Origin of the sequence: Dactylosporangium aurantiacum (assembly GCF_000716715.1) — a bacterium.
In the GTDB taxonomy this organism is placed as follows: domain Bacteria; phylum Actinomycetota; class Actinomycetes; order Mycobacteriales; family Micromonosporaceae; genus Dactylosporangium; species Dactylosporangium aurantiacum.
Map to the genome: position 1 here is coordinate 1 of NZ_JNYJ01000007.1, position 115,343 is coordinate 115,343.

The 115,343-nt window shown below is 73.2% G+C and carries 106 protein-coding genes and 1 tRNA gene (1 of these 107 running past the window's edge); 71 read left to right on the forward strand and 36 right to left on the reverse strand.

What is annotated here, in order from left to right; all coding sequences use genetic code 11:
• The 3 genes from OP18_RS08810 to OP18_RS08820 form a co-directional block, all read left to right on the forward strand.
• Positions 1–1,120 (forward strand): dolichyl-phosphate-mannose--protein mannosyltransferase (locus OP18_RS08810; protein WP_033358305.1); only part of this gene is annotated, 1,120 nt, incomplete at its 5' end.
• A gap of 158 nt (positions 1,121–1,278) precedes the next feature.
• Entirely contained in the window at positions 1,279–2,406 is a 1,128-nt protein-coding gene (locus tag OP18_RS08815; RefSeq protein WP_245635307.1) for a PP2C family protein-serine/threonine phosphatase, read from the forward strand.
• Between the two features lie 24 nt (positions 2,407–2,430).
• Positions 2,431–2,922 carry a MarR family transcriptional regulator gene (locus tag OP18_RS08820; RefSeq protein WP_033358307.1) on the forward strand — a complete coding sequence of 164 codons (492 nt, stop codon included), beginning with the start codon at positions 2,431–2,433 and terminating at the stop codon, positions 2,920–2,922.
• 69 nt (positions 2,923–2,991) lie between these two features.
• Here OP18_RS08820 and OP18_RS08825 read toward each other — a convergent pair whose 3' ends face one another.
• Positions 2,992–4,188, reverse strand: a complete 1,197-nt coding sequence (locus tag OP18_RS08825; RefSeq protein WP_052386422.1) for a hypothetical protein — start codon at positions 4,186–4,188, stop codon at positions 2,992–2,994.
• 159 nt (positions 4,189–4,347) lie between these two features.
• Between OP18_RS08825 and OP18_RS08830 the strand changes: the two genes are divergently transcribed.
• The 5 genes from OP18_RS08830 to OP18_RS08850 are packed head-to-tail and all read left to right on the forward strand — an operon-like array spanning position 4,348 to position 9,321.
• Positions 4,348–5,205, forward strand: a complete 858-nt coding sequence (locus OP18_RS08830) for a TatD family hydrolase (protein ID WP_033358308.1) — start codon at positions 4,348–4,350, stop codon at positions 5,203–5,205.
• A complete protein-coding gene (rsmA, locus tag OP18_RS08835; RefSeq protein WP_033358309.1) occupies positions 5,202–6,080 on the forward strand; it encodes a 16S rRNA (adenine(1518)-N(6)/adenine(1519)-N(6))-dimethyltransferase RsmA in 879 nt (292 codons plus the stop codon). Before OP18_RS08830 ends, rsmA begins: the two co-directional genes overlap by 4 nt.
• Positions 6,077–7,027 carry a 4-(cytidine 5'-diphospho)-2-C-methyl-D-erythritol kinase gene (locus OP18_RS08840; RefSeq protein ID WP_033358589.1) on the forward strand — a complete coding sequence of 317 codons (951 nt, stop codon included), beginning with the start codon at positions 6,077–6,079 and terminating at the stop codon, positions 7,025–7,027. Before rsmA ends, OP18_RS08840 begins: the two co-directional genes overlap by 4 nt.
• Complete coding sequence (locus tag OP18_RS08845; protein WP_033358310.1) at positions 7,028–8,830, forward strand: ABC-F family ATP-binding cassette domain-containing protein; 1,803 nt, start codon at positions 7,028–7,030, stop codon at positions 8,828–8,830.
• Positions 8,831–8,850: 20 nt separating this feature from the next.
• On the forward strand, positions 8,851–9,321 hold the full coding sequence (locus OP18_RS08850) for a DUF4383 domain-containing protein (protein ID WP_033358311.1): 471 nt from the start codon (positions 8,851–8,853) through the stop codon (positions 9,319–9,321).
• Positions 9,322–9,360: 39 nt separating this feature from the next.
• Here the strand turns inward: OP18_RS08850 and OP18_RS08855 are convergent, their stop codons facing one another.
• The gene (locus OP18_RS08855; RefSeq protein ID WP_033358590.1) at positions 9,361–9,963 is read right to left on the reverse strand and encodes a TetR/AcrR family transcriptional regulator; all 603 of its coding nucleotides are present in this window, start codon (positions 9,961–9,963) and stop codon (positions 9,361–9,363) included.
• A gap of 83 nt (positions 9,964–10,046) precedes the next feature.
• A complete protein-coding gene (locus OP18_RS08860) occupies positions 10,047–11,039 on the reverse strand; it encodes an acyl-CoA desaturase (RefSeq protein ID WP_033358312.1) in 993 nt (330 codons plus the stop codon).
• A gap of 229 nt (positions 11,040–11,268) precedes the next feature.
• On the opposite strand from OP18_RS08860, the gene OP18_RS08865 reads away from it, so the two are divergent.
• The 9 genes from OP18_RS08865 (at position 11,269) to cysN (ending at position 20,861) form a co-directional block, all read left to right on the forward strand.
• Positions 11,269–11,343: transfer RNA gene (locus tag OP18_RS08865), tRNA-Gln, on the forward strand.
• A 44-nt stretch (positions 11,344–11,387) separates the two neighbouring features.
• Positions 11,388–12,869, forward strand: a complete 1,482-nt coding sequence (gene glmU, locus OP18_RS08870; protein WP_341483931.1) for a bifunctional UDP-N-acetylglucosamine diphosphorylase/glucosamine-1-phosphate N-acetyltransferase GlmU — start codon at positions 11,388–11,390, stop codon at positions 12,867–12,869.
• A 33-nt stretch (positions 12,870–12,902) separates the two neighbouring features.
• A complete protein-coding gene (locus OP18_RS08875; protein WP_033358313.1) occupies positions 12,903–13,883 on the forward strand; it encodes a ribose-phosphate diphosphokinase in 981 nt (326 codons plus the stop codon).
• Between the two features lie 348 nt (positions 13,884–14,231).
• The gene (locus OP18_RS08880; protein ID WP_033358314.1) at positions 14,232–14,882 is read left to right on the forward strand and encodes a 50S ribosomal protein L25/general stress protein Ctc; all 651 of its coding nucleotides are present in this window, start codon (positions 14,232–14,234) and stop codon (positions 14,880–14,882) included.
• A 64-nt stretch (positions 14,883–14,946) separates the two neighbouring features.
• Positions 14,947–15,534 carry an aminoacyl-tRNA hydrolase gene (gene pth / locus OP18_RS08885; RefSeq protein WP_033358315.1) on the forward strand — a complete coding sequence of 196 codons (588 nt, stop codon included), beginning with the start codon at positions 14,947–14,949 and terminating at the stop codon, positions 15,532–15,534.
• Between the two features lie 134 nt (positions 15,535–15,668).
• Complete coding sequence (locus OP18_RS08890) at positions 15,669–17,804, forward strand: sugar transferase (RefSeq protein WP_313900948.1); 2,136 nt, start codon at positions 15,669–15,671, stop codon at positions 17,802–17,804.
• A complete protein-coding gene (locus tag OP18_RS08895; protein WP_033358316.1) occupies positions 17,804–18,643 on the forward strand; it encodes an inositol monophosphatase family protein in 840 nt (279 codons plus the stop codon). Before OP18_RS08890 ends, OP18_RS08895 begins: the two co-directional genes overlap by 1 nt.
• A gap of 18 nt (positions 18,644–18,661) precedes the next feature.
• Entirely contained in the window at positions 18,662–19,570 is a 909-nt protein-coding gene (cysD, locus tag OP18_RS08900) for a sulfate adenylyltransferase subunit CysD (protein WP_033358317.1), read from the forward strand.
• A 1-nt stretch (position 19,571) separates the two neighbouring features.
• Entirely contained in the window at positions 19,572–20,861 is a 1,290-nt protein-coding gene (cysN, locus tag OP18_RS08905; RefSeq protein ID WP_033358318.1) for a sulfate adenylyltransferase subunit CysN, read from the forward strand.
• A 6-nt stretch (positions 20,862–20,867) separates the two neighbouring features.
• On the opposite strand, the gene OP18_RS08910 is transcribed toward cysN, so the two are convergent.
• Positions 20,868–21,665 (reverse strand): hemolysin family protein, encoded by a 798-nt coding sequence (locus OP18_RS08910; protein ID WP_081970577.1) that lies wholly within the window; start codon positions 21,663–21,665, stop codon positions 20,868–20,870.
• Between the two features lie 85 nt (positions 21,666–21,750).
• Between OP18_RS08910 and galE the strand changes: the two genes are divergently transcribed.
• Entirely contained in the window at positions 21,751–22,722 is a 972-nt protein-coding gene (gene galE / locus OP18_RS08915; protein ID WP_033358319.1) for a UDP-glucose 4-epimerase GalE, read from the forward strand.
• A gap of 4 nt (positions 22,723–22,726) precedes the next feature.
• Here the strand turns inward: galE and OP18_RS08920 are convergent, their stop codons facing one another.
• The 4 genes from OP18_RS08920 to OP18_RS08935 are packed head-to-tail and all read right to left on the reverse strand — an operon-like array spanning position 22,727 to position 26,317.
• Positions 22,727–23,905 carry a beta propeller repeat protein gene (locus tag OP18_RS08920; RefSeq protein WP_033358320.1) on the reverse strand — a complete coding sequence of 393 codons (1,179 nt, stop codon included), beginning with the start codon at positions 23,903–23,905 and terminating at the stop codon, positions 22,727–22,729.
• Positions 23,898–24,410, reverse strand: coding sequence for an RNA polymerase sigma factor (locus OP18_RS08925; protein ID WP_245635308.1), 513 nt, complete (start codon positions 24,408–24,410; stop codon positions 23,898–23,900). The genes OP18_RS08920 and OP18_RS08925 overlap by 8 nt, the downstream gene beginning before the upstream one ends.
• A gap of 55 nt (positions 24,411–24,465) precedes the next feature.
• Complete coding sequence (locus OP18_RS08930) at positions 24,466–25,746, reverse strand: sialidase family protein (RefSeq protein ID WP_033358321.1); 1,281 nt, start codon at positions 25,744–25,746, stop codon at positions 24,466–24,468.
• On the reverse strand, positions 25,736–26,317 hold the full coding sequence (locus OP18_RS08935; protein ID WP_052386425.1) for an RNA polymerase sigma factor: 582 nt from the start codon (positions 26,315–26,317) through the stop codon (positions 25,736–25,738). The genes OP18_RS08930 and OP18_RS08935 overlap by 11 nt, the downstream gene beginning before the upstream one ends.
• Positions 26,318–26,392: 75 nt before the next feature.
• Between OP18_RS08935 and trpS the strand changes: the two genes are divergently transcribed.
• The 4 genes from trpS to OP18_RS56910 are packed head-to-tail and all read left to right on the forward strand — an operon-like array spanning position 26,393 to position 29,615.
• On the forward strand, positions 26,393–27,433 hold the full coding sequence (gene trpS, locus OP18_RS08940) for a tryptophan--tRNA ligase (RefSeq protein ID WP_081970579.1): 1,041 nt from the start codon (positions 26,393–26,395) through the stop codon (positions 27,431–27,433).
• Positions 27,420–27,992 carry a 2'-5' RNA ligase family protein gene (locus OP18_RS08945; RefSeq protein ID WP_245635309.1) on the forward strand — a complete coding sequence of 191 codons (573 nt, stop codon included), beginning with the start codon at positions 27,420–27,422 and terminating at the stop codon, positions 27,990–27,992. The genes trpS and OP18_RS08945 overlap by 14 nt, the downstream gene beginning before the upstream one ends.
• Positions 27,993–27,996: 4 nt before the next feature.
• Positions 27,997–29,166, forward strand: a complete 1,170-nt coding sequence (locus tag OP18_RS08950; RefSeq protein WP_052386427.1) for a YihY/virulence factor BrkB family protein — start codon at positions 27,997–27,999, stop codon at positions 29,164–29,166.
• 8 nt (positions 29,167–29,174) lie between these two features.
• A complete protein-coding gene (locus OP18_RS56910) occupies positions 29,175–29,615 on the forward strand; it encodes a hypothetical protein (protein ID WP_033358598.1) in 441 nt (146 codons plus the stop codon).
• On the opposite strand, the gene OP18_RS08960 is transcribed toward OP18_RS56910, so the two are convergent.
• The gene (locus OP18_RS08960; RefSeq protein WP_033358323.1) at positions 29,612–31,042 is read right to left on the reverse strand and encodes a glycoside hydrolase family 13 protein; all 1,431 of its coding nucleotides are present in this window, start codon (positions 31,040–31,042) and stop codon (positions 29,612–29,614) included. The two genes, OP18_RS56910 and OP18_RS08960, sit on opposite strands and share 4 nt — an antisense overlap.
• A 4-nt stretch (positions 31,043–31,046) precedes the next feature.
• Positions 31,047–31,961 carry a MerR family transcriptional regulator gene (locus OP18_RS08965; RefSeq protein WP_033358324.1) on the reverse strand — a complete coding sequence of 305 codons (915 nt, stop codon included), beginning with the start codon at positions 31,959–31,961 and terminating at the stop codon, positions 31,047–31,049.
• Between the two features lie 57 nt (positions 31,962–32,018).
• Between OP18_RS08965 and OP18_RS08970 the strand changes: the two genes are divergently transcribed.
• From OP18_RS08970 to OP18_RS09010, 9 genes are all read left to right on the forward strand, one after another.
• Positions 32,019–32,360: a hypothetical protein gene (locus OP18_RS08970; protein WP_033358325.1), complete on the forward strand. Its 342-nt coding sequence runs from the start codon at positions 32,019–32,021 to the stop codon at positions 32,358–32,360.
• 193 nt (positions 32,361–32,553) lie between these two features.
• The gene (locus OP18_RS08975; RefSeq protein ID WP_033358326.1) at positions 32,554–33,612 is read left to right on the forward strand and encodes a BMP family lipoprotein; all 1,059 of its coding nucleotides are present in this window, start codon (positions 32,554–32,556) and stop codon (positions 33,610–33,612) included.
• Between the two features lie 69 nt (positions 33,613–33,681).
• A complete protein-coding gene (locus tag OP18_RS08980) occupies positions 33,682–35,202 on the forward strand; it encodes an ABC transporter ATP-binding protein (protein WP_033358327.1) in 1,521 nt (506 codons plus the stop codon).
• Positions 35,199–36,347: an ABC transporter permease gene (locus OP18_RS08985; RefSeq protein WP_033358328.1), complete on the forward strand. Its 1,149-nt coding sequence runs from the start codon at positions 35,199–35,201 to the stop codon at positions 36,345–36,347. Before OP18_RS08980 ends, OP18_RS08985 begins: the two co-directional genes overlap by 4 nt.
• The gene (locus OP18_RS08990; protein WP_211273481.1) at positions 36,344–37,594 is read left to right on the forward strand and encodes an ABC transporter permease; all 1,251 of its coding nucleotides are present in this window, start codon (positions 36,344–36,346) and stop codon (positions 37,592–37,594) included. The genes OP18_RS08985 and OP18_RS08990 overlap by 4 nt, the downstream gene beginning before the upstream one ends.
• A gap of 2 nt (positions 37,595–37,596) precedes the next feature.
• Entirely contained in the window at positions 37,597–38,313 is a 717-nt protein-coding gene (locus OP18_RS08995) for a cytidine deaminase (protein ID WP_033358329.1), read from the forward strand.
• A gap of 61 nt (positions 38,314–38,374) precedes the next feature.
• Entirely contained in the window at positions 38,375–39,652 is a 1,278-nt protein-coding gene (locus tag OP18_RS09000) for a thymidine phosphorylase (RefSeq protein ID WP_033358330.1), read from the forward strand.
• Positions 39,652–40,011, forward strand: a complete 360-nt coding sequence (locus OP18_RS09005) for a cupin domain-containing protein (protein ID WP_033358331.1) — start codon at positions 39,652–39,654, stop codon at positions 40,009–40,011. Before OP18_RS09000 ends, OP18_RS09005 begins: the two co-directional genes overlap by 1 nt.
• Positions 40,012–40,032: 21 nt before the next feature.
• Positions 40,033–40,713: a DUF4272 domain-containing protein gene (locus OP18_RS09010; protein WP_033358332.1), complete on the forward strand. Its 681-nt coding sequence runs from the start codon at positions 40,033–40,035 to the stop codon at positions 40,711–40,713.
• On the opposite strand, the gene OP18_RS09015 is transcribed toward OP18_RS09010, so the two are convergent.
• Positions 40,705–41,529, reverse strand: coding sequence for a putative RNA methyltransferase (locus OP18_RS09015; RefSeq protein ID WP_033358333.1), 825 nt, complete (start codon positions 41,527–41,529; stop codon positions 40,705–40,707). The genes OP18_RS09010 and OP18_RS09015 overlap by 9 nt on opposite strands.
• A gap of 17 nt (positions 41,530–41,546) precedes the next feature.
• Here OP18_RS09015 and OP18_RS09020 point away from each other — a divergent pair, with 17 nt between their 5' ends.
• The 5 genes from OP18_RS09020 (at position 41,547) to OP18_RS09040 (ending at position 47,855) form a co-directional block, all read left to right on the forward strand.
• Complete coding sequence (locus OP18_RS09020; RefSeq protein ID WP_033358334.1) at positions 41,547–42,617, forward strand: adenosine deaminase; 1,071 nt, start codon at positions 41,547–41,549, stop codon at positions 42,615–42,617.
• Between the two features lie 301 nt (positions 42,618–42,918).
• A complete protein-coding gene (locus OP18_RS09025) occupies positions 42,919–46,404 on the forward strand; it encodes a sensor histidine kinase (RefSeq protein WP_245635310.1) in 3,486 nt (1,161 codons plus the stop codon).
• Positions 46,401–46,805, forward strand: coding sequence for a roadblock/LC7 domain-containing protein (locus tag OP18_RS09030; RefSeq protein ID WP_033358336.1), 405 nt, complete (start codon positions 46,401–46,403; stop codon positions 46,803–46,805). The genes OP18_RS09025 and OP18_RS09030 overlap by 4 nt, the downstream gene beginning before the upstream one ends.
• Positions 46,806–46,894: 89 nt before the next feature.
• On the forward strand, positions 46,895–47,272 hold the full coding sequence (locus tag OP18_RS09035) for a DUF742 domain-containing protein (protein WP_033358337.1): 378 nt from the start codon (positions 46,895–46,897) through the stop codon (positions 47,270–47,272).
• Positions 47,253–47,855 carry a GTP-binding protein gene (locus OP18_RS09040; RefSeq protein ID WP_156089383.1) on the forward strand — a complete coding sequence of 201 codons (603 nt, stop codon included), beginning with the start codon at positions 47,253–47,255 and terminating at the stop codon, positions 47,853–47,855. Before OP18_RS09035 ends, OP18_RS09040 begins: the two co-directional genes overlap by 20 nt.
• A gap of 874 nt (positions 47,856–48,729) precedes the next feature.
• Here OP18_RS09040 and OP18_RS52180 read toward each other — a convergent pair.
• The 5 genes from OP18_RS52180 to deoC all read right to left on the reverse strand — a co-directional run bounded on the left by OP18_RS52180 (position 48,730) and on the right by deoC (position 56,989).
• On the reverse strand, positions 48,730–52,251 hold the full coding sequence (locus OP18_RS52180) for a hypothetical protein (protein WP_156089384.1): 3,522 nt from the start codon (positions 52,249–52,251) through the stop codon (positions 48,730–48,732).
• Between the two features lie 235 nt (positions 52,252–52,486).
• Positions 52,487–53,458, reverse strand: a complete 972-nt coding sequence (locus OP18_RS09065; protein ID WP_033358600.1) for a hypothetical protein — start codon at positions 53,456–53,458, stop codon at positions 52,487–52,489.
• A 295-nt stretch (positions 53,459–53,753) separates the two neighbouring features.
• A complete protein-coding gene (locus tag OP18_RS09070) occupies positions 53,754–54,629 on the reverse strand; it encodes an aldehyde dehydrogenase family protein (RefSeq protein ID WP_033358341.1) in 876 nt (291 codons plus the stop codon).
• Complete coding sequence (locus OP18_RS09075; protein WP_033358342.1) at positions 54,619–56,049, reverse strand: aldehyde dehydrogenase family protein; 1,431 nt, start codon at positions 56,047–56,049, stop codon at positions 54,619–54,621. Before OP18_RS09075 ends, OP18_RS09070 begins: the two co-directional genes overlap by 11 nt.
• 4 nt (positions 56,050–56,053) lie before the next feature.
• Entirely contained in the window at positions 56,054–56,989 is a 936-nt protein-coding gene (gene deoC, locus OP18_RS09080; protein ID WP_033358343.1) for a deoxyribose-phosphate aldolase, read from the reverse strand.
• A 25-nt stretch (positions 56,990–57,014) separates the two neighbouring features.
• Here deoC and upp point away from each other — a divergent pair, with 25 nt between their 5' ends.
• A complete protein-coding gene (gene upp, locus OP18_RS09085; protein ID WP_033358344.1) occupies positions 57,015–57,647 on the forward strand; it encodes a uracil phosphoribosyltransferase in 633 nt (210 codons plus the stop codon).
• A gap of 90 nt (positions 57,648–57,737) precedes the next feature.
• Complete coding sequence (locus tag OP18_RS09090) at positions 57,738–58,922, forward strand: glycoside hydrolase family 26 protein (protein WP_052386429.1); 1,185 nt, start codon at positions 57,738–57,740, stop codon at positions 58,920–58,922.
• Positions 58,923–58,941: 19 nt separating this feature from the next.
• On the opposite strand, the gene OP18_RS09095 is transcribed toward OP18_RS09090, so the two are convergent.
• Together OP18_RS09095 and OP18_RS09100 are read right to left on the reverse strand one after the other, a co-directional pair.
• Positions 58,942–60,540 (reverse strand): phospho-sugar mutase, encoded by a 1,599-nt coding sequence (locus OP18_RS09095; protein WP_033358345.1) that lies wholly within the window; start codon positions 60,538–60,540, stop codon positions 58,942–58,944.
• Positions 60,541–60,586: 46 nt separating this feature from the next.
• Entirely contained in the window at positions 60,587–62,509 is a 1,923-nt protein-coding gene (locus OP18_RS09100) for a serine/threonine-protein kinase (protein ID WP_081970583.1), read from the reverse strand.
• Between the two features lie 656 nt (positions 62,510–63,165).
• Here OP18_RS09100 and OP18_RS09105 point away from each other — a divergent pair.
• On the forward strand, positions 63,166–64,449 hold the full coding sequence (locus OP18_RS09105) for an amidohydrolase (RefSeq protein WP_313900949.1): 1,284 nt from the start codon (positions 63,166–63,168) through the stop codon (positions 64,447–64,449).
• Between the two features lie 77 nt (positions 64,450–64,526).
• Positions 64,527–66,773, forward strand: a complete 2,247-nt coding sequence (locus OP18_RS09110) for a hypothetical protein (protein WP_156089385.1) — start codon at positions 64,527–64,529, stop codon at positions 66,771–66,773.
• Positions 66,774–66,841: 68 nt separating this feature from the next.
• Here the strand turns inward: OP18_RS09110 and OP18_RS61785 are convergent, their stop codons facing one another.
• On the reverse strand, positions 66,842–68,131 hold the full coding sequence (locus OP18_RS61785) for a DUF4349 domain-containing protein (protein ID WP_052386431.1): 1,290 nt from the start codon (positions 68,129–68,131) through the stop codon (positions 66,842–66,844).
• Between the two features lie 162 nt (positions 68,132–68,293).
• Here OP18_RS61785 and OP18_RS09120 point away from each other — a divergent pair, with 162 nt between their 5' ends.
• Positions 68,294–68,920 carry an MBL fold metallo-hydrolase gene (locus OP18_RS09120; RefSeq protein ID WP_033358348.1) on the forward strand — a complete coding sequence of 209 codons (627 nt, stop codon included), beginning with the start codon at positions 68,294–68,296 and terminating at the stop codon, positions 68,918–68,920.
• A gap of 10 nt (positions 68,921–68,930) precedes the next feature.
• On the opposite strand, the gene OP18_RS09125 is transcribed toward OP18_RS09120, so the two are convergent.
• Positions 68,931–69,506 carry a 3'-5' exonuclease gene (locus OP18_RS09125; protein ID WP_033358349.1) on the reverse strand — a complete coding sequence of 192 codons (576 nt, stop codon included), beginning with the start codon at positions 69,504–69,506 and terminating at the stop codon, positions 68,931–68,933.
• Between the two features lie 22 nt (positions 69,507–69,528).
• On the opposite strand from OP18_RS09125, the gene OP18_RS09130 reads away from it, so the two are divergent.
• The 3 genes from OP18_RS09130 (at position 69,529) to OP18_RS09140 (ending at position 72,112) form a co-directional block, all read left to right on the forward strand.
• Complete coding sequence (locus tag OP18_RS09130; RefSeq protein ID WP_033358350.1) at positions 69,529–70,329, forward strand: TolC family protein; 801 nt, start codon at positions 69,529–69,531, stop codon at positions 70,327–70,329.
• Positions 70,330–70,412: 83 nt separating this feature from the next.
• The gene (locus OP18_RS09135) at positions 70,413–71,162 is read left to right on the forward strand and encodes an SCO6745 family protein (protein WP_033358351.1); all 750 of its coding nucleotides are present in this window, start codon (positions 70,413–70,415) and stop codon (positions 71,160–71,162) included.
• Positions 71,159–72,112, forward strand: coding sequence for a GNAT family N-acetyltransferase (locus tag OP18_RS09140; RefSeq protein WP_033358352.1), 954 nt, complete (start codon positions 71,159–71,161; stop codon positions 72,110–72,112). Before OP18_RS09135 ends, OP18_RS09140 begins: the two co-directional genes overlap by 4 nt.
• Here the strand turns inward: OP18_RS09140 and OP18_RS09145 are convergent.
• Positions 72,109–72,564 carry a gamma-glutamylcyclotransferase family protein gene (locus OP18_RS09145; RefSeq protein ID WP_033358353.1) on the reverse strand — a complete coding sequence of 152 codons (456 nt, stop codon included), beginning with the start codon at positions 72,562–72,564 and terminating at the stop codon, positions 72,109–72,111. The genes OP18_RS09140 and OP18_RS09145 overlap by 4 nt on opposite strands.
• A gap of 162 nt (positions 72,565–72,726) precedes the next feature.
• Here OP18_RS09145 and OP18_RS09150 point away from each other — a divergent pair, with 162 nt between their 5' ends.
• Complete coding sequence (locus tag OP18_RS09150) at positions 72,727–74,130, forward strand: NAD(P)H-quinone dehydrogenase (protein ID WP_033358354.1); 1,404 nt, start codon at positions 72,727–72,729, stop codon at positions 74,128–74,130.
• On the opposite strand, the gene OP18_RS09155 is transcribed toward OP18_RS09150, so the two are convergent.
• On the reverse strand, positions 74,127–74,669 hold the full coding sequence (locus OP18_RS09155; RefSeq protein WP_313900950.1) for a 2'-5' RNA ligase family protein: 543 nt from the start codon (positions 74,667–74,669) through the stop codon (positions 74,127–74,129). The genes OP18_RS09150 and OP18_RS09155 overlap by 4 nt on opposite strands.
• Positions 74,642–75,457 carry an Fpg/Nei family DNA glycosylase gene (locus tag OP18_RS09160; protein ID WP_033358355.1) on the reverse strand — a complete coding sequence of 272 codons (816 nt, stop codon included), beginning with the start codon at positions 75,455–75,457 and terminating at the stop codon, positions 74,642–74,644. The genes OP18_RS09155 and OP18_RS09160 overlap by 28 nt, the downstream gene beginning before the upstream one ends.
• A 200-nt stretch (positions 75,458–75,657) precedes the next feature.
• Here OP18_RS09160 and thrS point away from each other — a divergent pair, with 200 nt between their 5' ends.
• Genes thrS through OP18_RS09185 form a run of 5 tightly spaced genes read left to right on the forward strand, consistent with a single transcriptional unit; the run spans position 75,658 to position 79,606 of the window.
• The gene (thrS, locus tag OP18_RS09165; RefSeq protein WP_033358356.1) at positions 75,658–76,854 is read left to right on the forward strand and encodes a threonine--tRNA ligase; all 1,197 of its coding nucleotides are present in this window, start codon (positions 75,658–75,660) and stop codon (positions 76,852–76,854) included.
• Positions 76,855–76,887: 33 nt separating this feature from the next.
• On the forward strand, positions 76,888–77,646 hold the full coding sequence (locus OP18_RS09170; RefSeq protein ID WP_033358357.1) for a DUF3152 domain-containing protein: 759 nt from the start codon (positions 76,888–76,890) through the stop codon (positions 77,644–77,646).
• A 45-nt stretch (positions 77,647–77,691) separates the two neighbouring features.
• Complete coding sequence (locus tag OP18_RS09175; protein WP_033358358.1) at positions 77,692–78,198, forward strand: SigE family RNA polymerase sigma factor; 507 nt, start codon at positions 77,692–77,694, stop codon at positions 78,196–78,198.
• A 34-nt stretch (positions 78,199–78,232) separates the two neighbouring features.
• Complete coding sequence (locus tag OP18_RS09180) at positions 78,233–79,189, forward strand: hypothetical protein (protein WP_033358359.1); 957 nt, start codon at positions 78,233–78,235, stop codon at positions 79,187–79,189.
• A 54-nt stretch (positions 79,190–79,243) separates the two neighbouring features.
• Entirely contained in the window at positions 79,244–79,606 is a 363-nt protein-coding gene (locus OP18_RS09185) for a YbjQ family protein (RefSeq protein ID WP_063745461.1), read from the forward strand.
• Between the two features lie 821 nt (positions 79,607–80,427).
• Here OP18_RS09185 and OP18_RS09190 read toward each other — a convergent pair.
• Complete coding sequence (locus OP18_RS09190; protein ID WP_033358360.1) at positions 80,428–82,194, reverse strand: acetyl/propionyl/methylcrotonyl-CoA carboxylase subunit alpha; 1,767 nt, start codon at positions 82,192–82,194, stop codon at positions 80,428–80,430.
• Between the two features lie 104 nt (positions 82,195–82,298).
• Between OP18_RS09190 and OP18_RS09195 the strand changes: the two genes are divergently transcribed.
• The 4 genes from OP18_RS09195 to OP18_RS09210 all read left to right on the forward strand — a co-directional run bounded on the left by OP18_RS09195 (position 82,299) and on the right by OP18_RS09210 (position 85,972).
• Positions 82,299–82,922, forward strand: a complete 624-nt coding sequence (locus OP18_RS09195; RefSeq protein WP_063745462.1) for a PadR family transcriptional regulator — start codon at positions 82,299–82,301, stop codon at positions 82,920–82,922.
• Positions 82,923–83,005: 83 nt separating this feature from the next.
• A complete protein-coding gene (locus OP18_RS09200; RefSeq protein WP_033358361.1) occupies positions 83,006–83,962 on the forward strand; it encodes a daunorubicin resistance protein DrrA family ABC transporter ATP-binding protein in 957 nt (318 codons plus the stop codon).
• A 6-nt stretch (positions 83,963–83,968) separates the two neighbouring features.
• Positions 83,969–84,724 (forward strand): ABC transporter permease, encoded by a 756-nt coding sequence (locus OP18_RS09205; RefSeq protein ID WP_033358362.1) that lies wholly within the window; start codon positions 83,969–83,971, stop codon positions 84,722–84,724.
• Positions 84,725–84,793: 69 nt separating this feature from the next.
• Entirely contained in the window at positions 84,794–85,972 is a 1,179-nt protein-coding gene (locus OP18_RS09210; RefSeq protein WP_052386506.1) for an MFS transporter, read from the forward strand.
• Here the strand turns inward: OP18_RS09210 and OP18_RS09215 are convergent.
• Together OP18_RS09215 and OP18_RS09220 are read right to left on the reverse strand one after the other, a co-directional pair.
• Positions 85,950–86,609 (reverse strand): O-methyltransferase, encoded by a 660-nt coding sequence (locus OP18_RS09215; RefSeq protein ID WP_033358363.1) that lies wholly within the window; start codon positions 86,607–86,609, stop codon positions 85,950–85,952. The genes OP18_RS09210 and OP18_RS09215 overlap by 23 nt on opposite strands.
• The gene (locus tag OP18_RS09220; RefSeq protein WP_033358364.1) at positions 86,606–87,223 is read right to left on the reverse strand and encodes a Maf family protein; all 618 of its coding nucleotides are present in this window, start codon (positions 87,221–87,223) and stop codon (positions 86,606–86,608) included. Before OP18_RS09220 ends, OP18_RS09215 begins: the two co-directional genes overlap by 4 nt.
• Positions 87,224–87,250: 27 nt before the next feature.
• Between OP18_RS09220 and mscL the strand changes: the two genes are divergently transcribed.
• The gene (gene mscL, locus OP18_RS52185) at positions 87,251–88,063 is read left to right on the forward strand and encodes a large conductance mechanosensitive channel protein MscL (RefSeq protein ID WP_052386433.1); all 813 of its coding nucleotides are present in this window, start codon (positions 87,251–87,253) and stop codon (positions 88,061–88,063) included.
• Here mscL and OP18_RS54915 read toward each other — a convergent pair.
• Positions 87,969–88,187, reverse strand: a complete 219-nt coding sequence (locus OP18_RS54915) for an acyl-CoA carboxylase subunit epsilon (RefSeq protein ID WP_081970589.1) — start codon at positions 88,185–88,187, stop codon at positions 87,969–87,971. The genes mscL and OP18_RS54915 overlap by 95 nt on opposite strands.
• Positions 88,188–88,271: 84 nt before the next feature.
• Between OP18_RS54915 and OP18_RS09230 the strand changes: the two genes are divergently transcribed.
• Together OP18_RS09230 and OP18_RS09235 are read left to right on the forward strand one after the other, a co-directional pair.
• Positions 88,272–90,440, forward strand: a complete 2,169-nt coding sequence (locus OP18_RS09230; RefSeq protein WP_033358365.1) for a prealbumin-like fold domain-containing protein — start codon at positions 88,272–88,274, stop codon at positions 90,438–90,440.
• A 65-nt stretch (positions 90,441–90,505) separates the two neighbouring features.
• Complete coding sequence (locus OP18_RS09235) at positions 90,506–92,446, forward strand: serine/threonine-protein kinase (RefSeq protein ID WP_033358366.1); 1,941 nt, start codon at positions 90,506–90,508, stop codon at positions 92,444–92,446.
• An 8-nt stretch (positions 92,447–92,454) separates the two neighbouring features.
• Here OP18_RS09235 and OP18_RS09240 read toward each other — a convergent pair whose 3' ends face one another.
• Positions 92,455–94,050 carry an acyl-CoA carboxylase subunit beta gene (locus OP18_RS09240; RefSeq protein WP_033358367.1) on the reverse strand — a complete coding sequence of 532 codons (1,596 nt, stop codon included), beginning with the start codon at positions 94,048–94,050 and terminating at the stop codon, positions 92,455–92,457.
• A 4-nt stretch (positions 94,051–94,054) separates the two neighbouring features.
• Between OP18_RS09240 and OP18_RS09245 the strand changes: the two genes are divergently transcribed.
• A complete protein-coding gene (locus OP18_RS09245) occupies positions 94,055–94,909 on the forward strand; it encodes a biotin--[acetyl-CoA-carboxylase] ligase (RefSeq protein WP_033358368.1) in 855 nt (284 codons plus the stop codon).
• A 65-nt stretch (positions 94,910–94,974) separates the two neighbouring features.
• The gene (locus OP18_RS09250; protein ID WP_033358369.1) at positions 94,975–95,523 is read left to right on the forward strand and encodes a PH domain-containing protein; all 549 of its coding nucleotides are present in this window, start codon (positions 94,975–94,977) and stop codon (positions 95,521–95,523) included.
• A gap of 65 nt (positions 95,524–95,588) precedes the next feature.
• Here OP18_RS09250 and OP18_RS09255 read toward each other — a convergent pair whose 3' ends face one another.
• Positions 95,589–96,206 carry a GtrA family protein gene (locus OP18_RS09255; protein WP_052386434.1) on the reverse strand — a complete coding sequence of 206 codons (618 nt, stop codon included), beginning with the start codon at positions 96,204–96,206 and terminating at the stop codon, positions 95,589–95,591.
• 122 nt (positions 96,207–96,328) lie between these two features.
• Positions 96,329–96,823 (reverse strand): GtrA family protein, encoded by a 495-nt coding sequence (locus tag OP18_RS09260; RefSeq protein WP_033358370.1) that lies wholly within the window; start codon positions 96,821–96,823, stop codon positions 96,329–96,331.
• A gap of 287 nt (positions 96,824–97,110) precedes the next feature.
• Here OP18_RS09260 and OP18_RS09265 point away from each other — a divergent pair, with 287 nt between their 5' ends.
• Together OP18_RS09265 and OP18_RS09270 are read left to right on the forward strand one after the other, a co-directional pair.
• On the forward strand, positions 97,111–98,937 hold the full coding sequence (locus OP18_RS09265; protein ID WP_033358610.1) for a phosphoenolpyruvate carboxykinase (GTP): 1,827 nt from the start codon (positions 97,111–97,113) through the stop codon (positions 98,935–98,937).
• A 118-nt stretch (positions 98,938–99,055) separates the two neighbouring features.
• Complete coding sequence (locus OP18_RS09270) at positions 99,056–99,826, forward strand: isoprenyl transferase (protein WP_033358371.1); 771 nt, start codon at positions 99,056–99,058, stop codon at positions 99,824–99,826.
• 210 nt (positions 99,827–100,036) lie between these two features.
• Here the strand turns inward: OP18_RS09270 and otsB are convergent, their stop codons facing one another.
• Positions 100,037–100,840: a trehalose-phosphatase gene (gene otsB, locus OP18_RS09275; protein ID WP_052386435.1), complete on the reverse strand. Its 804-nt coding sequence runs from the start codon at positions 100,838–100,840 to the stop codon at positions 100,037–100,039.
• A 355-nt stretch (positions 100,841–101,195) separates the two neighbouring features.
• Between otsB and phoH2 the strand changes: the two genes are divergently transcribed.
• The 8 genes from phoH2 to OP18_RS09315 all read left to right on the forward strand — a co-directional run bounded on the left by phoH2 (position 101,196) and on the right by OP18_RS09315 (position 110,346).
• Complete coding sequence (gene phoH2 / locus OP18_RS09280; protein ID WP_389251083.1) at positions 101,196–102,524, forward strand: RNA 5'-3' helicase PhoH2; 1,329 nt, start codon at positions 101,196–101,198, stop codon at positions 102,522–102,524.
• 228 nt (positions 102,525–102,752) lie between these two features.
• Positions 102,753–103,433, forward strand: coding sequence for an aggregation-promoting factor C-terminal-like domain-containing protein (locus OP18_RS09285; RefSeq protein ID WP_033358373.1), 681 nt, complete (start codon positions 102,753–102,755; stop codon positions 103,431–103,433).
• A 3-nt stretch (positions 103,434–103,436) separates the two neighbouring features.
• Positions 103,437–104,132, forward strand: coding sequence for an aggregation-promoting factor C-terminal-like domain-containing protein (locus OP18_RS09290; RefSeq protein WP_052386436.1), 696 nt, complete (start codon positions 103,437–103,439; stop codon positions 104,130–104,132).
• A gap of 72 nt (positions 104,133–104,204) precedes the next feature.
• The gene (locus OP18_RS09295; RefSeq protein WP_052386437.1) at positions 104,205–104,858 is read left to right on the forward strand and encodes a rhomboid family intramembrane serine protease; all 654 of its coding nucleotides are present in this window, start codon (positions 104,205–104,207) and stop codon (positions 104,856–104,858) included.
• 9 nt (positions 104,859–104,867) lie between these two features.
• Positions 104,868–105,845 (forward strand): NAD(P)/FAD-dependent oxidoreductase, encoded by a 978-nt coding sequence (locus tag OP18_RS09300; protein ID WP_033358374.1) that lies wholly within the window; start codon positions 104,868–104,870, stop codon positions 105,843–105,845.
• Between the two features lie 45 nt (positions 105,846–105,890).
• The gene (locus OP18_RS52190) at positions 105,891–108,434 is read left to right on the forward strand and encodes an ATP-binding protein (protein ID WP_052386438.1); all 2,544 of its coding nucleotides are present in this window, start codon (positions 105,891–105,893) and stop codon (positions 108,432–108,434) included.
• On the forward strand, positions 108,431–108,859 hold the full coding sequence (locus tag OP18_RS09310) for a response regulator (protein ID WP_245635312.1): 429 nt from the start codon (positions 108,431–108,433) through the stop codon (positions 108,857–108,859). Before OP18_RS52190 ends, OP18_RS09310 begins: the two co-directional genes overlap by 4 nt.
• The gene (locus OP18_RS09315; protein ID WP_033358375.1) at positions 108,856–110,346 is read left to right on the forward strand and encodes a sensor histidine kinase; all 1,491 of its coding nucleotides are present in this window, start codon (positions 108,856–108,858) and stop codon (positions 110,344–110,346) included. Before OP18_RS09310 ends, OP18_RS09315 begins: the two co-directional genes overlap by 4 nt.
• A 4-nt stretch (positions 110,347–110,350) precedes the next feature.
• Here the strand turns inward: OP18_RS09315 and OP18_RS09320 are convergent, their stop codons facing one another.
• Entirely contained in the window at positions 110,351–111,037 is a 687-nt protein-coding gene (locus OP18_RS09320) for a TetR/AcrR family transcriptional regulator (RefSeq protein WP_033358616.1), read from the reverse strand.
• A gap of 110 nt (positions 111,038–111,147) precedes the next feature.
• Here OP18_RS09320 and OP18_RS09325 point away from each other — a divergent pair, with 110 nt between their 5' ends.
• Positions 111,148–112,095, forward strand: a complete 948-nt coding sequence (locus OP18_RS09325; RefSeq protein ID WP_033358376.1) for a 2-dehydropantoate 2-reductase N-terminal domain-containing protein — start codon at positions 111,148–111,150, stop codon at positions 112,093–112,095.
• Here the strand turns inward: OP18_RS09325 and glpX are convergent.
• Complete coding sequence (gene glpX / locus OP18_RS09330; protein ID WP_033358377.1) at positions 112,014–113,057, reverse strand: class II fructose-bisphosphatase; 1,044 nt, start codon at positions 113,055–113,057, stop codon at positions 112,014–112,016. The two genes, OP18_RS09325 and glpX, sit on opposite strands and share 82 nt — an antisense overlap.
• A gap of 127 nt (positions 113,058–113,184) precedes the next feature.
• Here glpX and OP18_RS09335 point away from each other — a divergent pair, with 127 nt between their 5' ends.
• Positions 113,185–113,718, forward strand: a complete 534-nt coding sequence (locus OP18_RS09335; RefSeq protein ID WP_162189760.1) for a DUF4245 domain-containing protein — start codon at positions 113,185–113,187, stop codon at positions 113,716–113,718.
• A 36-nt stretch (positions 113,719–113,754) separates the two neighbouring features.
• On the opposite strand, the gene OP18_RS09340 is transcribed toward OP18_RS09335, so the two are convergent.
• The 3 genes in view from OP18_RS09340 to xseA are tightly spaced (at most 1 nt apart) and all read right to left on the reverse strand, a layout consistent with a single transcriptional unit that may run on beyond the window.
• Complete coding sequence (locus tag OP18_RS09340) at positions 113,755–113,937, reverse strand: exodeoxyribonuclease VII small subunit (protein WP_033358379.1); 183 nt, start codon at positions 113,935–113,937, stop codon at positions 113,755–113,757.
• On the reverse strand, positions 113,934–114,680 hold the full coding sequence (locus OP18_RS09345) for a GNAT family N-acetyltransferase (RefSeq protein WP_052386439.1): 747 nt from the start codon (positions 114,678–114,680) through the stop codon (positions 113,934–113,936). Before OP18_RS09345 ends, OP18_RS09340 begins: the two co-directional genes overlap by 4 nt.
• A 1-nt stretch (position 114,681) precedes the next feature.
• Positions 114,682–115,343: the final stretch of an exodeoxyribonuclease VII large subunit gene (gene xseA / locus OP18_RS09350; RefSeq protein WP_081970594.1), read on the reverse strand. It continues 781 nt past the right edge of the window; only the last 662 of its 1,443 coding nucleotides appear in the window; the start codon falls outside the window, past its right edge; it ends in the stop codon at positions 114,682–114,684.

Here is a 115,343-nt window from a genome sequence, read left to right on the forward strand (position 1 = left end):
GGCCGCGACGGCGGGGTTGCTGATGTCGCTGGACGGCATGCACTTCGTGCTGTCGCGGGCGGCGCTGCTGGACATCTTCCTGATGTTCTGGATCGTGGTCGCGTTCTTCTTCCTGGTCCTGGACCGCGAGCAGCGCCGCGCCAGGTGGCTCGCGGCGCTGGAGCGGGGGGTCGACCCGAGCCGGCCCGGCGCCGGCAACCGGCCGCGGCTGGGCGTGCCGTGGTACCGGCTGGCCTGCGCCGTCTCCCTCGGCCTCGCCTGCGGCGTCAAGTGGAGCGCGCTGTGGTACGTGCTGCTCTTCGTCGCGCTGACACTGATCTTCGACATCAGCGCCCGCCGCGCCGCCGGGTCGCGGCACGCGATCCGCGACGGCATCCTCGACGACGGCGGCTGGATCTTCGCCGTGTTCGGTCTCGCGCTGGCGGCCTACCTCGCGACCTGGACCGGCTGGTTCCTCTCCGACGACGGCTACTTCCGGCACTGGTACGCGCAGAGCAACGGCCGGACCGGCGACCGTCCCGTCATCGACCCGCTGTACAACCTCTGGCACTACCACGTGGAGGCGTACAAGTTCCACACCGGGCTGAGCTCGAAGCACCAGTACCAGTCGTGGCCCTGGATGTGGCTGCTGCTGGGCCGCCCGGTGGCGTTCTACTGGAACACCGACGGCCCGTGCGGCGCCGGCAGCTGCGCGTCGGAGATCCTGCTGCTCGGCACGCCGCTGCTGTGGTGGTCGTTCCTGCCGGCGCTGATCGCCCTGGGCTGGCTCGCGATCGCCCGCCGCGACGGCCGCGCCTGGCTGATCATGGTCTGCGCCCTCGCCGGCATCGTGCCGTGGTTCCAGAACATGCCGGAGCACCGCACGATGTTCTACTTCTACGCCCTGCCCGCCGAGCCGTTCCTGGTCCTCGCCGTGGTGTACGTGCTGGGCGCCGTCATCGGCCCGCCGAGGCACGTGAAGCCCGCGAGCGACCACCGGTTGATCGGCTCGATCGTGGCCGGGGCGTACGTACTGCTCGTCGCGGCGTGCTTCGCGTATTTCTACCCGATCTATAGTGGTATGGACATTACGTACACCGAGTGGTTCTCCCGCATGTGGCTCGGATCTCGCTGGGTGTAGCACCGCGGCGGTGACTGGGTATCACCACAGTCGACGGACTGCCTTATATTGTTTGCCGCACGGCAAGCAAAGGCTTCGGTCGCGGATGGTGAAAGGCTCGCATGTCCGGCGTTGGCTCCATCGAGAAGGCTTTGCGCACCGCTCCACCTGATCGCCTGGTGGAGGTGCTCGACGCCCATCTGAGCGCGGCCCACGGCACGAAGAGCAGCACCGTGTGGCTCGCCGACTACCGCTCGACCGCGCTCTCGCCGAGCGGGGTCGATCCCGCGCGCGCCGAGGACCAGCTGCCGTCGGCCACCCGCGCCTTCGCCAGCCAGACGGTCGTCCTGGAGGCCCGGGAGGGCCAGTCGCTCGCCCGGCTGCACCTGCCGATCAGCGCGTGGGGCGAGCGCGTCGGGGTGCTCAGCGTGCTCCTGGACGCCGACCGCGCCCAGGAGGCCCGCGAGAGCCTGCGCGAGGTGGCCGGCGCGTTCGCGGTCGCGCTGCAGGCGGCGTACCGGCGCACCGACCGCTACCACCTCGACCGGCGGCGCAGCGGGCGGCTGACGATGGCCGCCGAGATGCAGTGGGACCTGCTGCCCGCCCGCGGCTACGACCAGCCCGGCCTGAAGCTCGCCGGGCAGCTGGAGCCGGCGTACGCCGTCGGCGGCGACCACTTCGACTGGTCCGTCAACGGCGACTGGCTCACCGTCACCGCGCTCAACGGCATGGGCACCGGCCTGGACGCCGCGCTGCTCACCACCCTCGCGGTCAACGCCATGCGCAACGCGCGCCGGTCGATCCCCACCGGGCAGAGCGCCCCCGGCGACCTGGCCGACCAGGCGGTCCTCGCCGCCGACGCGATCTCCTCGCAGTACGGCGGCACCCGCCACGTCGCGACCCTGCTGCTGGCGCTCAACATCGCCACCGGCGAGCTGCGCATCATCGACGCCGGCTCGCCCCGGCTGCTGCTGGTGCGCGGCGGCCAGGTCCGCGACATGGTCCTCGACCCGCAGCTGCCGCTGGGCATGTTCGGCGACACCAAATACGTCGAGGAGCGGGAGCGGCTGCGCCCCGGGGACCGCCTCTTCATCGTCAGCGACGGGGTGCATAATGCCACCCGGCCGAACGAACCCGCGTACGGTGAGCGCGAGTTGAGCCGTGCCATACGATCGACTCGGTTGCAGCCACCGGCCGAAGCGATCAGCAGCGTCATGCGGAGCCTCCGTGACTATCACGCGGGCGCCGAGCTCGCCGACGATGCGTTGATCGTCTGCATCGACTGGTCGCCCAGAGCCGACCCGTGATCCCCGCGACCCTCGGAGGACGACGTGCGGAGCCGACCTTCACCGCACCCGGCTGGCAGTGACGACGCGGCGTCCACGGCCGCCGTGCTGGTCGATGCCGCGGGTCAGGCCCTGGTCCTCGCCACCAGCGCCGCGAACGACAACTCCGGCGTCTCCGCCGCCCAGCTGCGCGTCCTCGGCGTCGTCGACCAGGCCGGCTCGATCAACCTGACCCAGCTGGCGATCGCGCTGCGCACCGCGCCGTCCTCGGCCAGCCGTCTCTGCGACCGGCTCGAGGCCGCCGACCTGCTGCGGCGCACCAACGACGAGCGTGACCGCCGCGAGGTGTGGCTGGTGCTGACCCCGACGGCCCGCCGCCTGCTCGACGGCCTCAGCCGCCAGCGCCAGGAGACCATCGCCGCGGTCCTGCGCCGCATGTCCCCGGACGACCGCGCCGCCCTCGTGCAGGGCCTGCAGTCGTTCTCCCACGCCGCCGGCGCCCCGGTGGCCGGCTCCTCCGAGGCCCAGGCCAGCTGAGCCCGCTCCGCCGTGATCCGGACGGTTCCGGCGGCCGGGGCCGCCACCGTCCGGGATGACGGGGAGGTGCTACAGCTCGTACCAGTGGTCGTCCTCGCGCGGGTCGGTGACCTCGGCGGCGGGGGCCCAGGCCTCGTACAGGCCGCGCTCCACGCAGTGGGCGCCCAGCCGGGCGACCTGGTCACCGTCGGGGCGGCTCAGCCGCAGCCGGAGCCAGTCGCCCTCCTCGCGGACCACGGTGCAGGGCGCGTCGCGCCAGGTGGCCGACGGGATGCGGCGGGCCAGGGCGTCCAGCGGGTAGCGGGCGGCGCGCGTCCTGGCGGCGACCCGGAACTCGCCCGGCGGGTCGACGATCGCCTCGTAGACGTTGTCGCGGTAGCGGCCCACGTACCGGGTCAGCGGCGTGCTGGTCGGGAAGTACTCCTGGTCGGCGGCGATGGTGTCCGGCAGCAGGTGGCGCCACTGCGGGCCGTACATGCGGCTCCACGCCCGCTGCTCCGGCAGGTACGTGTACAGCGTCACCTCGGTGCCGTCGCCGGTGTAGGCGACCAGCGACGTGTTGGCCGGGACGGGCAGCTCGGCGAGGTCGCGGGTGACGAACTCGGGCACGATGTGCCGGCCGCTGGGGGTGAAGCCGGTGCCGATGACGGGGGAGCCGAGCCGGTCGTGCGGGGGCATGGCGACGAGGCCGTCGTACGCGCCGGCCAGGGGCACCTCGTAGTCCCAGGGGTCCACCGCCCGCCAGCGGATCGCGAAGACCACGCCGCCGTCGGCGTCGGGGCTGCCGCCGCTGAGGATGGCCAGGTCGGCCGGGGTGCGCAGGTGGGCGACGTCGAAGGCGCGGTAGCAGAAGCCGCTGATCGGCCAGCCGCGCAGGTGGCCGCCGAGCTGGCGGCCGGTCAGGAACTTGATCATCCGGGTGCCGCGGCGGACGGCGGCGGTGCGGCGGATCGGGGCCAGCTGCGCGGCGGCGGCCGGCGACTGGGTGAGCTTGTGCAGGGCGGTCCAGTCCAACGCGCGGGTGACCGGCATGAGCAGCGGCTCGTCCTCCAGCCCGTCCAGCGCCGAGCCGACCTCGGTCGCGTGCACGAACCGCCGGAACGGCCAGCGGGCGCCGGGCCGTGGGTTGGGCAGGAAGCCGGGGGCGGGCTGTGTCGCGAACACCTCGAACGCGGCGCCCTGCGCGATCTCCTCGGCCGGGTAGGTGGTCCCGTCGAGGGTCACGCTGCGGGTCGCCGACCCTTCCGCATGCCCGATGACTGTCACCTTCGCGACGCTAAGGCCGGGTGATGTGGATGCGGTGAACGAACCGTGAACGCCGGAGGCGGGGGTGGCATGCTTATGGCCGATGACTGAGCGAAACGAGCAGATGATGGTGCAGTGTGAGGCGCCCGGCGGCGCCGGGCGCCGAGGCGGGCCCGCGGCGTGAGTGCGAGAAAACACAGCCGGGAGGGCACGTTCCCGCCGCCGCCCGAGCCGTTGCCGGTCGCGGTGCCGGACAGCCACACCCACATCGACATCACCCTCGAGGACGACGGGGTGGGCGGCCCGTCGACGGTGGCCGACGCCCTCGCGCTGGCCGCGGCGGCCGGCGTCGACCGGCTCGTGCAGGTCGGCGTCGACGTCCCGTCGTCGCGGTGGGGGGTACGGGTCGCCGAGGAGCACCCGGGGGTGGTGGCGACGGTCGCCCTGCACCCGAACGACGCGCCGCGCCTGGCGGACCTGGACGGTGCGCTGCGGGAGATCGAGCGGCTCGCCGCCCACCCGCGGGTCCGCGGCATCGGCGAGACCGGGCTGGACTACTTCCGCACCGGCGAGGACGGGCGCAAGGCCCAGCACGAGAGCTTCCGGGCGCACATCGCGATCGCCAAGCGGCACGGCAAGACCCTCGTCATCCACGACCGCGACGCGCACGACGACATCCTGCGCGTGCTGGACGAGGAGGGCGCCCCGGACCAGGTCGTCATGCACTGCTTCTCCGGCGACGAGTCCTTCGCCCGGGAGTGCCTGGACCGCGGGTTCCTGCTGAGCTTCGCCGGCACCCTCACGTTCGGCAACGCCCGGCAGCTGCGGGCGGCGGCCGCGATCACGCCGCTGGACGGGCTGCTGGTGGAGACCGACGCGCCGTTCCTCACCCCGACACCGTTCCGCGGCCGGCCCAACGCCAGCTACCTGATCCCGCTGACGGTGCGGGCCCTGGCCGAGGTCACCGGGCACGACCTGGACGCGCTGTGCGCGGCCCTGTCGGCCAACGGCACCCGCGCGTTCGGCGACTGGCGATGACCCTGCTCGGGCCGGCCGAGATCCGGGACCTCGCGGCGTCGCTCGGCGTCCGGCCGACCAAGCAGCTGGGGCAGAACTTCGTCCACGACCCCAACACCGTGCGGCGCATCGTGCGCGCGGCGGAGCTGACCGGCGACGACGTCGCGCTGGAGGTCGGGCCGGGGCTCGGCTCGCTCACCCTGGGCCTGCTGGAGGTCGCGCGGGCCGTGTGCGCCGTCGAGATCGATCCGGTACTGGCCAAGGCGCTGCCGGACACCGTCGCCCGGTACGCCCCGCAGCACGCCGACCGGCTGCACGTGGTGGAGGGCGACGCGCTGCGGGTCCAGCTGGACCGGGAGCCGACCGCGCTGGTGGCGAACCTGCCGTACAACGTGGCCGTGCCCGTCGTGCTGCACCTGCTGGCCACCGTGCCGTCGCTGCGCAAGGGCCTGGTCATGGTGCAGAAGGAGGTCGCCGACCGGCTCGTCGCCGGCCCCGGCAGCCGCGTCTACGGCGTGCCGAGCGTGAAGCTCGCCTGGTACGCGACGGCGAAGCAGGCCGGCAAGGTGCCACCGAGCGTCTTCTGGCCGGTGCCGAACGTCGACTCGGGCCTGGTGGCGTTCACCCGGCGGGAACCACCCGCCGACGCGGCCGCCGACCGGGCGGCGACGTTCGCCGTGGTGGACGCCGCGTTCGCCCAGCGCCGCAAGACGCTGCGGGCCGCGCTCGCCGGCTGGGCCGGCGGCCCCGACGCCGCGGAGCGGACGCTGCGGGCCGCGGCGGTCGACCCCGGCGCCCGCGGGGAGCAGCTCACGGTGGAGGACTTCACCCGCATCGCGAGCCAGCGGCAGGCGCACGCTGGGGGAGGCACGGCCCAGGTAGGGTGCTCCACGTGACCGAGCCGCTCTTCTCCGACGACGACGAGGAGTTCGACCGGCCGCGCCTGGCCGCGCACGGACCGGTCCGGGTCCGCGTGCCGGCGAAGATCAACCTCCACCTGCACGTCGGCCCCACCCGGCCCGACGGCTTCCACGAGCTGACCACCGTCTACCACGCCATCGGCCTGTACGACGAGATCACCGCCCGCCGCGGCGACACGCTGACGCTCACCATGGAGGGCGAGGGGACCGGGCACCTGTCGCTCGGCGAGGACAACCTCGTCATCCGGGCGGCGCGGGCCCTCGCGGCGGAGACCGGCCACGACCCGCACGCCCGGCTGCACCTGAAGAAGCAGATCCCGATCGCCGCGGGACTCGCCGGCGGCAGCGCCGACGCGGCCGCCGCCCTCGTCGCCTGCGACCAGCTGTGGGGGACCGGGCTGTCCCGCGACGACCTCGCCGGCATCGCCGCCACCCTGGGCTCCGACATCCCGTTCCTGGTCCTGGGCGGCACCGCGCTGGGCACCGGCCGCGGCGAGCTGGTCAGCCCGATCCTGACCGGCGGGCACGCGTGGCACTGGGTGCTGGCGGTGGCCGAGGAGGGCCTGTCGACCCCGACGGTCTACCGGACGTTCGACGAACTGGGCGCCCAGAGCGAGGCGGGCCCCCCGGACGGGCTGCTCGCCGCGCTGCGGCAGAAGGACCCCGACGTGCTCGCCGCCCACCTGGCCAACGACCTGCAGGCCGCCGCGCTGCACCTGCGGCCGGAGCTGCGCGGCGTGCTGGACGCCGGGCTGGACGCCGGCGCGCTGGCCGCCCTGGTCTCCGGCTCCGGCCCGACCTGCGTCTTCCTGGCCGAGGACGCCAGGCACGCGGCGCTGCTCGCGGCCGACCTGGAGGCCAGCGACTGCTGCCGCGCGGTGCGCACCGCCGTCGGCCCCGTGCCCGGAGCGAGAGTGCTGTAGATGGCCAACATCATCAACCTGGACAAGGTCGGCAAGACGTACCCGGCCGGCCGGATCTTCGACGAGGTGTCCCTCGGCGTCGACGACGCCGACCGCATCGGCGTCGTCGGGCTCAACGGGGCGGGCAAGACGACCCTGCTGCGGATGCTCACCAAGGCCGAGGAGCCCGACGAGGGCCGCGTCACCCACCGGCGTGACCTGCGGGTCTCCGCCCTGCCGCAGAATCTCGACCTGCCGCCGGCGGCGACCGTCCGCGACGTCATCATCGGCACCGCCTGGCTGCCCGCCGCGTTCGCCGCGGAGCACGAGTGGGCCGGCGACGCCGGCGTCCGCACGGTGCTCAACGGGCTCGGCATGCCGCACCTGGGCCTGGACGCGCCGGTCGGGCCGATGTCCGGCGGCGAGCGGCGGCGCATCGCGATCGCCGCGCTGCTGGTGCGCCCCGCGGACCTGCTGATCCTCGACGAGCCCACCAACCACCTCGACGTCGCCGGCATCGCCTGGCTGGCGCGGCACCTGCTGCAGCGCCGCGGCGCGCTCATGGTCGTGACCCACGACCGGTGGTTCCTGGACGCGGTCTGCACGACCACGTGGGAGGTCGCCGACGCGACCGTGCGCGCCTACGAGGGCGGCTACGCCGCCTGGACCCTCGCGCGGGCCGAGCGGCTGCGGGTCGCCGCCGAGGCCGAGTCGCGCCGGCAGAACCTGCTGCGCAAGGAGATCGCCTGGCTGCGGCGCGGCCCGCCGGCGCGGACCAGCAAGCCCAAGTTCCGCATCGACGCGGCCAACGCGCTGATCGCCGACGTGCCGCCGGCCCGCGACACGGTGTCGTTGCAGCGGCTCGCCGTGTCGCGGCTGGGCAAGCAGGTGTACGAGCTGTCCAAGGTGGACCTGCGCGCCGGGCAGCGGACCCTGCTGTCCGATGTGGACTGGCTGGTCGGCCCCGGCGACCGGATCGCGATCCTCGGCGCCAACGGCGCCGGCAAGACGACGCTGCTGCGGGTCCTGGCCGGGGTCCGCGAGCCCGACGGCGGCCGGATTCTGCGCGGCAGCACCGTGCGGGCCGCGTTCCTGTCGCAGGAGCTGCACGAGCTGCCGGCGGGGCTGCGCCTGCTCGAGGCGGTCGAGGAGGTCGCCAAGCGGGTCAGGCTCGGCGACCGGGAGCTGACCGCGTCGCAGCTGGCCGAGGTCTTCGGCTTCAGCGGCGCCCGGGTCTGGACGCCGGTCGCCGACCTGTCCGGCGGCGAGCGGCGCCGGCTGCAGCTGCTGCGCCTGCTCGCCGCGGAGCCCAACGTGCTGCTGCTCGACGAGCCGACCAACGACCTGGACATCGACACCCTCGCCGCGCTGGAGGACCTGCTCGACTCGTGGCCGGGCACGATCGTGGTGGCCAGCCACGACCGGTACCTGGTCGAGCGGGTCGCCGACGTCGTCTACGGCATGTTCGGCGACGGGCACCTGGTCCACCTGCCGGGCGGGGTCGACGAGTACCTGGAGCGCATCAGCGGCCCCGGGGAGGGGTTCGGCGCCGGCCGCGAACCGGCGCCGCAGGCCGGCAAGGAACGCGCCGCGGACCTGCGCGCGTCGGAGAAGGACGCGCGGGCGGCGAAGAAGGAGCTGGCGAAGCTGGAACGCAGCATGGACCGGCTCGCGCAGAAGGAGGCGGCGCTGCACGCCCAGCTGGCCGAGCACGCCACCGACTACGCCCGGATCACCACGCTGGACGCCGAGCTGCGCGCCGTACAGGAGGAGAAAGCGCTCATCGAGGAGCAATGGCTCGCCCTCGCCGAGATCGCCGGATGACCCGGCCCTAGAATGCGGTCATGGCCGCTCACTTTCCGATCAACCACCACCTCCGGCCCCTGTACCGGCTGCTCTGCGTCGTCGCCGGTCTCTACATGCTGGTCTTCGGCGTGGTCGGATTCGTCCAGACGTCGGGCAAGCCGTTCTTCACGCAGGACGAGGCCGAGTGGGTGCTGGGGCTGCGCACCAACCCCGCCTTCTCGCTGCTGTCGCTGGTCGCCGGGGTCGTCGTGCTCGGCGCCAACCTCATCGGGCGCAACCTGGCCCACCACGTCAACCAGCTCGCGGGCGTGGTGCTGACGGTCGTCGGCATGGCGATGCTCGCGCTGATGCAGACCGAGGCCAACATCTTCGCGTTCTCGATGGTCAACGTGATCGTCACGTTCGTCCTCGCCGGCATCACCGGCGTCGCCAGCCTCTACGACCGGGTCGGCAGCGCCTCCGCGGCCGAGGCCGAGGAGCAGTTCCGGCACGGTCCCCGCACGGCGTGAGACCGCGGGCGGCGTCCCCTGGGCGCCGCCCGCGCCGTCCTACTTGCCCTGCCTGGTGACGAGCGTGGGCTTCGCCTCCATGTTGGAGAGCCCGTTCCACGCGAGGTTGACCAGGTGCGCCGCGACGACCTCCTTGCGCGGCTTGCGCACCTCCAGCCACCACCGGCCGGTCAGCGCCACCATCCCGACGAGGGCCTGCGCGTAGAGCTCGGCGAGCTTCGGGTCGAAGCCGCGGCGCTTGAACTCCGAGCCGAGGATGTGTTCGGCCTGGTGCGCGACGTCGTTGAGGACACTCATGAAGTTGCCGGTCGGCGACATCACCGGCGACTCGCGCACCAGCACCCGGAAGCCGTCGGTCTCGTTCTCGATGTAGTCCAGCAGCGCCAGGGCCGCCTGCTCGAGCAGCTCGTGCGGGTGGCCCGCGGTCAGTGCGTTGCTGATCCGGTCCAGCAGGCCCCGCACCTCGCGGTCCACGACCACCGCGTAGAGCCCTTCCTTGCCCCCGAAGTGCTCGTAGACGACGGGTTTGGAGACCTTCGCACGCGACGCCACCTCCTCGATGGAGGTGGCGTCGAAGCCCCGCTCCGCGAACAGCGCCCGCCCGATGGCGATGAGCTGCTCGCGGCGCTGGGCGGCGGACATCCGCACCCGTGATTTCGGCAGGCTCGGCGGTGGCGGTGGGCTCGTCGAGCGCTGGACGTGCGGTGTCTCCTCCGGAAGGTCGGTCACCCGCTCATCGTGCCAGCCGTGCCACCAGCGGCGATGACCCGCTTCGCATCGAGCCGGTCACGCTTCGGCCAGCGCACGTCCGTGGCCCAGCCGAGCTTCTCGAAGATCCAGATGAGCCGGGCGTTGATGTCGATCTGGCCCTTGTCGACCCCGTGGCGGGCGCAGGTCGGGTCGGCGTGGTGCAGGTTGTGCCAGCTCTCGCCGAAGGACAGGATCGCGAGGGGCCAGAAGTTGCTGGCCTTGTCGCCGTCGCGGGTCTCGAACGGCCGCTCCCCGTAGACGTGGCAGATCGAGTTGATCGACCAGGTGACGTGGTGCAGCAGGCCGATGCGGACCAGGCCGGCCCAGAAGAACGCCGACAGCGCCCCCTGCCAGGACCAGGTGACCAGGCCGGCGATGGCGGCGGGCAGCGTCGCGGACAGGATCACGATCACCGGGAAGAGCTTGTCGATGCGGCGGATGTCCCGGTCGGCGAGCAGGTCCGGGGCGAAGCGCTCCCGGTTGGACAGCTCGCGGAAGAACAGCCAGCCCACGTGGGCGTAGAAGAGGCCCTTCACCAGGCCGCCGAAGGACTCCCCGAAGCGCCACGGCGAGTGCGGGTCACCCTCGCGGTCGGAGAACGCGTGGTGCCGGCGGTGGTCGGCGACCCACTGCGTCGGGTTGCCCTCGATCGCGGTGCTGCCGGCGATGGTCAGCGCGATGCGCAGCCCCCGGTTGGCCTTGAAGGCGCCGTGGGTGAGGTACCGGTGGAAGCCCGAGCCGATACCGAGCCCGCCGATCACGTAGAACACGGCGCCGAGCGCGACGTCGAGCCAGGTGAGGCCCCACCCCCAGGCGAGCGGGACGGCCGCCAGGAGGGCGGCGAACGGCAGGACCACGAAGCCCCACAGGGCGACCAGGATCCCGACGCTCTGACGCCCTTCGGTCAGGGCCTTCGGCCCGCGGTCTGGGGTGTGACCAGGGGTGGGATCAAGGAGTACAGCGGACATGGCACCTCTCAACGGGCTCTTCGCCGGGCGGGGAAGATCGACGGCTACGCTTACGTCACCGTAACTTACGGGTCCGTAGGTTCGCCATACGAGCTTCGTGTCAAGCTGATTACCCGCCGTCTTGTGTGATGTTCGTCCAGAAAGATCGGCCGGCCCGCCGCCCGGGTGAGCAAACCGGCCTCGATACGAGCCGGATTGATGGGCCCGGTAGGCTGCACTCGCAGATCTTTGGGGTGTGGGGTAACGGCAGCCCGCAGGCCTTTGGAGCCTCGCAGTCCAGGTTCGAATCCTGGCACCCCAGCCACCTGACTACGATGGGGCGCACCGACACCGTCGAGGAGCGCGCCCGTGCGAAACGTGATCATCCTGGCCGCCGGCGAGGGGAAGCGGATGAAGTCCGCCCTGCCGAAGGTGCTCCACCCGCTGCTCGGCCGGACCCTGGTGGGTCACGTGCTGGCCGCGGCGCAGGAGGCCGTCGGCGGCGCCGTCACGGTGGTCGTCGGTCACGGCGGTGAGCTGGTCCGCGCGCACCTGGAGCAGGTCGCCCCCGAGGCCGTGCCGGTCACCCAGATCGAGCGGCGCGGCACCGGGCACGCCGTGCGCATCGCGCTGGACGAGACCCCAGGGCTGGCTGCCGGGCTGACCGGCACCGTGGTCGTGCTCAACGGCGACATCCCGCTGCTGCGCGCCGAGACCCTCAGCGCGCTGATCCACACGCACGAGAGCACCAAGGCGGCCGCCACCGTGCTGACCGCCGAGGTGGCCGACCCCACCGGCCTCGGCCGCATCGTGCGCAACCGGGGCGGCGAGTTCGCCGCGATCGTCGAGGAGCGCGACGCCACCCCCGCCCAGCGGGCCATCCGCGAGATCAACTCGGGCGCCTACGTGTTCGACGCCGAGCGGCTGCGCGAGATGCTCGGCAAGCTCTCCACCGACAACGACCAGGGCGAGGAGTACCTCACCGACGTCATCGGGCTGCTCGCCGCGGCCGGCGCACCGATCGTCGCGCACCGCGCCCCGGACGCGACGGAGACCCTCGGCGCCAACGACCGCGCCGAGCTCGCCGGGCTGCGCGCGATCATGCGGGACCGGATCAACGACGAGTGGATGCGCGACGGCGTCGCCATCATCGACCCGGCGACCACCTGGATCGACGTCACGGTCACCCTCGGCAGGGACGCGGTCGTCGAGCCCAACACCCACCTGCGCGGCGCGACCCGCGTCGGCGAGGGCGCGGTGGTCGGCCCGGACACCACGCTCGTCGACGTGGTCGTCGGCGACGGCGCCACCGTCGTGCGCACCCACGCGCTGTCCTCGGAGATCGGGCCGCAGGCGTCGGTCGGGCCGTTCGCGTACCTGCGCCCCGGCACGCGCCTCGGGCGCAAGTCGAAGATCGGCACGTTCGTGGAGACCAAGGCCGCCACCGTCGGCGACGGCGCGAAGGTCCCGCACCTGTCCTACGTCGGCGACGCCGAGATCGGCGAGGGCACCAACATCGGCGCCGCGACCGTCTTCGTCAACTACGACGGGGTGCAGAAGCGCCGCTCGGTGATCGGCGCGCACGCGCGCACCGGCGCCGACAACATGTTCGTCGCCCCGGTGCACGTCGGCGACGGCGCCTACACGGCCGCGGGCAGCGTGATCACCAAGGACGTGCCGCCGGGGGCGCTCGGCGTGTCCCGCGCCCCGCAGCGCAACATCGAGGGCTGGGTCGAGCGCAAGCGCCCAGGCACAGCCGCCGCGCAAGCCGCGCGCGACGCCCATACACGTGAAGAAAACCACGTCACCCCCGCCTCGGTGGCCGACGTGGGGCCGCGCGACGAACAATGAGCCCAACCACGAGATCGGGAGCGGGCGACCCTAATGGCCAGCATCAGTTCGGAGAACCGCAAGAACCTCATGCTCTTCTCCGGCCGGGGGTTTCCCGCGCTCGCTGAGGAGATCGGGGCGGTGCTCGGCGTCGAGCCGACACCGATGGACGCCTACGACTTCGCCAGCGGCGAGATCTTCATCCGCTACCGGGAGTCGGTGCGCGGCTCCGACGCCTTCGTCGTGCAGTCGATGGTCGCGCCGATCAACGACTGGCTGATGGAGTGCCTGATCATGGTCGACGCGCTCAAGCGCGGCTCGGCCAAGCGGATCACGGTCGTGCTGCCGTTCTACCCGTACGCGCGGCAGGACAAGAAGCACCGCGGGCGTGAGCCGATCTCCGCCCGGCTCGTCGCCGACCTGCTCAAGACCGCCGGGGCGAACCGGATCCTCACCGTCGACCTGCACACCGCGCAGATCCAGGGCTTCTTCGACGGGCCGGTCGACCACCTGTTCGCGATGAACACCCTCGCCGACCACATCGACGCCAAGTACGCCGGGCGTCCGATCACCGTCGTCGCGCCCGACTCCGGCCGGGTGCGGGTCGCCGAGCGCTGGACCGACCGCCTCGGCGGCTGCCCGCTCGCCTTCATCCACAAGACCCGGGACCCCTCCAAGCCCAACCAGATCGTGGCCAACCGGGTCGTCGGCGAGGTCGAGGGCCGGGTCTGCCTGATCGTCGACGACATGATCGACACGGGCGGCACGATCGTCGGCGCCGCCGACATCCTCTTCAACGAGGGTGCCGCCGACGTCGTGGTCGCCGCGACCCACCCGGTGCTGTCCGACCCGGCCTGCGACCGGCTCTCCGCCAGCCGGATCAGCGAGATCGTGGTAACCAACACGCTGCCGCTGCCGACCGACAAGAAGGTCGACAAGATCACCCAGCTCTCGATCGCCCCGCTGCTGGCCCGGGCGATCCGCGAGGTGTTCGACGACGGGTCGGTCACGACCCTTTTCGGCGGCCTGTCCTGATTTTCCGCCGGTTTTCCGGGGTTTTCCGCGGGCGTCGCGGCCCGTCCGGTTGACACGGGCGCGTGATCTGCACAACCGGGCGGGTGCGATGTGAAGGCGGTCGGAGGTCTCGGGTAAGCTGGTCCGGTTGCCACGGCGAGGGTGCTCCAAGGGCCGGGCGTGCGTTCCGGTGATCCCGCGGAAGCGGATGTTCACCGGCTCGGCATGACGGCCATGAGGGCTCCGTGATCGACGCGGTGCTCCGGGCCTGTGCCCCGTGCGCCTCCTCGCCCGAGCGCCGCACCACGACAACTGTTACCGGTCGCGCCGGCCGGTGCCCGCCGCACAACCGCATCAGGAGTTTTTGCCGTGTCCGAGGTAAAGATCAGCGCTGAGCCCCGCACCGAGTTCGGCAAGGGTGGTGCCCGCCGCACGCGCCGGGCCGGCAAGGTGCCCGCCGTGCTGTACGGCCACGGCGAAGCGCCCCGCCACATCGCCCTGCCCGCCCGCGAGTTCGCCGCCGCCATCCGGCACGGCGGCAAGAACCAGATCTTCAACATCGAGATCACCGGCGGCGGCACCGCGCTCGCCCTGCCGAAGGCGATCCAGCGCGACCCGATCAAGGACATCTACGAGCACGTCGACCTGCTGATCGTCCGCCGCGGCGAGAAGGTCACGGTCGAGATCCCCGTGCACCTGACCGGCGAGGCCGCCCGCGACACCCTGGTCATGGTGGAGAACACCACCCTGGCCGTGCTCGCCGACGCGACCAAGCTGCCCGAGTTCGTCGAGGTCTCCATCGCGGGCCTCGAGGCCGGTAGCCACGTCACCGCCGGTGACGTGCAGATGCCCGCGGGCGCCGAGCTGGCCGCCGACGCCGAGACCATCGTCGCCGTCGTCTCCGCCGCCCCGACCGCCGAGGCGCTCGAGGGTGAGACCGGCGAGGCCGCCCCGACCGAGGCCGCCGAGGCCGGCGAGGCCGAGGCCGCCGAGGCGACCCCGGAGCCGGCCGACGCCTGAGTCGTTCAAGACAAGGTCGCGGGCGCCCGAGGGCACCCGCGACCTTGCCGTATGAGGGGACCTGATGACGGACACCGCGCCCTGGCTGATCGTCGGGCTGGGCAACCCCGGTCCGGAGTACGCGCGCCACCGCCACAACGTCGGCTTCATGGTGGCCGACCTGGTCGCGCAGCGGGCCGGGCTGCGCTTCTCCCGGCACCGGCGGGTCGCCGCCGACGTGGCCGAGGGGCGCCTGCGCATCGGCGGGCCCCGCGTCGTGCTGGTCAAGCCGCTGACGTTCATGAACCTGTCCGGCGGTCCGGTCGCCGGCCTGGCGCAGTTCTACAAGGTGCCGGTGGCCCAGGTGATCGCCGTGCACGACGAGCTCGACGTGCCCTACGAGCAGCTGCGCCTCAAGCAGGGCGGCGGCGAGGGCGGCCACAACGGGCTGCGGTCCATGTCCTCGTCGCTGGGCAGCAAGGACTACGTGCGGGTGCGCTTCGGCATCGGCCGGCCGCCCGGCCGGCAGAACCCGGCCGACTTCGTGCTGTCGGACTTCACCACGGTGGAGCGCAAGGAGCTCGACTTCTTCATCGACCGCGCCGCGGACGCCGTGGAGATGGTCATCGAGCGCGGCCTCGAGCCGGCGCAGAACCAGTACCACGCGTCCTGACGGCCGAGCTGTCCATCGGCCGTCCGGTCTGATCCTTCCATGCCGGTCCGTGTGTCGGCGTGACGCATGTCCGAGTTGCACGTTGTACTCCAAGTCGCACCTTTTGCAAAGAAGGCGGACTTGAGGAGGCGTGCGTGGCGGTCGACAGCGGGCGAACGCGGGACGGCTTCCACCGCCCGGCACACCTGCGTCCCGAGGACCGCCCCGGCGGCCTGCGCCGCGAGGAGCGCACCGGCGCACTGCGCCGCGACGGCCGGACCGGCGTCCTCCGCCACGAGCACGCCGGCGCCGGGCCCGACGCCAGGCCCGACGCCGGGTCCGACGCCGGGTCCGACGCCGGGTCCGACGACGAGCGCGCCGCCCGGTCGACGGCCGGCGGCGGTCGGGCGGGCGTACCGCGCACCGGCCTGCGGTGGGAGGAGCGGCCCGGCGGGCGTCGCGACGAGCGTTCGGGCGGGCTGCGCCGTCCGGAGCGGCAGAGCAACGCGCTGCAGGCCACCCAGCGCCCCACGCGCCCGGTGTCCGCCACCCCGGCCACGGGAGAGCCCGGCCCGTCGCCGCACCCGGTGACCGCCGGGCCGCCGGCCGCGCCCGCGGCCCGGGCCCAGGCCGCCGATCCTGTCGAGCGCCAGGTGGTCCGCCGCCGTCCCAGTCCGATGGGCACGGTCATCCGCCGTCCCGAGCCGCTGCCCTCCGCGGCGGCCCGCACCGCCGCCCCGGTGTCGCCGGCGCCCGGCCCGCCGGTCCCGCCCGCGCACGTCCCGCCCCAGCTCGAAGCGGCCGTCGAGGACGCCGTCGGCCGGGTGGCCACGTTCGTGCCGGCCGCGAAGCCCGTCGGACCGGCGGCCGAGCCCGCCAGGGCGCCCCGGCACCGGGCCCGCTGGGCGTGGGAGGGGCGCTACCTGCGGACCCTGCTGCTCATCGACACCCTGATCGGGGTCCTCGCCGGCCTGGTGGCGTTCGAGGTGCGGTTCGGCTCGGTACTGACCAACTACAACAGCCGCTACGCGCTGCTGTCCGCCCTGCTGCCGGTCGCCTTCACCGCCACCCTCGCCGCCAACCGCGCCTACGAGAAGCGGTACCTGTTCGTCGGCACCGACGAGTACCAGCGGGTGCTGCGGGCCGGCCTGGGGCTGACCGCCGCGACCATCATCGGCGCGTACGCCGCGGAGATCTCCATCGCCCGCGGCTGGTTCGTGGTCGCGCTGCCGCTGGTCACGGCCGGGTGCCTGGTGTCGCGGTTCGTGCTGCGGCAGCTGCTGCACCGCGCCCGCAAGACCCGCGGCGCCTGCATGCGCCGGGTCGTGGTCGTCGGGCACGAGCTGGCCGTCGAGGCGATGACCAGGCAGCTGTGCCGCGAGCGGTACCACGGCCTCAAGGTCGTCGGCGCCTGCCTCGCCGAGGAGGGCACCGTGCCCGGGGTGCCGGTGCTCGGCACGTTCGACGAGATCGCCGGCGCGGTCCGCCAGGCCAGGGCCGACACGGTGCTGGTGCTGTCGTGCCCCGAGCTGGACGGGCACGCGCTGCGCCGGCTCGCGTGGCGGCTGGAACGCGACGACATCGACCTCATCGTGGCGAGCACCCTGATCGACGTGGCCGGCAGCCGCACCACCATCCGCCCCGTCGACGGCCTGCCGATGCTGCACGTCGAGCACCCCACGCTGACCGGCACGCGGCGGGTGCTGAAGGCGGTCGTGGACCGGGTCGGCGCCCTCGTGCTCCTGGTCGTGCTGAGTCCACTTCTGGCTGGTCTGGCGCTCGCGGTTCGCGCGGAGTCACAAGGGCCGGTACTGTTTCGTCAAGTACGTGTGGGCAAAGACGGTCGTGAGTTCGTGATCGTCAAGTTCCGCACCATGCACGTGGATGCCGAGGCCCGCCTCGCCGAGCTGCGGCACCTCAACGAAGTCGACGGCGCACTGTTCAAACTGCGCAACGACCCTCGGGTCACCCGCGTCGGGCGGCTTCTGCGCAAGTTTTCGCTCGACGAGCTGCCCCAGCTGCTCAACGTGCTCGGGGGCAGCATGTCACTGGTCGGGCCGCGCCCGCCGCTGCCGGAGGAGGTCGCCGTGTATCCGGACGACGCCCGGCGCAGGCTGGCCGTGCGGCCCGGGATGACCGGCCTCTGGCAGGTGTCCGGCCGGTCGGACCTATCGTGGGACGAAGCGGTGCGCCTCGACCTGCAGTATGTGGAGAACTGGTCGCTGTCGCTCGACCTGGTGATCATGCTGCGGACGTTGAGCGCGGTGACCCGAGGGGCTGGAGCGTACTGATGACCGATCTACCACCCGCCACGGACGGCGGGTTCGCCCGCTGGCTGGCCCAGCGCGCGGGCGACCTGCTGCTGAAGCTGCGCGAGGAGACGGGGTACGCCGACCCGGCCGCCCTGCGCAAGGCCGGTGACCGGCTGTCGCACGAGCTGCTGGTCGCGCAGCTGGAGCGCTGGCGCCCGGCCGACGCGGTCCTGTCCGAGGAGGGCGCCGACAGCGCCACCCGGCTCGGCGCCGACCGCGTCTGGATCGTCGACCCGCTCGACGGCACCCGCGAGTTCGGCGAGGAGGGCCGCGCCGACTGGGCGGTCCACGTCGCCCTGTGGGGGCGCACGTCCGCGCGGATCACCGAGTACGCCGGTGACGGCACGCCGCAGCCGGAGCGCGCCGTCGGCTGGGGGCGCCTGCTCGCCGGTGCCGTGGCCCTGCCTGCGCAGCACTGCGTCCTGGGCACCGACGCGCCGCCGCCGTTCCCGCCGATGCCCGGGGTGCAGGGCGAGCCGATCCGCCTCGCCGCCAGCCGGACCAGGCCGCCGGCACTGCTCACGGCGCTCGCCGAGCGGCTGCCGATCGAGCTGGTGCCGATGGGTTCGGCCGGCGCCAAGATCGCCGCGGTGATCGACGGTGCGGTCGACGCCTATGTCCACGCCGGCGGGCAGTACGAGTGGGACTCCGCCGCCCCGGTCGCTGTGGCGGTCGCCACGGGTCTGCATGCTTCCCGGATCGACGGGACTACGTTGGAATACAACCAGCCCGACCCACGGTTGCCCGACCTGGTGGTGTGTCGGAAGGCACTGGCGCCTCAGTTGCTGGCCGCGATCAGCGCGTCTGTCGCTTCCTAGGGAAAGGTTCCGCCAACCATGAGTCGCGCGCCCTACCGCGTCTCGCATCTGGACGCTCTCGAGGCCGAGAGCCTGTTCATCATGCGTGAGGTCGTCGCCGAGTTCGAGCGGCCCGTCCTGTTGTTCTCCGGTGGCAAGGACTCGATCGTCATGCTCCGCCTCGCGGAGAAGGCGTTCGCCCCCGGACGGATCCCGTTCCCGGTCATGCACGTCGACACGGGACACAACTTCCCCGAGGTGCTCGCCTACCGCGACCGCCGGGTGAGCGAGCTCAACGTGCAGCTCATCGTGGCCAGCGTCCAGGAGGCGATCGACAGCGGCCTGGTCCGGGAGTCCGGCGACGGCATGCGCAACCGGATCCAGACCCCGGTGCTGCTCGACGCGGTCGAGAAGTACCGCTTCGACGCGCTGTTCGGCGGCGCCCGCCGCGACGAGGAGAAGGCCCGCGCCAAGGAGCGCGTCTTCAGCTTCCGCGACGACTTCGGCCAGTGGGACCCGCGCAACCAGCGGCCCGAGCTGTGGGCGCTGTACAACGCCCGCATCGCGCCCGGCGAGTCGATCCGGGTCTTCCCGCTGTCCAACTGGACCGAGCTGGACGTCTGGCACTACATCGCCCGCGAGGGCATCGACCTGCCCGACATCTACTTCGCGCACGACCGTGAGGTCGTCGACCGCAACGGCATGCTCTACGCGATCAACGAGTTCCTGCCGCTGAAGGCGGGGGAGACGCCGTTCGTGGAGCGGGTGCGCTACCGCACCGTCGGCGACGCCTCCTGCACCGCCGCCGTCCGCAGCGACGCGGACACCATCGACAAGGTCATCGACGAGGTCGCCGCCACCCGCATCACCGAGCGCGGCGCGACCCGCGGCGACGACAAGGTCAGCGAGGCGGCCATGGAAGACCGCAAGCGTGAGGGGTACTTCTAACATGACCGCGGTTGTTGAGACGCCCGCGCAGCGGCAGATGGACCTGCTGCGGTTCGCCACCGCCGGCTCCGTCGACGACGGCAAGTCGACGCTGATCGGCCGCCTGCTGTACGACTCGAAGGCGATCTTCACCGACCAGCTGGAGGCGGTCGAGGCGACCTCGCGCTCCCGTGGTGACGAGTACACCAACCTCGCGCTGCTCACCGACGGCCTGCGCGCCGAGCGGGAGCAGGGCATCACGATCGACGTGGCGTACCGCTACTTCGCCACCCCGCGGCGCAAGTTCATCATCGCCGACACGCCGGGCCACATCCAGTACACGCGCAACATGGTCACCGGCGCCTCCACGGCCGACCTGGCACTGATCCTGGTCGACGCCCGCAAGGGCCTGGTCGAGCAGTCCCGGCGGCACGCCTTCCTGTGCTCGTTGCTGCGCGTGCCGCACCTGGTGCTCTGCGTCAACAAGATGGACCTGGTCGACTACTCGCAGGAGGTGTTCGAGCGGATCGCCGACGAGTTCACCTCGTTCGCCGCGAAGCTCGAGGCGCCCGACCTCACCGTCATCCCGATCTCGGCGCTGCACGGCGACAACCTGGTCAGCCGGTCCGAGAACATGCCGTGGTACGAGGGCCCGTCGCTGCTGCACCACCTGGAGCACGTGCACATCGCCTCCGACCGCAACCTGGTCGACGTGCGCTTCCCGGTGCAGTACGTGATCCGCCCGCAGTCCACCACGGTCGCCGACTACCGCGGCTACGCCGGCCAGGTCGCCTCGGGCGTGCTCAAGCCCGGCGACGAGGTCATGGTGCTGCCCTCGGGCTTCACCACGAAGATCACGCACATCGAGACGGCCGACGGGCCGCTGCGGGAGGCCTACCCGCCGATGTCGGTGACGATCCGCCTCGCCGACGAGATCGACATCGCCCGCGGCGACATGATCTGCCGGCCGAACAACGCGCCGGCCGTCGCCCAGGACATCGAGGCGATGATCTGCTGGATGGACGAGACCCGCCCGCTGACCGTCGGCGGCAAGTACTCGATCAAGCACACGACCCGCTCGGCCCGCACCGTGGTCCGCGGCCTGCAGTACCGGCTCGACGTGAACACGCTGCACCGCGACGAGTCGGCGACGTCCCTCGCGCTCAACGAGATCGGCCGGGTCAAGCTGCGCACCACGGTGCCGCTGCTCGCCGACGAGTACCGCCGCAACCGCACCACCGGCGGCTTCATCATCATCGACGAGGCCACCAACCGCACGGTCGGCGCCGGCATGATCATCGAGGCCGGCTGACCCGCCTCACGGCTGGCGCGGGCGGATCACGCTGACCCGCGCCACCCGGCGGCCCTCGACGGTGCTGACGTGCAGGTGCCAGCCGTCGTGGCGCACCTCGTCGCCGGTGCGCGGCAGCCGGCCCAGGCGGGCCATGACGAAGCCGGCGACCGTCTCGTAGGGGCCGCTCGGCAGCGCCAGCCCGGTCCGCTCGGCCAGGTCGGCGAGGTTGAGCCGGCCGTCGACCTCGGCGGACTCGTCCGGCAGCGCCGGCTCCGGCGCCGGCGGCGCGTCGTACTCGTCGTGGATCTCCCCGACGAGCTCCTCGATGAGGTCCTCCAGGGTGACGATCCCGGCCGTGCCGCCGTACTCGTCCATCACGACCGCCAGGTGATGACCCTCCCGGCGCATCTCCGACAGCGCCGCCAGCACGCGCTTGCTCGCCGGGAGGCGCTTCACCTCGCGGGTCAGCTCCCGCAGGCGCAGGCACGGGTCGACCGCGGGCAGCAGCGTCAGGTCGCGCACGTGGACGAAGCCGAGCACGTCGTCCTGGTCGCCGTCGATCACGGGAAAGCGGGAGTGCCGGGTCGTGCGCACCTGCGTCACCGCCTCCGCGACCGTCAGCCCCGCGTCGAGGAACAGCACCTCGGTGCGCGGCACCATCACCTCACGGACGTGGCCGGTGCCGGTGCCACCGGCGATGAGCGTGCGGAGCTCGGCCTCGCTGACGTCCACGGACCCGTTGGTAGCGTGAAGGCGGTGGGCCCAGCGGCTCAGCAAACCCGCGACGGTTTGCCTGATGGTTCCGGGGCCACGCTCCGGCATGCCGGAAATTGTAGGCGGCGGGGACCGCGTCGTTCACCTCGGACGTGTAAATTTGTTGGTTCATGATGACTTTTGGAGGAACGCCGTGAAACTGCTCGTCACCGGGGGCGCCGGCTACATCGGCAGCGTCGTCACCGCCCTGCTGCTCGACGCCGGCCACGACGTGACGGTGCTCGACGACCTCTCCACCGGCCACGAGTCGTCGGTGCCGCAGGGCGCCGTCTTCGTCCGCGGCCGGGTCCACGACGCGATCGGTGACGTGCTGACCCGCGACGCCGGGTTCGACGGGGTGCTGCACTTCGCCGCGTTCATCGCCGCCGGCGAGAGCGTGCACAAGCCCGAGAAGTACTGGGAGAACAACACCGTCGGCACGCTGCTGCTGCTCGACGCGATGCGCGCCGCCGGCACCCGCCGCCTGGTCTTCTCCTCCACCGCCAACGTCTACGGCGACCCCGACGCGGTGCCGATCCCGGAGACCGCCGCGGTGCGCCCGCCGAACCCGTACGCGACCTCCAAGCTCGCCGCCGACCACGCCCTCACCGGCGAGGCGGTGGGGCACGGCATCTCCGCGGTCAGCCTGCGCTACTTCAACGTCGCCGGCGCCCTGCGCCGCCCCGACGGCTCCATGATCGGCGAACGGCACGACCCGGAGACGCACCTGATCCCGATCGCCCTGCAGGTCGCGCTCGGCCGCCGGGAGAAGCTGCAGCTCTTCGGCGACGACTACGACACCCCCGACGGCACCAACATCCGCGACTACATCCACGTCGGTGACCTCGGCGCCGCCCACCTGCTCGCCCTCGGCACCATGGACGGGCCCGGGCACCGCGTGTACAACCTCGGCAACGGCACCGGCTTCTCCAACCGCCAGGTCGTCGAGGTCGTCCGCGAGGTCACCGGCCACCCGGTCCCGGTCGAGATGGCGCCGCGCCGCCCCGGCGACCCCGCGCAGCTCGTCGCGGCGTCGGACAAGGCGAAGCGGGAGCTGGCGTGGACCCCGCAGCACGCCGAGCTGGCCACGATGGTCCGCGACGCCTGGGACTTCATCCGCAGCTGAGGCGCTACTGGGCGTCGAGCTTCTGCCAGGTGGTGCCGTCGACGGAGTACGCGGTGTAGATCGTCGACATGCCGTAAGCGACCCAGCCGGTCTGGGTCCGGGCGAGGCGCCCGGTCGGGTGCAGGCCCTGGATCCGCTGCCAGGTGGCGCCGCGGTCGGTCGAGACGAGCCAGTGGCTGTCGCCGTCGACCATGAGCAGGCGACCGTCCAGCAGCGGGACCAGGTCGCCGCCCACGGTGCTGCCCGGGCGCGGGCCCGGGTCGCCGAAGTGGGCGCCGCCGTCCGCGGAGGCGGCGACCCCCAGCAGGGTGGGCGGGCTGGTGGTGGGGTCCGCCAGCGCGGCGTAGACGTCCCGGCCCAGGAACGACACCCGCGCCGTGCCGGTGCCGGGGAACGTCGTGGGCTGCCACGTGGCGCCGCCGTCCCGGGACACCGCCACGGCCGGATGCCCGCCGGACGTGCCGCCGACCCACCACGAGCCGTCGCCGGCGCGGACCGGAGCGACCCACGCCGGCGTGATCGGCGGCTGGGCCGGCGGCAGGACCAGCGTGGTGCCGTCGTGCAGGAGCGCCGTGACCTGCGAGCCGCGCAGGAGCAGGCGGGCGTCGCCGGGCAGCGCCGCGGTCGCGGGCCGGTCGTCGGCGGTGTCCCAGTGCACGCCGTCCTCGCTGCTGGCCCGGCCCGGCTCACCGATCAGCGCGACCCGTGCGCCGGCGACGACCAGTGCCAGCGCGTCGGCGCGGCCGGGCGCGGCGAAGGCGCCGGGCGCGCGGTCCGTCGTCCAGGTCCGGCCGCCGTCCGCCGACGCGCTGACCCAGGCGGTGCAGGAGCCGGCGCACTCCACGGTCAGCAGGAAACCCCGGTCGGCGTCGATGAACTGCGCGTCCACGATCTTCCCCGGCAGGTCCCTGGGCAGGCCGGGCAGGCCGTTGATGGTGATGCCGCCGCCCGTGTACACCGCGCCGGTCGGCACCGCCGGCGTGGACGTCACCTGGGGCGGCGGGGCGTCGCCGGGCCACAGCCACGGCACCGCGAACGCGGCCGCGGCCACGGCGGCCACGGCGGCCCGCACGGCGCGCCGGCGGCGGCGCAGGACGCGGGCCCGGGCGGTGATCGCGGCCAGGGGCGGCTGGGCGATGTCGAGCCGCTGGGCGCGCAGCAGGGTCTCCAGCTCGTCAGGCATGGCGCACCTGCGTCGACGGCGACGCCGCGGGCGAGTACCCGGGCAGCCGCTGGGCGAGCGCCGCCCGCCCCCGCGACAGCCTCGACTTGACGGTGCCGCCGGGCACGCCGAGCGCGGCGGCGATCTCCTCGACGCTGAGATCGGCGTAGTAGTGCAGCACGATGACCTCCCGATAGGTGCGGGGGATGGCGTCGAGGGCCTCGGTCAGGTCGGTGCGCTCCGGCGACGGCCCGGCCTCGACGTGCCGCTGGCCGGCGCGCTCACGCAGCAGGATCAGGTCGAGCAGCTTCCGCCGGCGCCAGCGGCGGCGGACCACGTTGACCGCCACGGTGCGCAGCCAGGCCTCGGGGTTGTCGATGCCGGCGAAGCCGCCGGGGCGGGCGGCGGCCCGGGCGAACGCCTCCTGCACGACGTCCTGGGCCTCGGTGAGGTCGGTCGTGAACGCGTAGAGCTGCGTCACCAGCCTGCGGTAGCAGGCGTGGTACACCCCCTCGAGCTCGCTCACACCGCTCACGATCCCCGACCGGGCGCGCCGGTTCCAACCTTCTACGAAACGGTGCTCACTCGGGCAGCAGGGTGGCCGGCATGGTCCCGGTGTCCCAGGCACGACCGTCGGTGGACAGCCGGGGCGGGTCGCTGAGCGTGGCGAAGCCGTTGTCGACCGCGTGCAGCGAGCCGCCCGGCCCGGCCACGACGCCGAAGTGCTCGCCGTCGAGGCTCTCCAGGTAGACGGTCTCGGAGTCGCCCCTGACCCACAGCTGCACGGAGCGGTCCGGGCGCATCAGCGCGCCGAAGGCGCGGCCGTTGAGGGCGCCGTCGTTGTTCAGCGGCGCCGGCAGCTCGATCTTCGTGCCCACCTCCTGCCAGCTCTCCCCGCCGTCGCGCGAGCGGAAGTGCCGGATGCCCTTGGCGTACCGGATGAAGGCGTGCGCCGTCGTGCCGTCCCGGCTGACCACGGTGGGCGCGTCGATGCCCGGCGGTGCGTCCAGCGTGCGGGCCAGCCAGGTCCGGCCCTGGTCCTTGCTGACCGCGACGGCCGGCGCGCCGGAGCGCAGGTCCGAGCCGGTGACCCACCAGCCGGCCGCGACCGGCAGCCCGCCCACGATCGCCCGCCGGGCCATCGGCGGCTGGTCGACGAGCAGGCTCAGCGTGCCGTCGCTCTGCCGGACGCCGAAGAGGTCGCCGTACTCCACCAGCTGCACCACCCGGTCGGCGGCGCCGAGCGCCTCACGGGTCTCCGGGCCGATGACCGGCGTGACGTCCGGGGTGGCCGACGGGTCGTCGAGGCGGAACTTGACGCTGGTGCGGGAGCCGCCGCTGACCTCCCCGCTGAGCATGAACGTCTGCGGGGCGAGCCGGACCAGGTCCACGTGGTCGACCTTGTCCAGCGCGCTCTGCCGCAGCGCGTCGGCCAGCAGCGGCCCGCCGCGCGGCGCGCCCCGCAGCACGACGACCTGCAGGTTGCACCGGCGGGCCTGCGGCACCTCGACGCAGACGTCGACCGCGGCGACCACGCCGTCGGGCAGGTCGCCGGCGGCGGCCCGGACCGTGCGGGTCGTCTCGAAGCTGCCACCGGCCGGCGGCGACACCGACGGCAGCGGCGTCCACGGCTCGCCGAGGTCGGGGTTGGGCCCGAGGGCGGCGGGCGACGGCCGGCCGAACACCCCGGCGAGCGCGACGGGCGCGAAGACGGCGAGCGTGCCGACGAGGGCGCCGACGACGGCCATCCGGTCGCGCATGCGCACCCGGCCGGCCCGGCGGTACAGCAGGCTGAAGTCCGGCATCCAGGTGGCCGCCTCGACCTGCGCCCGGAGCGAGCGGAAGTCCAGGTCAGGGCGCATCTCGCACCTCCTGGACGTCGCGTTGGGGCAGGGCCACGGGCCGGCGGCGCAGCCCGGTGCCGTCGGTGTCGGTGTCGGCGTCGCTGAGCAGCGCGGCGAGCATGGCGCGCCCCCGCGACAGGCGGGCCTTCACCGTGCCGACCGGCACGCCCAGGGCGTCGGCGACCTCGTGCACCGACATGTCGGCGAGGTGGTGCAGCACGATCGTCTCGCGGGTGGCCTGCGACAGCTGCTGCAGGGCGGCGACGAGCGCGACCCGGTTCGGGTCGACGCCGGGGACGCTCTCCACCGGACGGGCGACCCGACCGCTGCGCACCAGTGTGTCGAAGAGGCGCCGGCGGCGCCAGCGGGTCCGGGCCAGGTTCATCGCCACGGTGCGTAACCACGCCTCCGGGTCGGCGACGTCGAGGAACTGCCGCGGCCGGGCCAGGGCGCGCGCGTAGGCCTCCTGGACCAGGTCCTGGGCCTCGGCGTGGTCGCCGGTGAGCGCGTACAGCGCGGCGACGAGCCGCCGGTAGTGCGCCTCGTACGCGTCACGGACGGCTTCGCGTGCCTCGAGCTCCTCGCCCACCCGGTCACCCCCTCACCGAACAAGACTGCTGTCGCGTGCTCCCGGTTGCGCCACCGCGGTGGTGGTGCTGACAGAATGACCCGCATGTCGCCGTCCGTCAGCACCGCCCGTCCTCGGGTGCTCTCCGGGATCCAGCCCACCGCCGACTCGTTCCATCTGGGCAACTATCTCGGCGCGTTGCGCAACTGGGTGGCGATGCAGGACACGCACGACACCTTCTACTGCGTGGTCGACCTGCACGCGATCACCGCCGGGCACGACCCGGCGCTGCTGCGCCGGCGCACCCGGGTGAGCGCGGCGCAGCTGCTGGCGGTCGGGCTCGACCCCGAGCGGTGCACGCTGTTCGTGCAGAGCCACGTGCCGGAGCACGCGCAGCTGGGCTGGGTGATGGGCTGCATCACCGGCTTCGGCGAGGCCAGCCGGATGACGCAGTTCAAGGACAAGTCCCAGAAGCAGGGTGCGGACCGGTCCAGCGTCGGGCTGTTCACCTACCCGATCCTGCAGGCCGCCGACATCCTGCTGTACCAGGCGGACGCGGTGCCCGTCGGCGAGGACCAGCGCCAGCACCTGGAGCTGACCCGCGACCTGGCCCAGCGGTTCAACACGACGTTCGGCGCGACGTTCACGGTGCCGGCGCCGTACATCATCAAGGACACTGCCAAGATCACCGACCTGCAGGAGCCGACGGCCAAGATGTCGAAGTCGGCGTCGACCGCGGCCGGCCTGGTGGAGCTGCTCGAGGACCCGGCGCGGGCCGCGAAGAAGATCAAGTCGGCGGTCACCGACACCGGCCGTGAGATCATCTTCGACCCGGCGGCCAAGCCCGGCATCTCGAACCTGCTCACGATCTACTCGGCGCTGACCGGGCGCACCATCGAGGACCTCGTCGCGGCGTACGACGGCAAGGGCTACGGCGACCTCAAGAAGGACCTCGCCGAGGTCGTGGTGGAGTTCCTGCGCCCGATCCAGCAGCGCACCAACACCTACCTCGAGGACCCGTCACAGCTGGACAAGCTGCTCGCGATCGGCGCCGAGAAGGCCCGCACGGTCGCCGCCGCCACCCTGGCCACGGTCTACGACCGGATCGGGTTCCTCGCACCGGGTGCTGCGCACTGACGTGGCCGGGGCGTTGCGGACCACCATCGGCGTCGCGATCGACCTCCCCGACCCCTGGGGCAGCGAGCTCACCGCCGCCCGCCTCGCCGCGGGCGACCCGGCCGCCGCGCACGTGCCCGCGCACGTGACCCTGCTCGGCCCGACCGAGGTCGCCGCGGCCGACCTGCCCGCGATCGACCGGCACCTGGCCGAGGTCGCGCGCCGGCACGCGCCGTTCACCGTGCGGCTGCGCGGGACCGGCACCTTCCGCCCGCTGACCCAGGTGGTCTTCGTGGCGGTCGCGGCCGGCATCGGCGAGTGTGAGCGGCTGCACCGGGCCGTGCTCGACGCCGCCGAGATCCAGGCGACGGTGCCGTACCCGTACCACCCGCACGTCACCGTCGCGCACAACGTCGCCCCGGAGCGGCTCGACGCCGCGTTCGCCGACCTCGCCGGGTACGAGGCCGCGTTCCCCGTCGACGGGTTCGCGCTCTTCGAGCACGACGAGAGCGGTCGATGGCGGCCGTGCGCGCAGTACCGCCTGTCGCCGCGCCGGTCCGCCGCGGATCAGCGACGATAGAGAGGTGGGCCTGCTGGACCGGCTGGAAGCCGGTTTCGACCGGGTGGTGGCCGCCGGCCGCCGCCGCTCCCGCGCGTTCGACCACTTCTGGCGGGCGCAGGAGCGCTACTTCGACGTCGACGCCGCCCGGCTCGCCGCCGCGACCGCCTACTACGGGTTCTTCGCCGTGTTCGCGATGGTCGTCGTGGCGTTCTTCATCCTCGGCCGGGTGCTCGGCGGCAACGAGGCCGTCGTCGAGCGGGTCCAGGGCTACCTGGAGGTCAACCTGCCGCAGCTGCACTCCGACCAGATCTTCGCCGGCAGCCAGCAGATCGGGCTCATCGCGCTGGTCGGCCTGATCATCGCCGGGGTCGGCTGGGTGGAGAACCTGCGCTCGTCGCAGCGCGCGCTGTGGCACCTGCAGGAGCACCCGGGCAACGCGGTGGTGCGCTGGCTGGTGGACCTCGCCGTGCTGGTGGCGCTGGGCATGCTGCTGATCGTCTCGACCGGCATCTTCGCCGGGGTGCAGGAGCTGCTGTACTGGCTGGCCGGCGACTTCGAGCAGGACCCGGTCCGGGTGGCGCTGCGCGGCACCTCGACGCTGCTGTCCGGCATCGTGGACGTGATCCTGGGCATGGCGCTGCTGGCCGGCGTGCCGCGGCTGCGCATGTCGCTGCGCCGGCTGCTGCCCTCCGCGCTGCTGTTCGCGGTCGGGCTCGGGCTGCTCAAGACGCTCGGCAAGCTCTACATCACGCGCATCGAGACCAACCCGGCCTACCAGCTGGTCGCCGGCACGATCGGGCTGCTGCTGTACATGTACCTGCTGCACCAGCTGCTGCTGTTCGCCGCGGCGCTGGCGGCCACCGACACCCACGGGCGGGCCAAGGACCTCGCCGGGGGCGAGCCGCGCAGCGACGTGAAGGCGGCCATGCGGGCGGCCCAGCTGGTCGAGGAGGCGGCGGAGACCACCGAACGGGCGGCGGCCGCGGTACGCGCCGAGCACCCGGACGCCACCGGCGGGGACACGGCCGGAAGTGCTGCCGGGGATACGGCCGGCCCGGGGCGGGAGCCGCCCGCCAGGGGTGTGCGGCCGCGGCCGGCGGACCCGGACGCGGTGGCGGTGGCCGCCGACATGGCGCGGCGGATCGTCCCGTCCGGCGGTTCGGCGCCTGCGGAGCCGCGCGACCCGTCATGATGGGCGCCGTGGGTGCACTTGTGACTTTGGACCTGCCGGCCGACGCGCCGGCGCTGACCCTGCCGTGGATCATCACCTTCGGCCCGTTGAACGAGGACGAGGAGTGGGAGCCCGTCGTGTGCGGGCCCTACGAGCGGGCGCACGCGCTCGCCCTCGCCGAGGCCGTGGTCGCCGACGAGGAGCTGATGGCGGTGGTCGAGCCGCTGCAGCCGCACGTCACCGCCGAGCAGATCCTGGGCGACATCGCCGCCTCCCGCCTGGCGGCCGAGAACGAGGACCTGGAGACGGCGGCGCTCGACGAGGAGCTCGCCGGCTACGACGACGACCACCACGGTCATGGCCACGACCACGACCACGACCACGACGACCCCGACCACACGCACGAGGCACCGTCGATCGAGGAGATCCGCGCCGGTTTCGCCCGGATCGCGGCGAAGCTGACGGCCTAGCCTTCCCCGATCGTCCACCAGGCGGTCGTGTCCGGTGGCAGCTCGCCGGCCATCTCGTCGCTGCTCAGCAGCGGGATGGCCGGCCACTCGACGGGCACCGGCGCCGGGCCCAGGTTCGCCGCGACCCGCATGGTCTGCGTCTCGAACAGCAGCACGCCGTCGGGCGCGTCGAGCCAGCGCAGCGACGTCGCCGGCCGGCGCCGCCGCAGCGCCGCCTGGTACAGCCGCAGCATCGAGTGCGGATCCTTGCGCTGCGCCTCGACCGTCAGCGCGGCCCAGTCCGCCGGCTGCGGCAGCCACGCGCCGCCCGGGCCGAAGCCGAACGGCGGTGCGTCGCCCGACCAGGGCAGCGGCACCCGGCAGCCGTCCCGGCCGGGCTCGGCGCCGGCGGAGCGGATCCACTGCGGGTCGGTGCGCACCTCGTCCGGCAGGTCCAGCACCTCCGGCAGGCCGAGCTCCTCGCCCTGGTACAGGTAGGCGCTGCCGGGCAGGCCGAGCATCAGCAGGGCCGCCGCCCGGGCCCGCCGCACGCCGCCGAAGCGGGTCACGTGCCGGCGCCGGTCGTGGTTGGACAGCACCCAGGTCGGCGGCGCGCCGACCGCCGCCGCGGCGGCCACGGACGCGTCGATGATCCGGCGCAGGACCGCCGGGTCCCAGGGGGCCTCCAGGAAGTCGAAGTTGAACGCCTGGTGCAGCTGGCCCACCGACACGTAGCGGGCGACGCGGTCCGGGGCGGTGTCGAACACCTCGGCGACGGCCATCCGGTCACCGGGGTAGGAGTCGAGGATCCTGCGCCAGCCGCGGTGGATCTCGTGGACGCCCTCGTGGTCGAAGTACGTCACGCCGGCCAGGTCCTTGATCAGGCCGTGCGCGACGTCGACCCGGAAGCCGTCCACGCCCCGGTCCAGCCAGAAGCGCAGGATGTCGTCGAACTCCGCCCGGACGTCCGGGTTCTCCCAGTTCAGGTCCGGTTGTGCGGGGTCGAACAGGTGCAGGTACCACTGCCCGTCGGCGACCTGCGTCCAGGCGGGGCCGCCGAAGAGCGAGCGCCATCCGTTCGGCGTGTCGCGGAAGACGTACCGGTCGCGCAGGCCCTGCACGAACCACGGGTGCTGCGAGGACGTGTGGTTGGGCACGATGTCGACGATGACCCGCAGCCCGAGCCGGTGCGCCTCGGCGAGCAGGGCGTCGAAGTCGGCGAGGGTGCCGAAGACGGGGTCGACGTCGCGGTAGTCGCTGACGTCGTAGCCGCCGTCGACCATGGGGGAGCGGTAGAACGGCGAGAGCCACAGCGCGTCGACCCCGAGGTCGGCGAGGTGGCCCAGCCGCGCGGTGATGCCCGGCAGGTCGCCGACGCCGTCACCGTCGGCGTCGGCGAAGCTGCGCGGGTAGATCTGATAGATGACCGCGTGCCGCCACCATTCCACAAGGTCAACGTAGCTGTCCGTGACCGGCTCGGAGGGCGTTCAGGAACCACTGCCACCGGTGCATGGTGGCCGGGATCGGCGGCCAGCCGTTGATCACCGCCATGAGTTGCCAGTACCGCTCGGCCCGCGGGTCGACGGCGAGGGTGAGCTGGTCGACGAGCTCCTCCCGGTCGTCCGGGGTGAGCCCCCACCGGCGCAGCACGGTGTCGACCACGGCGCCGGCCTTCGGGCTGCCGGGTGTCACGCCGGCGTCCATGTGCTCGGCGACGTGGCCGGTGAACCAGTCGACGTCCGCCGCGCCGGTCGGCACCAGGCGGCGTTCGGACGGGGCGAAGCTGCGCTTGCCCATCTCCCGCAGCCGGGCCCGGAAGTCCTGCTCGCGGAGCATCTCGGCGAGCTCGATCCAGGCGTCGACCTGCGCGTCGGTGGGGTCGTCGGGCAGGTCGGGGGAGACGCTGCGCATCCGCTCGGTGAACCGCGCGGCCTCCGGGGAGTCCGCGACCTCGGCGAAGATGCTGTCGAAGAACTCCTCGACGATGCGGCGCCGCTCGTCGGTGCTCGCCTGCGCGATGCGGGTCATGCGGTCCAGCTCGGCCGGGGTCGGGTCGCGGCGGGCCACGGCGCGCAGCGCCGCCCGGCGCAGCCGCAGCACCCGGATCTGCACGCCGATCGCCTCGGCGTGCGCGGCGGCCACCGTGCCGAGGTCCTCGCCGCGGTCCAGGACCCGCTTGATGGTCGCGATGTCCAGCCCCAGCTCCCGCAGCGTCCGCACGAACTCCAGCCGGACCAGGGAGTCGTGGTCGTAGCGGCGGTAGTTGGCGCGGGAACGCTCGGCCTCCGGGACCAGGCCGACGTCGGAGTAGTACCGGATCGTCTTGACCGGCAGGCCGGACAGCCGGGACAGCTCGCCGATGTTCATGTCGCCATCGTGGACCCTCCAGCAGCGGGAGAGTCAACGAGGCGATACTTTGCGCGGGTGGAACCTTTGCGGCTCATTCTCCTCTATGCCCACCTGATCGGGTTCGCGCTGCTGCTGGGTGGCGCGGTCGCCCAGTACCTCACGGGCAAGCTGCGCATCAACGCGGCGATGCTGTGGGGTGCGACCATCCAGGTGCTGACCGGCATCGCGCTGTCCGCGCCCCTGCGCGACGGCGACGAGCCGCCGGCCGCCAAGCTCGCCGTCAAGGCGCTCATCGGGCTGGCGATCTTCGCCATGGCGTTCTTCTCGCGCAAGCGCGAGGAGGTCAACCGTGGGCATTTCCTGGCTTTGGTGGGGCTAACGCTCGTTAACGCCGCCGTTGCCGTCTTTTGGAAGTAAACCGGGTGTTACAAGATCGATCTCGCTAGGCTGGAGGGACCGCCGGCACGTCACGGCCCTATAACGCACTCCTCCCAACCCGGCAGCAAACAGCGGAACTGTCGGTCGGAGGGCGTACGCTCCCGCCGTTGGGTTACACCGCGTTGGGGCGGTGCTTTGGTGAAGGGAGACCGTCTTGCGCCGAGTGCGTGGGATGAAGGTTCTCGCGGCCGCCGCGGTGGCGATCGTCGCGTTGGGCAGCATGGCCGCTTGCGGCGATGACAAGGGCGACGAGCCGGGCAGCACGAGCAGTGGCAGCACGAAGAAGAACGTCAAGGTCGGCCTCGCGTTCGACATCGGCGGCCGGGGCGACAAGTCGTTCAACGACTCCGCCGCCGCTGGTCTCGACCGGGTCAAGACCGACCTCAACCTCGAGGTCAAGGACCTCGCTGCCGTCGCCGGTGAGAGCGAGAACGACAAGTACGCACGGCTGAAGCTGCTCTGCACGACGGGTTACAACCCGGTCATCGCGGTCGGCTTCGTCTACGACGGCGCGGACTCCAAGAACGGCCCGCTCGCCCGTGCGGCGAAGGACTGCCCGCAGACCAAGTTCGCCATCGTCGACGGCGGCACCGCCGCCGACAACGTGGCCGACCTCGTGTTCGCCGAGGAGCAGGGCTCCTTCCTGGTCGGTGCGGCCGCGGCGCTGAAGTCGAAGACCGGCACGGTCGGCTTCATCGGCGGCTGCCAGGTCGACCTGATCAAGAAGTTCGAGGCGGGCTTCGCCGCGGGCGCCAAGGCGGCCAAGGCCGACATCAAGGTGCTGACCAACTACCTGTCGACCCCGGCCGAGGCCTGCAAGGGCTTCAACGACCCGGCCGGTGGCAAGACCGCGGCGACGGGCATGTACGACCAGAAGGCCGACATCATCTACGCGGCCGCCGGCGGCTCCGGCACCGGCGTCTTCGAGGCCGCCAAGGCCAAGAACGCCCTCGCGATCGGTGTCGACTCCGACCAGTACAACACCGTGACCGACGCCTCGCTCAAGCCGGTCATCATGACGTCGATGCTCAAGCGGGTCGACAACGCGGTGTTCAACTTCGTCAAGGACTTCTCCGAGGACAAGTTCAAGGCGGGCCCGACCGTCTTCGACCTCAAGGCCGACGGTGTGGGTTACGCCACCTCCGGTGGCCAGGTCGACGACATCAAGACCAAGCTCGACGAGTTCAAGGCGGACATCGTCTCCGGCAAGATCACGGTGCCGACCAAGTAATCGCTAGCTGGACGTGAGGCGGGGGACTGCGATCCGGTCCCCCGCCATCACTCGTTGAAGGAGCATCTCGTGACCGCGGACCCACCCGCCGTCGAGCTGAAGGGGATCACCAAGCGGTTCCCCGGCGTCGTGGCGAACTCGGACGTCAACCTCACCGTCCGTAAGGGAACGATCCACGCGATCGTCGGTGAGAACGGGGCCGGCAAGTCGACCCTCATGAAGATCCTCTACGGGATGCAGCCGCCGGACGAGGGCGAGATCCTCATCGAGGGCGACCCGGTGCGGTTCTCCTCGCCGCAGGGCGCGATCAAGGTCGGCATCGGCATGGTGCACCAGCACTTCATGCTCGCCGACAACTTCACCGTCATGGAGAACGTGGTCCTCGGCGCCGAGAAGCTGCACGGCATCGGCGCCCGGGCCCGGGCCAAGATCGAGGAGATCTCCACCCGGTACGGGCTGGGCGTCGAGCCCGACGCGCTTGTCGAGGACCTCGGCGTCGGCGACCGCCAGCGGGTCGAGATCCTCAAGGTGCTCTACCGGGGCGCCCGCATCCTCATCCTCGACGAGCCGACCGCGGTGCTCGTCCCGCAGGAGGTCGACGAGCTGTTCGGCAACCTGCGCGAGCTCATCCGCGAGGGCCTCACCGTGCTGTTCATCTCGCACAAGCTCGACGAGGTCCGCGGCGTCGCCGACGACATCACCGTCATCCGGCGCGGCACGACCGTCGCCTCCGTCAAGCCCGACCAGGTCACCGCCCGCCAGCTGGCGACCCTGATGGTCGGCAGCGAGCTGCCCAGCCCCGAGGCCCGCGAGTCGACCGTCACCGACGTGCCGGTGCTCGCCGTGCGGGGGCTCACGGTCCGCGGCCCCGACGGGCGCGCGATCGTCTCCGACGCCTCGTTCACCATCCACAAGGGCGAGGTCGTCGGCATCGCCGGCGTCGAGGGCAACGGCCAGGCCGAGCTCGCCGAGGCGATCATGGGCATGCGCGCCGCGACCGGCACCGTCGAGCTCGACGGCGTGGAGATCGCCGGGTGGGACACCCGCCGGCGCCGCGAGGCCGGGCTCGGCTACATCCCGGAGGACCGGCACCGGCAGGGCCTGCTGCTCGACGCGCCGCTGTGGGAGAACCGCATCCTCGGCCACCAGACCGAGGCGCCCAACGCCCGGGGCTTCCTGATCAACGTCGGCGGCGCCCGCCGCGACACCACCCGCATCGTCGCCGAGTACGACGTGCGCACCCCCGGCATCGACGTCGCCGCGGTCGCGCTGTCCGGCGGCAACCAGCAGAAGCTCATCGTCGGCCGGGAGATGAGCCACCAGCCGAAGGTGCTCATCGCCGCCCACCCCACCCGAGGGGTGGACGTCGGCGCCCAGGCCGCGATCTGGGACCACATCCGCAACGCGCGCATCGCCGGCATGGGCGTGCTGCTCATCTCCGCCGACCTCGACGAGCTGATCGGCCTGTCCGACTCGCTGAAGGTGATCTACGGTGGTCGGCTGGTGGCCGACGCCGATCCGTCGACCGTCACCCCCGAGCAGCTCGGCGTCGCCATGACCGGCGCCACTGGTGAGGAGATCGCTCCATGACCACGGCCGCCGCCGTCGGCGCGCGGCGCATCGATGTCGGGAAGCTGTTGCCGCAGCTGATCGCACCGGTCGTCGCGCTCGTCATCGCCGCCGCGATCTCGTCGATCGCCCTGCTGATCAGCGACAAGGACCCCCTCGCCGCGTTCCAGCACATGTACGAGTTCGGCACCCAGCCCGACCAGATGGTCGAGATCCTCAACAAGGCCAGCGAGCTGTACATCGCCGCCGTCGCGGTGGCGATCGGCTTCAAGATGGGCCTGTTCAACATCGGCGTCGAGGGCCAGTCGAAGGTCGGCGCGTTCTTCGCCGGCGCCCTGGCCAGCGCGTCGTTCATGGACTGGATGCCGGGCGGGCTGCGCATCGTGCTCATCGTCGTGGTGGCGATGCTCGTCGGCGCCGCGTGGGCCTCCATCGCGGCGCTGCTCAAGACCCAGCGCGGCGTCAGCGAGGTCATCTCCACGCTGATGCTCAACGCGATCGGCGGCCTGGTCGTCACCTGGCTGCTCAACGACCACTGGGGCGTGACCGAGCCCGGCGCCCAGATCAAGACCACCGGCATCCTGCCGGAGAGCTCCTGGATGCCCGGCCTGCCGATCATCTCCGGCACCGACCAGAAGGTGCTCGGCTTCTTCGCGATCGCGGTGTTCCTCGGCGCCGCGTACTGGTTCGTGATCAACCGGACCCGCTTCGGCTTCGACCTGCGGGCCACCGGCTACAACCCCTTCGCGGCAGTCGCCAGCGGCGTCAACGCCAAGCGCATGGTGATCACCGCGATGCTGATCTCCGGCGCGGTCGCCGGCCTGGTCAACCTGCCCCGCATGCTGGGCGAGAGCCACACCTACACGGAGGGCTTCGGCGGCATCGGCTTCACCGGCATCGCCGTGGCCCTGCTCGGCCGCAACCACCCGATCGGCATGGCCCTCGGCGCGATCCTGTGGGGCTTCCTGGCCAGCTCGCAGATCATCCTCGACCTCGACGGGATCCCCAAGGAGATCATCCTGATCATGCAGGGTGTCACCGTCCTGTCGGTCGTCATCGCCTACGAGCTCGCCGCCCGCATCGGCCGGCGGGCGCAGCAACGGCGGGTGGGCGTGGCCACCGCCGCGCCCGCGCCGGTCCCCGCGGTAGTGGAGGAGTCGAAGTGAGCACCGACACGATGCTCTCGGAGGCGGCGCAGGCCGGGGCCAAACCCCGCAGCCGGCGCATGTCCACCGGCACGGTCCTGCTGATCGTCGCCGGCGCGCTGGTCGGCCTGTCCCTGGTCCACCAGCTGGCCAACGCCCCCGACGTCACCTCGCAGGGCGCGATCCAGGCGGCGCTGCAGGCGGCGGTCCCGCTGGGCCTCGCCGGTCTCGGCGGCCTCTGGGCGGAGCGGGCCGGCGTGGTCAACATCGGCCTCGAAGGGCAGATGATCCTCGGCACCTGGTTCGGCGCGTGGGGCAGCCTGGAGTTCGGCCCGTGGATCGGGCTGCTCATCGGCATCCTCGGCGGCGCCGTCGGCGGGCTCGTCCACGCCGTCGCCACGGTCACGTTCGGCGTCGACCACATCATCTCCGGCGTCGCGATGACCATCCTGGCGCCCGGCGTCGTGCGCTACCTGTCCTACATCACCTGGGGCAGCGCCGGCGCGACCCAGTCCCCGCAGGTCGTGGACCAGGTGCCGCGCATCTCGGTGCCCGGCATCAACGGCCTCAAGGGCCTGGAGGAGCACCAGTGGTTCCTGGTCAGCGACATCGCCGGGGTCCTGCGCGGCCTGCTGTACGAGGTGTCGCTGGTGACGATCCTCGCCGTGCTGCTCATCCCGCTCACCGCGTGGCTGCTGTGGAAGACCGCCTTCGGCCTGCGCGTCCGGTCCGTCGGTGAGGACCCCCGGGCGGCGGAGAGCCTCGGGCTCAACGTCTACCGCTACAAGTACTACGGTGTCGTGATCTCCGGCGCGATGGCCGGGCTCGGCGGCGTCTACCTGTCCACGGTCACCTCCGCGATCTACCGCGAGGGGCAGACCGGCGGGCGCGGCTACATCGGCCTCGCCGCGATGATCTTCGGCAACTGGCGGCCGGGCGGCCTGGCCGTCGGCGCCTCCCTGTTCGGCTACACCGACGCGCTGCAGCTGCGGCGCGGCAGCGAGTCCGTGCACGCCCTGCTCATCCTCGTCGGCGCCCTGCTGCTGGCGCTCGCGGTCTGGGAGTTCATCCGCCGCAACCGCCTCGTGGCGATCGCTTCGGCCGTCCTCGGCGTCCTGTCCTACGTATTGTTCTTCTCTGTGGACAAGATCCCGACGGCGTTGGTGCAGGCGGCGCCGTACATCACGGTGCTGGTCGTGCTGGCGCTCGCGGCGCAGCGGCTCAGACCGCCCGCCGCGGACGGCAAGCCGTACCGGCGTGGAGGCTGAGCGTGGCGGACGTTGACTGGGTGGCGCTGCGCGAGGCGGCCGTCACCGTGATGGCGCGCGCCTATGCGCCGTACTCGAAGTTCCCGGTCGGCGCGGCGGCGCTGGTCGACGACGGCCGCATCGTCGTGGGCTGCAACGTCGAGAACGCCTCCTACGGCCTCGGCCTGTGCGCCGAGTGCGGCCTGGTGTCGAACCTGCAGGTCACCGGCGGTGGGCGGCTGGTCGCGTTGGCCTGCGTCGACGGCGACGGCCGGCCGCTCATGCCGTGCGGCCGGTGCCGGCAGCTGCTGTGGGAGCACGGCGGCCCGGGCTGCCTCATCGACCACGCCGACGGCCCGCTGCCGATGTCGGCGCTGCTGCCGTACGCCTTCGACGACACCGACCTGGGGCGCTTCGCGGCGCAGCAGGCCGCGGCGGCGCCCACGGTCCCGGCGGCGCTGGCGCTGAAGGTCGGCACCGGCACCGTGTTCGTCCACCCCGACGTCGCCGACGGCCGGCAGGTGTGGACCGCGTACTGGGAGCGGTCCTCCGGCACCGCCGACGCCGAGCCGGCGGGGATCCTGGAAGAGGGGCCGACCTGGGGCTCCGCCGCCGACGCCGTCGCGTGGGGACGGATCCGCACCCCGCGGGTGATCGTGGTGGACGCCCAGGGCGGCACCAGCTGGGCCGGGGACACCCCGCGCCCGGCCGGCATCGAGCAGGACTGGAGTGGGGCATGAGCGGTCCGGAGCGCGGCTTCGGCCCAGGCGGCTGGCGCCGGAGCGCAGCGGAGGTGGGAGCATGAGCTTTGCCGCGGTTGACGTCATCCGGGCCAAGCGCGACAAGGGCGTGCTCAGCGACGCGCAGATCGACTGGGTCGTCGACGCGTACACCAAGGGCGTCGTCGCCGACGAGCAGATGTCCGCGCTCGCCATGGCGATCCTGCTCAACGGCATGACCGCCGGGGAGATCGCCCGCTGGACGGCGGCGATGATCGCCTCCGGCGAGCGGCTGGACCTGTCGGGGGTCGGCCGGCCCACCGTCGACAAGCACTCCACCGGCGGCGTCGGCGACAAGATCACGCTGCCGTTGACGCCGCTGGTGGCCGCGTGCGGCGCGGCGGTGCCGCAGCTGTCGGGCCGCGGCCTGGGCCACACCGGCGGCACCCTCGACAAGCTCGAGGCGGTCGCCGGGTTCGGCACGAAGCTGTCCAACGAGGCGTTCGTCGAGCAGCTGCGCACGGTCGGCGCCGCGATCTGCGCCGCCGGTGAGGGGCTCGCCCCCGCCGACCGCAAGCTGTACGCCCTGCGCGACGTCACCGGCACCGTCGAGGCGATCCCGCTGATCGCCAGCTCGATCATGAGCAAGAAGATCGCGGAGGGCACCGGCGCGCTGGTCCTGGACGTGAAGTTCGGCTCCGGCGCCTTCATGCGCCAGGTCGCCGACGCCCGCGAGCTGGCCCGCACCATGGTCGAGCTGGGCAAGGCGCACGGCGTCACCACCGTCGCCCTGCTCACCGACATGGAGGTCCCGCTCGGCCGGACCGTCGGGCACTCCCTGGAGGTCGAGGAGTCCCTGGAGGTCCTCGCCGGCGGCGGGCCGCAGGACGTCGTGACGCTGACCCTCGCCCTGGCCCGGGAGATGCTCGACGCCGTCGGTCTCGGCGACGTCGACCCGCAGGCGGCGATCGCCGACGGGCGGGCGATGGACTCCTGGCGTGCGCTGGTCCGTGCCCAGGGCGGTGATCCGGACGCCCCGCTGCCGGTGGCCGGCGAGGTCGAGACGATCACCGCGACCCGCGACGGGTTCGTCGCCACCATGGACGCCTACGCCGTCGGCGTGGCCGCCTGGCGCCTCGGCGCGGGCCGGGCCCGCAAGGAGGACCCGGTCAGTGCCTCGGCGGGGATCATCCTGCACCGCAAGCCCGGCGAGGCGGTCCGGACCGGCGACGTGATCATGGAGCTGCGCGCCGAGGACGCCGGCAAGCTGCCGGCGGCGCTGGACGTGGCCCGCGGGGCGGTCACGCTGTCGGACACCCCGCCTCCATCCCGACCCCTGATTCTCGACAGGATCTCCTGATGCCAGAGCTGATCACGTCCGCGACCCAGATCCCCGTCCCGGGCGGCAAGGTCATCGACGAGTACGTCGGCCGGGTCAACTCCGGCGAGTCGGCGGTGTCGATCGCCCGGATGCTCGCGCCCGGCGGCTGGACCGAACCGTTCCAGACCCCCGAGTTCGACGAGTTCACGATCGTGCTGCGCGGCACCGTCCGGGTCGAGCACGACGGCGGGCACTTCGACGTCGAGGCAGGTCAGGCCGTGGTCACCCGGGCGGGGGAACGCATCCGGTATACCACCCCGACCGCGGAAGGTGCCGAGTACGTCGCGGTGTGCCTGCCCGCGTTCGGACCCGACCTGGCCCGGAGAGACACTGCCTGATCGGGCGGCTATTGTGCGCGGGTGACCGTCACGTCGCCCGATCCGCAGCGGGTGCGGGAGGCGAGCCTCGAAGCGCTGCACCGCCTGCGACTGCCCCTGCCGCCGCCGAACTTCCCGCTGGCGTGGGAGCCGGGCGACCTGGTGGAGCTGCGTTCCGGTGAGGAGATCGAGGCCCGCGCCGCGATCCTCAACGTCGTGCTCGCCCGCGCCTTCGGCATGCCCCCGCAGCTGGCGACGCAGTGGCTGCGCGAGGCGCGGCTGGAGGAGCGGGTCACCGGGCCCGAGTGGCACTTCGTGGCCGACGGCGACGGCGACGAGCGGTCCTTCGCGCTGCACCTGGAGGCGCTGTTCGCGCTGTCCTGGCTGCTCGGCATCGCCATGGACCTGGACCCGCTGCTGCCCTCCGCCGACGGGTTGCTGGAGCGGCTGCCCAACCTGCCGCAGGGGGAGACCTTCGCGGCGTGGCGGCAGCGCACCCTGGCCGCCCCGCGCGGCGCGGACGACGCCGCCGCGCAGCTGGACCTCTACTACTGCCTGGACTGGTCGTACCTGGAGGCGGAGCGGCGGCGGCTGCCGCTGCCGGGGCAGATCGACTCCAACACCATCGGCCAGCGGCGCTGGGCGCTGGAGTGGGCGGTGGTCTTCACCGGGCCCTACCACGGTGACCCGCCCGGCTGGGAGGACGTCGACCTGTCAACCTGACCGCCAGACGCTCAGCCGCACGGCGAGCGTGGCGGTGATCGGCTCCGGCATGCCGGCCAGCGTCGCGGCGACCTTCTCCGGGTCGGTGTGCCACGCGCTCGGGCCCATGCCGACGAGCGCCGCCGCGGCGGCGCGGTCCAGCGACAGCGTCGCGCGCAGCGGGACGCTGCCGGCCGGGGTCAGCCACGGCCGCAGGCTCGCCGCGAGGCGCTCCTCCTTCGCCGGGTCGACGCCGACCATGCCCAGCGCCGCGACCAGCTCGGCGAGGTGCCCGGGGGCCGGGGTGACCACGACGACGGCGCCGCCCGGGCGCAGCACCCGCGCGAACTCCGCGCCCGAGCGCGGGGCGAAGATGTCGAGGACCACGTCGGCGGTCGCGTCGCGGACCGGCAGGCCCTGCCAGACGTCGGCGCGCACGGCGCCGACCCGCGGGTCGATCCGGGCCGCGCGGCGCAGCGCCGGCTTCGACACGTCGACCGCCAGGCCCACCCGGTGCGGGCCGAGGGCGCGGGCCAGGTACCGGCCGGTCCCGGCGCCCACCTCCAGGATCAGCCCCGCTCCCGGTACACCCGCCGCCGCCTCGGCCACCGCGTCGGACACCAGGTCGAAGTGCCCGGCGTCCAGCAGCGACTCCCGGGCCGCGACCATGTCCGCGCTGTCGCCCGTGTGCACGCCGCGCCCCACGGTCAGGTCCACATAGCCCTGCCGGGCGACGTCGAACGAGTGACCCGCGGCGCACCGCAGGACCCGGCCGGCGTCGGTGAGCGCGCCGGCACAGACCGGACACCGCAGATGTGTGATGACGGAAGGGTGCACGCTACTAGTGTCGTTCCATGGTTGCTCCTACCTACGACGAGATCCGTCGCGCGCCCAAGGCGCTGCTCCACGACCACCTCGACGGCGGCCTGCGCCCCGCCACGATCCTCGACCTCGCCGCCGGCATCGGCCACGAGCTGCCCGCCGCGACCCCGGAAGGGCTGGGCGAGTGGTTCGTCGCGGCGGCCGACTCCGGCTCGCTGGAGCGCTACCTGGAGACGTTCGCGCACACCGTCGCGGTGATGCAGACCAGGGAGGCCCTGGTCAGAGTGGCCCGGGAGTGCGCCTTGGACCTGGCCGCCGACGGCGTCGTCTACGCGGAGGTCCGGTTCGCCCCCGAGCAGCACCTCGCGCAGGGCCTGGTGCTGACGGAGGTGGTGGAGGCGGTCCTGGACGGCTTCCGCGAGGGCGCCGCGGAGGCGGCCGCGGCCGGCACCCCGATCCGGGTCGGCACGCTGCTCACCGCGATGCGGCACGCCGCCCGCTCGATGGAGATCGCCGAGCTGTCGGTGCAGTACCGCGACGCCGGCGTGGTCGGCTTCGACATCGCCGGCGCGGAGGCGGGCTACCCGCCCACCCGGCACCTCGACGCCTTCGAGTACCTCCAGCGCGAGAACTCCCATTTCACCATCCACGCCGGTGAGGCGTTCGGGCTGCCGTCGATCTGGCAGGCGATCCAGTGGTGCGGGGCGGACCGGCTCGGACACGGTGTGCGCATCGTCGACGACATCGCGGCCGACAATTCCCTCGGCCGGCTCGCCGCGTACGTGCGGGACAAGCGCATCCCCCTGGAGCTCTGCCCTTCGTCCAACGTGCAGACCGGCGCCGCCGCCTCGATCCGGGAGCACCCGATCGGGCTGCTGCGTGACCTGCGGTTCCGGGTCACCGTCAACACGGACAACCGGCTGATGAGCGGGACCTCGATGAGCCGCGAGATGGCGCTGCTGGTGGAGGCCTTCGGCTACGGCTGGTCCGAGTTGCAGTGGTTCACGGTGAACGCGATGAAAAGTGCCTTCATTCCGTTTGATGAGCGCCTGGCGCTGATCAACGACGTCATCAAGCCCGCGTATGCGAAGTTGATGTCGTAAATTTTGTCCCGATTTGTCAGTCACCATCATCTGCGTGCATCGGGTAAATCGCCCAGCGTCACCGGGCGATCGGTTGAAGCACCCAACAAACGGACAGATTTCCTGACTTGGCACATATCGACTACCGGGAGGGCTGGGCTTTCTTCTTGCGACGGGACATGGTGGAATCTCGGAGGTCTGGCCCAGTAGGGTCGGCCGGTCGCGGGTGCCTGCTGTTGCACAAGGCCCCGGTTCGGAGGGCGGTGAAGTGAGCAAACGGCCAACGACGCGGGAGCCGGTCTCGTCGCGTCTGCGTCTCCCGGTGGGCCGGCTCCGAGACCTGCCGATCTGGTCGAAGCTCGGCCTGATCATGATCGTCCCGATCATCGCGACGATCGTGGTCGGCACCAACGGCCTGGTCAACAACATCGGCGAGGCCAACGACGCCGACCGGGCCCGCACGCTGTCGGGTCTGTCGGCGCAGGCCTCGGCCCTCGTCCACGAGCTGCAGAGCGAGCGCGCCAACGCGGCGCTGCTGCTGGGCGTGCTCACGGTGCAGGGCGGCGACGTCGAGGCGCGGGCCGCCTTCGAGCGCCAGATCCAGAAGACCGAGGACGCCAGCAAGGAGTACCGGCTGACCCGGTCCGGCCTCGCCGACCCGCCGGAGGACTTCCGCAAGCAGCTCGCGTCGATCGACACGCAGCTGCTCGACCTGCCCGGCATGCGCAAGCAGATCTCCGAGGGCGGCAAGGAGATCCTCGCCAGCACCGTCGTGAGCCGCTACCGCACGCTGATCGACGACCTGCTCAGCATCCGCGACTCCGCCGCCGAGCTGTCCAACAACCCGACGCTCGGCGCCGACATGCGCGCCGCCGCGGCGATCTCCGAGATGAAGGAGCAGGTCTCCCTCGAGCGGGTCGTCGTGCTGCGCGTCCTCACCACCAAGGCGTTCACGCCGCAGCTGCGCAAGGAGTTCGACGCCGCGCTCAACGGCCAGGAACAGGCCGAGGAGCAGTTCCGCGTCGTCTCCGAGCCGTGGCACCGCGACCTCTTCGACAAGAAGATCGCCGGCTCCGACCTGCGTGAGGCCGCCAAGTTCGAGGGCCAGCTCACGCCGCTGACCACCGAGGCGCTGCCCGGCGACATCTTCACCGTCGCCGCCTGGGACAACGCCATGGTCAACAAGACCAACCTGCTGCGCGGCATCGAGACCGAGTTCGACGAGCACAACATCGAGGACGCCACCGCGCACCGCAACGACCTGCAGCGCCAGGTGCTCGTCACCGCCGGCGCCCTGCTCGGCATGCTGCTGCTGGCCATCCTCTTCGCCTGGCTCGTGGCCCGGTCGATGGCCCGCTCGCTGCGGGAGCTGCGCCACGGCGCGCTCACCGTCGCGCAGTACGGGCTGCCCCAGGCCGTGCAGCGGCTGCGCGACCCGGCGCTGGCCAACCAGATGTCACCGCACCAGCTCGCGCTGCAGATCGCCGAGCCACTACCGGTCCGCAGCCGCGACGAGTTCGGCCAGGTCGCCGAGGCGTTCAACGCCGTGCACCTGGAGGCCGTGCGCACCGCCGCCGAGCAGGCCGCCCTGCGGGCCAGCGTCGCGACGATGTTCGTCAACCTCGCCCGCCGCTCCCAGATCCTGGTCGACCGGCTCATCGGCCACCTCGACCGGCTGGAGCGCGGCGAGGAGGACCCGGACCGGCTGGCCGAGCTCTTCCAGCTCGACCACCTCGCCACCCGGATGCGCCGCAACGACGAGAACCTCCTGGTCCTCGCCGGCGCCGACTCGACCCGCATCCAGCGCGAGCCCGCCCCGCTCATGGACGTGCTCCGCGCCGCGCAGTCCGAGGTCGAGCACTACACGCGCATCGAGTTCGGCATGATCGACCGGGACATCGAGATCGCGGCCCACGCGGTCAACGACATGGTCCACCTGGTCGCCGAGCTGCTCGACAACGCGACCGCCTTCTCCCCGCCGGACTCGGCGGTCATCGTGGAGGCCCGCCGCGTCGGCGACCGCGCCGTCCTGCTCGTCGAGGACCACGGCATCGGCGTCTCGCCCGAGCAGCTCAACGAGCTCAACGAGCGCCTCGCCAACCCGCCCATGGTCGACGTGGCCGTCTCCCGCATGATGGGTCTGGTCGTGGTCGCCCGGCTGGCCGCCCGGCACGGTGTCAAGGTCGAGCTGCGGGCCGCGCGGGAGCGCGGCACCATCGCCGACATGACGCTGCCCGCCGGGGTCCTGGTGCCGCGGGCGCTGTCCGGCCGCGCCAACGCCGGCATGCCGACCGCGGGCATGCCCGCCGTCGGACCCAACGACGTCGTCCAGGCCCGGCCGATCCCGTCGACGCCCGCCCCGCGCTCCCCGCTCGCCTCGCCGCTGGCGCTGGAGAGCGGCCCCGTGCCGGCCGGCACCGGCGGCAACGGCGGCGGCCCGCGCTTCGGCACGCTCACCAGCAGTGGCCTCTTCGGCGCCGGCCCGCACACCGGCGAGCGGCCCACGGTCAACGGCTTCGCCAACGGCGCCCCGCCCCGCCGCGAGATCCCTCCCGCGGCCAACGGGCAGCCGCCGTACGGTGGCCCCAGCGCCTTCAACGACGGCGGCGGCGGCTTCGGCAAGGGCTCCTCCGGCCCCGCTCCGCGCGACGGCTTCGGCGGACACGGGCCCGGCCCGCGCGACGCCGGCCCCCGCGATGCCGGGCCCGGTCCGCGCGACGCCGGTCCCGGCCCGCGCGACGGTGGCTTCGCCGGCCGCCCGCCGGCCGGCGCCGGACCCGCCCGCAGCCTGCCCGCCTGGTCCGACCTGACCGGCGTCAGCGGCAACGACGACCGTGGCCGGCAGACGCCCGGCGACCTCAACCCGCTGCCGCAGCGCCGCGCCAACGAGAACTGGACCGTCGAGGGCGAGGTCGCCGAGGACGAGGTCAGCGGCCAGATCCCGCGCCAGCGGCCCGAGGCTCCGGGCCCGCGTGCCTACGACGCCCCCGCGGCGTACGCGGCCGGCGGACCGCCCCCGGCCGCGGCGGCACCGCCCGCCTGGCCGCCGGTGTCCGGGCAGCCCGGCGAGGCGCAGCCCGACCGGTATGCGGCGGCCGCCTCGCAGCAGGCGCAGGCCCAGGCGGAGGCGTACCCGCCGGTCGACATGACGGCGGAGATCCCACGGGTCCGGCTCGACTGGGACCCCGCGGCCTCCGACAGCGACGCCGGCGACTCCCGCCAGCGCTTCGTCGACGAGACGATGGAGCTGCCGATCTTCCGCGAGCTGGAGTCGGCCTGGTTCCAGACCACGAGCAAGCGCCCGACCTTCGACGACGAGCCCGTCGCCGCCGCCCCGCCCGCCCCCGCGGCGGCGCCGGCACCGGCGTCCAACGGCGCCTCGACGCGACCGGTCGAGGTCACCTACAGCGACACCGCATACGTGCCTCCGCAGCGTTTTGAAACCCGGGTTCCGGGTGAAACCTCGCGAGGTTCGGCCGACCGGACATCCGGCGGTTCGGCGGTAAACTGGCAGACTGCGGCAGACGAAGGATGGCAGGCGGCCGCCGCACTCGCCGAGGCTCAGGAATTTGCGATGACCGACACGGGTTTGCCTAAACGCGTGCCGCAGGCGCAACTGGTCCCCGGCGGGGTGGAGAAGAACCCCGCCACGGTGCACCGGCGCACGCCGGAGTCCGTGCGTGGTCTGTTGTCCGCGTATCACCGAGGCGTTCAGCGCGGCCGGACCCGGTCCGACGACTCGAAAACCCCGGAGCCCACTTCGGCCGGGCCTCAAAACTCGCAGGTTGGCAAGGAGCAAGAGGCATGACATCTACGCAGGATCTCGGTTGGCTGCTCGCCAACTTCGCAGACCGAGTGCCGGGCGTCGCCCACGCGGTAGCCGTCTCGGCAGACGGTCTGCTGTTGGCCGCCTCTCGTGACCTGCCGCGCGACCGTGGCGACCAGCTCGCCGCGATCGCCTCCGGTTTGGTGAGCCTCACGCAGGGCGCCTCCCGCTGCTTCGAGGGCGGCGCGGTGCTGCAGACCGTCGTCGAGATGGACAACGGCTTCCTCTTCCTCATGTCGATCTCCGACGGCTCGTCGTTCGCGGTCCTCGCGGCCCGGGCGTGTGACGTCGGTCAGGTCGGCTACGAGATGGCGCTGCTGGTCGACCGGGTCGGTGACGCACTGACGCCGCCACCCCGGCCGACCGCATCGATGCTCGGCTGAAGCTGAACTAGGTGACAGAGCTCTACGCATTAGCTGTTGACGCATTAGCTGTTGACGAGGCCCGACGAGTGAGGAGGTGAACGGCGAACATGGCCGAGCGCGATGAACCAACCGGCGCGTTGGTCAGGCCGTACGCCGTCACCCGAGGTCGCACCCGGCCCAAGCTGGATATTGCGATCGAGGCGCTGGTCGAGACCACCGTGCGTGGTCGAGCGGCCAACTCTCGGCCGGGCGGTGCTCACGGGCAAGAACAGCAATACATTTCCACGCTTTGCGACGGTCGCTTGCAGTCTCTCGCTGAGATCGCGGCGCGCATGCAGCTTCCGCTGGGTGTGGCGCGGGTCATCGTGGCGGACATGGCTGCCGACGGACTCGTCGCGGTGTACGAGCCGACCTCGCTCGACGAAAACGAGTCGGTGGGCACAGAACTGCTTGAGAGGGTGCTGAGTGGACTTCGGAGGCTCTGACGTGGCAGTCCGCCCAGGGCGGGTCACGTCAGCGAAGATCGTCATCGCCGGAGGTTTCGGCGTGGGCAAGACCACACTGGTCGGCTCGGTCTCGGAGATCACACCGCTGACCACCGAGGCCATCATGACCTCCGCCGGCGTCGGTGTGGACGACACCCGCAATGTGCCCGGCAAGACGACGACCACGGTCGCGATGGACTTCGGTCGTATCTCGATCGACCGTGACCTGATCTTGTACCTGTTCGGCACCCCGGGCCAGACCCGCTTCTGGTTCATGTGGGACGAGCTGGTCCGCGGCGCCATCGGCGCTGTCGTCATGGTGGACACCCGGCGTCTCGCCGACTGTTTCGCCGCGATCGACTTCTTCGAGCACCGCCGGCTGCCGTACCTGGTCGCCATCAACTGCTTCGACGGCGTCCAGTACCACAACGCCGACGACGTCCGCGAGGCGCTCGCCATCTCCGGCGACGTCCCGGTCGTCTCCTGCGACGCCCGCTCCCGCGAGTCGACGAAGAACGTGCTCATCTCCCTGGTCGAGTACGTCCTCTCGATGCGCCGCACCCGGGCCACCGCCCCCGCCTGACACCCCCTGGCACGACACCCCTCTCTCGCACGTCCCACGCGCGCACCGCGTCCGCCTCCTCAGCAGGGCGGACCCGGTGCGCGCGTCCGTTTACCCGGCACCCTCGGCAGCGGCCGACCCGCGCATGCTCGCTGTGCCCGACCCCGCTGGTCCGGGCCGCGCGTCGGCGGCGTGGCCAGGGCTCGGGCGCGCGTCGGCGGCGTGGCCAGGGGCCCGGGCGCGCGTCGGCGGCGTGGCAAGGGCTCGGACGCGCGTCGGCGGCGCGGCGCGACCGCGCTGCGACCAGGGCTCGGCTCGGCGGGATCGGGGCTCCCCGCATGGAGGTGCCATGTCGCGCCCGGTCAAGATCGGCCGGGGCCGCCTCAGCGCCTCCGCTCACGGCCCTGCCTGCACCCCGGCGGCCCCCGCTCCCAGCCCGCCCCCACTGTGACGCAGCCTGGTCCTCGTACGGGCGGTCTGGAGCCCCGCCGGCCCACCGGCTCGTCCGGGCCGCGCGACGAGACCATCCCGGCGCGCTCCAGCGTCAGAGCCGCCCGACGGTGAAACCCACAGAGATCCAGCACCGTCCGTCAGCGCTGTAAGGCCGCTGAACGCCAAATCACCTTCAATGACTCCTCCGACACGTACCAGGGCCGCAACGGCCACCCACGGCACCGCTCAGCGGGATTGACACCCATGCCCGGTCCCTCCCGCCCCCGAATTCTCCCGCCGGACACCGTCGGCAGTCCAACGCCAACCCCGAACATCGACGCGCGGTCACCAAAGGAACACACAGACACGCGGACACGCGGACACACAGACACGCGGACACCCGGAAACGGCGAAAGGGCCGCCCGGAAACCCGGACGGCCCTTCCGCACCCACGCGCAAAGGGTCAGCGACGAGCTGAGCGGTACTCGAACTCGCGCTCCTGGTAGTCGCGGCTGGCCTCACGCTCGCGGCTGAAGTCCCAGCCACCCGCCGCCTCACGACCGGGGCGGCCGCCGACGGAGAACCCGCCGACCTCCTGGCCCCGCCGCCAGCCACGGAAGTAGCCGGTGGTGTGCGCGGCGATCTGCGCGGCGTCACGGACGATGCGCAGCGGACGCTCCGGCGCGTTGACCGGCGAGCCGGGCACCAGGTTCTGCTGCGGGACGCGCCGCGGCAGGCCGGTCGAGGTCTCGTCGCCGAGCTTCGGCTGGGCGGCCTGCTCGGCGGCGCGCCAGGCCGAGTCGTTCTGGCTCTCCCAGCTGACCGCGGGGCGCTCGGCCGCCGACTCGGACTCGCTGTCGGCGTCCCAGTCGGTGAACCACGCGGAGCGGGCGGCGGCGAAGATCAGCAGGTCGCCGTCGGCCTCGTCGGCGGGCTTGGCGGTCGACTCGGCCCGTTCGGCGGCGGCGCGGCGGCTGCGGCCCGCGCCGGTGCCGTTGCTGCGGGCGGTGGCGCGTTCGGCGGGGCCCTCGACCAGGCGCAGCGCCGGCGGCTCGAAGCGGAACTCGCCGCTGTACTCCCCGCTCAGCTCGTCGGAGTACCCGGTGAGCGCCGGGTCCGGCACCGGAGCCGGCTCGACGAGACGCAGGCCGGCGGGCTCGGCCGGCAGGTCGCCGGTCTGCCACGGCGGCGGGACGCGGCCCTCGCGCTGGCGGGGCAGCTCGACCGGGCGCTCGGCCCGGGACCGCTCGCTGCGCGGGATCTCGGTGCGCGACCGCTCCGAACGCGGAATCTCCGTGCGGGCCCGTTCGGAGCGCGGGATCTCGGAGCGCTCCGTCCGCGAGGAGCGGGGGATCTCGGTGCGGGACGTGGGCTCCGCCGGCGAGGAGGTCTCGGCGCGGGAGCGCTCGGCCGACCGGCGTCCCTCGGACCGTCCGGTCGTGGCGGCCGCGTCGTCGGTACGGCTGCCGCGCCGCCGACCCGTCGTCTCGGCCGCGCTGTCACTGTCGGAGCCCGGCAGGTCGGCGCGGTTGAGCGGGTCGCGGTCGGCGCGGTCGGCGCGGTCGCGGTCGGCCCGGTTGCGCTCCGACCGGCTCAGCTCGGAGCGGTTGAGCAGCTCGGCGTGCTCGGAGCGGGCGGGCGGCGTGGCCGCGGCGCGCCGGCCGAACTCGCCGGAGGTCTCCAGGTCCTGCAGCTCCACCGGCGGCTTGGGCAGGTCGCTCAGGCGCGGCAGGCTGCTCAGGTCCGAGGAGTACGAGGACGACGAGGACGAGATGTTCAGCGGGTCGCCGTCGTAGGCGTCGCCGCTGTCGCCCAGCGGCCAGCCGCTGCGGCCGCCGAGCGCCGGGGCCGCCGCGTCCAGGGTCGGCGGCTCACCGAGGGAGCTCAGGTCGCTGAGCCGGATCGCGCCGCTGTCGCTCTCCTGCGCCGCGGCCGGCGGCGCGGAGGCGGGCCGGGTGAAGTCCAGGCCGGTGTCGGTCAGCAGCGGGGCGATGTCCGGCGGGGGCGTCGGCATCAGCGAGGAGAACGTCGGCTGCTCGGTCGCGGCCGGCGGCGGGATCACCGGGGCCGGGGCGACCGGCGGCGGCGCGACCGGGGCGGGCGCGACGGGCAGCGGCGCGACCGGGACCGGCTGCGGCGGCGCGGGCTGCAGCGGCACGGGGATCGACTGCATCGACGCCGGGACCGGCGGCTGCTGCTGGTACGTCGGCGGGATCGGCGGGGCGGGCGCGTACGTCGGCGTCGGCGGCTGGTACGCGGCCGGCTGGTACGTCGGCGCCGCACCGGGCGCCTCGAACGCGCCCGGGAAGGTCTGCTGGTAGCCGGGCGGCGTGGACGTGACGCCGTAGGCCGGCGGGGTGGAGCTGACCCCGTACGCCGGGGGCGTCGACGCGACGTAGCCGGGCGGGGTCGAGGTGACCGGCTGCCCGTACGCCGGCGGCGTCGAGGCGACGTAGCCGGGCGGGGTCGACGTGACCGGCGGCGTGGACGTGACGGGCTGGCCGTACGCGGGCGGCGCCGAGGCGACCTGCTGGCCGAACCCGGGCGGGGCCGACGTCACGGGCTGGCCCGGGGCCGGCGGCGTGGAGGTGACCGGCTGGCCGTAGGACGCCGCCGCGGGCTGGTAGCCGGGAGGCGTCGTGGTCGCCGGCGGGGTCGAGGAGACCGCGGGCGGCCCGGACGCGACCGCGCGGCGCCCGGGCGGGCCCGACACGACGGAGGCGGCCGGCGGGGCGGACACGGCCGGCGGCTGCGCCTGCGTCGGCATCTGCGGGGTGCCGGTCTGGGCGCGGCGGCGTCCGCCGGTCGCCTGGGCGGCGTTGGTGCGCCCGGCGGCCGCGGGCTGGGCCCCGGCGCCGAACGAGGCGGCGGGCGCGGCCGGCGCGGCCTGGGCGGCGGTCGACTCCGCGGCGCGGGCGGCCTCGGCGGCGCGCGCGGCGACCCGGCTGCGGGTCGGCGGGGCGTCCTGCCCGACGGTGGGCATGGCACCGGCGGCGGCCGGCGAGGAGACGGGGGCCGGCGGCGCGGCGCGCAGCGGCGCGACCGGGGTCAGCGGCGAGCGCTGGCGGCCCGGCTGCGGCCGCGACGGGCTCATCTTGTCGGCCAGGACGCCGACGAGGGAGGCGGCGGCGGCGTCGCAGGCGCGCACGGCGGCGACGGACTGGCGGATGGTCTCGGCGACCGCGGTGGTCAGCGCCCGGTTGACGCCGGTGCGCCGCGGGGTCTCTGCGATCGCGACCCGCAGCGCGGTGATGGCCTCGCCGAGCGTGGTGGCGTCGGCCACCCCGGCCGCGGCGAGCTCGGTGACGACCTGGGCGTCCCGGTTGCGCCCGGCGGCGCCGCCGCCGAGGATGCCGGGCTCCGGCAGCGCGTCGAGGACCGCCAGGGGGATCGTCTCGGCGGGGTCCGGGTAGGCGCGCAGCGCCGCCGGGTACAGCTCGCGCAGCACCTCCCGCAGCGTCGCGGCGGCGCTCTGCCGGCCGGCGACGACTGCGGCGTGCGCGGCGAGGACCGGCTTGAGCGGCAGCATGTCGCGCGGCGGGGACTGCCCGACGGCGGAGAGCACGCCGGCCTGCAGCGCGCGGGCGAGGCCCACGGCGCGCCGCTCGGCGGCGTTGGACTGGATCTCCTCCGGCGACTCGTCGTCGGCGAACCGCTCGGCGTAGTCGTCGGCCGAGTCGTCGTCGGTGAAGGCGAGGTTGCGCCCGGCCGCGGTGAGCAGCTGGGTGACGACGTGGTCGTCGCTCTCGGCCGCGACCGCGACGGCGGACTGCCCGCCGGAGCGTTGCGCGAGCAGCGCGCTGAGCTCCGCGTAGCCGCCGGCGTCGTCGCTCACCTCGCAGATGTCGATGAGCCGGCCGGCGTCGTCGACGACCGCGACGGTCAACCAGATTTCGGAGCTTGACTGCGGCTCGGCGGGATCAGCCGACGCCAGACCGCAGTACACCCGAACGAGCGCCACCGCGTCGTCCTCCTCTCGGGACATCAGTTGAGCTTTCACCACGTCGGCGGGGACGTGTCCCGGCGCCCCGCCGTGTGTTGCCGCAGGTCAAACTGAACGACCTCTACTAAACAGGTTGCGGGCGGGTGACGCGATCAGCCGTTTCGGTTGAATGCCGTCCTCGGCTGATCGTCGCGCACCGCCGCCACCCGTCCGGTCAAAGGTCGGGTCGTGCCCGCCGTGCCAAAATGCCCACGGCTTAGATCCTGTCGGTCACAAATCAATCACGCCAGTCCACGGCGGCAGAAATCTTGCCGATTATGGTCCGCCAGCCCAGCGCTGCCTGTTGTGCCCCGATTTTCTTGAGCCGCCGCTTGGCGAAGAAGCCGCTCACGCCGCCGCCGGCCGCCGCGCGCAGCGCCTCGTCCAGGTCGTCCAGGGGCGAGCCGGGGGCGAGGGCGGTGCGGACCGGCTCCAGGCGCAGCGAGTAGGCCAGGTCGCGGGCGACCTCGCCGGCGGCGATGAGCAGGTCGGAGTCCCAGGCGTCCTGCCCGCCGCGCAGGTTCTCCACCACGAGGTCCAGCTCGTAGCGGTCCTCGTCCTTCGGCACCACCGACGCGGCGGTGATGCGGGTCTGCAGGCTGCTCCAGGTGTCCAGCTGGCGCAGGTCGTGCTCGGCGTCGGACTTCACGAACTCGACCAGGCCCTCGACGCTGCGGAAGAGCAGCAGCTTGCCGCGGTGGCTGAGGAACGCGGGAACCTCCTCGGGCTCCTCCTCGTCCGCTTCGTCCGCTTCGTCGCCCTCGTCCTCGGCCTCCGCCTCGGCGTCGACCTCGTCCGCTTCGTCCTCGTCGTCCGCTTCGTCGGCTTCGTCGTCCGAGTCGTCCTTCGCGAGGACCTCGTCCTCGTCGTCGTCCGACTTCTTCTTCGACTTCGCCGGCGCCGGCTCGTCCTCGACGAACAGCTCCGCGTGCTCGTCGAGGATGACGACCTCCTCGTCGTCCACGTCGGCCTCGCGGCGGTGGAGGATCGCGAAGTCGTCCTCCTCCTCGTCCAGCTCGGTCGGGGTCAGCTCGGTCGACAGCCGGTACGCCCGCAGGGTGTAGCCGACGCCCTTGGGCAGCGCGACCTCGACCGGCTGGATGTTGACGTCGGACCACATGGCGTCGGCCTGCGCGGAGCGCTCCCGGACGCCGTCCTCCTCGTCGAGGTCGGCGTCATCGTCGTCGGCCTCGGCGTCGGTGTCGTCCAGCGCCTCGACCTCGTCGTCCTCGAGCGCCTCGACGTCGTCGGCCACCGTGGCGTCCTCGACGACCTCGGCGGTCTCAGTGGTGTCCTGGATCTCGGACACCTCGGCGGGCTCCTGTGCGGCGGGCGCCGGCGTGCTCTTCTTCGCAGCCGCTGGGCGCGAGGACGCCGGACGTGAGGAAGACGGACGGGAAGACTGGCGGGCCACTGTGACCTCCGTAGTCGGCTCGGCGTGCGGGCACACTGCTCACTGAGATGGCCTCGCGCACAAACACCCTAGTGTGCCCGGTTGGCGACGGTCAGACCCCCTTGGGGTGCCAGACCGTCTTGATCTCCAGCAGCGCCAGCATGCGGGACACCCCGGGATCGGCGTTCCAGTCCGGGTCAGCAGGTCGGATCACCCGTTTGAGGTTCTCCGCGGCGGCGCTCTCCAATTCCTTCGCGAGCGTGTCGTCCGTCACACCCGTGAGATCGATGGCGTTGACGTCCATGTGCGCCGCGAGCCACGGGGCGATCTCGGCGACCTGCCCGGTGAGCACGTTGACGACGCCGCCCGGCAGGTCGGAGGTGGCGAGGACCTCGGTGAGGGAGATCGCCGGCAGCGGCCGGTCGGTGGAAGCGAGGACCACCACCGTGTTGCCGGTGACGATCGCCGGCGCGATGACGCTGACCAGGCCCAGCAGCGAGGAGGCGGCGGGCGCGACGACGGCCACGACCCCGGTCGGCTCCGGCGCGGACAGGTTGAAGTAGGGCCCGGCGACCGGGTTCGCCCCGCCGTGGACCTGTGCGATCTTGTCCGCCCAGCCCGCGTACCAGACCCACCGGTCGATCGCGGCGTCCACCAGCGCGGCGGCCTCCTTGCGCGGGACGCCCTCGGCCGCCTTCACCTCGCTCACGAACTGGTCGTGGCGGCCCTCGAGGACCTCGGCCACCCGGTACAGGATCTGGCCGCGGTTGTACGCCGTGGCGCCGGACCACTTGCCGACGGCCGCGCGGGCCGCCTTGACCGCGTCACGGGCGTCCTTGCGGGAGCCGAGCGCGGCGTTGGCCAGGAACTCGCCGGAGGCCGAATGCACCTGGTAGGACCTCCCGGACTCGCTGCGGGGGAACGCGCCGCCGATGAAGAGCTTGTACGTCTTGCGCACCGCGAGACGCGCCGGTGACTCAGTGCTCAAGGTATGCCTCCAGCCCGTGACGGCCGCCCTCACGGCCGTAGCCGGACTCCTTGTAGCCGCCGAAGGGTGACGTCGGGTCGAACTTGTTGAACGTGTTGGCCCACACCACGCCGGCGCGCAGCCGGTCCGCGAGGTGCAGGATGCGGGACCCCTTCTCGGTCCAGACCCCGGCGGACAGCCCGTAGGGCGTGTTGTTGGCCTTCTCGACGGCCTCGTCGGGGGTACGGAACGTCAGCACCGACAGCACCGGCCCGAAGATCTCCTCCCGGGCGATCCGGTGCGCCTGCGTGACCCCGGTGAAGATCGTCGGGGCGAACCAGAACCCGCGCGCCGGCAGCTCGCACGGTGCGGACCAGCGCGCGGCGCCCTCGTCCTCGCCGACCTGCGACAGCTGCCGGATCCGGGCCAGCTGCTCGGCGGAGTTGATCGCGCCGACGTCGGTGTTCTTGTCCAGGGGGTCACCGACCCGCAGCTGCGCCATCCGCCGCTTCAGCGCCTCGAGGAACTCCTCGGCGACCGACTCCTGCAGCAGCAGGCGCGACCCGGCGCAGCAGACGTGCCCCTGGTTGAAGAAGATGCCGTTGACGACGCCCTCGACCGCCTGGTCGAACGGCGCGTCGTCGAACACGATGTTGGCCGCCTTGCCGCCCAGCTCCAGGGTGAGCCGCTTGCGGGTGCCGGCCACGGCCCTGGCGATGGCCCGCCCGACCTCGGTCGAGCCGGTGAACGCCACCTTGTCGATCCCGTCGTGCCCGACGAGCAGGCGGCCGGTGTCCCCGGCGCCGGTGACGATGTTGACCACGCCCGGCGGCAGCTGCGCCTGCTGGCAGATCTCGGCGAACAGCAGCGCCGTCAGCGGTGTCGTCTCGGCCGGCTTCAGCACCACCGTGTTGCCCGCCGCGAGCGCCGGCGCGATCTTCCACGCCAACATCAACAACGGAAAGTTCCACGGGATGACCTGACCGGCGACGCCGAGCGGGCGCGGGTCCGGGCCGAACCCGGCGTAGGGCAGCTTGTCGGCCCAGCCGGCGTAGTAGAAGAAGTGGGCGGCGACGAGGGGCACGTCGACGTCGCGCGACTCGCGGATCGGCTTGCCGTTGTCCAGCGACTCGAGCACCGCCAGCTCGCGGGCCCGCTCCTGGATGATCCGCGCGATGCGGAACAGGTACTTGGCGCGTTCCCGCCCCGGCATCGGACCCCACACCGTGTCGAAGGCGCGACGGGCGGCGCGGACAGCGTCGTCCACGTCGGCCGCGTCGGCCGCGGCGATGTCCGCCAGGGCCTCCTCGGTCGCCGGGTTGACCGACTTGAACGACTCGCCCCGCCCGTCGACGAACTCGCCGTTGATGAACAGGCCGTAGGAGGACCGGATGTCGACGACCGAGCGTGACTCCGGCGCGGGTGCGTACTGAAAGTCCATCGCCCTAGTCCAAGGTGAAGTAGTCGGGGCCCGCGTAGTGGCCGGTGGCGAGCTTGGTGCGCTGCATGAGCAGGTCGTTGAGCAGCGTGGAGGCGCCGAAGCGGAACCGGTCCGGGTCCAGCCAGTCGGGGCCGGCCGTCTCGTTGACCATGACCAGGTACTTGATCGCGTCCTTCGCGGTGCGGATGCCGCCGGCGGGCTTCACCCCGACGATCCGGCCGGTCGCGGCCCGGAAGTCGCGCACCGCCTCCAGCATGACCAGCGTCACCGGCAGCGTCGCGGCCGGCTGGACCTTGCCGGTGGAGGTCTTGATGAAGTCGGCGCCGGCCAGCATCGCCAGCCACGAGGCGCGGCGCACGTTGTCGAGCGTGGCCAGCTCGCCGGTCTCCAGGATGACCTTGAGGTGCGCGTCGCCGCACGCCTCCTTGACCGCCACGATCTCGTCGTGGACCTCCGCGTAGCGCCCGGCCAGGAACGCGCCGCGCTTGATCACCATGTCGATCTCGTCGGCGCCGTCGGCGACCGCGGCGCGGGTGTCGGCGAGCTTCACCTCCAGCGGCGCCTGCCCGGAGGGGAACGCGGTGGCGACGCTGGCCAGGTGCACCCCGCTGCCGCGCAGCGCCTCGGCGGCCACCGAGATCATCGCCGGGTAGACGCAGATCGCGGCGGCGCTCGGGCAGGTCGGGTCGGCGGGGTCGGGCCGGATCGCCTTCGCGCACAGCGCCCGGACCTTGCCCGGGGTGTCGGAACCTTCGAGGGTCGTCAGGTCGACCATGCGGATCGCCAGGTCGAGGGCCTGCGCCTTCGCCGACGTCTTGATCGACCGGGTGCCCAGCATGGCGGCGCGCTGCTCCGCGCCGACCTGGTCGACACCGGGCAAACCGTGCAGGAAGGTCCGCAGGGCGCCTTGTGAGCGCGCGACCTCGGCGGTGAGGGTCATGCCCCCGAGTCTAGGCTTACGTGTCGTGGACGTACTCGTGGTGGATCACCCCCTGGCCAAGTCGCGACTGACCGCGATGCGCGACGAACGGACCGACAACGGCGCGTTCCGCGCGGCGCTGCACGAGCTCACCACGATGCTGGTGTACGAGGCCGCCCGCTCGTTCGCCACCGAGGAGTTCCCGGTGCGCACGCCGGTCGCGACGGCCCAGGGCACCCGCCTGGCCAACCCGCCGCTGCTGGTGCCGGTCCTGCGCGCCGGCCTCGGCATGGCCGACTCGGCCCTCGCGCTGCTGCCGGAGTCCTCCATGGGCTTCGTCGGCCTCGCCCGCGACGAGGAGACCTACGAGCCGCGTGCCTACATGGAGTCGCTGCCCGGCGTCCTGACCGGCATCCCGGTGCTGGTCCTCGACCCGATGCTGGCCACCGGCGGCTCGCTGCTGCACTGCGTGCGGCTGCTCGTCGACCGCGGCGCGACCGACATCACCGTGCTGTGCGTCCTGGCCGCCCCCGCCGGCATCGAGCGTCTCGCCGACTCGGGCCTGCCGATCCGGCTGGTCACGGCCGCGATCGACGAGCGGCTCAACGAGCGCATGTACATCGTCCCGGGCCTCGGCGACGCCGGCGACCGGCAGTTCGGCGGCATGCCCCGTTTCTGAGCGGCGGCTTAAGTCTCGTCGCCGGATCGGGGGATTCCCGCTGCTCAGGCATTGCCTGGTGACCGCCGCGGCGGCCTACGGTGACCGGCGATGAAGCACCGACGCTCCTTCCTGCGCACCCATCCGGTCCTCGCCGTGGCGCTCGCCGTCGGGGTCCTCGTCGGCTCGGGCGCCCTCGCGGCGACGGCCGTCGGCAGACCCGATCCGCGGGCGGTGTCCGTACCGGCGACCCGGCACGACGACCCGGCGGCCCCCGGCACCGGCGGCGCCGCCGCGTCCCGCACCCCGCCGGCGGGCACGCCGTCCTCGGCACCGCCCGCCGCGGCCTCCCCGGCGACGACCGCCGGACGCGCCCGCTGCGGGCTCGACGCCAGGCTCGTGCCCGGCTGCGGGCTGCTGTGGGGGGTCGCGCCCGGCGCGTTCACCGACCTGCCGGCGTCGCAGGCGCTGGGCAACTTCGAGCGCACCACCGGCCGCCCCGCCGACATCCTGCACTCCTACCACCGCGGCGACGAGGTCTGGCCGACCGCCGACGAGATCGCCACCGTGCGGCAGTCACGCAAGCGGATCCTCTTCGCCAACTGGAAGGTCGCCTGGAACACCACCTGGGCCGACGTCGCCGCCGGCGGGCAGGACGCCCGCATCGACCGTGCCGCCGCCCGGCTCCGGGCGTTCCCCGGCAAGCTGTTCGTCGCCCTGCACCACGAGCCGGAGAACGACGTGCGGGCCGGCGGCGGCATGACCGCCCGCGACTACGCCGCGATGTACCGGCACACGGTCCTGCGCCTGCGCGCCGCCGGCGTCACCAACGTCGTGTTCGTCATGGTCTACATGGCGTACGAGCCGTGGTGCGTGCAGCCCTGGTTCGGCGACCTGTACCCCGGCGACGACGTCGTCGACTGGATCGGCATGGACCCGTACCTGTTCGCCAAGCCGGGCGGCTACGGCCACGGCGACTTCGCGTACCTGGTCGACCGCACCTCGGACCCCGCGAGGTGGCCCGGCTTCTACACCTGGGTCACCCGCACCCACGGCGACAAGCCGCTCATGGTCGCCGAATGGGGCGTGTACGAGCACGCCGCCGACCCCGCCCAGAAGGCCTGGATCTACTCGACGGTGCGCCAGCAGCTCGGCCGGTTCCCGGCGATCAAAGCCCTGGTGTACTTCGACTCGCCGAACGCCCCGAAGGGCGACACGCGGCCGGACAGCTCCCAGGCGGCGCTCGCCGAGTTCCGGAAGCTGGCCGGGTCCACGGTGTTCTCGGCCGTGCTGTAGGCGGTGTCACGGACGGTGCTCACAGGCCGAGCGCCTCGGCGGTCTGGGTGCGCAGCGCCGCCAGGGACGCCCGCGCCCGCTCCCGGGCCGCGGCCACGTCACCGCCGTCGACCGGCTCGACCACCTCCAGGTACGCCTTGAGCTTCGGCTCCGTCCCCGACGGCCGGACCACCACCCGGGTCGTGCCGGCCCGCACGATCAGCACGTCGGCGTCCGGCAGCAGGTCCTCGACCGCGTGGACGGGCTCGTCGAGCAGCTCCACCGGCGGCCGGCGCCGGATCGTGGCCATCGCCGCGGCGATGTCGGCAAGGTCGTCGACGCGCACGCTGAGCTGGTCCGTCGCGTGCACCCCGTGCCGCAGCGCGAGCTCGTCGAGCCGGTCGCCGAGGGTCCGGCCCCGGGTCCTGAGCTCCGCGGCCAGCTCGCACACCAGCAGCGCCGCGGTGATCCCGTCCTTGTCCCGCACGTACCCCGGCGCGACGCAGTACCCGAGCGCCTCCTCGTAGCCGTACACCAGGTCGTCGCCGGCCCGCACGATCCACTTGAAGCCGGTGAGCGTCTCGCCGTACGGCGCGCCGTGCGCCTCGCACATCCGCGACAGCAGGCTCGACGACACGATCGTGGTCGCGTAGCGCCCCTTCACCCCGCGGCGCATCAGGTGGTCGGCGAGCAGGACGCCGACCTCGTCGCCCCGCAGCAGCCGCCAGCCGTCGCCGCCCCGGTACGCCACCGCGCACCGGTCCGCGTCGGGGTCGTTGGCGATCGCGACGTCCGCGCCCCGCGCCGTGGCCAGGGCCAGCAGCAGGTCCGTGGCGCCCGGCTCCTCCGGGTTGGGGAACGCCACCGTCGGGAAGTCGGGGTCGGGGTCGGCCTGCTCCGCGACGACCGCCGGCGCCGCGAACCCGGCCCCGGTCACCGCCGCCTCGAAGACCTCCCTGCCCACGCCGTGCATCGGGGTGTACGCCACGACGAGGTCCCTCGGCCCGTCCGGCTGGACGGTGCGCAGCGCCCCGGCCACGTACGCCTCGACCACGTCCTCGCCCAGCGTCTCGCCGGCGTCACCCAGCGGCACGTCCCGCAGCGGCCCGACCGCCCGGATCGCCCGCTCGATCTCCCGGTCCGCGGGCGGCACGATCTGCGAGCCGTCGCCAAGGTACACCTTGTAACCGTTGTCCTGCGGAGGGTTGTGGCTCGCGGTCACCATGACCCCGGCCGCCGCCCCCAGGTGCCGCACCGCGAACGCGAGGACCGGCGTCGGCAGCGGCCGGGGCAGCACCAGCGCCCGCCGGCCCGCGCCCCGCGCCACCCGCGCCGTCTCCTCGGCGAACGCCTTCGAGCCGTGGCGGGCGTCGTACCCGACGACGAGCGGCCCGTCCACGTCCGCCGCCGCCAGCCACCTGACCAGCCCCGCCGCGGCCCCCCGCACGACCGCCAGGTTCATGCCGTTGGGCCCGGCCCGCAGCGGCCCCCGCAACCCGGCGGTCCCGAAGGTCAACGGCCCCGCGAACCGCTCCCGCAGCTCCTGGTCGTCGTCGAGCACCGCCCGCAGCTCGTCCCGGCCGGCAGGATCGGGATCATCGGCCAGCCAGGCCTCCGCCTCGGCGCGCAGCTCACTCATCCGTCGTTCTTAGCACGGCCCGCCGCGGCTGCTCGCGGCCGTGCGGTTACTGGCCGGTGGAGGTGCTGGTGGTCGGGGCGACGAGCTTGAACGAGCGGACCATCTCGTCGAAGATGACCCGGCTGTCGGCGAACTTGGCCTCGGGCACGGTCACGAAGAAGTGGTAGCTCTTGCCGCCGAGGACGACCGCGTTCCACAGGGCGTGCCGCTGCTGCTCGCCGCTGCCGCAGGTGTACTCGAGGATCGCGGCGTCGTGGCCGTCGAGCTTGTTGTCGGTCATGTTGACGTGCGTGTAGGGCGGCGCGCAGCTCGACGGGGTCGTCTTCAACCGGTTCTCCGCGCTCTCCAGGAAGGCGCGGGGCGTGTTCGACGCCTTCTCGATGTTGACGCGGATGCGGCGGTTGGGGTCGGCCGGGTCGGTGACGTCGAAATACGGCGCGGACGCGTTGCCCAGCTGCTTCTTCGTCCAGCCCTTCGGGACGTTGACCGCGATGCCGCCCGGGTGGCTGAACGCCTCGACGTCCAGCATCGGGCCGGCCGGGGCGCTGGACGCGGCGACCGGCGGCTTGCCGCCGGGGGAGTCGTCGCCGGAGAACACGCCGGACAGCGCCAGCGCGGCGACCAGCACGACCACGACGCCCGCGGCGACGGCGGCCTTCATCCAGGTCGGGGCCTGGGCGACGAGACGCCTGACGTCGGTGCCGGCCTGCTTCGGGGGCTCGGCGGGCGCCTGCGTCCAGTCGGTCGTGCCGAGCGGGCCGTCCTGATACGCCGCATACCGGCTGGCGTCGGTGCGCTCCAGCTCCACCTCCGGCGTGGGGGTGGACGGGGCACCGGAGTGCATGCGCCGCAGGGCGCCGCTGACCGTCTCGCCGGGCGCGATCATCGCCCGGCCGCCGATCTGCCCCGTCGGGGCGTGCTGCGGGGTCGCGACCGTCGGCTGATGGGTCGGGCGGACCACCGCGTAGGGGTCCGTCATGTGCGCGGGCGCGTTGCTGGCGAGCGGGCCGGCGAGCAGGTCGCGCAGGACCGCGCGGGCGGTCTCGACGTTCCAGCGGCGGGCCGGGTCCTTCTCCAGCAGGCCGTAGAGCACGCCGGCGAGCGGGCCGGCGCGGACCGCCTGGGCCGGGGGCTCCTCGACGACGGCGCGCATCGTCTCGAACGGGTCGCGCCGGTCAAACGGCGGGCGGCCCTCGACCGCCGTGTAGAGGGTGACGCCGAGGGAGAACAGGTCGCTGGGCGGGCCGAACTTCGCGCCGATGGCCCGCTCGGGGGAGATGAAGTGCGGCGAGCCGAGCACCATGCCGGGCGTGGTCAGCTCGCTGTCGGTGGGCATCCGGGCCACGCCGAAGTCGGTGAGCACGCAGCGGCCGTCGCCGGCGATGAGGACGTTGGCCGGCTTGACGTCGCGGTGCAGCACGCCGGCGGCGTGCGCGACCTCGAGCGCGCCGAGCAGCGCGATGCCGATCTTCGCGACCGCGCGGGCGGCGAGGGGGCCGTCCTCCACGATCATCTCGGCGAGGCTGCGGGCCTGGAGCAGCTCCATGACGATCCACGGCCGGCCGGCCTCGGTGACCACGTCGTAGACCTGGACGACGGCGGGGTGCGACAGCGCCGCGGCGGCGCGGGCCTCGCGCAGCGTCCGCTGGTACATCGAGTCGCGGTCGCTGGGCGCCATGTTCGGCGGCAGGATGACCTCTTTGACGGCCACGTCGCGGCGCAGCACCGTGTCGCTGGCGCGCCAGACGGTGCCCATGCCGCCGTGGCCGATGGCGGTGCGCAGCGCGTAGCGCCCGCCGATCACCACACCCGGCGCGGCACGCTGGCCGGGCACGGGCATGCTCGTGGAGCCAGGCTCGCGCGGCTCCCGCTGCTCAGGGCCGCGCGCAGGGTCACGCCCGGCTCCGGCGGAGGCCAGAGCGCCGGTGGGTGGCAGGGGCTCGCCGTGCCACGTCGGGAGCTGAGTCACAGGCAGTAAACCGTCGTCATGGAGGGGAGATGACTTTCTCGCTGTACGACCGCGGTCCCCACTATCTTGCTTGCTGCTCGCCGGTTAAGAAAGGTGGGGTCCGGTCCTTCACCGTACCGTGACCCGTAGGCAACCGTGCGTGCTGATCTTGTCGCGCTCCTGAACCGGGTGGATTGAATCCGCGGTTTCGGGGAACCGGAACGGTGCGGCGGAGCGTCTACGCAGGGGTACTGAAACGCGCCTGGAACATCGGGGGACTACTTTCCCTGGATTTCCTGGTGCGCCTGCCGATCGGGGGGCGGGACGGACGCAGGGTGCGGCACCGGCCCCCGGGTTCATGCCACGCTGCGACGTCTTCCGTCACTGTGCGTCGACCTGGGGCGATGATGGTGACGGCACGAAGGCGAAAAGTTACTCGCGACACCACGTGACCGTGGCGCCTGTCACCCGTTGTAGGAGGTGAGGGGTTCTTGTCTGAAGCGGACCGTGCACTTCCGACGGGGCCAGCAACTTTACGCCTCCAGTACCAATCAAGTGACGCTCAGCTATCCCAGCATCACGAGAATGATGTTGCGCTCCGTCACCTTGACCCAGTTAGTCTGTCCGTGGCACGCATGGGGCGGGCCGCTCCTTTAGACCGAAATAGAGAACTCACCGTGACGAGAGCGCTGACGCTGCCCGATCCTGCCGCCGCTGCGGCACGGGTCAGCAAGTTGACGTCGTCCTGGCCCGAGACTCCACCCGGGGCCGATCCGCTGCCCGGTCAGCTCGACCGCTGGCTCACCTCCCGGGGCGCCGAGCTCGTAGCCGTCCGACGTCACATTCACGCGCATCCGGAGCTCTCCGGCCAGGAGTTCGAGACGGCGGCCCTGGTCGCCCGCGAGCTGACCCGCGCCGGTCTGTCGCCCCGCATGCTGCCCAAAGGCAACGGCGTCATGTGCGACATCGGCTACGGCGACCGGGTCATCGCGCTGCGCGCCGACCTCGACGCGCTGCCGCTGCCCGACACCAAGGACGTGCCCTACCGCTCCACCGTCGACAACGTCTGCCACGCCTGCGGTCACGACGTGCACACCACGATCCTGCTCGGCGTCGGCCTGGCCCTCGCCCAGCTGGCCGAGCGCGACGAGCTGCCCGGCCGGGTGCGGCTGCTGTTCCAGCCCGCCGAGGAGACGATGCCGTCCGGCGCGCCCGAGGTCATCGCGGCCGGCGGCCTGAAGGACGTCGCCGCGATCTACGCGCTGCACTGCGCGCCGCAGCTGCCGGTCGGGCTGGTCGGGGTCCGCTCCGGGCCGTTCACCGCCGCCGCCGACAAGATCGAGGTCCGGCTCACCGGCCGGGGCGGGCACACCGCCCGGCCGCACCTGACCGCCGACCTCGTCCACGCGCTCGGCCGGATCCTGGTGGACGTGCCGTCGCTGCTGGACCGCAAGCTCGACGCCCGCGCCGGGGTCTCCATGGTGTGGGGTGCCGTGCGGGCCGGCGAGGCGGCCAACGCGATCCCGATCGAGGGCATGGCCCGCGGCACGATCCGCGTGCTGAGCCGCGACGCGTGGCGCGACGTGCCCGAGCTGGTCACCAAGCTGGTCCACGACGTGATCGCGCCGACCGGCGCCGACGTCGAGGTCAAGTACACCCGCGGCGTCCCGCCCGTCGTCAACGACCGGCTCGCCACCGCGATCGTCGCCGGCGCGGCCGGCGCCGCCCTGGGCCCCGACCGGGTGGTCGAGGCCGAGATCAGCATGGGCGGCGAGGACTTCGCGTTCTACCTCGACGGCGTGCCCGGCTCCATGATCCGGCTCGGCGTCGGCGTGCCCGGCTCCGACCTCAAGGTCGACATCCACCAGTCGGCGTTCGACGTGGACGAGCGCGCGATCGGCCACGGCGTGCGCGTCATGGTCCACACGGCGCTCGCCGCCCTGAGCGCCGGCGCGTTCTGACCCGGCACCCGCGCCGGCGGCACCTGCGGGGGCGACACCTCTATCGAAAAGCGTCGCCGGTCTGATAGCCATGGACCGTGGTCACTGAGTTGCGTGTGCACGGCGTCACGGGCACCCCGGCGGAGGACATCCTCGACCGGCCGCTGCTGCGGCGGGTCGCGGGCGACACCGACGCCGGGTTCTTCCGCCCCCGCGCGGAGTACGGCGCGGTCACCGGCCCCGGCGGCGTGGCCCTGGAGGCCTACCGCTGGGGCAACCTCACCGCCGGCGCCGCCGCCCGGGCGCTGTGGCTGCTCCTGCTGCCGTTCATGTTCGCCAACGTCGCGATCTGGCTGCGGCCCGACGTCGGCGCCGGGGCCAGGACCGTGATCCGCGCGCTGACCAGGGTCTTCGCGCTGACGATGACGGCGTCGTTCGTCCTGTCGTTCGTGGAGATCTCCATGGACCTCGTCGGCTGGCAGTGCGCGGCGCTGCCCCGGTGCCTGCAGGACCGCTCGTACCTGTCGGTGCTCGCCGACGGCACGTTCGCCACGACCAGCCGGCGGCTCGCCGTGACCGCCCTGGTCCCGGTCCTCGCGATCGCGTTCCTGTGGTTCCTGGGCCGGCGCACCTGGGCCCGCTACGAGGGCTTCCCGATCAACACCGACGGCGACGGCGACGGCCTGGCCCATCCGTGCTTCTGGAACGGCCGGCCGCTCGTCGGCCGGCTCCGCTCGCTGCACATCGCGGTCGCGTTCGGCACCCTCGACGCGGTGCTGCTCGGGGTGCTCGTCCCGCACGACCGGCACCCGGCCGGCTACGTCCTCGCCGCCGGTACGGCGCTGATCCTGCTGCTCGGGTTCGTCGCGGTGACCCTGCGCGCCGTCGTGCACCGCGACGCGCCGGCGAGCTGGGCGAAGCCGCTCACCCGGTGGCTCAGCCACGCCGCCGTCGGGCTGACCGGCCTGGTCCTCGCCTACGCCTGCCTGCCCCGCGACGGGTGGACGGCCACCGGCCACATGCCGGTCTTCAGCGGCACCATCACCGTGCTCTTCGCGGTGCAGGTCCTGCTGATGCTGGTCCTGGGCGCGGTGGTCCTCGCGACCCGGCCCAGGGGCACGTTCCTGCAGGGCCTCGCCGGGCCCCTGATCGCCAGCACCGGCCTGGGCGTCGCCGTCGCGTTCGCCGCCGGGATGGCGTACCGGGTCGCCGACTTCCTCGACCGGCGGTCGGCGCCGTCCACCGCCGACTACGGCGAGGCCCGCCAGCTCATCGAGCCGCCGCCGGCCTACGAGTGGGCCGCGGCCGGCTTCGTCCTGCTGCTGGTGCTCGCGGCGCTGGTCGGGCTCAGCATGGGGCTGCCGCTGGTGCGTCGCCTGCGCCGGTACGCCCGGGTCGTCACCGACGCCGACTTCCGCGGCGGCCGGCAGCGCGACGAGCGGCGGGCCGGGCAGATCGACACCGCCGTCGCCGACGCCCTCGTCACCGACCACGTCGGCCGGCTGCTCGTATGGGTGTTCGTGCCGGCCGCCGCGGCGGCGGTCGTCGCGACCGGGTTCGCCCTGCTCGGGCAGCGGCCGATCCGGCTGGCGGCGTCGGGCTCGGCCGCGGCCGAGGTGATGGCCGCCGTCGTCAACCTTGGCACCTACCTCATCGGCCTGTCGGCGTTCGCGCTCGTGTTCATCGGCATCCTGGCGTACCGCTACCAGCGCTTCCGCCGCATCGTCGGCGTCCTGTGGGACCTCGGCACGTTCTGGCCGCGGGCCGCCCACCCGCTGGCGCCGCCCTGCTACGCCGAACGGGTCGTGCCGGAGCTCGCCCGCCGGGCCGGGTGGCTCGCCGCCGAGCAGGGCGGGGTGATCCTGTCCGGGCACAGCCAGGGCACCGTCCTGGCCGCGGCGACCGTCCTGCAGCTGCCGCCCCAGGCGCAGGCCCGCACCGCGCTGCTGACCTACGGCTCGCCCCTGCGCCGCCTGTACGCCCGCTTCTTCCCCGCCTACGTCAACGACGCGGTCCTGCAGCGCATCGGCGCGGTGCTGACCCGCCCCGAGGATGGCGTCCCCGGCGCGGGCCAGCACAGCCCCCGTTGGGTCAACCTGTGGCGGGACACCGACCCGATCGGCGGCCCGGTGCAGTCACCGACCGCACGGGATGTGCGGCTGGTGGACCCGCCGGGCTTCGACATCGCCCCGGGCGACACGGTGTTCCCCAAGGTTGACGGCCACTCCGGCTACCAGCTGCGCCCCGCGTTCGGCGCCACCGTGGCCGGACTCGTGCAGGTGCTGTCGGATTCCTCGGCCGAGCCGCCGACGGCGTCGAACGCGCCGGCGGTCCCCGCCACCTGACCGGCCCCGGGACCGGCCCCCGACCGGTCCGGTCACGGGCCGGTCGCCGCTTGCCCGGAGCGGTCCGGTCACCGGTCCTTCGGGTCGTCCTCGGCGCGCCGCGCGGGCGGTGTGCGGTCCGGCCCCCGGCCGCCGGCAGACGGCTCGGGGACCGGACCGGCACCGCCACCGTCACCCGGACCGCCGGCAGGCGGCGCGGCGACGGGGCCGGCAACGGGCGGCGCGGAGACGACACCCTGCGCGGGCGGCGCGGAAACCTGCCCGGCCGCGCCCTGCGCCGGCGGGGCGGCCACCGCACCCTGCGCGGGCGGCGCGGAGACCTGCCCGCCGGCGGGCGGCGCGGAGACCGGGCCACGGGCGGGCGGCACGGCGCCGGGGCGCGGCGCGACCGGGAACGCCGGCGGGCTCCAGCCCGGCAGCGGCCCCGCCGGCTGGGCCCCCGCGGCGGCCGGGGCCGGGCGCTTCGGGCGGAACCGGCGGTACAGCCGGACCAGGACGTACAGCGGCACACCCAGCAGCAGGACCCAGGGGGCGAGCCAGCCCAGCACCGTCAGCGCCACCTGCAGCGAGGCCAGGAACGCCGTCATGCCGTCCTTGAAGCCGGCCACGACGCCGATCTCGTCCTTGTCGCGGGTGATCGCCGCCTCCGGGCCGAGCAGCTGCAGCGTGATCGTCGACAGCGCGGTCAGGCCGTCGAGCTTGCGCTTGCGGGCCTGCAGCGACTCCAGGTCGGACAGGCGGCGCGACAGCTCCGACTCCAGCGAGGTGATCTCGCCGATCGTGGTCGCCCGCGCCAGCAGCGCCCGGATGCGCTCCACGCTCGCCTCGGCGTTGTCCAGCCGCGCCTGCACGTCGACGACCTGGTCGGTCACGTCCTGCGCGGTGACGGTGCGGTCCTCCTCGTCGCCGAGCTCCTTGAGCTGCTCCAGCGTCGGGGTGAACTTCGCCGCCGGGATCCGCAGCACCAGGGTGCCGGTGGAGCGGCGGTCGTCGCGCCGGCGGTTGTCGCCGCCGACGAAGCCGCCCGCGGCGGTGGCGAGGGAGATCGCCCTGGCGGCCGCGGCGTCGACGTCGTCCACGCGGACCGTCATCGTGCCGGCGTAGATGATCGAGCGGTTCTCGACGTCGAGGTTGCCGGGGGCCTTCTGCCCGGTGTCCTGACCGGGGTTCTGGTTCGGCTGCTGCTCCTTGGCGGGGCCGGCGCCACCTTCGGCCGGCACCGCGCCGGGCGCCACCGCGCCGCGGTCGGCCGAGCTGGGGGCGGCGGAGTCCTTGCTGTCGGCGGCGCAGCCGCTCACCGCGACGAGCAGCGCGGCACCCGCCGCCGTGAGGAACAGTCTGGTGCGCCTGACTGACATGACGCCTCCTGGGTAGGGTCGACCGGAGCGATCGAACTGCACCCTGGGACGCATCCGGGCGCCGCCCCGGTTCCCGCCCCCAGCGTCACGGTTGCGACACGGCAGGGCCACGGCCAGAGCACGGCGCCAGCGGCGGCAGCACTCGAGAGGGGACCGGAAAGCATGCGCGTCACCAAGTTCACGCACGCCTGTCTGCGCATCGAGCACGACGGCGGGGTGCTGGTGATCGACCCGGGGGTGTTCAGCGAGCCCGAGGCGCTCGACGGCGCCGACGCGGTGCTCATCACGCACGAGCACATGGACCACCTCGACATCGAGGCGCTGCGGGCGCTGAAGCAGCCCGAGCTCACCGTGCACACCCACGCCGACGTCGAGGCGCAGCTGGCCGACCTCGACGCCGACGTGTACGCGGTCGCGCCCGGCGACACGTTCGTCGCGGCGGGGATGACGGTGCGCGCCCACGGCGGCCGGCACGCGATCATCCACCCTGACATCCCGCGCATCGTCAACGTCGGGTTCGTGATCGACACCCCGGACGGCGCGCTGTACCACCCCGGCGACGCGTTCCACGTGCCGGACGAGCCGATCGCCACCCTGTTCGTGCCGGTGTCCGCGCCGTGGCTGAAGCTCGCCGAGGCGATCGACTTCACCCGGGAGGTGGCGCCGGAGCGCGCGTTCGCGCTGCACGACAGCCTGCTGGTGGAGGCCGGTCAGCAGATGGTCACCGGGCACATGACCCGGCTGTCCGGCACCCGCTACGCCCGCCTGGAGCCGGGCGAGTCGATCTGAGCGCCGGGCCTTACTGAGGCCCCCGCCAGGTCATCAGGTTGGCGAAGAGCTCCGCCTGCTCGACGGCGTCGTCCAGGGCGTGGTGCGTGTGCCGGCGCTTCGACAGCAGGTGCGCCGGCATGCGCCCCTTCACGGCCGCGCCGATCGGCACCCCGGCCCGCACCGCGTAGAGGGTCTTGATGTCCAGGCAGCCGGAGTGGCCGAAGACGCTGGCGCCGGTGAAGCGCAGCAGGTACCAGTACAGGAACATCCAGTCGAACACGGCCGGGTAGGCCACGACGACGGGCCGCCCGGCGCCGGCCGTGCGCGTCACCCAGGCGCTGAGCTCGGCCATGGCGACGGCCGGGTCCGCGCCGTCGCGCAGCAGCGCCGCCCGGTCCAGCCCGGACACCGCGAGGGCCTCCGGCACGAAGTCGTCGCTGATCGGGCGCAGCTCCCGGTAGAACGTGTCGGCGGTCGGGTCGGCCGCGGCGAACACCCCGTCGGACCGGCCGGCGACCGCGAGACCGACGCTCACCATCGAGTAGGGCCCCGGGATCGGGCCGTCGGCCTCGACATCGAGGGAGAAATAGACGTCCGCGCGCATCCGCTGATCCTACGATCGAGGGGTGGACGATGCGCTCGCCGCCGTGGTGGCCCGGCTCTACGCGGTGCCGCCGGAGGAGTTCGTGGCGGTGCGCGCCGCGGAGGTGGCCAGGGCCCGGCAGGCGCGCGACACCCGGCTCGCCGCCGCGGTCGGCAAGCTGCGCAAGCCGACCGTCGCGGCGTGGCTGGTCAACCTCCTCGCCCACGAGCGCCCCGACCTGGTCGGTGAGCTGCTGGAGTTGGGCGAGCAGCTGCGCGACGCCCAGCGCGAGCTGCGCGGCGGCGAGCTGCGCGAGCTGTCCGTCCGCCGCCGCTCCACCGTCGCCGCCCTGGCCAGGGAGGCCGCCCGCCTCGCCGGCCCCGACCGGGGCAACCTGCCGCTGCCGGAGGTCGAGAACACGTTCGCGGCAGCGCTCGCCGACGCGACGGTCGCCGCGGCGGTACAGCAGGGGGCGCTGACGAAGTCGCTGGAGTACACGGGCTTCGGCGAGACCCCGCGGCCGCAGCTGCGGCTCGTGCAGGGCGGCGAGGACACGCCCCGGACGGGCACCGTGACCGCGAAACGGTCCGCGCCGACGCAGGACGACCGGGAGCAGCGCGCCGAGGCCCGCCGCCGCGAGGAGGAGCGCCGCCGCGCCGAGGAGGAGCGGGCCAGGGCGGTCCGGCAGGCCCGCCGCGAGCTGATGACGGCGCTGCAGCAGCTCAGCGACGCGGAGACGGCGAAGGCCGAGGCGGAGCGCGCCGTCGCCGCCGCCGGGAAGGCGATCGCGTCGGCGGAGAAGCGGGTCAAGATCGCCCAGGACGCCCTCGCCGACCTGTCCTGAACCCGACTCCTGAACCCGACCTGGGCACCCGCCACGAACGTGTGCCTACACGGTGATCGACCGGAGCGGGCAGAATGAGCCGGGTGACTCCCGAGCAGGCGGCCGCGGCGGCGAAGCAGGCCGTCCTGATGCTGGGCGGCGCGTTCAGCGACGACCCCAAGACCATGCGCCGGGCCCGGCAGATCGGCCTGACCGGCTGGGCGTTCTACGTCGCCGGCCGCGGCGGCGCGCTCGGCGACGTGCGGGCCGACACGGTGGCCGCGGCGCTCGGGTTCATCGCGCCGGAGGCCGTGCAGGACGGCTGGGACGCCGCCCGCAAGGTCGCCCCGCCCGAGCAGATCGCCGCCGACAACCTCGACGAGTGCTGCCGGTGGGGCCGCGAGCACCTGGAGAGCTTCTACGCGCTGCCGAAGCTCGTCGAGCTCGCCGAGCGGGTCGTGGTCAGCGCCGAGACCGCCGGCATGCCGCTGTTCGCGGCGTGGCGGGCGATGCCGCTGCCCGACGACTCACCCGGCGCCCGCGCCGCCGTCCTGGCCCACCTGCTGCGCGAGCACCGCGGCGCCGCACACCTGCTCGCGATCCGCGCCAGCGGGCTGAGCCCCTTGGAGGCGATCATCTCCGGGCCCGAGGGCGAGGCGGGCGCGACGGCGTTCGGCTGGCAGCCGCCGTACCCGCCGTTCGAGCCCCTCGTACGGCGGCGCAGCTGGGCCGAGGCCCTGACCGACCGGATCGCCGGGGAGGCGTTCCGGGCACTGGCCCCGACCGAGCGGGTCGAGCTGGTCAACCTGCTCGACGCGGCGGTCACGACCGTCCAGGAGGCGGCACCCGTATGACATCTCTGGACGGCCTGGACGGCTGGACCGTCCGCGGCTGCACGCTGCGCGACGTGCCGGCGATCCTGGCGATCACCCGGGCGGGTGACATCGCCGCGCTCGGCGAGCCCGACTGGTCCGAGGACGAGATCGTGGCGACCCTCACCGCCCCCGCCGAGGACCCGTCCGTCGACACGTGGCTCGCGGCGGGGCCCGACGGGGTGCCGGTCGCGTGGGCGTACGTCGACAACCCGCAGCGCGGCGCCCGCGACAACGTCGAACTCTACGCGTGGCCCGGCCGCGGCGAACCGGCCTACGGCCCGCTGCTGCGCCTGGCCGTGGCCCGGGCCGCCGAACGAGCCCGCCGCAACGGCGTCGCGCGGGCCGTGCTGCGCGCCGGGACGCTCGCGTCGGAGGCCGCGCTGGTGTCGGTCCTGCAGGCGGGCGGCTTCACGTTCGTCAAGCGGCACGCGCGCATGACCCGGCCCCTGACCGGCGACGAGCGCACCCCCTCCGGCTACGACATCCGGCCCGTCCGGCAGGACGAGCTGCCCCGCTTCCACGAGGTCCTCGAGTCGGCGTTCGCCGACACCCCGGACTTCCAGCCGACCACGTACGACGCCTGGCGCGAGGCCGTCGCCGGCCTGCCGTCGGTCAGCTGGGACGAGTGGTTCGTGGCGCTCGCCGGCGGCGAGATCGTCGGCGTGCTGCAGTCCGCCGACCAGGCGGTCGAGCGGAACGAGGGCTGGATCAAGAACCTGGCCGTGCTGCGCGCGCACCGCAGGTCCGGCGTCGGCGGGGCGCTGCTGCGCACCGCGTTCGCGGCCTACGCGGCGAAGGGCCGCACCGCCGCCGGCCTGGGCGTCGACCTGACGAACCCGACGGGCGCGTACCACCTCTACGCCGGGGTCGGCATGACCGTGGTCTTCGCCGCCGACGTCTACGAGCGCACCCTGGAGCTGTCCGGCTAGGGCATGGCCGTCTTCGTCGGGCGGGCCCGCAGCGCGTCGAGGTAGTCGGCGGGCGCGCCGGCCTTCGCGGCGGCGTTGGCGATCTCGGCGAGATACCAGGCCGTCGGCAGGCCACCCTCGTACCCGTTGAAGACGTAGACCCACGCGGTCGCGTCACCGTCGAGGGTGGCGACGCGCAGGTGCAGCTTCTGGTAGGTGCCGGCGAGCGCGCCCTCGACCTCGTCGAGCTGCTTCTCGTCGTTGGGGTGGACGTCGTAGAGCGCGACGAAGACCCGGTCGCCGGGCGACTCGACGATCGTGGTGACCGAGCCCTCCCAGCCGAGGACATCCTCACCGGCGAACGTCAGCCGCCAGCCTTCCAGCCAGCCGGTGCCGATCATCGGCGAATACGGACAGTAGGCCCGCATGCGGGCCGGGTCCAGGTTCGAGCCATACGCGGCGTAATGACGCACGGCGATGACGATAAACCCGGCAGGGTGCGGGAGAGAATACTGCAGAGCGTGTCGGATTCGGATCCACTCGTCGGCGCGGCGCCGCCGTTCGGCTGGGTCGCCGCCTGAGCCGCGCGCCGACGAGGGACAATGTGGCGACAAGGGCGAGAAGGGGTGGCGTGCGTGGGCCGGATCGTGATCATCGGAGGGGGCCCGGCGGGCTACGAGGCGGCCCTGGTCGCCGCGCAGCTCGGCGCCGAGGTCACCGTGATCGAGGCCGAAGGTGCTGGTGGCGCGTGCGTGCTGCACGACTGCGTGCCGTCCAAGACGTTCATCGCCAGCTCGAGCGTGGTGACCGCGCACCTGGACACCGAGGAGTTCGGGGTCATCGGGCCGCCCGGCGACGACGTGCGGGTCGACGGCCCGGCCGTGCACCGGCGGGTGAAGCGGCTGGCCGCGGCGCAGTCCGGCGACATCCACTCGAAACTGCTCAAGGCGGGCGTCGAGTTCGTCACGGGCACAGCGCGCCTCGGTGAGGACACGCTCGGTCACACCCATGCGGTGCAGATCACACCGGCCGGTGGTCACGCTCCGTATGTGATCGCGGCCTCAACGGTACTGCTGGCCACCGGCGCGACGCCGCGGGTGCTGCCGACCGCGGCGCCGGACGGCGAGCGCATCCTCGACTGGCGCCAGGTGTACGACTTGCCGCAGCTGCCCGAGCACCTCATCGTCGTCGGGTCCGGCGTGACCGGCGCGGAGTTCGCCTCGGCGTACCTGGCCATGGGCATCGACGTGACGCTCGTCTCCAGCCGGGACCGGGTCATGCCGCACGAGGACCCCGACGCCGCGATGGCGATCGAGCGGGTGTTCCGGGCCCGGGGCATGACGATCCTCAACAACTCCCGCGCCGCCGCCGCCCGCCACGTCGACGGCGGGGTCGTGGTCGAGCTCGCCGACGGCCGGACCGTCGAGGGCTCCCACGTGCTGATGGCGGTCGGCTCGGTGCCGCAGACGGCGTCGCTCGGGCTCACCGAGTACGGCGTGGAGGTCGCCCCCGGCGGCTACATCACCGTCGACCGGGTCTCGCGGACCAACGTCCCCGGCATCTACGCCGCCGGCGACTGCACCGGCCTGCTGCCCCTCGCGAGCGTCGCCGCCATGCAGGGGCGCATCGCCATGTGGCACGCGCTCGGCGAGGCGGTCGCCCCGCTCAAGCTGCGCACCGTCGCCGCGAACGTGTTCACCGACCCCGAGCTCGCCTCCGTCGGCATCACCCAGTCCGACATCGACAGCGGCCGGGTCCCGGCCCGCTCGGTCATGCTGCCGCTCGCCGGCAACGCCCGGGCCAAGATGGACGGCCTCGACGACGGGTTCGTGAAGATCTTCTGCCGCCCGGCGTCCGGCCTGGTCGTCGGCGGGGTCGTCGTCGCGCCCAAGGCGAGCGAGCTGATCATGCCGATCGCCATGGCGGTGGAGAACCATCTGAGCGTCGACCAGCTCGCCCACACCATCACGATCTACCCGTCGATCTCGGGGTCGGTCGCCGAGGCCGCCCGGCAGCTCATGCTGCACGCCGAGGACTAGGGCAGCTCGCGGTAGATGTCGCGGGCGTAGTCGACGACCGCGGCGCGGGTCACGGTCGCCTCGATCGGCAGGACCTCCAGGCAGCGGCGCAGCGCCTCGGTCAGGATCGGCCGGGGCACCCGCATCGACACCGTGCAGTGCGGCACCCACTCGCCCGGGTCGTACAGGGGCAGGCTCTCGATGCCGGCGTCGGTGAGGTGCCGCCACACCTGGGCCTGGTGGCGCATCAGGTCCGGGGTCGGCGCCAGCCCGAGGAACACGACCCGGCCGACGAACACCCCGGCGAACTGGAAGTTGAGCCGCAGCGGCGCGGCGACCCGCACGGGCTGGAGCGCCTCGGCGACCGCGTCCGGGTCGAGGGCCCGGGCGCTGACCAGCGACACGTGCGGGCGGTGCCGGCCGTCGTGCGGTGTGCGCAGCGTCTGTACGCCGAGGTCCTCCAGCAGGTCCCACAGCACCCGGATCCGCCGGGTGGCGCGCTCGTCGAGGTGCAGCTCGAGGGCGGCGACCATCAGCGGGTCGCCTGGCACACGGGGCACCAGTACGCGTTGCGGGCGTTGAGCTCCGCGGTGCGCACCGGGGTGCCGCACACGAGGCAGGGCAGGCCGGCGCGGCGGTACACGTAGACCTCGCCGCCGTGCCGGTCGACCCGCGGCGCGCGGCCCATCGCCTCGGGCGTGTGCAGGTCTCGGACCGTGTCGATGCGGCCCTCGGCGACCCCGCTGCGCATCAGGACCCGCAGGTCCTGCCAGATGGCGTCCCACCGGCGCCGGGTCAGCCGCCGCCCGGGGACGGTCGGGCGCAGCCCGGCGCGGAACAGCGCCTCCGTCACGTAGATGAGCCCGGCGCCGGCCACCACCGACTGGTCCATCAGCAGCGCCATCAGCGGCCGGTCCGAGCGCTTGACCGCGGTGAACGCCCGGACGCCGCCGTCGTCCTCCTCGGCGAGGGGGTCCGGGCCGAGCCGGGCGTGCAGGGCCTCGACCTGCAGCGGGTCGAGCAGCTCGCACGCCGTCGGGCCGCGCAGGTCGAGCCAGTGCGCGGCGTTGGCCATCCGCAGCCGGACCTCGCCGACCGGTGGCGGGGCGGCGCCGTCGCCGTCGGTGAACTTGCCGTAGAGGCCGAGGTGGACGTGCAGGGTCACGTCGCCCTCGTAGTGGTGCAGCAGGTGCTTGCCGTGGGCGGAGGTGTCCAGCAGCACCCGACCGTCGACGCGGCGGGCGCCGTCGGCGAAGCGCCCCTGCGGGCTGCTGACCGCGACGGCCCGGCCCGCGAACAGCGCCCGGTGCCGCCCGGCGAGTCGATGGATGGTGTGACCTTCAGGCACCGGACGTTTATACCCGTCGCGCCGCGGCGGCCGCGCGCTATTGTTCTGGCATGCGTCACAGCGCACTGTCCACGACGACGCCGGGCCTTCCCCGGCGGCGCTGACAGCTCGCTGTCCACACCTGCTCCGGGGCGTCGCGCTCCGGAGCTTTTCGCTGCGTCCGAGGTGCGCGCCCCCTTGCCTACCAAGGGAGTTCCCTCATGCAGGACCACCGCAAGCTCGGCCGTGACCTCGAACTGTTCCACTCCGACCCGCTGGTCGGCGCGGGGCTGCCGCTGTGGCTGCCGGCCGGCGCCGCCGCCCGCCGCGCCGTCGAGGACTACATCCACGCCCTCGAACGCCGCAACGGCTACCAGCACGTGTACTCGCCGCCGCTGGCCAAACAGCAGATGTACGTCAGGTCCGGGCACCTGCCGCACTTCGCCGACGACATGTTCCCGCCGATGGCGCTGAGCGAGCACGACGCGTTCGTGCTGCGCCCGAGCCTCTGCCCGCACCACGCGGCGGTCTTCGCCGCGCGCGGCCGCTCGTACCGGGAGCTGCCGCTGCGCATCGGGGAGATCGGCGGGCAGTACCGCGCCGAACGCTCCGGCGTGCTCGGCGGGCTGTCCCGGGTCCGGGCGATCTCCCTCAACGACGGGCACGTCTTCTGCGCCGAGGACCAGGTGCGCGCCGAGGTCGTCGAGTCGCTGCGGCTCATGCGGGTCGCGCACGCGGCGCTGGGCTTCCGGCCGGCGTCGTTGCGCCTGTCGCTGCGCGGCGACGGCGGCAAGTACGTCGACGACCCCGCCATGTGGGACAGGGCGTCCGCCGTCCTGCGCGACGCCCTCGACGAGGCCGGGGCCTCCTACGTCGAGGCGGCCGGCGAGGCGGCCTTCTACGGTCCGAAGATCGACGTGCAGCTGCTCGACCACGCCGGCCGGGAGAGCACCCTCGCCACCGTCCAGGTGGACTACTTCCAGCCGGCCCGGTTCGACCTGTCCTACGTGGACGCCGACGGGCAGCGGCGCCGGCCGGTGATGGTGCACCGCAGCGTCGCGGGCAGCATGGAGCGGCTCTTCGCGCACCTGATCGAGGTGCACGACGGGGCGTTCCCGGCCTGGTACGCCCCGCTGCAGGTGGCCGTGCTGCCCGTCGCGGACGCCTTCGCGGGCGGTGCGTTCGTGCGCGCCTGCCGCGCCGCCGACCTGCGGGTCGAGGAGTGGCACGAGGGCAGCCTCGGCGCCCGGATCCGCCAGGCGGTGGCGCGCAAGGTGCCCTACGTCGCGGTCGTCGGGGAGCGCGAGGCGGCCGCCGGGGCCGTGTCGCTGCGCCCGCGGGACCCGGGGGCGGCGTCGGGGGTGCTGCCGGTCGCCGCGGCGGTCGCCGCGCTGGCGGAGGACTGCTCGGCGCCATAAACAGCCCGGCGGTGCCGGCGCGTCAGTCCCGGTGTGCGGATCTTCCGGATCGTCGTGACCCTCGCCCTCCTCGCCGGCTGCTCGTCCTCGCCGTCCTACTCCGCCCCCGCGGCGTCATCGTCGGTGCCGCCCTCGGTGGCACCGGCGTCGGCCGCCCCGTCCCGCGGGGCGGCGACGATCGACGCGCCCGTCATCCGGTTCCCGGTCGGGGGCGGCGGGACCTTCGACTTCGCCCAGGCCGCCGGGCAGGTCGTCGGCGGCCGGGGGACGCTGCTGTCCTACCGGGTCGGCGTGGAGCGCGGCATCACCGGCGTGGACCCCGCCACCTTCGGCGACGCCGTCGAGCTGATCTACGCCGACCCGGGCAGCTGGCCCGCCACCGGCAACTGGCGGCTGCGCCGGGTCGGCGCCGGCGAGCGCTACGACTACACGATCTACCTCGCCACCCCCGCGACCCGCGACGTGCTGTGCGGCAACGGCTACGACCGGTACACCTCCTGCAGGAACGGCAACACCGTGGTGGTCAACGTGGCCCGCTGGGCCCGCGGCGTCCCCGGCTACAACGGTGACCTCGCCGCCTACCGGCAGTACGTGGTCAACCACGAGACCGGCCACCGCCTCGGCCGCGGCCACGAGCTGTGCCCCGGCCCGGGCCGCCCGGCGCCCGTCATGCAGCAGCAGACCCTCGGCCTGCACGGCTGCACGCCCAACCCGTGGCCGATCGTCGACGGCCGCCCCTACGCGGGCCGCTCCGGGCAGTACGACGACCCGACTCCCGGGGAGCAGACATAAACGCCCCACCCCGCCCGCGTCGTCCAGTACGTGAGGGGGTGTGGTGTGCGGGACTTCGACGACTTCGTGACGGGGCGCAGCCCGGCGCTGCTCCGCTTCGCGTACCTGTTGACGGGCGACCGGCACCTCGCCGAGGACCTGACCCAGGAGGCGCTCGTGCGGGCGCACCGGCGCTGGCACGCGATCGTCGGCGAGGACGGCCCGGAGCCGTACGTCCGGCAGGCGATCCTGCGGCAGTACCTGTCGTGGCGGCGGCGCCGGGCGAGCACCGAACGCCCGGTGGCGGAGCCGCCGGACGCGGCCCCGCACGGCGCCGACCTCGCCGACCGGGTCGTCGACGCCGACGAGCTGTGGACCGCGCTGCGGGCCCTGCCCCGCTCGCAGCGCGCCGTGGTCGTCCTGCGCTACTACGAGGACCTGCCCGACGCGCAGATCGCCCGGCTGCTCGGCTGCGCCCCGGCGACGGTCCGCGTCCACGCCTTCCACGCCCTGCACCGGCTCAGGTCGGTGCTGACCCCCGTCCCGTCCCTGCGGCCTGGTGGAGCGCCATGACTTCCGTCCCGTCCCCGCGGTCTGGTGGAGCGCCATGAGCGACGTCGAGCACCGCGTCCGCGACCTGCTGCGGCGCCACGCCGCCGACGCCCCGGCGGGCGTCGCGCTGCTCACCGCGGTGCGCGCCGAGAGCCGCCGCCGCACCCGCCGCACCCGCGTGGCGCTGGCCGCGGCCTGCGCCGTGCTCGGCGCGCTCGGCCTGACGGTGCCGCTGCGGCCGGCCGCCGACCCGGTCACGGTCGCCGCGCCGGCCACGCTGGTCGAGCCGGCCGGCCCGGCGACGGTCACGTTCCCGCTGGGCCCGCCCGCCGACGCCGCCGGCGCACCCGACCTGCGACTGGCCGCGGGCCTGCCGACGCTCAGCGTCCCGGTGCCGGGCGCGCCCGGCGTGACCGCCACCCTGACGGCGAGCACCTGGCCTCCGGGCGTCCTCGCCGCCGCGACCGGCACCGCCCCGGCGACCGTCCGCGGCCTGCCGGGCCGGCTCGTCACCTGGTCCGACGGCGGCGAGCCGGAGCTGTCCCTCGTGTGGCAGGACGGCGCCGGGCAGTGGCTCGAGCTGCGGGCCTTCCCGCCGGTGCCGGCCGAGCATCTGGCCGGCTTCGCGAAGACCCTGGTGGCGCAGCCGGTGACCGCCCCGGCGCCGTTCGAGTTCGCGCTCGTGCCGGCCGGCTACACGATCGACAACATCAGCCCCTCGGCCGTCACCTTCTGCCCGCCGGGCACCGCCCCCGACGAGTCCTTCGTCGGCAAGCTCACGGTGATGCTGGGCGTGGCCGCCGAGTGGTCCCCGGGCCGCGCCGTCGACGTGGGCGGCCGCCCCGCCACGCTGCGCGACTCCGGCGACTCCACCACCCTGCAGGTCGATCTGGGCGACGGCCGGCTGCTCGAGCTGCAGTCGGCGGCGACGGTACCGCTGGAAGAGCCGGACCTGCTGCGCTTCGCCGCCGGGATCACCGTCACCCCCTCCGCCACCCCGGGTCAGGGATGAGGTGGTTCGTGGTAGATGCACCCTAAAACGTACATATGTGCATACGATTCATTTGTGCTAGTTGTAACGACTGAGGGTCTGCCCGGCTACGAGATCACCACGGTGCTCGGCGAGGTGCTGGGCGTGTGCGCGACGTCGCGGAACCCGTTCGCCGCGGGCCTGCGGTCCACGGAGGGCGGCCCGGGCCTGGACATGTCCCAGTTCCTGGTGCAGACCAGGGCCAAGGCGGTCGGGCAGATGGTGCACGTCGCCGAGCAGCGGGGCGCGAACGCGGTGGTCGGCATGCGCTTCGACCACCGCGACTTCACCAACACCTGGGCGGAGCTGTGCGCCTACGGCACCGCCGTGGTCGCCGTCCCGCTGCACGTCAGCTCGGGCGCCCACGCCGCGGACCGCCACCACGCGAACTCCCGCTGATCCACCCCGACGGCATTGCCGTCGGTGTCGCGGCGGACCGGCGGACGACGCATGGCCGCGGGCACGGCGTCCGCGGCGGCGCGTGCGGTGCCCCGCACGGCCGCGGTGGCAGCGGTGACACGGACCCGTTCCGCGTGGTCGCTGTGGGACGGCCGCGCTGGTCCTCGCGGACATGGCAACCCGTCACGCGGGCGGCGGGACGGCCGCGCTGGTCCTCGCGGACATGGCAACCCGTCACGCGGGCGGCGGGACGGCCGCGCTGGTCCTCGCGGACGTGGCAACCCGTCACGCGGGCTGTGGGACGGCCGTGCTGGTCCTCGCGGACATGGCAACCGGTCGCACGGAAGCCGCGCGGATATCGCGACGGTGCGCTCGCCACGGCCCGCTCCAACATCCCGGCGACCGGCCGCACGACGATGGGACCGCGCCACGACCGACCGCGCCACGACCGACCGCGCCACGACCGGCCGCGCCACGACCGACCGCGCCACGACCGACCGCGCCACGACCGGCCGCGCCACGACCGACCGCGCCACGACCGACCGCGCTACGACCGGCCGCGCTACGACCGGCCGCGCCACGACGGGACCGCGCTACGACCGGCCGCGCCACGACCGGCCGCGCCACGACGGGAGCGCGCTACGACCGACCGCGCCACGACCGGCCGCACCACGGCGAGACCGCACCACGACCGGACCGACCCGTGACCAGGCGGGGCGGGACTGCGCGGCTGGTGTCGCGCCACCGGCGCAGCGGGGCAGCGCCGCGCAGCAGGGCAGTGCCGCGCAGCGGGGCAGCGCCGTGCGGGGCGGCGGCCCGGGCTACTTCAGGGTCGCGATGACGGCGCCCGCCGAGACGACCTCGCCGACCTTGGCGGACAGGTCGGTCACGACGCCGGCCTTGTGGGCGTTGAGGGGCTGCTCCATCTTCATCGCCTCCAGCACCACGATCAGGTCCCCCTCGGCGACCGTGTCCCCCTCGGCGACCGCGATCTTCACGATGGTGCCCTGCATGGGGCTGGTGAGGGCGTCCCCACCGGCGGCGCCGGCCTGCTTCTTCGCGCCGGCGCGGCGGCGCGGCGCGGCACCGGGCGCGCCCGCGGCGCCGGCGGCCGGGCCCGCGGCGACCGTGCCGAAGCCGGCCGGCAGCGAGACCTCCAGGCGCTTGCCGCCGACCTCGACCACGACCGTCGAGCGCTCCTCGGCGGCGGGCAGGTCCCCGGCGGGCGCGGTGAACGGCGGGACCGTGTTGACCCACTCGGTCTCGATCCAGCGGGTGTGCACGCGGAACGGCGCGGCGGTGAAGGCCTCGTCGCGCAGGACGGCGCGGTGGAAGGGCAGCGCGGTGGCCATGCCGTCGACGACCATCTCGTCCAGGGCCCGCCGGGCCCGCTCGATGGCCTGCTCGCGGGTCTCGCCGGTGACGATGACCTTCGCCAGGAGGGAGTCGAAGTTGCCGCCGATCACGCTGCCGGCCTCGATGCCGGTGTCGACGCGGACGCCGGGGCCGGTCGGCAGCCGCAGCTCGGTGACGGTGCCGGGGGCGGGCAGGAAGCCGCGGCCGGGGTCCTCGCCGTTGATGCGGAACTCGATGGCGTGCCCGCGCGGCTCGGGGTCGGCGTCGAAGCGGAGCTTCTCGCCGTCGGCGACCCGGAACTGCTCGCGGACCAGGTCGACGCCGGCGGTCTCCTCGCTGACCGGGTGCTCGACCTGCAGGCGGGTGTTGACCTCCAGGAACGAGATGGTGCCGTCGTTGCCGACCAGGTATTCCACGGTGCCGGCGCCGTGGTAGCCCGCCTCGCGGCAGATCGCCTTCGCCGACTCGTGGATCTGGGCGCGCTGAGCGTCGGTGAGGAACGGCGCGGGCGCCTCCTCGACCAGCTTCTGGTGGCGCCGCTGCAGGGAGCAGTCGCGGGTGCCCACGACGATCACGTTGCCGTGCTGGTCGGCGAGGACCTGGGCCTCGACGTGGCGGGGCTGGTCGAGATACCGCTCGACGAAGCACTCGCCGCGGCCGAACGCGGCGACGGCCTCGCGGGTCGCGGACTCGAACAGGGCCGGGATCTCCTCGATGGTGCGGGCGACCTTCAGCCCGCGGCCACCGCCGCCGAAGGCGGCCTTGATGGCGACCGGCAGGCCGTGCTCCCGGGCGAACGCGACGATCTCGTCGGCGTCGCGGGCAGGCTCGGCGGTGCCGGGCACCAGGGGCGCGCCGGCGCGCTGGGCGATGTGCCGGGCGGTGACCTTGTCGCCGAGGTCGCGGATCGCCTGCGGGGCCGGCCCGATCCAGGTGAGCCCGGCGTCGATGACGGCCTGGGCGAAGTCCGCGTTCTCGGAGAGGAACCCGTAGCCGGGGTGCACGGCGTCGGCGCCGGCGGCGAGGGCGACCTCGACCACCCGGTCGATGCGCAGGTAGGACGCCGCGGCGGTGTCGCCGCCGAGCGCATAGGCCTCGTCGGCGAGCCGGGTGTGCAGCGCGTCACGGTCCGAGTCGGCGTAGATCGCGACGCTGGCCAGGCCGGCGTCGCGGCAGGCGCGGATGACGCGGACGGCGATCTCGCCCCGGTTGGCGATGAGAACCTTACGCACGCTGAACGCTCCCTTGGGTAACCCTCCGGGGCAGTCTAAGCGACCTGTATGACAGTCGCCGTTGCCAACAATGTCATAGTCAAACGGTGTCTAATACGCGTTTGATGATCATGGGGTTGATCTCCTACCTGCAGCCCGTCCACGGCTACGACATCCGCAAGGAGCTGGCCAGCTGGAACGTGGAGAGCTGGGCCGACGTCCAGCCCGGGTCGATCTATCACGCGTTGCGCAAGCTGACCGACGAGGGCCTGCTCGAGGCGGTCGACACCGAGCAGGTGGGCGGCCGACCGGCCCGCACCCGCTACCAGCTCACCAAGGCCGGCGAGGTCGAGTATCAGACCCTGCTGCGCCGGTACTGGTGGGAGTACAAGGAGCCGGTCGACCCGTTCCTGGCCGCGTTCGCCTTCCTGCCGTCACTGCCGCGGGCCGAGGCGGTCGGCGCGCTGCGGGCCAGGGCCCGGCTCCTGGAGAGCTGGGTGGCGACCTATCGCGACAGTGCCGACGAGTGGGCGGCCGGCAAGCCGCCGCACGTGGCCTGGCAGTTCGAGCTGACCACGGTGCGCGCCGAGGCGGAGGCCCGCTGGTGCCACGACGTCGCGGCCCGCGTCGAGGCTGGTGAGGGCATGCATTTCAACGAGGGTCCGGCCGACGGCGAGCACGGCGCCGAGGCCTGGCGCAGGGCCATCCGGGAGCAGTTCGGCGAGCCCGACGACGAGGACGAGATGTAAAACGCGATATAGAGAAGCCTTGACCGCACAAACTATATCGCGTTACGTTCTCCCTGAGACACGAGACGACAGGGGAGACCGTCATGATCGAGACGAAGGGGCTGCGGAAGTCGTACCGCTCCAGGGCCGGTCGCGAGACCAGGGTCGTCGAGGCGGTGCGGGGGGTCGACCTCTCCGTCAAGGAGGGGGAGATCTACGGCTTCCTCGGCCCCAACGGCGCCGGCAAGACCACGACGCTGCGGATGCTGGCCACGCTCATCACGCCCGACGGCGGCGAGGCCGTCATCGCCGGCGCCGACCTGCTCAAGGACCCGGGCGAGGTGCGCCGCCGGATCGGCTACGTCGCCCAGGGCGGCAGCACCTGGGACGAGAGCACCGCCCGCGAGGAGCTGGTGCTGCAGGCCCGCTTCTACGGCATCCACAAGGCCGAGGCGCAACAGCGGGCGGCGAAGGCCCTGGCGGCGTTCCAGCTGACCGAGTACGCGGACCGCAAGACCAAGACCTACTCCGGCGGCCAGCGCCGGCGGGTCGACATCGCGCTCGGCATCATCCACGGGCCGAAGGTGGTGTTCCTCGACGAGCCGACCACCGGCCTGGACCCGCAGAGCCGCGCCCACATGTGGGACGAGGTCCGCCGGCTGCGCGACGAGGGCATGACCGTCTTCATCACCACGCACTACCTCGACGAGGCCGACGCCCTCTGCGACCGGATCGCGATCATGGACCACGGCGAGATCGTCACCGAGGGCACCGTCGACGACCTCAAGCGCGAGGTCGCCGGCGACGTCGTCACCGTCGGCGTCAACGGCGCGGCCAGGGCCGCCACCGAGCTGCTGCGCGGCCAGGGCTACGTGCGCAAGATCGAGGAGCGGCAGGACCACTCGCTGCGGCTGTACGTCGACGAGGGCTCGGTCGCGATCCCGCACATCCTGCGCGTGCTCGACCACGCGGGGGTCGAGCTCAAGCAGATGGAGCTGCACCGCCCCAGCCTCGACGACGTCTTCCTCACCAAGACCGGCCGTTCACTTCGGGAAAGCTGAGTAGCGATGAAATTCCTCCGCGACACCTGGCTCGTCTTCGCCCGCCAGATGCAGCTCATGCTCCGCCAGCCGGTGTGGCTGATCGTCGGGGTCGTGCAGCCGCTGTTCTACCTGCTGCTGTTCGCCCCGCTGCTCAAGCCGGCCCTCGGCGTGCGCACCAACGCCGAGGCCTACGAGCTGTTCGTCCCCGGCCTGCTGGTGCTGCTGGCCATGTTCGGCTCGCTGTTCACCGGCTTCGGCCTGATCGCCGAGCTGCGCGCCGGCGTCATCGAGCGCAGCCGGGTCACCCCGGTCAGCCGCCTGGCCCTGCTGGTCGGCCGGTCGCTGCGCGACGTCGTGTCGCTGCTGTTCCAGGCGGCGCTCATCGTCGTCGTCGCGGTCGGGTTCGGCCTGGACGTCGGGGTGCTGGACGTGCTCGGCGCGTTCGCCCTGATGGCGGTCATCTCGCTGATGCTGTCGGCGTTCTCGTACGCGATCTCGCTGAAGCTGCGCAGCGAGGACGCCCTCGCGCCGCTGCTCAACACGATCTCCCAGCCGCTGCTGCTGACCGCGGGCATCCTGCTGCCGCTCACCTTCGCACCCACCTGGCTCAAGCGGGTCGCCGACTGGAACCCGTTCTCCTGGGCCACCGACGGCGTCCGGGCCCTGTTCGCCGGCGACCCCGGCGCCGACTCGGTGTGGCAGGCCGCGGTCGTCATCGGCGGGCTCACCCTCGTCACCGTCGTGTGGGCGTCGCGCGCCTTCGCCAGGGGCGTCCGCTAGCTGTACCGGTAACGACCATCACCGTCACGGCCCCTTCCACCCCGGGAGGGGCCGTGACACCGTCAGGTGGTGCCGCGACTCGTCCGTGACCGTCTGACCTGGGTCATCTATGTGCAGCTCTCCCTGTGGTGCTACTTCCTCTACGGGTTCGGGCCGGTGGCCCCGCTGCTGCGCGACGAGCTGCACATCAGCCGCACCCTGGCGAGCCTGCACGGCACCGGGTTCGCCGTCGGCGGCATCATCGGCGGCGCCGTCATCCCCGCGCTGACCCGCCGGTACGGGCGCAACCGCCTCATCTGGGGCGGCCTGGCGCTGATCGGTGCCGCCGCGGTGGGCATGTTCGCCGCGCACCACCTGGCGCTGACCCTGACCTTCGCGACCCTCGGGTCGTTCGGCGGGTCGCTGCTGGTCAACGGGGTCGTCGCGGCCCTCACCGAGCACCACGGCGCCGCCGGGCCGGCCGCGATCAGCGAGGCCAACGCCGCGGCCGCCGCCGTCGGCCTGGTCGCCCCGCTGATCGTGGGGTTCGCCTACGGCGCCGGCCTCGGGTGGCGCGTCGGCCTGGTGCTCGTGGTGGTCCCGGCCGTCCTGACCGCGGTGTTCGCGGGGGTACGGGCACCCGAGCCCCTCCCGCACCGCGACCCCGACGGCGCGGGCGCGGGGCGGCTGCCCACCGCGTACTGGCTCGCCGCGACGAGCCTGTTCGCGACCGGTTCGGTCGAGGTCTGCCTGACGCTGTGGGGCAGCGACGTGCTGCGCGCCCACGCGGGCGTGTCCCCGGGGGTCGCCACCGCCGCGGTGTCGACGCTGATCGCCGGCATGGTGACCGGCAGGGTCATCGGCGGGCGGGTGCTGCTGCGGTTCCGCCCCACCCGGGTGCTCCTGGCCGCGCTGGGCGTGTCGGCGGCCGGGTTCGCGCTGTTCTGGACGGCGACGGTGCCGTGGCCGGCGATGCTGGGCCTGTTCGTCTGCGGCCTCGGCGTCGGCCTGCACTACCCGCTCGGCATCGGCCTGGCCCTCGCGCACTCCGGCGGCCGGCCGGACCTCGCCGCGGCGCGGGCCTCCTTCGCCGTCGGGATCTCCTTCGCGGTCGCCCCGTTCGCGCTGGGCTCGCTCGCCGACGCCGTCGGCCCGCACACCGCGTTTCTGCTGGTGCCCGTGTTCCTGCTGCTCAGCGCGGTGGTGGTGGCGCGGCTGGAGCGCGCCACCCGGCCCGTGGTGCCGCTCAGAGCCGTCGAGCCAGTGTGAGCCCGTCGGCGATCGGCAGGATCATCGACTCCACCCGCTCGTCGGCGAGCACCATGCGGTTGAACGCGACGATCGCCAGGGTGCCCTCGTCGCCCGGGTCCGGGTCGAGGACGTGGCCGTCGCGCAGCACGTTGTCGACCAGGATCAGCCCGCCGGGCCGCACGCGGGGCACGACCGCCTCCCAGTACGCCGGATAGCCGGTCTTGTCCGCGTCGATGAAGACCAGGTCCAGGTGCGGCTCGCCGGGCAGCGCCGCGAGGGTCCGCGCGGCCGGGCCGATCCGCAGCTCGATCCGGTCGTCGAGGCCGGCGCGCCGCCAGTACCGCCGGGCGATCGCGGTGAACTCCTCGGACACGTCGAAGCAGGTCAGCCGGCCGCCGTCGGCGAGCCCGCGGGCGATCGCGATCGACGACAGCCCGGTGAACGTGCCGATCTCCACCGCCCGCCGGGCGCCGCTGATCCTGGTCAGCAGCGTCAGCAGCGCCGCCTGCTCGGGCGCGACCTGCATGCCCGCGTCGTGCGGCAGCACCGCCGCGGTCTCCGCGATCAGGTCCCGCACCAGGTCGTCGGGCTCGCTGCCGTTGGCCACGACATAGGCGTGCAGCGCCTCGGTGAGCGCCAGCGTCCGTCTCGTCATGGCTCGATCCTGCCCGCCCAGTAGTCGCTCAGCCGCACCCCGAGGATGGCCATGAGGGTGCGCAGCGTCGGCAGCGACAGCCCCACCACGTTGCCGTGGTCGCCCTCGATGCGCTCGACGAACACGCCGCCGAGACCGTCGATGGTGAACGCGCCGGCCACGTGCAGCGGCTCGCCGGTCGCCACGTACGCCGCGACCTCCTCGTCGTCGGGCTCGGCGAAGTGCACCACCGTCTCGACCGTCTTCGCGGTGTTGTTGCCGGTCCCGGTGTCGATCAGGCAGTGCCCGGTCAGCAGCACGCCGGCGCGGCCCCGCATCGCCTTCCACCGGGCCACCGCGTCGGCGGCGTCGGCGGGCTTGCCGAGCACCTCGCCGTCGAGGGACAGCATCGAGTCGCAGCCCAGCACGAGCGACCCGGCGAGGTCCGGCGGGAGGGCGTCGGCGACGGCCCGGGCCTTGAGCTCGGCGAGCGTCCCTGGCAGCCCGGGGCCGCTCCCGGCGGCCTCCACCGCGGCCTCGTCGACGCCGCTGACGATGACCCGGGGCTCGATCCCGGCGGACTGCAGCAGCTTGCGGCGGGCGGGGCTGGCCGAGGCGAGGATGAACGTCTTCACGGGACGGACGTTAGTACCATCGCGGCCATGCGGAAGCTCTGGGCGGAGTTCAAGGCGATCGCGATCGGCGGCACCGTCTTGGACCTGGCATTGGGCTTCATCATCGGCTCGGCGTTCGCCACGCTCGTGCAGTCGTTCGTGACGAACCTGTTCCTGCAGGTCGTCGCGTCCGTCGTGGGCGAGCCGGACTTCCAGAAGCTGCAGATCACGCTGCACCGCACCCCGATCAAGTACGGGGTGTTCCTCAACGACCTGCTGCAGTTCCTGCTGCTGGCGGTCGCCCTGTTCGTGATCATCAAGTTCATGACCTGGATCGGCGTGGAGCGCGGCCGGTCCCTCGACCAGCGGCAGTGCCCGTTCTGCTACGACCGGATCCCGGGCGCCGCGCTGATCTGCCGCTCCTGCGGCCAGCAGCTCGTCGAGGACCTGCCGACCCTCGCCGAGGCCGAGCACCTGCTCGACGAGCGGGAGGCGCGCCGCTGGCCGACGCTGCCCGTGCTGCCGCTGCCGCCGCTCGTGATCCCGCGCCGGCGCCCGCCGAGCGGCCCGCCGACGTCACCGACCCCGACGAATCCGACGAGCCCGGCGCCCACCCGCGACGAGACGCGCGCCGGTGCGCCCCCGACCGGCGAACCGTCCGGCGGCGCGCCCGCGCCCACCGAGCAGCCCACCGAGCCCACCGAGCAGCCCACGGAGCCCACCGGGCAGCCCACCGGTGCCGGTGAGGACGAGACCGCCGCCGGGGCTACCGCCAGCGGGGACGGGACCCCGGGCGGGCGCTCTGCCGCCAGCGCGACACCGGCGCCGGAGCCGCCGCCGGCGCGCCGGCCCGCCGGCTGAGCAACACGCCGACGATCGCCGCGACCTCCTCGGCCGTCGGCGTGCCGCGGACGACCTTGAACAGCGGTTCCTCGGCCACCGTGACTCCCTGAAAGTGTGCGAAACGTTGCCGTCCTGCGAGCATACGCATGCATCGGCGGCGCATACTCAAGCGGAACGGGAGTCGATGGCGAGTTTGGGGGGCGCATTGACAAACGTCCCATTCCGGGTGGCTTCGACGCTCGGCGTCGGCGTGCTGCTCGCGATGCTGCTGCCGGCGGCGCCCGCCGGGGCCCGCGAGGGCGAGCAGCCGGCGTCCGTCTCCGCCTCACTGCGCTACCGGATCACGTTCGTGGCGCGCTCCTGCGACTCGTACGCCGACGTCATGGCCAACCGCGTCCGCGACGACCGGATCGAGGCCGCGTCGGCGCCGGGCCGGGGCAGCGCCTACAAGGACGGCCAGGCGGTCGACCCGGCGATCGAGGCGGCCAACGGCACCGGCTGCACGGCGCTGCCCGGCTGGCACTTCTCGCTGGGGCCCGGCCAGGAGAAGAAGGGCGCGCTGTCGACGGTGACCACGCCCGCCGTGGACTCGGGTGAGACCGCCGCCCAGGTGCCGCTGCTCGACGCGACCGGGCGCAGGACCGACAAGCTGATCGACGGCGCGGTCACCCTGCAGCTGTCGCCGGAGCAGGCGAGCGCGGCCACCCACCGGCAGCTGTGGGTGCAGGGCGGCACGCCCGGCGACCCGCTGCTGGCCGGCACCCGGCCCGGGTACGGCTTCGGCGTCCTGCGCTGCGCCGCCGACGGCCACGCCGGTGGCAACGTGCAGTGGCTCGGCTTCCCGGCCGGCGTGCGGCACGTGTTCTGCTACGCGTACTACGTGAAGGACGCCCAGGTCCCGGGCACGCTCGTGGTGAAGGCCCGCACCGCGACGCCGGTCGGCTACCCGCAGCGCTTCGCCTTCGACGCCAGCGCCAGCTACGCCGCCGACCAGAAGATCTATGCCGACCCGGGCGTCGACGCGACCCTGGTGCGCAGCTCCGGCGGGGCACCGGGCACGGTCGTGTCCCGCACCCCGGCCGGCTGGACGCTGAGCGACCTGAGCTGCGTGAAGAGCGGCGCCGGGCGCAGCCTCACCACCACCGACGTGCCGTCCGGCACGGCCACCGTGACCCTCGCCGCCGGTGAGGTCGTCACCTGCACGTTCACGTACACCCCGCCGGCGTCGCCGCCCGGGCTGACGCTGCGGCTGTTCGGCGACGCGCCCGGCGGCGCGTTCAACCTGTCGGTCTCCTCCGGCGGCGGCGCCGACCCGCCGCGCCTGCTGCAGGCCGCGCCGGCCGGCGACGGCTCCGCGGTCGTCGCGACCGGCGCCGACCTGTCCACGCTGCTGCCGGGCGCGTACCCGGTGACGCTGACCGCTCCGGCCGGCGAGGCCGCCGCGTGGAGCCTCACCGGGGCGGCCTGCGGCGGCACCGAGCTCAAACCCGAAGGGCTCTCCGTCACGGTCCTGGTGACCGCCGGCGCCCCCACCGACTGCGCGCTGCGGGTCACCCGCAAGGGTGGCGCCATCCAGCTGCGGTCGGTGACCGTCGGCGGCATCGGCGCGGCGTCGTTCGTGGTCACGCCGCGCGGCCAGGGCGTGCCCGGCTGGTCCGGGGTGGCGACCACCACCGCCTTCGGCGAGGCCGCGACCGCCCAGGGCATGCCCGCCGCGCTGCCGCTCGGGGAGTACCTGGTGACGCCGCTGCCGCCACTGGCCACCGTCGACGGCAGCTGGCGGCTCAGCTCGTTCGCCTGCGACCCGGGCGAGTCGCAGGACGTGCCCAACCTCGGCGCCGACGTCGTGCCGCTCACCGCCGCCGAGCCGGCCGCGAAGTGCACCGCGACCTACCTGTTCGACGAGGCGCACCAGCTGCAGGCGGTGGTGCGGTTCGCGGGCAGCACCAGCGGCCGCGGTGGCCCGATCGTGCTCGACCTGGAGTGCACCGACGGCTCCACCGGCCGGGTCGTGCTGCCCGAGGACGACAACAGCGAGGCCACGCTGCCGGCCCCGCTGGGCTTCCTCGACCCGGCGCGGTGCACGGTGCAGCGCCCGTCGGCCCCGGTCTCGGGCGGGGCCACGGTCACCGTCGGCGCGACCCTCGACCCGGCGCCCGGCAACGCGCCGCTGGCCGTCCCGGGCGCCGTCGCCATCGGCGAGGACGCCGGCAAGGACGTCGACCTGTACACCGTGACCGTCACGGTGACCTTCACCGCCGACGACGCGGCACCGACCCAGCAGAAGGTGCTGGACACGTTCCGCATCCTCCCGGTGGCGCTGATCGGCGCCGGTCTGGTCGGTATCGGGCTGGTCATCCTGTTGGTCATGGTGCTGCGGTCCCGCACCGACTGACCGGAGTGACCTGAGCAGGATCCGGGCTGTCTGGAACGTGCGCCCGTTGGGTAGCGTCTGCGGTGATGACGCAGTCCAGATCCCTGATCGCCGAGCGCTACCGACTGATCGAGTCGCTCGGCGCCGGTGGCATGGGCCGGGTGTGGCTCGCCCGCGACGAGATGCTGCGCCGCGACGTCGCGATCAAGGAGGTCATCCCGCCCGAGGGGCTGACCCCCGAGGAGCGGGAGGAGCTGCGGCTGCGCACCCTGCGCGAGGCCCGCGCCGCGGCCCGGCTCAACGACGCCAACGTGGTGCGCATCTACGACGTCGTGCAGACCGAGCATGCACCGTGGATCGTGATGGAGTACGTGCCGTCGCGCTCGCTGCACCAGGTCATCACCGACGACGGCCCGCTGCCGCCGGAACGGGCCGCGCAGATCGGCCTCGCCGTGCTCAACGCGCTGAAGGCCGCGCACGCCGCCGGGGTGCTGCACCGCGACGTCAAACCCGGCAACGTGCTGCTCGCCGACACCGGCCGGGTCGTGCTCACCGACTTCGGGCTCGCCGTCTTCGAGGGCGGCGACGGTGCGGTCACCCGTCCGGGGCTGATCCTCGGCTCCCCGCAGTACATCTCGCCGGAGCGGGCCCGCGAGGGCACCTCCGGACCCGAGTCCGACCTGTGGTCGCTCGGCGCCACCCTGTACGCCGCCGTCGAGGGCCGCTCCCCGTACGCGCGCTCCACCACGTACGCGACGCTGACCGCCCTCGCGACGGAGGAACCCGACCCGCCGACCCGCGCCGGCGTGCTCAAGCCGGTGCTCAACGCGCTGCTGCGCAAGGACCCGCGGGCCCGCGCCGGCGTCGCCGAGACCGAGCGGCTGCTGCAGCGCGCCGCGGCCGGCGAGGGCCGGGTCTGGTCGTGGAGCCTGCCCCGGCCGCGCCGGTCCCGGGAGGGGCACCCGGGCGGGCCCCGTGTCCTGTCCGGCGGCCTCTCGCGCGGCGCGTCGTCGCGCGGCTCCTCGCAGCCGCTCGGCGGCGGCTCCCCGCAGCAGGACGCCCCGGTCAGCTCGCCGCCCGCAGGGCTGGAGGAGGTCAGCCCGGCACCGGCCGGCGCCGGCGCCCAGCGGTGGAACCAGGGGCCGTTCGCCGACGCCCCCGCCCAGATCGACTTCCCCGGCCAGGCCCGCGGCAGCGCGGCGGTGCCGGCCGACCCGCCCGGCGGCGCCGGCCTCGACGCCCGCACCGCGCGGCCGGACACGCCCGGGGAGGCGGCCGGCGACGACCGCGTCGGCACCGTCCCGCCCGGGCAGCACCGCGGCCGCTGGATCGCCGCCGTCCTCGTCGCCCTGGCCCTGCTCGCCGGGGCGATCGTCATGATCGTCGGCTCCGGCGACGACGGTCAGCAGGGTCGGCAGGGCCGGCAGCAGGGCGGGCCGTCCGGCGCGCAGGCCACCAACCTGCCGGCCGGGCCGGCGACGACCGGCGCGTCCGGTCCCGCCCCGAGCGAGTCGCCGCAGGTCCGGGGCACCATCGGCGGCACGGTCATGGACCTGCCGGCGGGCTTCCACTGGGAGACCGACGCCACGTACGGCTGGGCGGTCGCCGTGCCGAACGGCTGGGTCCGGTCGGTCAAGAAGCCCAGCTACCCGTCGATGATCTCCTTCACCGACCCGCTCGACGGGCGGTGGGAGATGGCGATCGACACGTCGTTCAACCCGCCGAAGGGCGACCCCGTCGACGACTGGCGCGGCCAGGAGCAGGCGCGGCTGCGCGACGGGCTCTACCCCGCCTACCAGCAGGTCAAGATCGTGCCGATCGACTTCCGCGACGGCTGGGCCTGCGCCGACTGGCAGTGGCGGTACACGGCGACGAACGGCCGCCTGCACATCTCCAACATGGGCTGCCGGGTCAACCCCGGCCGGGGCCACGCCATCTACTGGCAGACCCCGGACGCGTTGTGGGACGACTCCGCGACCGTCAACAAGTTCAACATCGTGAAGCTGTCGTTCCGGGTGACGGCCTGACGCACCGGCTAGAGCGGGATGTTGCCGTGCTTCTTCGGCGGCAGCGTCTCGCGCTTGGTCCGCAGCAGCCGCAGCGCCCGCACGATCTCCACCCGCGTGGTCGACGGCGCGATGACCCCGTCGATGTAGCCGCGCTCGGCCGCCACGTACGGGTTGGCCAGGGTGTCCTCGTACTCCTGGATCAGCTCGGCGCGCAGTGCCGCCGGGTCCTGCGCGTCGCGCAGCTCCTGCCGGTACAGGATGTTCACCGCGCCCTGCGCGCCCATGACCGCGATCTGGGCCGTCGGCCAGGCGAAGTTCAGGTCGGCGCCGAGGTGCTTGGAGCCCATGACGTCGTACGCGCCGCCGTACGCCTTGCGGGTGATGACGGTGACCTTGGGGACGGTGGCCTCGGCGTAGGCGTAGATGAGCTTCGCGCCGCGCCGGATGATGCCGTCCCACTCCTGGCTGGCGCCGGGCAGGAAGCCGGGCACGTCGACGAACGTGAGGATCGGGATGTTGAACGCGTCGCAGGTCCGCACGAACCGGGCCGCCTTCTCCGACGCGTCGATGTCCAGGCAGCCGGCGAAGTGCATCGGCTGGTTCGCCACGACACCGACCGGGTGGCCCTCGACCCGGCCGAAGCCGATCAGGATGTTCTGCGCGAACAGCGGCTGCACCTCGAGGAAGTCCTCGACGACCGACTCGATCACGGTGTGCATGTCGTACGGCTGGTTCGCCGAGTCCGGGATGACGGCGTCCAGCGCGAGGTCCTCGTCGGTCAGCTCGAGCGACGCGGGCAGCGGCACGACCGGCACGTCGTCCATGTTGTTCGACGGCAGGTACGACAGCAGCGCCTTCACGTACTCGATCGCGTCGTCCTCGTCGGAGGCCAGGTAGTGCGCGTTGCCGGACTTCGTGTTGTGCGTCCGCGCCCCGCCCAGCTCCTCGAACTCGACGTCCTCGCCGGTCACCGTCTTGATCACGTCGGGGCCGGTGATGAACATGTGCGAGGTCTGGTCGACCATCACGGTGAAGTCGGTGACGGCGGGGGAGTAGACCGCGCCGCCCGCGCACGGCCCCATGATCAGTGAGATCTGCGGGATGACGCCGGAGGCCCGTACGTTGCGGAAGAAGATCTCGCCGTAGAGCCCGAGCGAGACGACGCCCTCCTGGATGCGGGCGCCGCCGGAGTCGTTGATCCCGACGACCGGGCAGCCGATCTTCATCGCCAGGTCCATGACCTTGACGATCTTCTCGCCGAAGACCTCGCCGAGGCTGCCGCCGAAGATCGTGAAGTCCTGCGCGAAGACGCAGATCTGGCGGCCGTCGACGGTGCCGTACCCGGTGACGACGCCGTCGCCGTAGGGCCGGGTCCGCTCCAGGCCGAAGTTGGTGGACCGGTGCCGGGCCAGCTCGTCGAGCTCGACGAACGACCCGGGGTCGAGCAGCATGTCGATCCGCTCACGCGCGGTCTTCTTGCCCCTGGCGTGCTGTTTCTCCACCGCCCGGGCCGAGCCCGCGTGCACCGCCTCGTCGGTGCGCCGGCTCAGATCGGCCAGCTTCCCGGCGGTCGTGTGGATGTCCGCGCCGACACCAACCTGCTCAATGGTCACGTCGGGCATCGTAATGCGGTGGGGATACGGTCGACCTGTGAACATTTACACCGACCTGGAGCGTCCGCCGCTGCGGGCCGCCGCGCTGCGGCGCGCGCTGGTCGTGCCCGGCGGGCTCTGGACCGACCTGCGCGTGGTCGAGGAGACCGGCTCGACCAACGCCGATGCGGCCGCCGCCGCCCGGGCCGGCGCCGCCGAGGGGCTGGTGATCGTGGCCGAGCGGCAGACCGCGGGGCGGGGCCGGCTCGGCCGGCAGTGGCAGTCGCCGCCGCGCGCCGGGCTCGCGCTGAGCATCCTGCTGCGCCCGGCCGTGCCGTCGGCCCGCTGGGGCTGGCTGCCGCTGCTCACCGGGGTCGCGCTCGCCGAGGCGGTGCGCCGGGTGGCCCGCCTCGACGCGTACCTGAAGTGGCCCAACGACCTGTTGCTGCAGGGTGACCGCAAGACCGCCGGCATCCTCGCCGAGGGCGTCGGGGACGGTGCCGTGGTCGTCGGGATCGGCCTCAACACCACGCTGCGCGAGCATGAGCTGCCCCGCCCCGACGCGACGTCCCTCGCCCTCGCCGGGGCCGCCAGCGCCGACCGCGACCCGCTGCTGCGCGCCCTGCTGCGCGCCTTCGAGGAGGTGTACGGGCGGTGGCAGGCCGGCGACGAGGCGGGCCTGCGCGAGGCGTACCTCTTCCACTGCGGCACGATCGGGCGCCGGGTCCGGGTGGAGCTGCCCGGCGGGGCGACGCTGAGCGGGATCGCCACCGGCGTCGACACCGACGGCCGGCTGCAGGTCACCGACCCCGGCGGCCTGGTGCACGCGGTCGCCGCCGGGGACGTGGTGCACGTCCGGGCGGACGCCGGCCCAGAGACGACCGGGTAGGCCAATGTCGGGCGCGCGGGGAAGGGTCTAGCCTCACCTCGACATTCATGAACGAGGAGGTTGGCGTGGGGTTCCCGGAAAGCGTCCTGACCAAGGACGAGCAGGTGGTGCTGCACCTGCACCCCCACTGGAAGGCACTGTTCCTGCCGGTGCTCTGGTTCGTCCTCACCGCCGCCGCGATCGTGACCTTCGCCCTGCTGGCGGGCGTCGGCACGGTCGGCGTGCTCATCGCGGCCGGGATCGGCCTGGTGATCGTGCTCGTGGTCACCGTGTGGCCGTGGATCAAGTGGAAGACCACCCACTACGTCTTCACCAACGAGCGGGTGATCATGCGCAGCGGCGTGTTCTCCCGCAGCGGCCGGGACATCCCGCTGGGCCGGGTCAACGACGTGTCGTTCTCCCACTCGCTGTTCGAGCGGATGCTCGGCTGCGGCACGCTCACCATCGAGTCGGCCGGTGAGCGTGGCCAGGTCCAGCTGACCGACATCCCGCACGTGGAGAAGACCCAGAGCATGCTGTACGAGCTGGTCGACGCCGACCGGCAGAAGCACACCTTCGGCGACGACGACCGTCAGGCCCTCGTCGACGAGATCAAGAACGATCCGGTGTCCTGAGCGCCCGCACCGAGGGGCGCCTTCGCTGAGCCGGCCTTTCTGGCGCCGGCTCAGCGGTGGCCGGCTCAGCGGTGGCCGGCGGGGGACTCCAGCTCGTCGAGGGTCAGCTCGGCGTCGTCGTGCGGGTGACGCGGGCCGGGCGCGACCGCGATGTCGGTGAGCGCGACCTCCAGGGCCTCCACCTCGGCCTCCAGCTCGGCGTCCGCGATCGCCTGCGGGTCGTCGGACCCGACCGGCGGGGTGAACACGAACGTCCGGTACGCCCAGAAGCGGAACACCATGGCGATGCCGATGCCGAGCGCGCTGGCGATGTTGAAGGCCAGCCGGTCGTCGCTGTTGGTCTCGCTGAAGCCCAGCCCGTACTTGGCCACGGCCAGCACCGAGCTCTGGATCAGCAGGCCGATGCCGTTGAGCGCGAAGAACAGCGTGTATTCCCGCCGCATGCTGCGGCGGTCGCTGGCCTGGTAAGTCCACTGCCGGTTGAGGAAGTAGGACGCGGTCGTCGCGACCACCGCCGCGACGATCTTCGCCTTGAGCGGGCCGATCGACAGCAGCAGGTTGAGCACCGCGAAGTCGATGACGGTGTTGATGCCGCCGACCGCCAGGAACTTGAACAGTTCGGTGGCGAGCGAGCGGTGCCGCTCGGGGACGAACCGGTCGCGGAGGTTGCTGGCTAGGCGCACCGTGCAACCTTACGGTAGGTCGCCGACCGTCGCCCCGTGGACGCCGCACACTGCGGGGCAGCTCACCCGCATCTTGACCACTGTGCAACCAGGTCGTTACCTGCCGACAAGTTTCGGGCGGGTCAGGCCGGTTCGGCGCTCTTGCGGAAGACGATGTTGCGGTACGACCAGAAGCGGAACAGCGTTCCGAACGCCATGCCGACCACGTTGGCCGCGATGTTGTCGGCCAGCTTGCCCTGGAAGAACGGCCACACCGAGCCCAGCCCGTAGTGGCTCGCCCACAGGCAGGCCAGGCCGATGACCAGCCCGACGAGGTTGAACAGGAAGTACAGGGTGTACTCGCGGCGCAGGTTGGTCCGCTCCCGGTCGCGCCAGGTCCAGAACCGGTTGCCGATGAAGGCGACCGTCGCGGCGACCACGGTGGAGATCGTCTTGGCGACCAGCGTCGGCGTGCCGCTGAACAGCAGCACGTTGAACACGGCCACGTCGACCACGAAGGCGACGATCCCGACCGTGCCGAACTTGCCCAGCTCGCGGACCAGGTGCTCGAAGCGTGCGAACAGTCCGCGCAGGCCGCCCGGGCCTGACTGGGTCGCCACCGACTGCAGTTCTGTCACGTCGCAGAGGGTACGGCACCGGTGACCTCAGCGGGCACTCCGGCCACAGACCGCACGCTTTGCGCGTTGGTGCGCGGTTGACGAAAAGTTCACGCGCGATTCTGCGAACGGGTGCGAGATTCTTCGGCCCTTGTGCAGCGTTTCACAAGCTCTCACACTGCCCGGTCCCGGCGGCCGGTTTACGCTGAGGGAAATCGCTGAACGTTTCCACGGCCGCTCGCAGCATCGCGGCCGTGCTTCGCCATTCGCAAAACCAGGTCAACGCCGACCACAAGGAGATCCCCACCATGTCCGCACCGGTCACCGTCCCCGGTCTCGACCAGGCGCCCACCGCCCACCGCAGGCTCCTTGCGTGGGTTCGCGAGGTCGCCGAGCTCACCAGACCCGACCGCGTCGTCTGGTGCGACGGCTCCGAGGGGGAGTGGCGCCGCATCACCGACGAGCTGGTCGACAAACAGGTGCTGGTGCGGCTGCGGCAGAAGCCCAACTCGTTCTGGGCCCGCACCGACCCGTCGGACGTGGCCCGGGTCGAGGAGCGCACGTTCATCTGCTCCGCCGACGAGGCCGACGCCGGCCCGACGAACAACTGGATGGCCCCCGCCGAGATGAAGCGGGTGATGACCGAGCTGTACGACGGCTCGATGCGTGGCCGCACCATGTACGTGGTGCCGTTCTGCATGGGCCCGCTCACCGCCGAGCAGCCGATGTTCGGCGTCGAGCTGACCGACTCGCCGTACGTGGTGGCCTCCATGCGGATCATGACCCGGATGGGCGCCGACGTGCTGGACCGGATGGGCGCCGACGCGCCGTTCGTGCCCTGCCTGCACTCCGTCGGCGCGCCCCTGGCCCCCGGGCAGGAGGACGTCGCGTGGCCGTGCAGCGACGTCAAGTACATCTCCCACTTCCCGGACAGCCGCGAGATCTGGAGCTACGGGTCCGGCTACGGCGGCAACTCCCTGCTCGGCAAGAAGTGCTTCTCGCTGCGCATCGCCAGCGTCATGGGCCGCGACGAGGGCTGGCTCGCCGAGCACATGCTGATCCTGAAGCTGACCGGGCCGAGCGGGCAGGTGAAGTACGTCGCGGCCGCGTTCCCCAGCGCCTGCGGCAAGACCAACCTCGCCATGCTGGAGCCCACCATCCCCGGCTGGAAGGTCGAGACGCTCGGCGACGACATCGCCTGGATGCGCTTCGGCGAGGACGGCCGCCTGTACGCGGTCAACCCCGAGTTCGGCCTGTTCGGCGTCGCGCCCGGCACCGACTGGAAGACCAACCCCAACGCGATGCGGACCCTCGCCAAGGGCAACTCGATCTTCACCAACGTCGCCATGACCGACGACGGCGACATCTGGTGGGAGGGCATGGGCGAGCCGCCCGCGCACCTCGTCGACTGGAAGGGCCGCGACTGGACGCCGGAGTCCGGCGAGCCGTCGTCGCACCCGAACTCGCGCTTCTGCACCCCGATCGAGCAGTGCCCGATCCTCGCCGACGAGTACGCCGACCCGCGCGGCGTGCCGATCGACGCCATCCTCTTCGGCGGCCGCCGCAAGACCACGATCCCGCTGGTCACGGAGGCCCGCGACTGGGTGCACGGGGTGTACCTCGGCGCGACCCTGTCCAGCGAGACCACCGCCGCGGCCGCCGGGAAGGTCGGCGTGGTCCGCCGCGACCCGATGGCCATGCTGCCCTTCATCGGCTACCACGCCGGGGACTACTTCGCGCACTGGATCGCCATGGGCAAGGGCGCCTCCTCCGGCGCCGCCCAGCTGCCCCGGATCTTCTACGTCAACTGGTTCCGCCGCGGCGACGACGGCCGCTTCCTGTGGCCCGGCTTCGGTGAGAACGCCCGCGTGCTGAAGTGGGTCGTCGAGCGCATCGAAGGCACCGCCGCCGCGGTCGAGACCCCCATCGGCCGCGTGCCGGCGCCCGGCGCGCTGGACGTCTCCGGCCTGGACCTTCCGGCCGAGGACCTGGAGCTCGCGCTGCGGGTCGACGCGGCCGAATGGCGGGAGGAGATCCCCCAGGTGGTCGAATGGTTCGAGCGGTTCGGCGACAAACTGCCCGGCGTGCTCTGGGCCGAGCTCGACGCGTTGAAGGCCCGCCTCGACGCCGCATAGTGGCTGGTCGGCGGCCGGTCAGTCGGCAGATCGGCCGCCCACTCACCCGCCGTTCAGCACTGTCCGGTGCACGGCTGACGGTGTCGCTTTGCCCGGTAGGTCGCTACTCTTCTCGACCGTGGGCCTGCGTGACGTGGTGTATTCGTTGTACGAGAAGCGTCTCGCCCGACGGCTGCACGGCAAACCTCAGCCGCGACACGTCGGGGTCATCGTCGACGGCAACCGGCGGTGGGCGCGCGAGATGGGCTACGTCGACCCCAACGACGGCCACCGCGTCGGCGCCGAGCGGATCAAGGAGCTCCTGCGCTGGTGCGACGGCGCCACGGTCGCGCACGTCACGCTGTGGCTGCTGTCCACCGACAACCTCTCCCGCCCCTCCGCCGAGCTCGACCCGCTGCTGCAGATCATCGAGAACCTCGCCGCCGAGCTGGCCGCCGAGGGCAACCCCTGGCAGCTGCGCATGGTCGGCGCCCTGGACCTGCTGCCCACCGCCAGCGCCCAGGCCCTGAAGGCGGCCGAGGAGCGCACCGTCAACCGCACCGGCGGCGCCCAGGTCAGCCTCGCCGTCGGCTACGGCGGCCGGCGCGAGATCGCCGACGCGGTCCGCTCGCTGCTGCACGAGCACGCCAAGGCCGGCACCTCCATCGAGGAGCTCGCCGAGATCCTCGACGTCGACCACATCTCCGACCACCTCTACACCCGCGGCCTGCCCGACCCCGACCTGGTCATCCGCACCAGCGGCGAGCAGCGGCTGTCGGGCTTCCTGCTCTGGCAGAGCGCCCACTCCGAGTTCTACTTCTGCGACGTGCACTGGCCGAGCTTCCGCCGGGTGGACTTCCTGCGCGCCCTCCGCTCGTACGCCAACCGCCAACGCCGCTACGGGGCTTGAGCGGTACTTCCGCTGCGGCGGCCGGCGCCGCCGCCTCCGGGGGGTTCCCACCCCGCACCCCCATGCTCGCTGCGCTCGCACTGCCTGCGCCCGGTGGGCGCGGCCTGCCGCAGGTCTCGCCGCGATCGCTGTTTGAGCTGCACAGGGTGTGATCGAGGCGCTGGCAGGGCCGGTCGAGGCCAGAGCGCGCCGGTGGAAGGGCGACGGCGGTCAGGGGGCCTGGTCGAGCAGGGCGCGCAGCAGGGCGGGCACGTCCTCCGGGGCGTCGACGTGGATGTCGGCGGCCTCGATCAGGGCGTGGCCGCTCTCCGCGTTCGCCACCGCCACCCGGACCCCCACGAAGTCCGGATCGGCCTCCTCGCGCGCCGTCAGGGCATCGAACGCCCGCAGGTCGGCCACGTCGTCGCCGAAGTACCAGGCGCAGCTGTGGCCCTCGGTCTCCTCGCGCAGGACGCTGCCCTTGTCGCGCTGGCCCGGGGGCTTCAGCTCGACGACCATCCGGCCCGCCTGCACGCGCAGACCCAGGTCGCTGGCGCGCTGCTTGCCCCACTGCTCGACCTCGGCGGCCAGGTGCGGCGCGTTGCGGTAGTGCACGGCGACGGAGAGTCGCTTGTACTCCACCCTGGTGCCGGCCGGAAGCTCGGCCCGCGCCCGGTCGGCCAGATCGCTCATGACCTGGACGAAGGGCGCGGCGCTCGGGTCGGTCTCGACCAGGCCGCCGGGGCGCTGGACCTCCAGGCCGTACAGGCCGAAGACCGCCACGTCGGGCAGGGCCGCGAAGCGCTGGCGCAGGAAGTCGGCGGGGCGGGCGGACACGATGACCACCTTGCCGAGCCGGCGGTTCACCTCCGCGAGGACCTCGACGATGCCGGCCGCCGGGTGGACCGTGTCGGGGTCCTCCTGGATCGGGGCGAGGGTGCCGTCGAAGTCGAAGAAGAAGGCGCAGTGCCCGGCGCGCTCAGCGGTCAGCTGGAGGATGGCCGCGCGGGAGCGTGCTGTGTCTGGGGCCGCCATATTCTCAGCGTACTGAACATTTCGCATTCCGTGTGGATGGCAGGGGCGTACCTCACAAGCGGGGCAATCGACGACTCGATCTAGTGGATTTAGCGTGCACCGGTTAGCGTCTGTGCTGTGGCTTGGGGCTTTCCCGGCCATCCGAGGCCCGGACCGAGCGATCACTGTGAAGCCACGGGGCCAAGCACCCGACCCCGTGCGGGCGTCGGAGGACGCGAGTGCGGGCGGCGAGGTGCCCGTCCCCGGAGATCCCGTGACCGTTCGCCGCAGTCCCTCTGAGCCCACCCCCGCTCCCCGCAAACGCGCGGCCAAGGCCGTCCAACCGGAGGACCCGCAGGAGCAGGCCGCCGCGCCGGTGCGCCGGACCCGCAAGCGGGAGGCGGCCCCCGCGCGTCGCACGTTCGTGCTGGACACGTCGGTGCTGCTGGCCGACCCCGGCGCGTTCCTGCGCTTCGGGGAGCACGACGTGGTCCTGCCCCTGGTCGTCATCTCCGAATTGGAGGGCAAGCGGCACCATCCCGAGCTCGGCTACTTCGCGCGGCGTTCGCTGCGGTTCCTGGACGACCTGCGGGCCAAGCACGGCCGGCTCGACCAGCCGCTGCCGCTGACCGACGCGGGCGGCACCCTCTGGGTGGAGCTCAACCACGCGAACCAGAACGTGCTGCCGGCCGGCTTCCGGGCCGACACCGACGACGCCCGTATCCTCGCCGTGGCCCTCGCGCTGGCCGCCGAGGGCAAGGACGTCCTGCTGGTCACCAAGGACATGCCGCTGCGGGTCAAGGCCGCCTCGGTCGGCCTGGCCGCCGACGAGTACCAGCCCGGCCCGGCGAGCGACCAGAGCTACACGGGCATGGTCGAGCTGGGCATCGCCGAGGACGAGGTGAAGCGCCTGTACGCGGGCGAGGCGATCGACCTGGACGGCGCCGGTGACCTGCCGGTGCACACGGGGCTCGTGCTGACCTCGCAGAACGGCTCCGCGCTGGGCCGGGTCTGCGCGGACAAGTCGGTGCGGCTGGTGCGCGGCGACCGGGAGGCGTTCGGCGTGCGCGGCCGCTCCGCCGAGCAGCGCATCGCGCTGGACCTGCTGCTCGACGAGTCGATCGGCATCGTGTCGCTGGGCGGCCGGGCCGGCACCGGCAAGTCCGCGCTGGCCCTGTGCGCGGGCCTGGAACAGGTCATGGAGCGGCGCAAGCACAAGAAGGTCATCGTCTTCCGTCCCCTGTACGCGGTCGGCGGCCAGGAGCTGGGCTACCTGCCCGGCGACGCGGCGGAGAAGATGTCGCCCTGGGCGCAGGCGGTGTTCGACACCCTCGGCTCGCTGGTGCACGACAACGTGATGGAGGAGGTGGCGGCCCGGGGCATGCTCGAGGTCCTGCCGCTGACCCACATCCGCGGCCGCAGCCTGCACGACGCGTTCGTGATCGTCGACGAGGCCCAGTCGCTGGAGCGCGGTGTGCTGCTCACCGTCCTGTCCCGCATCGGCAGCAACTCGCGGGTCGTGCTGACCCACGACGTCGCTCAGCGTGACAACCTGCGGGTCGGCCGGCACGACGGCATCGCCGCGGTGATCGAGGCGCTGAAGGGGCACCCGATCTTCGCGCACGTGACCCTGACCCGGTCGGAGCGCTCGCCGATCGCCGAGGTGGTCACCGACCTCCTTGAGGACCTCACGTTCGAGCGGTGACTTGAGGGAAAGAGTCCCAATTGTCACGTGATTAGGATCACAGAAGGTACCGTTTGGGTTCTCACCCGCGAATGCACTAGGCGATGGTGGGGAACGAGCGCATGACGCCAACCGGCTTCCGGGCATCTTGGCATCAGGCGCTCACGGTGCGTCACCGCACCGGACGGGTGCCCGCTCAGTGCGGCGGAGCGCCCGTCCGGGCCGTGCGCCCAATCATGTCCCCGACGAATGGATACCTTCGTGATCCGGCTGTGGCAGCGGGTCGGCAAGGTCCGGGCCGTCGCGGTTCTCGTGCTGGTAGCGGGACTCGCCGGTGGTCTGCTCATTGCCAACCGACAGACCCAGCACAACGCGACGGCAGAGCCGGTGAAGGCCGCCGACGCCGCCTCCCTCCCGCGGGCGGGCGCCAGCTCGTCCGCCGCGCCGGTCTCGTCCGACCAGGCGTCCGCGCAGAGCAAGGCGCAGGACGCCGCCGCGGCCGCCGCCGCGCAGGCCAAGGCCGCCGAGGACGCCGCGCGCAAGAAGAAGGAAGAAGAGGCGAGCCGCTCCAACACCCGTTCCGCGGGTCCGCCGGCCTACCCGGCGCCCGCCTCCTGCGCGGTGTACAGCGGCAACCGCAACATCGGCTGCACGGAGCTGCTCGCCGCGGGCTTCGGCCTCGACCAGATGCCCTGCCTGGACAAGCTGTGGACCAGGGAGAGCGGGTGGAACCCGAACGCCCACAACAAGAGCAGCGGGGCCCACGGCATCCCCCAGGCGTTGCCCGGCAGCAAGATGGCCTCCTACGGCGCCAACTGGGAGACCGACGCCAGGACCCAGATCAAGTGGGGCCTGAACGGTTACATCAAGCCCCGGTACAAGACGCCGTGCGGCGCGTGGGGGCACAGCCAGAGCACGGGGTGGTACTAGGCCATGGACGTCGTGACGCTGCTGTGGCAGCGGGTCGGCAAGATCCGCGTGCTCGCCGTCCTCGCGCTGGTCGCCGCCCTCGCCGCCGGCGTGGTCGTCGCCACCTGGGACAGCGGCAAGAAGGTCGACCCGGTCAACGCCGCCGCCGACGCCGCGCTCCCGCGGGCCACCGACGGCGCGCCGGCCTCCCCGAGCGCCAGTGCCCCGGCGTCGGAGCAGGCGTCCGCGCAGAGCAAGGCGCAGGACGCCGCCGCGGCCGCCGCCGCACAGGCCAAGGCCGCCGAGGACGCCGCGCGCAAGAAGAAGGAAGAGGAGGAGACGAGCCGCTCGGTCACGCGCACCCTGGGCCCGCCGACCTACCCGATCCCCGCCGCGTGCGACATCTACAAGGGCAAGAACGACAACAAGTGGCGCGGCTGCGGCCTGCTGCACGTCGCCGGCTTCGGCATCGACCAGATGGGCCCCTGCCTGGAGAAGCTCTGGGACAAGGAGAGCCACTGGACCACGACCGCGCGGAACAGGAGCAGCGGCGCCTACGGCATCGCCCAGGCGCTGCCCGGGTCGAAGATGGCCTCGGTCGCCAGCGACTGGTCGTGGAACCCCGAGACCCAGATCAAGTGGGGCCTCGGTTACATCAAGGGCCGGTACAAGACGCCGTGCGCCGCCTGGTCGCACAGCCAGTCCACCGGCTGGTACTGACATTTCCCGGCAAACCCGCCACCGCGTCGAGGACGGGTGGCGGGTTCGCCGCGGACCTGTTACCACAGTGGCGTGACTCTCGACGCGACCCGCCCGTCCGACCCCGCGCGCTTCGGCACGGAGGCCTTCTACGCCTCCGTGGGCAGGGCCTTCGTGGCCATGTGCGCGTTCGTGCCGGTGCTGTTCGCGATCGAGTTCGTCGACCGGCTGACCGGTGAGCGGCTCGACCAGGACGGCGGCATCCGGCCGCACCACGTCGACGGGCTCGACGGCATCGTGTTCTCGCCGTTCCTGCACGCCGGCTTCGCGCACGTGCTGGCCAACAGCATCCCGCTGATCCTGCTCGGCACGTTCGTGCTCGCCGCCGGCACCAGACGCTTCCTGCTCACCACGGCCTTCATCGCGCTCGTCGCCGGGGTCGGGGTGTGGTTCATCGGCGACCCGGCCACCGTGGTGGTGGGTGCCAGCGGGGTGATCTTCGGTTATCTCGGGGTGATCCTGATGCGGGGCGTCGTGGAGCACAGCTGGTGGCACATCGCCGTCGGGGTGCTCATCGGGCTGCTGTACGGCTGGCAGCTCTTCGGCGTGCTCCCCGGCGAGGAGGGGGTCTCCTGGCAGGGGCACCTGTGCGGGTTCATCGGCGGGCTCGTCGCGGCCGTGCTGTTCCGCCGGCGGCGCCCCCGGCGCTCCGACGACCCTCTGGCCATCGGCACCGATGCCGCATAGCGTTCGCGTATGCGGGAAGTCGATCTGGCCATCGTCGGCGCGGGACCGGCCGGCCTCTTCGGTGCGTACTATGCCGGCTTCCGGGGGCTCAGCACCGCGGTGATCGACGCCCTGCCGGAGCCCGGTGGGCAGGTCACCGCCATGTACCCGGAGAAAATGATCTTCGACGTGGCGGGCTTCCCGGGCATCCGCGGCCGGGACCTGGTCGCCAACCTGGTCGAGCAGGCCGCCCAGTTCCACCCGCAGTACCTGCTGGGCGTGCGCGCCGACCAGCTCGCCTACGACGGCGACCGGCCCGTGCTCACCCTCTCCGACGGCACCGTGCTGCGCTGCGGCGCCGTGCTCATCACCGGCGGCCTGGGCAGCTTCACCGCCCGCCCGCTGCCCGCCGCCGAGGGGTTCACCGGCACCGGCCTGGTCTTCTTCGTGCCCCACCTGGCCGACCTCGCCGGGCACGACGTCGTCATCGTCGGCGGCGGCGACTCCGCCTTCGACTGGGCCCTCGCCCTGCAGCCCGTCGCCAGGTCGGTCACCCTCGTGCACCGGCGGGAGAAGTTCCGCGCGCACGCCTCCACCGTCGCCCGCGTGCAGGCGCTGCCGATCGAGATCATCGTCAACGCCGAGGTCACCCGCATCCTCGCCGGCGACGGCGGCGGGCGCTGCACCGGCGTCGAGGTCACGGTCCGCGGCGCCGGCCCGCGCACGCTGCCCGCGGACTCGGTCGTGGCCGCGCTCGGCTTCACCGCCGACCTCGGCCCCCTCGCGGACTGGGGGCTGGAGCTGGACCGGCGCCACATCAAGGTCGACTCGACCACCGCGACGAACCTGCCCCGGGTGTTCGCCGCGGGCGACATCAGCGAGTACCCGGGCAAGGTCCGGCTGATCGCGGTCGGGTTCGGCGAGGCCGCGACCGCCGTCAACAACGCCGCCGTGATCATCGACCCGGCCGCCCATCTCTTCCCCGGGCATTCGTCCGACAACGGTTGAGCAACTCCTCAATAACCTGGGCGCTCCGCCGATCTGAGATGCGTGGTGGGCGTCCGTCTCCAGGTGTTCGGGGTGGTGCTCCTCGGCCTGCTGAGCTCCGGCGGGGCGGGGCTGCTGATGCGCCGCGTCGAGGTGGACAACGCCGGGCAGGCCCTCGACCGGCGGGTCGCCGCGGCGCAGGAGTCGGTGGCGTCCACCGCCCAGCGGTACGTGGACGCGGTGCAGCTGACCGCCGGCGGGCTGGAGGCACTGCCGGAGATCGACGCCGGGTCGTTCGCCACGACCACCGCCCCGCTCGACCGGCTGTGGCTGCCCGGCGCGACCTCGATCGACTTCGTGGTCGCGGTGCCGGCGTCCGGGGTCGCGGACGCGCAGGCCGGCTGGCGGGCCCGGGGCGCGGCCGGGCTGACCCTGCGCCCCGCCGCCGGCGCCACCCGGCACTACTTCACCGTGCTGCAGCGCCCGCTCACCGACGACGCGTCCGGCGGCGGCGTCGGGCAGGACCTGACCTCGGCGCCGGCCGCGACGGTGGCGCTGGAGCGCGCCCAGCGCGTCGGCCTGCCCGCCGTCTCCGACCCGTACGTGCTGCTGCGCGACGCCGGCCTGCCGCCGCAGCGGCGGCAGCGGTCGGTGGTGCTCCTGCAGCGGGTCCTCGCCCGGGACACCGGCGAGCTGCGCGGCTTCGTGGAGATGGCGGTGCGGATGCAGGACTTCTTCACCGACACGATGCTGCAGCCGTCGCGGGAGCTGCCGGACGTGACGCTGTCCGCGGTCGAGGGCGCCGCGTGGCGCCCCATGGCGCGCCTCGAACGGCCGGGCGCCGGCGCGGGCGACCTGCACCGCACCGTCCTGGTGCAGGTCGCCGACCAGCAGTGGCAGCTGGCGGCCGGCACCGACGGCTCGGCCCTGATCGGCGCCGACGGCCACCTCGACGAGGGCCTGTTCTTCGGCGGCCTGGCGCTCACGCTCGTCACCGCCCTGCTCGTCCACACCCTGGCGACGTCGCGGCGCCGGGCCGAGGACCGGGTCGTCCAGGCCACCGCCGACCTGCGGCAGCAGGCGGCGCTGCTGTCCGCGGTGATGAACACGATCGGCGACGGTGTGGTCGTCCTCGACCGCGACGGTGCCGCCGTGTGGGTCAGCCCTGCCGCCCGCGAGCTGCTCGGCCCCGGGATCGACCGGCACCCGCCGGGGCGGTGGCCGCGGCTGCTGGAGGTGTACGAGGCCGACGGCGCGACCCCGTTCCCGTTCGCCGACCTGATCCAGCGGCACCAGGAGACCCAGGTCGAGCTGGTGGTCGGCGGTCGCCGGCTCGACGTGCGGCTGCGCCCCCTGGCCCGGCGGGACGGCCTGGACGGCTCGGACGGCTCGGACGGCTCGGTCGCCGTCCTGCGCGACGTCACCGGGCTGCACGACGCCGCCGAGAAGGTCCGCGCCTCGGAGGAGCTGCTGCAGGTGCTGCTGGACGGTGCCCGCGACTACGCCATCTACATGCTCGACCGGCAGGGCTCGGTGGTCAGCTGGTCGGCGAACGCGGAACAGCTCAAGGGGTACCCCGCCGAGGAGGTCATCGGCCACTCGTACGCGATGTTCTTCACCGCGCAGGACGCCGCCGCCGGCCTGCCGCAGCGCCTGCTCGCCGAGGCGGCCGAGCAGGGCCGGGTCACGATCGACGGGCCGCGGGTGCGCCGCGACGGCAGCCGCTTCTGGGCGCAGGGCCTGCTCACCGCGGTGCGCGACCCGGACGGCTCGGTCCGCGGTTTCGTCAAGGTCAGCCAGGACGTCAGCGCCCGCAAGGCGGCCGAGCTGGCCGTGGAGCAGCTCAACGCCGAGCTGGAGCTGCGCGTCGCGGAGCGCACCGCCGACCTGCGCGAGGCCAACGCCGAGCTGGAGTCCTTCTCGTACAGCGTCTCGCACGACCTGCGGGCGCCCCTGCGGGCCGTGGACGGCTTCGCCAAGATGCTCGCCCTCGACTACGGCGACGCGCTGGACGAGCAGGCGCGGCGGTACATCGGCCGCATCCGCGCGGGCGCCCAGCACATGGGCGACCTGATCGACGGGCTGCTCGCCTTCTCCAGGTTGCAGCGGCAGGAGATGGCCAGCCAACGGGTGCACGTCGACCAGCTGGTCGCCGACGTGTGGGACGAGCTCGGCGTCGAGCGGGGCACCCGCGACATCGTCCTGACCGTCGGGGACCTGCCCGACGCGCAGGGCGACCCGCGGCTGATCCGGCACGTCGTGGCCAACCTGGTCGGCAACGCGGTGAAGTACACCCGCGACGTGTCCCCGGCCCGGGTGGAGGTCGGGCACATGGTGACCACGGGCGGCGAGTCCACCTACTACGTCAGGGACAACGGCGCCGGCTTCGACATGCGCTACGCCGACAAGCTGTTCAAGGTGTTCCAGCGGCTGCACCGGGCCGAGGACTACGAGGGCACCGGCATCGGGCTGGCCCTCACGCACCGCATCGTGCAGCGGCACGGCGGCCAGATCTGGGCCGACGCGGCGCCCGGCGAGGGCGCCACCTTCTTCTTCACCCTCCCTGCCTTCGAGCACACGGTCCAGACGCTGTTGGAGGTGGGCGGGTGAAACCGCTGTCGCACAGGGTGCTGCTCGTCGAGGACAACCCCGACGACCTGGAGCTCGCCCGGCTGGCGTTCGAGCGGGGCGGGTTCGCCCGCAACGTCGACGTCGCCCGCGACGGGGCCGAGGCGCTCGACCACCTGTTCGGCCCCGCCGCGCCTGCCCCGCCGCAGGTCGTGCTGCTGGACATCAAGCTCCCGCTGGTCGACGGCATCGACGTGCTGCGCCGGATCAAGGCCGACCCGCGCACCCGGCACATCCCCGTGGTGATGCTCACCTCGTCGGCGCAGGACCGTGACCTGCACGCCTGCTACGACCTCGGGGCCAACAGCTACATCGTCAAACCCGTCGACATGGAGCAGTTCATGTCCGCCGTCAACAGCATCGGCCTGTACTGGCTGGGCCTGAACCTGACCGACGCGCACTCATGAGGATCCTGCTGCTGGAGGACAACCCGGACGACGCCGAGATGCTCGTGTTCGAGCTGCGGCGGGCCGGCTTCGCGCCCGAGTGGCGGCGGGTCGAGTCCGGCGAGGAGTTCCAGGCCGCGCTCGACGACCCGGCGGGGCGGCCCGAGGTGATCCTCGCCGACTACTCGCTGCCGCAGTTCAACGCCCTGGAGGCGCTGCACATGCTGCGCACCGGCGGGTACGACATCCCGGCGATCGTGGTCAGCGGCGCGATGAGCGAGGAGTCGTGCGTCGACGCGCTGCGCCACGGCGCGGTGGACTACCTGCTCAAGGACCGGCTCAGCCGGCTCGGCAACGCCGTGCAGCACGCCCTGTCGCAGCAGCGGCTCGCCGCCGACCAGCGCCGCGCCGAGGAGACGTTCCGGGCCGCGTTCGACCACGCCCCGGTCGGCATGGCCGTCACCGACCTCGACGGCCGCGTGCTGCAGGTCAACCAGGAGCTGGCCCGCATGACCGGGCTGCAGCCCGCGCAGCTGCTGCTCGACATGGTCGTCGAGGAGGACCGGGCGATCGTCGCGGACAAGATGAAGCGGCTGGTCGCCGGCGAGGCGGAGAAGGTCAGCAAGGAGCTGCGGCTGTGCCGTGCCGACGGCGGCCCGCTGTGGGGGCAGTACTCGGCGTCGCTCATCGGCGGCGCCCGGCACGGCGCGCACCACGTCGTGCACCAGATCGCCGACGTCACCGACCGCCGCCGCGCCGAGGAGGCGCTGCAGCGGCAGGCGGCGAGGCTCGCCCGCACCAACAGCGACCTGCAGGAGCTCGACCGGCTCAAGAGCGAGTTCGTCGCGACCGTCTCCCACGAGCTGCGCACGCCGCTGACCAGCATCCGCGGCTACACCGAGATCCTCGCCGACGCGCACGCCAGCTCCCTCGGCGCCACCGAACGCAAGATCGTCGGCATCATCGACCGCAACGGCCGCCGGCTGCTCGACCTGATCGAGGACCTGCTCACGTTCTCCCGGATCGAGTCCGGCACACTGACGCTGTCCATCGGCCCGGTGCTGGTCCGGCACATCGTCGACGCCGCGTGCGAGGCGATCCGGCCGTCGGTGGAGTCCGCCGGGCTCAGCGTCACCCTGGACATCGACGAGCACATCCCGGTCGTGCAGGGCGACGGCGAGCAGCTCGAGCGGGTCGTGCTCAACCTGCTGACCAACGCGGTCAAGTTCTCCGACCCGGGCGGCTCGATCACGGTCACCGGCCGGGAACGCGACGGTGAGGTCGTCGTGTGGATCCGCGACACCGGGGTCGGCATCCCGGAGCACGAGCAGAGCATGCTCTTCACCCGCTTCTTCCGCACCGCCGACGCCCAGCAGCGGGCGATCAAGGGCAGCGGGCTCGGCCTGGCGATCAGCAAGGCGATCGTCGAGGCGCACGGCGGCTGGATCGCCCTGGAGTCGATCGAGGGCGGCGGGACGACCGTCGGCTTCGGCGTGCCGACCCCCTGACCCGTCAGATCCCGACGAACCTCGCCTGGGCCAGCATCTGGTAGGCGAAGAACTCGTCGCGGTGCCGTACGACGTTGTTGAGCTGCCCGAACAGCTCGAAGCTCACCAGCCCGAAGAGCGTCACCCAGGCCGACAGCGCGCGGGCGGTCACGGCGTCGGGCACGTCCGGCGCGATCGCCGACCCGGCCCGGCGCACGTCCTGCGCGACCTCGGCCGGCGGCGCCTCCGACGGGTCGTGCCGGACCCGCCGCAGCACCGCCGCGTCCTGGATGATCGTGCCGAGCACGGCGACCGCCCTGGTGGCCGCGGCGACGGTGTCCTGCGGCGCCTGGTAGCCGGGGACCGGGCTGCCGTAGATGAGCGCGTACTCGTGCGGCGACTCCAGCGCCCAGCTCCGTACGGCGTCGCAGACCGCCATCCAGCGCCCGGTGAGGTCGTCGCGGTCGACGGCGCGCTCCCGGTCCTCGACCGCCTGGCCCAGGGCGTTGTACGCGTCCAGGATCAGCGCGGTGAGCAGCTCGTCGCGGCTGGCGAAGTACCGGTAGATCGCCGAGGAGACGACGCCGAGGTCGCGGGCCACCGCCCGCAGCGACAGGTTGGCCCCGTCGGTGGCCAGGTGCCGGCGGGCGATGCGCTTGATCTCTTCGGTCATCTCCGCGCGGACGCGCGCCCGGATGTTGGTCGCCTTCATGCCGTACATGTTCGCATGCTCTCGTCCGAGAGCACTGCTCTTGTTTGTTGGAGCGACCCGTGCTCTACTGAGAGAGCAGTGCTCTCGACATTCTCGCCCAGGAGGCAGTCATGCAGGTCATCGTCGGCGCCGGCGCGGTCGGCACCATCATCGCCGGGCGGCTCGCCGCGGCCGGTGAGCACGTCAAGCTCGTCAGCCGCTCCGGCGGCGGACCGGTGCACCCGCTGATCGAGCGGGTCGCCGCCGACGCCGCCGACGCGGTGGCGCTGCGCAGCATCACCCACGGCGCGAGCGTCATCTACAACTGCGTCAACCCGCAGTACCACGCCTGGCCCACCGACTGGCCGCCGATCAACCGGGCCCTCGTCGGCGCCGCCGCGGCGAGCGACGCGGTCCTCGCCATCACCGGCAACCTGTACGGCTACGGCCGCGTCGACGGCCCCATGACCGAGGACACGCCCCTCGCCGCCACCGGGCACAAGGGGCGCGTCCGCGTCGCGATGTGGCGGGAGGCCCTGGCTGCGGGCATCCGCACCTTCGAGGCCCGCGCGTCGGACTACATCAGCCCCACCTCGTCGGTGATCGAGCTGGCGCTGCCGGCGATGCGGGCCGGGAAGACCGTGTGGCTGCCCGGCGCCCCGGACGCGCCGCACAGCTACACCTACATCGGCGACGTCGCGCGGACCCTCATCGCCCTCGCCGCCGACGAGCGGGCGTGGGGGCGGGCGTGGCACGTGCCGTCGCCGCCGCCGATGACGAGCCGGTCACTGCTGGAGACCGTCGCCCGCGTCGGCGGCCTGCCCGCCCCGCGCCTGCGCGCCTACCCGGCGCCGGCCGTGTGGGCCGCCGGGCTCACCGACAAGTTCGCGAAGGAGTTCCGCGAGGTGCGCCACCAGCACGTCAGGCCCTTCGTGCTGGACTCCTCGCGGGTCACGGCGACCTTCGGCCTGACCCACACACCGGTCGACGAGGCCGTTCAGTCGGTGCTCGGCAGCGGCACACCTTCCGCCTCGATGGCCAGCGGCGGCAGGGTGCCGTCGAAGTCGACGAGCGAGTAGGCGCGCAGCTTCTCCAGCCGGTGGAACGAGTCGATCACCCGGATCGTGCCCGAGCGGGACCGCATCACGATCGACTGCGTCTCGGCGCCGCCCCGCCGGTACCGGACGCCCTTGAGCAGGTCGCCGCTGGTCACGCCGGTCGCGCAGAAGAACATGTTGTCGCCGCTGACCAGGTCGTCGGTGTGCAGCACGCGGTCGAGGTCGTGGCCGGCGGCGACGGCCTTGTCGCGTTCGGCGTCGTCCTGCGGCCACAGCTTCGCCTGGATCGCGCCGCCCATGCACTTCAGCGCCACCGCGGCGACGATCCCCTCCGGCGTACCGCCGACGCCCATGAGCACGTCGGTCTCCGAACCCTCGCGGGCGGCGCTGATCGCCCCGGCGATGTCGCCGTCGGAGATGAACCGGATCCGTGCCCCGGTCTGCCGCACCTGCTGGACGAGCTGCTTGTGCCGGGGCCGGTCCAGGATGCAGACCGTGACCTCCGACACGCTGGAGCGCTTCGCCTGGGCGATGCGCCGCAGGTTCTCCTCCACACCGGCGTTGATGTCGATCACGTCGGCGTAGTCCGGCCCGACGGCCAGCTTCTCCATGTAGAACACGGCACTCGGGTCGAACATCGCCCCGCGCTCGGCGACGGCGAGCACCGCCACCGCGTTGGGCATTCCCTTGCTCATCAGGGTGGTCCCGTCGACCGGGTCGACCGCCACGTCGACCTCCGGCCCGGTGCCGTCGCCGACCCGCTCGCCGTTGTACAGCATCGGCGCGTTGTCCTTCTCACCCTCGCCGATCACCACGACGCCCTGCATGGGCACCGAGTTGATCAGCAGGCGCATCGCGTCGACGGCCGCGCCGTCCCCGCCGTTCTTGTCGCCCCGCCCGACCCACCGCCCGGCGGCCATCGCCGCCGCCTCAGTGACTCGTACCAGGTCGAGGGCCAGGTTCCGGTCCATCTCACGACTCATGTGTGCTCTCCTCGCGCGGCGTTGCGTGGGCGGGCGGGCCATCTGCAATCGTGGCAGGCTTCACAGCACCGCGGGGCGCGCCCCGACCGGTTGTGGCATCTTCCATCGGATGGTTCACGATGGGAGGGTGGAAACCGCTGCTCCCGCTCCCGCACCCGCCTCCGAGCGCGCCGGCCGGCGCCCGCGCGACATGGCGCTGTCGATGCTGGTCCTGCTGGTGCCGGTGTTCCTGCTCGTGGGCTTCTACCGCTACCTCGGCCACGAGGACCCGCCGGCCGTCGACACCGCCGAGGTGTACGGCTCCGTCGAGCGGGCCGGCCAGTTCACCCCGCTCAAGCCGGCCGACCTGCCGCCGGGCTGGCGGATCGCCTCGGCCACCTTCACCGACGGCGTCCTGCGCGTCGGCGTGACCGCCCCGTCCGACGGCGCGATGCAGCTCGTCGAGAGCGCCCAGCCCGCCGCCACCCTGGTGCCGGCGATCATCGGCACCGGCGGGAAGGCGGGCGCCGCGGTCGCGATCAACGGCGCCGAGTGGCAGCGGCACGACGACGGCCGCCCCGGCGAGCGCGCCCTCATCCAGACCACCGCCGGACGCACCGTCATCGTCTTCGGCCACGCGACCGACTCGCAGCTGCAGCGCCTGGCCGGGTCCCTGCGCTGACCCGGGCCCGCTGCGGCGCGTGCCGCCGGCGGCGGGTCAGCCGCGGTCGGCGGTCAGGCGGGCCCGGGCGTTGTCGAGCCAGCGCTGGCAGATGACGGCGAGCTCCTCGCCGCGCTCCCACAGGGCCAGGGACTCCTCCAGGGTGGTGCCGCCGGACTCGAGCTTCTCCACGACCGTGGCGAGCTCGGCGCGGGCCTGCTCGTAGGACAGGTCGGTCACGAGGTCTCCTTCGTCAGGAAGAGCACCGAGTCGGTGCGCCGGTAGCCGACGCGGGCGTAGACGCGTTCCTGGGCGTCGCCGGCCGGGGTCAGGTAGACGAGGGTGGCGCCAGCGGCGCGGGCGGCCCGGGTCAGGTGCAGGGTGAGGGCGCCCCCGACGCCGCGGCGTTCGAACGCCGGGCGCACCGCGATGCCGGCGACCTCGCTGATGCCGTCGCGGACCGCGACGGCGGCGCCACCGCCGACCGGCTCGCCGCCGGTGGTGCGGGCGAGCAGGTGGATGTTGTCGCTCTCGCGGGCCTTCGCGACGTGCTCGGCGGAGGGCGGCGGCTCGCCGAACGCCTCGTGCTGGGCGGCGAGCATGGCCCGGAACTCGTCCTCGGTGGTGGGGGTGACCAGCTCGATGCCGTCCGGCAGCGGCTGGTCGACCTCGGCGCCCGGCGGGCACTCCATCAGCGGCAGGCGGTCGGTGACGGTGAAGCCGGCGGCCACCAGCGCGGGCTCGACGAGCGGGGCGAGGCCCGGCAGGTACTCCAGCCGCGGTGTCCGCGACCGGCTGGTGAACGCCTCCTCCAGCGCGGCGATGTCCTGCGGGGTCGGGTCGGCGCCGGCGGCGGGGATCGCGTAGTTGATGAAGACGAGCGGGTCGTGGGCGCTGATGGTCACCGTGAACGGGCCGGCCCGCACCACCTCCCGGCCCCGGCTGGCGCTGGCGAGCATGTAGTCCTGGATGCGCTGGGACACGTCACTCCTGTGAGACGTCGGCGGCCCGCTTGGGCGCGGCTTTCCTGGTGGCCCGTTTCGGTTTGACCTCACCCTGAGCGGTGGCGGCCGGCCCGGCGGCATCCTGACCCCCCGTGCCACCGGCGGCCGCCCCGGCGGTGCCGCCGGCCGGGCCGGGAGCGCCGTCGGCCGGGTCGGCGGTGCCGGCGGCCGGGTCGGTGGCGGTCGCGGCCAGCTCGCCCTCCGCCAGCCGGATCCGCAGCGCCCCGCCGGGGGACACGTCGGCGGCGGCGCGGACCACGGCGCCGTCGGCGCGCTGGACGATCGCGTACCCGCGCTGCAGGGTCGCCGCGGGCGACAGCGTCCGCAGCCGGGCGAGGGTGTGCGCCAGCTCGGTGCCGGCGCGGTCGAGGCGGTGGCTCAGGTTGCGCGCGGCCCGGTCGCGCAGCTGGGTCACGTCCGCCGCCCGCTGCTCGATCATGCTCAGCGGCCGGGCGATCGACGGGCGGGACCGGATCGCGTCGAGCCGCTGCTGCTCCCGGTCGAGCCGGGTCAGCAGGGCCCGGTCGAGGCGCTGCCGGGCCTGCCCGATGAGGCGGAACTCGTCGGCGAGGTCCGGCACGATCCGCTTCGCCGCGTCGGTCGGCGTGGAGGCGCGCACGTCGGCGACGAAGTCGACCAGCG

Excerpts from the sequence above, each read along its gene's own strand:
- glpX (WP_033358377.1), bottom strand. The coding sequence starts at position 113,057 with ATGAGTCGTGAGATGGACCGGAACCTGGCCCTCGACCTGGTACGAGTC.
- trpS (WP_081970579.1), top strand. The coding sequence starts at position 26,393 with ATGACCCGCATGTCGCCGTCCGTCAGCACCGCCCGTCCTCGGGTGCTC.
- OP18_RS09000 (WP_033358330.1), top strand. The coding sequence starts at position 38,375 with ATGAGCTTTGCCGCGGTTGACGTCATCCGGGCCAAGCGCGACAAGGGC.
- OP18_RS08910 (WP_081970577.1), bottom strand. The coding sequence starts at position 21,665 with ATGCCGGAGCGTGGCCCCGGAACCATCAGGCAAACCGTCGCGGGTTTG.
- OP18_RS08875 (WP_033358313.1), top strand. The coding sequence starts at position 12,903 with ATGGCCAGCATCAGTTCGGAGAACCGCAAGAACCTCATGCTCTTCTCC.
- OP18_RS08985 (WP_033358328.1), top strand. The coding sequence starts at position 35,199 with ATGACCACGGCCGCCGCCGTCGGCGCGCGGCGCATCGATGTCGGGAAG.
- OP18_RS09005 (WP_033358331.1), top strand. The coding sequence starts at position 39,652 with ATGCCAGAGCTGATCACGTCCGCGACCCAGATCCCCGTCCCGGGCGGC.
- OP18_RS09235 (WP_033358366.1), top strand. The coding sequence starts at position 90,506 with ATGACGCAGTCCAGATCCCTGATCGCCGAGCGCTACCGACTGATCGAG.
- OP18_RS52180 (WP_156089384.1), bottom strand. The coding sequence starts at position 52,251 with ATGTCCCGAGAGGAGGACGACGCGGTGGCGCTCGTTCGGGTGTACTGC.
- OP18_RS09240 (WP_033358367.1), bottom strand. The coding sequence starts at position 94,050 with ATGCCCGACGTGACCATTGAGCAGGTTGGTGTCGGCGCGGACATCCAC.
- OP18_RS09180 (WP_033358359.1), top strand. The coding sequence starts at position 78,233 with ATGAGCGACGTCGAGCACCGCGTCCGCGACCTGCTGCGGCGCCACGCC.
- OP18_RS09290 (WP_052386436.1), top strand. The coding sequence starts at position 103,437 with ATGGACGTCGTGACGCTGCTGTGGCAGCGGGTCGGCAAGATCCGCGTG.
- OP18_RS09140 (WP_033358352.1), top strand. The coding sequence starts at position 71,159 with ATGACATCTCTGGACGGCCTGGACGGCTGGACCGTCCGCGGCTGCACG.
- OP18_RS08975 (WP_033358326.1), top strand. The coding sequence starts at position 32,554 with ATGAAGGTTCTCGCGGCCGCCGCGGTGGCGATCGTCGCGTTGGGCAGC.
- OP18_RS09300 (WP_033358374.1), top strand. The coding sequence starts at position 104,868 with ATGCGGGAAGTCGATCTGGCCATCGTCGGCGCGGGACCGGCCGGCCTC.
- OP18_RS08845 (WP_033358310.1), top strand. The coding sequence starts at position 7,028 with ATGGCCAACATCATCAACCTGGACAAGGTCGGCAAGACGTACCCGGCC.
- rsmA (WP_033358309.1), top strand. The coding sequence starts at position 5,202 with ATGACCCTGCTCGGGCCGGCCGAGATCCGGGACCTCGCGGCGTCGCTC.
- cysD (WP_033358317.1), top strand. The coding sequence starts at position 18,662 with ATGAGTCGCGCGCCCTACCGCGTCTCGCATCTGGACGCTCTCGAGGCC.
- OP18_RS09205 (WP_033358362.1), top strand. The coding sequence starts at position 83,969 with ATGAAATTCCTCCGCGACACCTGGCTCGTCTTCGCCCGCCAGATGCAG.
- OP18_RS09090 (WP_052386429.1), top strand. The coding sequence starts at position 57,738 with ATGAAGCACCGACGCTCCTTCCTGCGCACCCATCCGGTCCTCGCCGTG.
- otsB (WP_052386435.1), bottom strand. The coding sequence starts at position 100,840 with ATGGCGGCCCCAGACACAGCACGCTCCCGCGCGGCCATCCTCCAGCTG.
- thrS (WP_033358356.1), top strand. The coding sequence starts at position 75,658 with ATGCAGGACCACCGCAAGCTCGGCCGTGACCTCGAACTGTTCCACTCC.
- OP18_RS08965 (WP_033358324.1), bottom strand. The coding sequence starts at position 31,961 with ATGAACATCGGCGAGCTGTCCCGGCTGTCCGGCCTGCCGGTCAAGACG.
- pth (WP_033358315.1), top strand. The coding sequence starts at position 14,947 with ATGACGGACACCGCGCCCTGGCTGATCGTCGGGCTGGGCAACCCCGGT.
- OP18_RS09315 (WP_033358375.1), top strand. The coding sequence starts at position 108,856 with ATGAGGATCCTGCTGCTGGAGGACAACCCGGACGACGCCGAGATGCTC.
- mscL (WP_052386433.1), top strand. The coding sequence starts at position 87,251 with ATGCGGAAGCTCTGGGCGGAGTTCAAGGCGATCGCGATCGGCGGCACC.
- OP18_RS08850 (WP_033358311.1), top strand. The coding sequence starts at position 8,851 with ATGGCCGCTCACTTTCCGATCAACCACCACCTCCGGCCCCTGTACCGG.
- OP18_RS08895 (WP_033358316.1), top strand. The coding sequence starts at position 17,804 with ATGACCGATCTACCACCCGCCACGGACGGCGGGTTCGCCCGCTGGCTG.
- OP18_RS54915 (WP_081970589.1), bottom strand. The coding sequence starts at position 88,187 with ATGCTCGCAGGACGGCAACGTTTCGCACACTTTCAGGGAGTCACGGTG.
- OP18_RS08920 (WP_033358320.1), bottom strand. The coding sequence starts at position 23,905 with ATGCCTGACGAGCTGGAGACCCTGCTGCGCGCCCAGCGGCTCGACATC.
- OP18_RS08855 (WP_033358590.1), bottom strand. The coding sequence starts at position 9,963 with ATGTCCGCCGCCCAGCGCCGCGAGCAGCTCATCGCCATCGGGCGGGCG.
- OP18_RS09120 (WP_033358348.1), top strand. The coding sequence starts at position 68,294 with ATGCGCGTCACCAAGTTCACGCACGCCTGTCTGCGCATCGAGCACGAC.
- OP18_RS09325 (WP_033358376.1), top strand. The coding sequence starts at position 111,148 with ATGCAGGTCATCGTCGGCGCCGGCGCGGTCGGCACCATCATCGCCGGG.
- OP18_RS09035 (WP_033358337.1), top strand. The coding sequence starts at position 46,895 with ATGGCCGAGCGCGATGAACCAACCGGCGCGTTGGTCAGGCCGTACGCC.
- OP18_RS09245 (WP_033358368.1), top strand. The coding sequence starts at position 94,055 with ATGCGGTGGGGATACGGTCGACCTGTGAACATTTACACCGACCTGGAG.
- OP18_RS09200 (WP_033358361.1), top strand. The coding sequence starts at position 83,006 with ATGATCGAGACGAAGGGGCTGCGGAAGTCGTACCGCTCCAGGGCCGGT.
- OP18_RS09095 (WP_033358345.1), bottom strand. The coding sequence starts at position 60,540 with ATGAGTGAGCTGCGCGCCGAGGCGGAGGCCTGGCTGGCCGATGATCCC.
- OP18_RS09020 (WP_033358334.1), top strand. The coding sequence starts at position 41,547 with ATGGTTGCTCCTACCTACGACGAGATCCGTCGCGCGCCCAAGGCGCTG.
- OP18_RS09285 (WP_033358373.1), top strand. The coding sequence starts at position 102,753 with ATGGATACCTTCGTGATCCGGCTGTGGCAGCGGGTCGGCAAGGTCCGG.
- OP18_RS09265 (WP_033358610.1), top strand. The coding sequence starts at position 97,111 with ATGTCCGCACCGGTCACCGTCCCCGGTCTCGACCAGGCGCCCACCGCC.
- deoC (WP_033358343.1), bottom strand. The coding sequence starts at position 56,989 with ATGACCCTCACCGCCGAGGTCGCGCGCTCACAAGGCGCCCTGCGGACC.
- OP18_RS61785 (WP_052386431.1), bottom strand. The coding sequence starts at position 68,131 with ATGTCAGTCAGGCGCACCAGACTGTTCCTCACGGCGGCGGGTGCCGCG.
- OP18_RS09125 (WP_033358349.1), bottom strand. The coding sequence starts at position 69,506 with ATGCGCGCGGACGTCTATTTCTCCCTCGATGTCGAGGCCGACGGCCCG.
- OP18_RS09030 (WP_033358336.1), top strand. The coding sequence starts at position 46,401 with ATGACATCTACGCAGGATCTCGGTTGGCTGCTCGCCAACTTCGCAGAC.
- OP18_RS08930 (WP_033358321.1), bottom strand. The coding sequence starts at position 25,746 with ATGCGCCCTGACCTGGACTTCCGCTCGCTCCGGGCGCAGGTCGAGGCG.
- cysN (WP_033358318.1), top strand. The coding sequence starts at position 19,572 with ATGACCGCGGTTGTTGAGACGCCCGCGCAGCGGCAGATGGACCTGCTG.
- OP18_RS08860 (WP_033358312.1), bottom strand. The coding sequence starts at position 11,039 with ATGTCCGCTGTACTCCTTGATCCCACCCCTGGTCACACCCCAGACCGC.
- OP18_RS09320 (WP_033358616.1), bottom strand. The coding sequence starts at position 111,037 with ATGAAGGCGACCAACATCCGGGCGCGCGTCCGCGCGGAGATGACCGAA.
- OP18_RS09215 (WP_033358363.1), bottom strand. The coding sequence starts at position 86,609 with ATGACGAGACGGACGCTGGCGCTCACCGAGGCGCTGCACGCCTATGTC.
- OP18_RS09075 (WP_033358342.1), bottom strand. The coding sequence starts at position 56,049 with ATGGACTTTCAGTACGCACCCGCGCCGGAGTCACGCTCGGTCGTCGAC.
- OP18_RS09195 (WP_063745462.1), top strand. The coding sequence starts at position 82,299 with ATGATCATGGGGTTGATCTCCTACCTGCAGCCCGTCCACGGCTACGAC.